The organism is Kitasatospora sp. NPDC015121, assembly GCF_055562955.1.
This window is the reverse complement of the sequence record NZ_JBVHEH010000001.1, coordinates 237,981-352,970: the sequence shown is the minus strand read 5'-3', so window position 1 is coordinate 352,970 and position 114,990 is coordinate 237,981. Positions and strand designations below refer to the sequence as shown.

The following is a 114,990-nucleotide window of genomic DNA, read 5'->3' as shown; positions in this document are numbered from 1 at the left end:
TGGCCGAGCAGCCGCACGCCGAGAAGGTCGTCCGCCGGGCCGACAAGAAGGGCGTCAAGCTGGCCGAACCGAAGATCAACCGCGACCACGTGATCGCCGACTACATGGTGCACAAGTACGTGACGGCGGCGGTGTTCAAGGCCCGTTCGCTCGACCCGGAGCAGCGCCCGGCGGCCGCGGACGCGTTCGGCGACTTCGTCGGCGCGATGGCCCCGGACCCGCACCGGGTGTACGACAAGTACGGCGTCGATGCGCAGGCCCGGCTGGGGGCAAAGGGGCAGGCGGAGGAGGTGCTGGTCCGCCGCGACCTGACCGCCGACCCGGGCACCGTCGACCTGAGGAGTGTGTACGGCAACGAGCAGCTGCCCGACGCCTTCGACACCACCGGGGTCGTCGACCACCGTTCCGCCGACGCCGCCCGCACCGGCCTGGAGCGTGAACTCGGGCGCAACGGACTCGACTTGGCGGTCCGGGAGCAGCTGAACGACCTGGCCGCGAAGGTCGCGGAGGTGCACCCCGACACCCCGACCGCCCAGCAGCTCGCCGACGTCCACGCGGCGGTCGCCCGGGTGCACGAGCAGGTCAAGCGGCAGGCCGTCGAGGACCTGGCGCTGGTCAACGGCGTCGTCGGCCCGCGCCTGCTGGACGACACCGTCGCCGCCCTGCACGGCGCCGCCGCCGACGGCGGCCCGCGCACCCCCGCCGGCCGGGAACGGCTGGCCGGACGGCTGGACGACCTGGCCGGGCGCTACGAGGACACCGGGCAGCACGCCGGTCCGCTGCGTGCCCTCGCCGGCGACCTGCGCGCGCACCCGGAACTGGTCACCGCCGACCGCCTCGGCCGCCTCGCCGACGAACTCCCCGGCGACCGCGACACGTTGCGGCAGGGCGAGATCGACAACCGGCTGGCCGAACTGGCCGCGCCGAGCACGACCGGCGGCCGGACCGGGAGCCACGCCGACAAGGACGTCGCCAAGGCGAAGGGCGACCTCGCGAAGCGCGAGAAGAAGCAGCCCGAACTGGAGCAGGCCTTCGACCGCGCGGAGCAGGAACACGGCAAGGCCGTGGACGACAAGGCCGCCGCCGACGCCGCCGCGGCCGCCGCCCCCGGCGACAAGGCCAAGGAGAAGCAGGCCGACGACGCCCGGAAGGCCGAGGCCAAGGCCGCCCGGGCGGTCAAGACGGCCCACCAGGAGCGCGAGGAGGGCCGGGCCGCCGTCGAGTCCGCCCGCCGGGCGTTGGAGACCGCGACCACGGCGCGGGACCGGGTGGGCGAGGTGATGAAGGAGCAGGCCGCGCTCGGACTGAAGGAGAAGGACGCGGCCAGGGTCGCCTGGGCGGTGGCCGACACCGAGACGGTCGGCCGGCAGCACGGCGGCGCGTTCGCCCGGGACGGCGCCGGCCGGAACGACCCGGCCGCCGTCTTCGAACGGGCCCTGACCGCCACGCCGGACGAACTGCCCGCGCTGATCAGCGAGATGACCGCAGCGCTGTCCAACAGCTCGTCCAACCTGCGGTTCGGCGACGAGTACGTCAACAAGTGGATCCAGAACTTCCTCGACCCGCACGTCCTGCGCGACCCGGAACTGCTGACCGCCGTCGCCCACGACCAGCTCCCGCCCGAGGTGCTGTACGCGCCGCACACCGCCGACCTGCTCCAGGCCGTCCGCGGCCTGGAGCGGAACGGCCTGGTTCCGCCGGAACTGCGCGACCTGATGGCCCCCAAGACCCAGGGCGACCTGCAGGCGGTGGTGACCCGGACCGACGGCGACGTCAGCGCCAGCGCCCACACCATCGCCGACGAACTCGGCACCTCGCAGACCGGCACCGAACGCCTGCCGGTCTCCTCCTCCGGCGACCTCGCGGCCCGCGCCGACGCCACCCCCCTCACCGGCCAGCGGCTCGCCGAACTCGGCACCGAGGGCCTCTACCAGCCCGACCGGGTGCCGAGCCGGCCCGCGCCGGACCAGGACGTGGTGATGGGCGACGCCGACCGGCACGACGCCACCACCGCACCCCTCACGCCCACCCCGACCGGGGACGGCGACGTGCAGATGCACGACGGCACGCACACGGCGGCGGACGGTACGGGAGCGACCGCGGGGGCGACCGCGGATGCGGGGACGGGTGGCGCCGGACGGTCCGACCGCAAGAGGCCCCGCGAGGAGGAATCCCAGGACGGGTCCGGCTCCGAGTCCGCCCCCGTACGCGCCGTCCGCCGCCGCCTGGCCGGGATCGGCCTGGACGACCCGGCCACCCCGCCGCCCCCGCCCCCGCCGCCGTCCACGTCCACGGCCACCGGCGGGCGCGGCACCGGCAGCCGTGGCTTCGGCAGCGTGACGACACCTCCGCCGCCCCCGCCGCCGTCCTCGTCGTCCACGGTCCACGACGGCACGCCCGGCCCGTCCGGCGCGAGCCACGAACAGCCGCCGACCGCCCGGAACGCGAACGCGAACGGGAACGAGAACGCGAACGGGAACGAGCACGAGAACGGGAACGAGCACGGGAACGGGAACGAGAGCGGGCAGCACGTCCAACAGCCGCCCGTCGAAGCGCTGTTGCCGCCCGAGGGGTCGGTGGAGCGCTGGCTGGTGCAGGACCCGGCCGAACTGCTGTCGCACGCGCCGGTCACGGTGAACTACGCCGACGGCGCGATGCAGCGGATGCCCGGACTGGACCAGCAGCAGGCGAACGCGTTCGTCGCGGCGGTGGAGCGCGCGGACCGGCACTGGTTCACCCTCGTCCCGGACCGGCAGCACGTCGGTGCGGGCCGCAACGGCTTCGTGCTGACCCCGGCCTGGGAGAAGTACGTCGAGCACGACCCGTCCTTCCCGCGTCCGCCCGCCGGCACCCCGCTGCCCGCGCCGCAGCCCGACCACCACTACGTCACCGGCTCGTACGTCCCCTACAAGACGGGACGGCCGGACCCGGCGGTGCCGGACGCGATCGGGAAGACCGTGGTGCCGCTGCGCCCCGACCCGACGCGGCCCGGCGACAGCCTGGTGCTGACCGGCGGCATGAACGGCTGCGCGTTCGCCGTCACCGACGTGACGGCGCACGACTTCACGGTCTGGCACGTCCAGTCGTACTCGGCGTCCTCGAACCTCGGGATGGCCGCGGACTTCCGGGCCACCAAGTCGGTCACCGACTGGTTCGGCGTCGAGGAGTACAAGACGCCCGGGCAGGACCGGCCGTTCGAGGTCACCAACATGCTCAAGTACGACGGGACCCGCTGGGAGGTGATCAGCCACGAGGTCGTCGACCACGACGGCGAGCACCAGGTCGGCCGGCATAACCGGCGTCCGCTGAACTTCGACCCGCCCACCGAGGCGGACCGGGTCCGGATGACCGTCGGCACCTACGAGGCCACCGCCCGCGAGCAGTTGGAGAAGTTCGACCGGTCCGCCGAGCTGGTGCTGCGCGGCCTGGACCGGAACAGCCCCGCCTACGGCCTGCTGGACGGGCAACTCGGCGCGATGCGCGGACACCTGACCGACCAGCTGAACACCGTGATCGGCCTCCAGCAACCCGGCCGCACCCTGCAGGACGTCCGCGACACCGCCGCACGACTGGCCGGCGACGCCGACCGGCACGCCGTCGAGGCGAACGACGGCCGGCTGCTGGTCGAGAGCTCGCTGCGGATGCTGCTGAACGAGCCTGCCGGCTTCGGCGCCGGCGCCGAACCGCACTCGCGCCAGGACAAGGTCGACAGCCTGCTCCGGATGCTCGAACCGGACGGCGGCGGCCACTGGATCCAGCGGATGGCCCGCGACGGCGAACTCCAGCAGAACGCCCTGGCCGACACCCGGCAGCAGCCCGACGCAACCGGGTTCGGCTCCGCCTCCACCTCCACCGCCCCCGGGCACGCCGGAACCCCGCCGGTCGACACCCGCGGTCCCGAACCGATGGACCTCGACATCCCTCTGCCGACCGGGCACCCGACCGGGCACCCGGCCGAACCCGGCAGCGCCCACTCCGTCGACCGTTCCACGGACCACTCCGTCGACCGCTCCACGGACCACTCCACGGACCGGGACGGCGACACCGTGATGCGGGAGGCCGGAACCGGCGGCGGCGGCCGCAAGCGCGGCCGGGAGGAGGACGAGGAGTCCCACGGCGGGTCGGACGCCAAGCGGCAGCGCACCCCCGCGTACGAGAACAGCTCCGCCGTCATGCACGACCGCGGCTACCAGCAGGTCGGCCCGCAGCACGAGTTGACCGGCAGGCTGGTCGACTACCTCGGCGGGGCGCCCAGGTTGCACCCGCCGATGAGCAACTCGCTGCTGCAGAAGGTCAACCCGCACCAGGAACCGGTGAACGCCGGAGCGGACTTCCGGCCCGGCAGCGACCTCAACGCCTGCCTGGAGAACGTCGAGGCCTACCGGGACACCCACTTCGGGCGGCCGCGGGTCTCCGGGCAGACCCTGCACGGCACCGTCGAACCGATCCCCGGCAACGCGCTGTGGAAGCGCCACGACGGACCCGCCCTGTTCGGCCAAGGGCCGGACGCGATCCAGAAGTTGATGGACCAGGTGCGGGCCGGCGGACCCGGCAGCTTCGCCACCGTGCTCGGCACCGGGCAGCAGGGCGACGGCCACGCCGTCGCGCTGGTCCACGACCGGGACGGCGCGCTGCGCTGGGCCGACCTGACCGACCGCAGGGTCACCCCGGCCGACGGTTCGATGCCGGGGCACTTCGGCCGGGACTGGACGGTCTGGGCCTCCGTCGCCGACCCGCACGAGACGAACATCTCGGGCCCGCACGACCCGCGCTTCATGGAGCGCTACAGCACCTTCGGCGACACCACCCGCACGACCGAACCGATGGACCTCGACGGCTTCGGCGCACGGCAGCGCACCGGCCAGGACGCCACCCCGGCGGCCGAGCGGGACCTGCCGCCGCTGCCCGGGGAGGCCGCCCCGGCCGCGAGCCGGGCACCTGCGGCCGGTGCGCCGCGCCCGATCGCGGGGACGGACCTGGTGGTCGGGCTGACCGGGAATGAGACGGCGGTCCGGGAGCAGGTGATCGCCGCGATCGTCCGGGCGGTGCCCGGCGACCGGGCGGCGGCGCGGGCGTTCGCGGACGCGTACTTCGGACCGGCGACGCTGCGACCGGTGCTCGGGGCGCTGTCCCGGGGCGAGGCGTGGACGGCGCCGTTCGAGGGACCGGGCTGGAGCGGCGGCGTGACGCTGCGCGGCACGGTCACCGGGTCGACGCACCTGCGCAACGACAAGATCGAGTTCGAGAACGGCGCCGACCGCACCGTGGCGACCGGGGGCGGCCGCGACGCGCAGTGGCAGTACAACGTGGGCCTCCAGGCCCGGCAGACGGCCGGGATCACCGAACCGGCCGAACTGGCCGGGTACTTCCACGACCGGGGCCACGGCGAGGTCAGCATGGACCTCGGCGGCATGGTGGCGCGCTCGAAGACCTCCGAGCAGGCCGACGTCTACGGCACCACCATGCGGCTGGAGTTGGACTTCGGCGACCTGCGCCACGAGGACGTCCCGGTGCGCACCGCGTCCGGCGGCCGGACCGAGACGGTCGACCTCGGGCTGACGGTGGCCGTCCCCGTCCGCCCGGAGACCGGGCCGAGCAGCGAGCAACGGGTGCCCCCGCAACGCCTGTTGGACGGCCGGGTCGGCGGCCAGGAGATCGTGCTCGACCTGTCCCCGCGCGGCGGCGGCGGCGCGGCGGGCGACCGCCCGGTGGAGGCGCTGCTCGACCGGGTCGAGCAGGCGGGCCGGGCCGAGTTCGGCAGGGACTGGCCCGCGATGCGCGAACAGGTCCTCGCCGAGGTCGACTTCGCGCGCCTGCAGCGGGACCTGAAGAGCATGACGGCCGGCGAACCGGTCACCGTCACGCTCACCGACCGGCGCGGCCGGAGCCTCGGCACGGTCGAGATCGGCGCGCGGGTCGGCGAGTTGCGGCAGGTCGGTGCGACGAAGGAGACCGAGTTCACCATCGGCACCACCGTCCAGCAGGTCCGCAGCACCGCGAACACCCGTGGCGACGCAGGGCAGTTCGGGCTGGCCGACGTGCTCAAGCCCGGCTCCGCCCTGGCCGGGGCCGGCGGCGCCGGACGGCTCGGCCGGGAGCGGGTGGAGATCACCGGCGACAACCGGGTCTCCCAGCTGACCAGCAAGTCGAAGGTGCCCGGTGTGCTCTACGACGGGCCTGTGCACTACGAGTTGACCTTCAACGGCAAGGGCGAGGCGCATCCGGCGGGCACCGCGGACGTCCGCCTGCTGGTCGACCGCGCCGACACCACCGCCGAACAGAAGCCCCCCGTACCGCCCAAGGACGGGGCACCGGACGTCGAGCAGGCACCGCCGCCCGTGCCGCCCAAGGACGACCCGGCCGGCGAACCCGTCCTGCACGAGGTCACCGCCCCGCCGGAGTCGGTCTGGCACGGCGGTGGCGACCGGGGCGGCCTCGGCGAGACCGTCGTCGTCCGGGACCTGGAGTCCACGGCCGCCCTGCGCGGCGCGGTGGACCGGCAGGGCCGGGAGCGCTTCGGCAAGGACTGGGACGCGGTGCGGGACCAGGTCCTGCGGGGGTTCAGCCAGCCGAACCTGGCCGCCCGGCTCACCGGGATGACCCGGGGCGAGCCGCTGGTCGTGAAGGTCCCGGGCCGCGAGGACCTGGTGGTTACCGCCACCGCCCGGGTCCGGGAGATGACCTACCGCCGGGAGGACGGCAAGGCCGAGCTCAACACGGTCAACGAGACCGGCGCGTTCAGCGTCGAGCGGCGACTGCTGGCCCGCACCGCGGCCGGCACCGGCCAACTCGGCGGCAGCCCCGTCAAGGGCACGCCCGGCGCCGACCTGCTCGCCACCGGTTCCGGCCAGCGCCGCGACCGCGCGGGCGGCCAGGGCCGGCAGGCCGACCGGGTGTACGCCAACGGCAAGTACGCCGCCGCGCAGGTCGTCTACGGCGCGGAACTGGTCGTCGACGTGCACTTCGGCCGCCCCGGCGAGACGGCCTCCGGCGGCCGCTCCGAGGTCTCGGCACCGGTCCGCGTCGAGGTGGGCCTGGACGCCCGGGACACCGTCAAGTCGCAGGCGCCGCGCGCCGAGGACGGCACGGTCTCCTTCCGCCCTCCGAAGAGCACCGCCACGGAAGGGAGTTCGACGAACGCCGCCACTCCGGCCGCGACGCACACCGGCCCGGCCGCGACGCACACCGCCCCGCCCCGGATCCGCGAGCGCGGCGAGCTGAACGCCTCGTACGTGGTGCACAGCCTCAGCGGGGCGGACAAGGTGCGCTCGACGGTGGAGGACGCCCTGCGCACCAAGTACGGCGAGCCCTCCGAGGAGGTGCGGCAGCAGCTCGGGGCCAGTTTCGACCGGGTCGCGCTGAAGACCCAGCTGTCCCGGCTGACCCGGGGCGAGCGGCTCACCGAGACGGTCTCCGGCACCACCTGGAAGGCCGAGATCACCGTCACCGCCCGCACCGGGGAGGCGAGTTACCACTCCTCGGCGGCCAAGTACGAGTTCGAGTCCGGCACGCGGACCTCCAGCGGCCAGGGCAACCTGCGCGACCGCCGCGACCGGCTGGACGGCGGCGGGCAGTTCAAGGCGCGGACCCCCGTACTGGACGTCGCGGGCGGCTACACCTACCGCACCGACCGCACGTACGGCCGGGGCACGGAGACCGTCGGCTCGACCTCCAACCGGGGCAAGCACGTCGAACCGGCCGTGTTCTTCGACGTGAACACCGCGTACGAGGTCAAGGTCGAGTTCAAGCGGCTCGGCGTCGCGGACGGCTCGGTCGCCCACCGGGTCGACACGGTGGCCCGGGTGGCCGTGCCGGAACGCGACGCCGTCCCGGTGGCCGGGCCGGTCGAGCGGACAACCGACAAGCAGCCCAAGGGATTCGTCGAGGGCCGACGGTTGGACTCCTCGGCGATCGTCACCGACGTGCACGCGCTGCCGGACCCGCACGCACGACCCGGCACGCAGGCGAGCCCCGGCACGCAGGCGAGGCCCGGCACGCAGGCCGTCGGGGACGCGTCCCGGCAGACGCTGGGCGAGTCGATCAGGAGGCAGCTGGAGTCCGGTTGGAAGACCGGGCGGAGCGGCGAACCGTCCTCCGGCGGCGGCAGGCCGGAGCGCAACCCGTTCGGGTCCGACTGGGCGGGCATCAGCCGCAAGCTCGACCGGGAACTCACCCCCGACCGGCTGCAGTCCAGGTTGAAGGGCATGACCGCCGGGGACGAGATCGTGGTGCGGCACGGCCGGACCACCGTCCGGGTCGGCGCCGTGCTGCGCGACCGGATGGAGCACCTGGGCGACTCGGGCACCACCGAGTTCAACGCGGGCACCGACGTGCAGCGCACCTTCGCGCACACCGGCGGCACCGGTACCGGCCACAACGGCCTGCTCGGCGTCACCGGTGCGGCCCCCGTGCCGGGCGCGCCCGCCGTCTCGGTGACGGCCGGCCTGACCGGCACCGGCGGCCGCGGCCACGACCAGGCGGACGTGCGCACCGGCTCGACCTCGGCCGGCATGGCCACCAAGGCCAAACTGCCCGGCAGCGCCTTCCGGGGCGAGGCGGAGCTGCAGTTCACCATCACCCGCCGGCCGTGGGTGGGCGCCTCCGTCCACCGACGGCGCACCGCGGCGATCGGCTTCGAGACCATCGTCGAGACCGGCGAGACCGTGCCGGTCCGCCAACCCGCCGGTGGGGGAGGGAAGCCGGACGGCGCCGTCCCGGTGAAGGCCCCCGAGGCGGTCGGCGTCCCCGTCCCGCCGGAACGGGTCTGGGACGGCGGCCTGCGCGACACCGACGTGCTGCGCTGGCTCGGCGACGTCGGCGGCGTCCAGGACCTGGTGCGGCTGCGCGGCGAGGAGTACTTCGGCCGGTCGGCGTGGAAGGACCTCGCGCCGGTGGTCGGCACCGTCACCACGCACAGCCACGTCTCCGCGCTGTTCGGCACCGCCACCCAGGGCGCGGAGATCGCGGCCGGCGTCCCGACCGGGCGACTGTCGCTCGGCGGGGGCAAGGGCGTGGAGGTGGGCGTCAAGGTCGTCGCGCTCGAACACGGCGACACCGACCGGGCCGTGGAACTCAGCCCCGCCAACACGACCGCCTCCGGCACCGTCCACTCCGACCTGGCGACCGGACACGCGGGCGTCCAGGGCCAGGTGGGCGCCAAGATCACCGGGGACGCCACCCACAACCCCGCCCTCACCGCCGGAGCCCAGCGGCTGTGGCGCGAGGGCGGCAGCCGGGCCGACTCCGGACAGACCGTCTCCAACGGCAAGTTCGCCGCCCCGACGGCCCGGTACACCGGACACGCCGAGGTCGAGGTGACGTTCTTCGACGGCGACCGCAAACCGGTCACCGAGAAGGGCCTCGTCCCCTTCACCGTCGACATCCCGCTCGCCGAGACCACCACGTCCGACGTCCCCGGCGACCACTACCTCGCCTTCACCCCCGACCACCGCTCCGGCGAACTCCGCTTCGGCGCCGACGCCCGCCTCCTCGACGAGGTGCACGGCGTGCTGAACGGCGCGACGGGGGACGGAACCGGAGACGGGGGCAGGGGCGGAGCGGAGGGCGGTGGCCGTCCGTACGACCACGCCGCGAGCACACCCGCCGCCCGCGACCGGCTCACCGGCACCGTACGGCTCGGACAGGCCGTCTACGGAAGGGAGTTCACGGCGGAAACCGCCCCCGGCCGGGCCCGGATCGAGGCCACCCACCGGCTGGTCGAACTCTCCGGCGGCAGCTCCGAGAGCGCGGCCCGCCTGCTCGGCGGACTCCTCGGCACCCCTGAGGGCACACCGCTCCCCGTCGGCGAGGTCCGCAAGGCCCTCGACCACCTCCAAGCACGCGGCCCCGCCGGGAGGTTCACCCTCGACGACCTGATCGACGGCGCCCGGGAGGGCTGGCCCGCCCACCCGCCGTACGACGTCCACCGCACCACCTGGACCGACCACGGCCCCGCCAGCGAACTGCTCACCGCCGCGATGGCCACCGCCGCCGACGCCACCCTCCCGCTGCTCCCCGCCGGTGCCCCGGCCGGCAGCCGCCTGCACCTCACCGTCACCGGCGAGGGCGCCGACCTGCCCCTGAACCGGGAGTTCACCCTCGACGGCAGCGACCCGGCCGAACAGATCCGCGAACTGGAAGGCGCCACCTACCTCAAGCCGGGCAACACCCCCCGCGAGGTCACCGTCCGGCTGGCCCCCGCCGACGACTCGCCAGGAGGCGGGGCGGGCTGGGACTACCGGGTCACCGCCCGGGCCGACCGCAGCCGCGAACTGGTGCTCCGCCATCGGCGGGCGGATGAGGGAGTGCCGGTGCCCGTGTCGGCACCGGGGGCAGGGGAGCGGCAGGGCGGTGACGCGGCAATCGGTGTCACGTCAATTGATGACATGTCGATTAGTGTCGCGACATCCGGTGTCGCGACAACTGGTGACGTGACAACAGGTGTCACGACACCTAGTGACGCGACAACAGATGTCGCATCACGGAACGCCGTCGCCACCACGGCCCGGATCGCCGCGCTCGACGCCTTCGCCGCAAGCCTCGGGGCGCCGCCCGAGGCGTCCGCCTGACCAGCACGGAACCTCCGGGGCAGGTGGCCGCCGGGTCCGACGGCGGACCCGGCGGCCGCACCGGCGGACCCGGTGGTATGCACCGGATAACGACCGGATAACCTCCGTGACCGGACAAGCACCAAGATGGGGGTATACGGTGAAATTCCGGCTGCTCGGGGCGGTGGCGGCGGACGGGGCCGACGGCGAGCTCCGGCTCGGCCCGGAGAAGCGACGCAGCCTGCTCGCTCTGCTCCTGCTGCGCCGCAACCGCGCGGTCTCCGTCGCCCAGCTCACCGAGGCACTGTGGGTGGACGAACCGCCCGCCAACGCCCGCACCGTCGTGCAGAGCCACGTCTCCCGGCTGCGGGCGCTGCTGGCCGAGGGGCAGGCCGACCGGTACGGGGTCCAGCTCGCCACCGCCGGTGACGCCTACACGCTGCACCTGCCCGAGGGGCTGCTCGACGTCGAGCGGTTCGACGCGCTGGTGGCCGCCGCCCGGAGCGAGCAGCGGTCCACCGAAGTGGTCGGCGCCCTCGAGTACGCCCTCGGCCTGTGGCGCGGTCCCGCCCTCACCGGCACGGTCTCCAGCGCCCCGCTGGAGGCCTGGCGGCAGACCCTGGAGGAGAACCGGCTCACCGCCGTCGAAGCCCTCGCCGACCACCTCCAGCGGCTCGGCGAGCCCGCCCGCGCCGCCGAGCTGCTGCGCGCCGAGACGGTCGCCCACCCGCTGCGCGAGTCCCTGGTCTCGGCGCTGATGCTCGCCCTGTTCCGGGCGGGCCGGCAGTGCGACGCCATCGACTGGTACCACCGCACCCGGGAGTCCCTCGCCGACCGCCTCGGCGTCGACCCCGGCCGCGCCCTGAACGCCGCGTACGAGCGCATCCTGCGCGGGGAGGGCGCCGAGACGGTCGGCGGGGGAGGCGCAGGAGCCGAGCCCGGACCGACCGCGTCGACGGCGTCCGCCGCGTCCGGGCCCGCGTCCGCCGCGTCCGGGCCCGCGTCCGGGCCCGAGTCGAAGCCGAGCATCCCCGTGCAGCGCAGCTCCTTCCGGGCCGGCGCCTCCATGCCCACCAGTCCGCCCACCAGCCCGCCCACCCCCGCGCCCGCCGTCGGCCCCGCCTTCCAGTCGCAGCCCCGCCCGGAGCCCCAGGCGGCGCCCCGCCCGCAGGCCGCGGCCGACTACCCGCCCGTCGCCGCGGCCGCTCCGCCGTCCACCGCCGCGCAGCCGTCCGCCGGGGCGGTGGCCGTGGTCGACCTGCTGCCCCGGGCGCCGCGCGGTTTCTACGGTCGGGCGGCCGAATTCGCCGCGCTCGGAGACGCGTTGCGCACGGGGCCGGACGGGGCGATCGCGCTGGTGACCGGCCCGGCGGGGGTGGGGAAGACCGCGCTCGCCCTGCAGTGGGCGCACCGGCACGGCGGGCGCTTCCCGGACGGGGTGCTGTTCGCCGACCTGGGCGGGTTCAGCGACCGGCCGGACCGCGAAGTCGGCGACGTGCTGGCCGAGTTCCTGGTCGCACTGGGCATCGCCGACGAGGACCTGCCGCCCACCCTGGCGGGCCGGGCCGCGCTCTACCGGCGGGCCACCACCGGCCGCCGGCTGCTGGTGGTGGTCGACAACGCCCGGGAGTCCGAGCAGGTCCGGCCGCTGCTGCCGGCCGGTGCCGACTCGGCCGCGCTGGTCACCAGCCGGCACCGGATGCTGGGCCTGGTCGTCTCCGAACTCGCCCGTCCCGTCCCGCTGACGGTGCTGCGCCCGGAGGAGGCCGCGGCCCTGCTGGCGCGGGTCCTCGGTCCGGGGCGGGTCGCCGCCGAGCCGGAGGCCGCCCGCGAACTCGCCGACCTGTGCGACGGGTTGCCGCTGGCGCTGCGGGTCGCCGCCGCCAAGGCCGCCGCCGACCCGCGACGCGGCTTGGCCGACGTGGTCGACCAACTGCGGCACGAGCAGCGCCGGTTGAGTCACCTCGCGGCCGAGGAGATCAGCGTCACCAGTGCGTTGCGGCTCTCCCACGAGCAGCTGCCGCCCACCGCGGCCCGGCTGTTCCGGGCGCTGGGCCTGCACCCGGGCCCGCTGGTGGACCCGTACACCGCCGCCGCCCTCGCCGGCCTCGAACACGACGCCGCCGCCGAGGCGTTGGAGCAGCTCGCCGCCACCCACCTGGTCACCGAGACCGGCCCCGAGCAGTACACCCTGCACGACCTGGTGTGGCTGTACGCCCGCCAACTCGCCGCCGAGACCGACCGGTCCGAGCAGCGCACCGCCCGCGCCCGGCTGGCCGACCAGTACCTGTACGCCGGTCTGGCCGCCGCGCAGTGCGCCGAGCCCGGCAGCAAGCCCTGCTGCGAGCCGCCCGCCGGCAGTCACCGTCCGCGCGCCGTACCCGAGTTCACCGACGTCGAGGACGCCCTGCGGTGGATCAGCGCGCACCGCGAGACGCTCGCCGAGGTGATCGCCACGGCGAGTCCGGAACGGGCCTGGCGGCTGGTGCTCACCCAGTGGCCGCTGATCCTGCGCCGGGTCCGCGACGGCTGGGTGCCGCAGCTCCAACTCGCCCTGGAGGCGGCGATGGAGACCGACCACCTGGACGGCGAGAGCCAGGTCCGGGCGCTGCTCGGCTGGGTGCTGGTCTCCAACCGCCGCCTGCACGAGGCCGCGATCTGCCTCACCCCCGCCGCCGAGCTCGCCGCCCGGGCGGGCAACCAGGTCGGTCGGGCGATCGCCCTGATCAACCTGGCCGCCGTGCACTCCGAGCTGGCCGACCACGCCGCCGCCGGCGCGGGCCTGGCCCAGGCCCTGGAGATCGCGATGGCCGCCGACCACCCGCACACCGTCGCCCTCGCGCTGCAGCACCTCGCCCGTCACCACCTGGACGCCGGACGTCCCCGCCCGGCCCTGGACCACGCCCTGCACGGCATCGCGCTGGCCAGCGAGGACGGCCCCGCCCCGCGCCGGGTCCTGCTGCACACCACCGCCGGCGAGGCCCTCTCCGTGCTCGGCCGCCACCCCGAGGCCAGGGCCCGGCTGGGCGCGGCCCTCGCCGAGGCCGAACGGGTCGGCCACGACGAGGCCACCGCCGAGGTGCTGCGCGCCCTGGCCCGCGCCGAGGACGCCGCCGGACTCGCCGGCGCCGCCGCCGCGTACCGCCGCCGGGCCGACCTGCTCTCGCCGATCTGAGCGGGCCCGGGGCCGGGCCGGGGCCGGGCCTGGAGCCGGCCGGGGACTGGGCGGGGCCCGTCCGGCCCTCCCGGGGATCGTCGCGCACCGTGACGACGGGACGTTAACCAGGCGCAGGCGAAAGGCAAACCCGTCCCGCGAGACTGGGGGCACGGCAGTGCGTCCCGCCCGGCCGGTCCCGGTGCGCCGTCCCCCCGTGCGGCGGGGGCCGGCCGGGCGGGCGTACGGCCCCGGTGGTGGGGCGGCGCGACGGCGGGTGGGACTGCCGGGACGTCCGCCAGACGGCCCGACGGCCCGACGTGGCCGCGTCGGCCGGTCCGGGGCCGGAACGCCCGGCCGCCGGGTTCGGCGTGGGGGCCGGACCCGGCGGTGCCGCACCCGGACGCACCCGGGCGCACCCGTCGCGGACGCGCCCGCCCGGGCGCCCCGCGGGCGGCTGCCTCCGGGGGCACCGCGGCGGCCCGCGCGGGCGAACCGGAACGGGGACTCATTGACAGCGCGTCAGCACGGTCGGTCTAATGCTGCTTCCACTGAACGCGCAGCTCACCGGGGGGAAGCAGTGGGACAGTCCAGGATCGACGCAATGTTCGAGCGCGATCGGGCCGCCAGTGGCGCGGGCATCGTGCTGGAGGAGGTGTCCGGAGGCCGTGCCGTCGCGCGGATGAAGGTCACCGAGGAGATGGCCAACGCGCACGGCATCGGGCACGGCGGGTACGTGTTCCTGCTCGCCGACACCGCGTTCTCGTACGCCTGCAACAGCTACGGCCCGGTCGCGCTCGCGCAGGGCGCGCAGGTCGCCTTCCTGGCTCCGGCGCAGCTCGGCGACACCCTGGTCGCGGAGGCCGTCGAGCGGACCCTGGCGGGTCGGCAGGGGGTCTACGACGTCACGGTGCGGACGGAGGCGGGCGCGGTGGTCGCCGAGTTCCGGGGGCAGAGCGTCCTGGTCGCCGGGGTGCCGCACAGCGGCGCCGGGGTGTCGCGGAACGGCTGAGCCGCCCCGCGCGCGGCGGCGGGTCCGTCCGCCCGGGCGGCGGGTCGGGGCCCGGGCGGGCCCTCACCGGACGCCGGGTCCCGCTGTGCGGGCGGCGTAACCGCCGACCGTCCGCCCCGGAGACAGTCGCGAAATGCGCTCTTCCTACAGTCGCCACAGGCAGGTGCAGGTCGAACGGAAGGGCTCTCCCGTGGCCGGACAGGTGGCGCAGGACACAGCGGGACCGCAGCGGCCGGGGACCGAACAGGTCAGGTCGGTCTGCTCCTACTGCGGGGTGGGCTGCGGCCTGCTCCTCGACGTCGGCACCGGCCCGGACGGCCGCCGCGCCGTGCGGAAGGTCACCGGTGACCCGGAGCACCCGGCCAACCGCGGCCGGCTCTGCACCAAGGGCGCGACCACCGCGGACATGCTGGCCGCACCCGGACGCCTCTCCACCGCCCTGGTGCGCACCGTCCGGGGCGAGGACGCGGTGCCGACGCCGGTCGCCGAGGCGATCGCCGCCACCGGTCGCCGACTGCGCGCGATCGTGGACGAGCACGGGCCGGACGCGTTCGCGCTCTACGTGTCGGGGCAGATGAGCCTGGAGGCCCAGTACCTGGCGAACAAGCTCGCCAAGGGGTACGTCCGGACCAACCAGATCGAGTCGAACTCCCGCCTGTGCATGGCCAGTGCCGGAACGGGCTACAAGCTGTCGCTGGGCGCGGACGGCCCGCCCGGCTCGTACCGGGACCTCGACCTGGCGGACGTGTTCCTGGTGATCGGCTCGAACGCGGCCGACTGCCACCCGATCCTGTTCCTGCGGATGATGGACCGGGTCAAGGCGGGCGCCAAGCTGATCGTGGTCGACCCCCGGCGCACCGCGACCGCCGCCAAGGCCGACCTGTTCCTCCAGCTCAGGCCGGGCACCGACCTGGCCCTGCTGAACGGCCTGCTGCACCTGCTGCACGTGAACGGGCACACCGACCCGGAGTTCATCGAGCGGCACACCGAGGGCTGGGCCGCGATGCCCGACCTCCTCGCCGACTACCCGCCGCACAGGGTCGCCGAACTCACCGGCCTGGCCGAGGCGGACATCCGCCGGGCCGCCGAACTGATCGGCGAGGCCGGGGAGTTCACCAGCCTGTGGACGATGGGGCTGAACCAGTCCACGCACGGCACCTGGAACACCAACGCGCTGGTCAACCTGCACCTCGCCACCGGCACCATCTGCCGCCCCGGCAGCGGACCCTTCTCGCTGACCGGCCAGCCCAACGCGATGGGCGGCCGCGAGATGGGCTACATGGGACCCGGGCTGCCCGGCCAGCGCTCCGTGCTCGCCGACGCCGACCGGGAGTTCACCGAGCGGCTGTGGAACCTGCCGCCCGGCACCCTGCGCGCCGACGGGGTCGGCAAGGGCACCGTGGAGATGTTCCGGAAGATGGCCGACGGCGAGATCAGGGCCTGCTGGATCATCTGCACCAACCCGGTCGCCTCGGTCGGCAACCGGCGAACCGTCATCGAAGGCCTGGAGAAGGCCGAACTCGTGATCACCCAGGACGTGTTCGCCGACACCGAGACCAACGCCTACGCCGACGTGGTGCTGCCCGCCGCGCTGTGGACCGAGACCGAGGGCGTGCTGATCAACAGCGAGCGCAACCTCACCCTGGCCCGGCCGGCCGCCGACGCCCCCGGCGAAGCGCTGCCCGACTGGCGGATCATCGCCGAAGTCGCCCGCGCCATGGGCTATTCGGAGGGATTCGAGTTCACCGACGCCGAGCAGGTCTTCGAGGAGCTCAAGCAGGCCCACAACCCCGCCACCGGCTGGGACCTGCGCGGCGCGACCTACCCGCGGCTGCGCGACACCCCCGTGCAGTGGCCCGCCGCCGACCCGGACGGGCCCGACCGCAACCCGATCCGCTACCTGCTCCCCGACGGCACCCCCCGCTTCCCCACCCCCAGCGGCCGGGCCGCCTTCCATCCACGCCCGCACCTCGACCCGGCCGAACTCCCGGACGACGACTACCCGTTCGTCCTGAACACCGGCCGCCTGCCGCACCAGTGGCACACCCTCACCAAGACCGCCAAGGTCGCCAGACTGGCCAAGCTCGACCCGTCCCCGTTCGTCGAGATCCACCCCGAGGACGCCGCCGCGCTCGGCGTCGGCGAGGGCGACGGCGTCGAGGTCTCCTCCCGGCGCGGCCGGGCCGTGCTGCCCGCCAAGGTCACCGACCGGGTGCAGCGCGGGAGTTGCTTCGCGCCGTTCCACTGGAACGACCTGTTCGGCGAGTACCTGTCGGTCAACGCCGTCACCTCCGACGCCGTCGACCCGCTCTCCTTCCAACCCGAACTCAAGTACTGCGCGGTCGCGTTGGCCAAGGTCCCGACGCCGACCGCCACCGCTCCGGCCTCCGCTCCCGTCCCCGCCCTCGTCGACGCCACCGCCGCTCTCGAACCGTCCGCTCCCGCGCCGTCCGCCGGTTCGGTGTTCGGGCTGGACGCCGCGCCGCCGCCGGTCCTCACCGAGGGCGAACGCCGCTACCTGGCCGGGTTCCTGGCCGCGATCCCGACCGGTCGGCCCGGAGTGCCGGTGCTGCCCGCCGACGCCCCGTTCGACCCGGGGCACGCCCAGTGGGTCAACGGCGCCCTGGCCGGACTGTACTCGCGCACCGCCGCACCGGAACCGGCCGCGCCGCAGGCGCCGACCCGCCAACTCATCGTGCTGTGGGCCTCGCAGACCGGCACCGCCGAGGAGTACGCCACCACCGCCGTCGCCCGGCTCGCCGCCGGCGGCCACCCCGCCGCGCTGCACGCGATGGCCGACACCGACCCGGCCGCCCTCCCCGGCGACGCCGACCTGCTGCTCATCACCTCCACCTACGGCGACGGCGACGCCCCCGACAACGGCGCCGGGTTCTGGGACGCGCTCACCACCGCCGGACCCGGCCGGCTCGACGGCCGCCGCTACGCCGTCCTCGCCTTCGGTGACTCCACCTACCAGGACTTCTGCGGCCACGGCCGCCGCCTGGACACCCGCCTCGCCGAACTCGGCGCCCGCCGCCTCGCCCCCCGCGCCGACTGCGAACCCGACTACGAGAGCACCGCCGACAGCTGGCTCGACAGCGTCCTGTCCGCCCTCGCCCGGGACACCGCGCCGCCGCCCCCGCCCACCGCCGCTCCCACCCCGGCGCGCCGCACCGCCGCCCCCGCCCGCCTGGTCGGCAACCGCCTGCTCTCCGGCGCCGGTTCGGGCAAGGAAGTGCGCCGCTTCACCTTCGACACCGGCGACCTCGGCCTCCCGCTCGACTACACGGTCGGCGACGCGCTCGCCGTCCACCCCGTCAACTCGCCCGCCCTGGTGGACGAATGGCTCTCCGTCACCGGCCTGGCCGGCGACCAGGCCGTCACCCTCCCCGGCCACGGCGACCTGCCGCTGCGCGAAGCACTCGCCCGGCACCTCGACATCACCAGGGTCAGCCCCAAGCTGCTCCGCTTCACCGCCGAACGCACCCGCGACGACCGCGAGTTGCGCGCCCTGCTGCGCGCCGACAACACCGACGCGCTGGCCCGCTGGACCTGGGGCCGCCAAGCCGTCGACGTGGCGGCCGAGTTCGCCGTCCGGGCCGGCGCCCAGGACTGGGTCGACGTGTTCGGCAGGCTCCAGCCCCGCCAGTACTCGATCTGCTCCAGCCCGCTCACCGATCCCCGCCTGGTCTCGCTCACCGTCTCCGTGGTGCGCTGGGACAACCTCAAGGGCCAGCCCCGGGGCGGCGTCTGCTCCACCCACCTCGCCGACGCCGAACCCGGCGCGAGCGTCCCCGTCCACCTCCAGCGCGCCCCGCACTTCCGCCCGCCCGCCGACCCCGCCACCCCCATGATCATGGTCGGCCCCGGCACCGGCGTCGCCCCCTTCCTCGGCTTCCTGGACGACCGCCGCGCCCGCGGCCACCGGGCCCCCAACTGGCTGTTCTTCGGCGAACAGCACCAGGCCACCGACTTCTACTACCGCGAGGAACTCACCGCCCACCTCGCCGACGGCACCCTGACCCGCCTCGACACCGCCTTCTCCCGCGACCAGCGCGCCAAGGTCTACGTCCAGGACCGGATGCGCGAACACGGCCACCACCTGTGGTCCTGGCTCCAGGACGGCGCCCACTTCTACGTCTGCGGCGACGCCTCCCGGATGGCCAAGGACGTCGACCAGGCCCTGCGCGACATCGCCGCCACCCACGGCAACCTCGCCCCCGACGACGCCGCCGCCTACGTCAAGTCCCTCGCCGCCGAGAAGCGCTACGTCCGCGACGTCTACTGACCGAACTCGCCGCTGAGGCATTTGAACGCGTTCAGAGTTGCGGTAGCGTACTGGTCATGCGCCACCGAACTGTGGCGTTCGTCCAGGTATGCCCGCATGCCGCGGTCGCGGCGGGGCACAGCACAGGCACGAGAGCGGGGGCGGAGCCATGCCCGGAGACGGATTCGGCGAGTGGGTGGCGGAGTTCGAGGCGGAGCGGGAGCGGCGGGAGCGGACCGCGGAGCCGCAGTGGGGGCGCGGGGCCGAACTGTCCGCGGCGGTGGCGCGGAGCCTGCAGAAGTTCCAGGTGGGAGAGGACGGCGACGGGGCCAACCTGCGGGCCAAGGCCGACCGGGCGGGGGACGGGGCGTACTCGGCGGCGGTGCGGCTGTTCGTCGACGAGGAACGCAACCACGCCCGGCTGCTCGCCGAGCTGCTGGCCGCCGCCGGGGTGCCGCTGCTGGACGGCCACTGGAGCGACGGGATCTTCGTCCGGGTGCGCCGACTGCTCGGCCTGCGCACCGAGTTGATGATCCTGATGGTCGCCGAACTGGTGGCCGTCGAGTACTACCGCAGCGTGCGGGACGGGCTCGCGGACCCGCTGACCCGCGAGGTCACCGACCGGATCCTGCGCGACGAGCGGCGCCACATCCCGTTCCACGTCCAGCGGTTGCGGCAGTCGTTCAACGAACTCGCGCCGTCGGGAAGGTCGTTCGCGCACCTGGCCTGGCTGCTGCTGGCCCTCGCGGGCGCGCTCTTCGTCGCCGTCGACCACGGCCCCGCCCTGCACGCCGTCGGAGCCTCCCGGGGCCGCTTCCTGCTCGCCGTGGCCCGCCACGCCCGGGCCGTCGGCACCGCGATGACGGCCCGGGAGGGGCGGACGGTGGCGGATCCGCTGGTGGGGTAGCGCGGGGTGGCTCGGGGCGGGGCGGGGGGCGGGGCGGGGCGCGCTCCTCCGCCCCGGGCGACTACTCGCCGGTGCTGCCGTCGATGCGCTCGCGGAGCAGGTCGGCGTGGCCGTTGTGGCGGGCGTACTCCTCGATCAGGTGGGTGACGACGTAGCGGAGGGTGAAGACCTCGTCGCGCCGGTGGAACGGGGTGTCGAGGGAGTCGGCGTCGTTGACGGTCGCCCGGGAGCGGGCGCACTCCTCGTGCCAGATGCGGAAGGCCTCGTCCGGGTCGGCGGCGGAGGCCTCGAAGGCGGAGTCGTCCGGCCAGTGGGCGGGGGCGCCGTCGCCGTTCACGACGTTGCGGAACCAGCTCCGCTCGACCTCGGCCAGGTGGCGGACGAGGCCGAGCAGCGAGAGCTCGGAGGGCGGCACGGCGCGCAGGCGGAGCTGGTCGGCGGTCAGGCCGGCGCACTTCACGGCCAGGGTCTCGCGCTGGTACTGGAGGAACTGGGTCAGGGAGGTCCGGTCGTCCGCCACCTGGGAGGGGGCGGTGCGCTGATGATCGCTCATCCGGCCATCATCCCGGTCCGGCCCCCCGCCCGGTAGGCGTTTTCCCGCCCGGGGCGCCCCGGACCTCCCGGTCCCGGTCCGGTCCCGGTCCGGTCTCGGTCAGTGCGCGGGGCGCTCGTCGACGACCTGGCGGAGCTTGCCGGTGCGGGGGTTGGTGACGAGTTCGGAGCGCGGCACCCACTCCACCTGCAGCGGGTGGATCGCGCCGATCGCCGCCTCGGAGACGTACGCGGGCCGGGCGGCCAGCACGGCGTCGCGCAGCGCCTCGGTGAGTTCGGCGGGCGGCGGGGCGGTGGTGGTGTGGCCGAGCCGGATGATCAGGCCGTCGCGGTTCTCCCAGCGGCGCTGGACGAGCTGCATGCCGGTGATGTGGTGCCCGGGGTCGTGGGCGAGCAGCACGTCGCGGACGTCCTCGGTCGGCATGTTGACGATGCCGACCCGGGCGCCCTCGGTGGAGCGGCCGAGCAGCCGGAAGGTGCCGAGGGCGTGGTCGGTCCACTCGGCGCGGTCGCCCGCCGGGTAGCGCAGGATCGGCACCAGGGTGCGGAACAGGTTGGTGACCACGACCCGGCCGGGGACGCCGGGTTCGGTGATCGGCTCGCCGGTCGCGTCGTCGACGAGTTCGACCACCGTGCGGTTCGGGAAGGCCCGGTGGACCCGCAGGTCGTCCCCGGCGGGCACCGGCGCGGCCACCAGTCCGGCGTCCACCGAGGCGTAGCCGATCGAGGACAGCGCGGCGTTGGGGAAGGCCGAACGCAGCAGCGGGCGGAGGTCGTTGAAGAGGATGTCGCCGCCGAACAGGATCAGTTGGACCTGCGGGGCGGGCCGGTCCTGCTTGAGCAGGGTCTCGGCGACGGCGGACAGCTTCATCGGCTCGCCGGCCAGCACGTCGACGCCGAAGGAGTGGATCAGGTCGGCGACGTACTCGTCCGGCGCGGTGGCCACCGGCAGCCGGACGTTGTCGATCGGCGCGTGGTGCAGGGCGCCCTCGATGAACAGGAAGCCGCTGTAGAACTCGCCGGCCCGGAACAGGTTGGCGACCTTCTGCCCGGGCTTGAGCCCGGCGTCGACCAGGCCGGCGCCGAACGCGCTGACCGAGTCGAAGTGTTCGGAGCGCGTCCACGGCGAGAACTTCGGGGCGCCGGTGGTGCCACCGGACTTGTAGACGGCGGCGTCGGTCAGCGGTCCGGTCAGCAGGCGGTTGTCGGGCCAGCGGTTGGCCGACCAGAACGCGACGTGGTCGATCACGGGCAGCTGGGTGAGCGAGCTGACCCGGGCGGGCACCTCGCGGTACAGCTCGGCGTAGAACGGCGAGTTGCGCCGGGCGTGGTCGACCAGGGCCTGAAGCGGCAGAGCGGGCATGGTGGTTGGCTCCTAGGGAGGGAAGGGGGCTACGGGGCGAGGCCGATCCAGTCGCGGGCGAGCCGCTGCACGGTGGCGCCGTCCCGGTCGGCGAGCTTGGCGTCCAGGTAGGCCGCCGCCCACGGGCCGGTGGGGATCCGGAACGCCGGCCGCTCCTCGGCCAGGGCCCGCAGCACCGCCTCGGCGACCTCCGAGGCGGGCTGCCCGGCGCCCGCCCAGTGCGCGCCGATCCGGGCGCCGTACGCGGCGAAGGTCTCCGCGTACGGGCCCGAAGCGGCTTGCACGGTACGGCGGTTGACGTCCGGGAAGATGCCGAAGCGGGTGTCCGGGACGTAGCCCGGCACCAGGACCGACACCCGTACGCCGTGCGCGGCGGCGACCGGGGCGAGCGCCTCCATGAAGCCCTCCACGGCGAACTTGGCCGCGCAGTACGCCTCGTTGAAGGGCTGGCCGACCACGCCGTGCACGCTGCCGATGGTCAGCAGCCGCCCGCCCGCGGCGCGCAGCAGCGGCATCGCGGCGCGCGAGACCGCGACGGTGCCGAAGAAGTTGACCTCCAGGTTGGCGCGCAGCGCCTTGGAGGTGGACATCTCCAGGGTCGGGTCGAAGTTGGAGATCCCGGCGTTGTTGACCAGCGCGTCCAACCGGTCCAGTCCGGCGAAGCAGTCGGCGACGGAGTCCTCGTCGGTGACGTCCAGTCGGCGCACCTCGGCGTCGGGCGCGGCCGCCCGCAGCGCGTCGGCCCGCGCCGGGTCGCGGACGGTGGCGATCACCGACCAGCCGTCCCGGCTCGCCGCCGCCGCGGTGGCCAGCCCGATGCCGGACGAGCAGCCGGTGATCAGCAGTACCTGACGGTCCGTCATTTCGCCGCCTCCGCAGGTCGGGTGGGAGCGGGCGGTGCGTCGGCCGGGTCGACGAGGTCGACGGCCTTCGGCAGGTCGGCGTCCATCCGGGCCTGCACGCCGAGCGCGGGCAGGAAGGAGCAGGCGGCGAGCAGGGTGCCGCCGACCATGGTCCAGCGGGCCGCGGCCAGGACGCCGAGCGGGCCGGTGAGCAGGGAGACGGCGAGGCCGCCGGCCAGCGCGGCGAGCGGGATGACGCCCCAGGTGGCGGTGCGGAACGCGGCGTGCATGACGCCCTGGTGCCGCGCGGACATCCGGGACTGCCGGATGGGCGCCGAGCACACGTTGATGCACGACATGAAGAAGCCGTAGCAGCCCATGGTGACCGCGATGACCGGCCCGGCGGGGAGCGCGGGCGCGGCCAGCACGCCCAGGCCGACCAGGCAGTGCAGCAGCAGCGCCCAGGCCAGCGTCCGCCCGAGGCCCAGGCGTTCGCTGATCTTCGGGGCGACCAGCGCGCCCAGCAGCGCGCCGACCGCGCCCGCGGACATCGCGGCGCCGTACACGGCGACGGTGACGCCCAGGCCCCGGTAGGCGAGCACCGGCATGACGGTGACGAACACCGGGCCGCCGGAGTTCAGCGTGACGGCGGCCAGCACCACCCGGCGCAGCACCGGGTCCTGCCAGTTCAGCCGGAAGCCGAGGGTGAGCCGCTGCCACACCGAGCCCTCGGCGACGGTGGGCCGGCCCCACGGCCGCATCCAGCGGAAGCAGGCCGCCGAGACCAGGTAGCTGGCCGCGTCGACCAGCAGCGAGGCCGCGCCGAGCGCGCCGTACAGCGCGGCCGCGATCGACGGGCCGGAGACCTCGGCGACCGAACCGCTGCCCTCCAGGCGGGAGTAGGCGCGCACCAGGTGCGGCTGCTCGACCACCGCCGGGACGGCCACCAGGTAGCCGACGTTGAAGAAGATCGTCGCCCCGGAGACCGCCGCCACGCAGCAGAACAGCAGCGGCGTGGAGAGGAAGTCCAGCCAGTGCGCGACCGGGATCACCGCGACCGCGACCAGCCGCACCAGGTCGCAGGCGATCAGGGTGCGCCGCTTGTCCCAGCGGTCCACCAGGACGCCCGCCACCGGGCCGAGCAGCGGGATGCCCAGGTACTGGGCCATCGCGACGATACCGACCTGGAACGCCGAGGCGTGCAGCACGAAGATCATCAGGGTCGGCACGACGAACACCGTCACCCGGTCGCCGACGTTGGAGACCGACTTGCCGACCCAGAACAGGTTGAAGCCCCGGCCCAGTTGCTCGGGCTTGCCCAGTCTCACGCTTCCTCCCGGACCGCGAACCCGGCGGTCTTCCCGGTCCGCTCGTTGCTGACCAGCGCGTCCACCACCCGGACCCGCACCTGCTCCGGGTCGTGGACGAAGGCCGTGCTCAGGGTGAAGGTGCCGGCCAGCAGTTCGCGCCGCAGCGCCTCGGCCGCGTCGGCCGGCAGCTCGCCGAGCACCAGGACGTCCACCGACTGCGCCCGGCCGCCCCGTTCGGTGACCAGCACCTGGGCGCGGCTGACGCCCGGCTCGCGCTCCACCCGGGCCAGCAGCTCGTCCACGTGCAGGCCCAGGCCGCGGACCTGCACCACGTTGTCGCGGCGCCCCAGCACCCGCATCGCCGGGCCCGGCCGGCCGCACGGGCAGGACGTCAACTCGCCCGCGTCGCCGGTGCGGTAGCGCAGCACCGGGTTCAGCATCGCCGGGTCCAGCGAGGTGAAGTCCAGCAGTCCGCCGTCGCCGACGTGCACCAGCTGGTGCGGGAACGGGTGGAAGGTGTCGGCCGGACAGTCCGGCGCGTTGGAGCCCACCACCCAGGTCTCGGTGGAACCGAACATGCCGTGCCGGCGGGCCTTCGGCGCGACCGCCGCCAAGTCCTCCTCCAGCTGCGGCTGCCAGGCCTCGCCCAGCCACAGCACCTTGCGCAGCGACGGCAGTTCGATCCCGGCCGCGCGGGCGTGCGCGAACCACAGCCGCAGCACGCTGGGCGTGCCGCCGATCGCGGTGACCTTCCGGTCGGCCAGGAAGCCCAGCCACTGCGGGTACTCCTCGGCGGTCACCGACCCGAGCGCGATCACCCGGCAGCCCGACAGGTCGGCCAGGCCCGCCGCCAGGAAGTGCGCGCCCCACATCCGGCCCGCGCCCCAGGCGTTGACGAACACGTCGTCCCGGTCCAGCGGCCGCCAGTGCTCGAACACCTTCGCCATGTAGAACCCGGTCGGCGCGTACCCGACCTTCGGCGCGCCGGTCGAACCGCCGCTCTGGAACAGCCAGGTCGCGCCCTGCTCGGCGACCGGCTCCAGGTGCGCCAGCGCCGTGTTCAGGTCGTCCTTCGCCAGCGGCGGCAGCGCGGCCAGCTCCGCCAGCGAGGACGGCGCGCGGAACGCGTCGTACCGGCCCTCGAACTCCGGCACGCCGCGCAGCAGTTCGAGCGTCCGGCGGGCCACCGCCAGGCCGTCCGCCGCCTGCTCCTCGGTCAGCGAGAAGGTCATCGTCCGGCACCCCCGCCCACTCCGTCCGCGGCACCGGCGAGGAAGGCCGCGTGCGCGTCCCGGTAGGCGGCGAACCGGGCCCGGGTGACGTCCCGCTGGACCGGCCGCTCCGGGTCGTCCAGGTCCGGGGCGATCACCCCGTCCGGCTCCAACTCGGAGAACCAGAAGCGCTCGCCGTCGTGCAGGAAGTCCACGCAGAAGAACGGGATCGGCAGCTTCTTCGCGAAGTACGCCGTGGCGTCGACGAGTTCCGGCGGCACCTCGCAGAACTCCATCGACCCGCCGCGGCTCGCGTTCGCCACCGGCGACCCCGCCTCCGGGGTGCGCCGCAGCGCCGCGTACGGCCGCCCGTCCACCACGTACACCCGGTAGTCCACCGTGCCGTCGCCCAGGTACGGCTGCGCCACCAGCACGGTGTCGCCGCCCTGCGCCAGGCTGGCCAGGCCGCGCACGTCCTCCCGGGAGCGGGCCAGGCAGATCCCGCCGCCGCCGCACCAGCCGGACGGCTTCACGATCGCCGGGAAGGTCAGGCCGTCCAGCGCCGCCTCGTACTGGTGCTTGGAGACGTCCCGCCCCGAGCCGATCCGCACCGACGGGACGGGCGGCACCGGCGAGTCCGCCAGGAACAGCACCGTCGCCAGCTTGTCGTTGCCCAGCAGCGACACCTGCGCCGGGAACGGCAGGTAGAACCCGGCCTGCTCCAGCACCGTGCACAGCGTCAACTGGTTGAACACGTCCATCGACTGGTACGGCAGCGAGTACAGCGCCGTGATGAACAGCGTGTCCTCGGGCGTCACCCGCTCGCCGTCCACGTACACCCGCGGCCGGCCCGGGTCGGTGCCGTCCACCGTCACCGCCTCCGGGGCGTGCATCGTCCACGCCATGCCCAGCTCGGCGGCGATCTCCGCGTACATGTCCCAGAAGTAGTGCTTCCACATCGCCCCGGACCGGCTCGACTCCCGGTCGGGGAAGATCCAGCACATCCGGCGCAACGGCGCCCGCTGCTCGCTCATTCGCTCTCCTCCAGCTCACTCAAGTCGAACTCCCGGCCGGGCGAAGCCCGTTCGGCCCACCAGGCGCGCCCCTCCGGCGGCAGCGTGTCCACCGGGTCGACGTACGGGTACCGACGGCCCAGCCCGTCCTCCCCGCGCGGCACCTCACCGAGGCCGTCGCGCAGTTCCAGTCCGGTGCGGTAGTTCTTGGTCCAGTACGAGATGCCGCGGACCCGGTCGTAGCCCACCGCCTGGTGCACCCAGCGCTTGCCGACGTGCGGCACGTCCGCCACCAGCCGGGGCGTCGCGTAGCCCGGCAGGTAGCCGAGGATCGCCTCCTGCAGCCGCTGCGCCTCGGCCAGCGGCAGCCGCCAGTGCTCGGCGTTCGGGATCACGTCGCACAGGTAGAAGTAGTACGGCAGGATGTTCGCCTCGCCCTGCAGGGCGAAGCACAGGTCGAGCAGCGCCGCCGGCGTCGCGTTCACGCCGCGCATCAGCACGCCCTGGTTGCGCACGTCCCGGACGCCCGCGTCCAGCAGCCCGCGGGCCGCCTCCGCGACCAGCGGGGTGATCGACGCCGCGTGGTTGGCGTGGGTGTGCACCGCGAGGTTGACCGAGCGCCGGGCCGCCAGCCGGGCCACCCGCTCCACCCCGGCCAGCACCTTCGGCTGGAGCCAGTGCTGCGGCAGCCCGACCACCGACTTGCTGGCCAGCCGGATGTCCCGCACCGAGCCCAGCTCCAACAGCCGCAGCAGGAACGACTCCAGGCGCGGCCACGGCACGTTCGCCAGGTCGCCGCCCGACACCACCACGTCCCGCACCGACGGGGTGCGCTTCAGGTAGTCGAGCATCTGCTCCTCGCGGTCCGCCGGACGCAGCACCAGCCGCGCCTTGGCGACCTGCGGGGTCGACCGGCCCACCAGGTCCATCCGGGTGCAGTGCCCGCAGTACTGCGGGCAGGTCGACAGCAACTCGGCCAGCACCTTGGTCGGGTAGCGGTGGGTCAGCCCCTCCACCACCCACATCTGCGCCTCGTGCAGCGAGTCCCGGGCCGCCAGCGGATGGCTCGGCCAGGACGGGTGCCGGTCCGCGCGCACCGGCAGCATGTAGCGCCGCACCGGATCGGCCAGGAACGCCTCGGTGAACGCGGCCGGCGTCAACTCCGCACCCGCCGCCATGGTGTTCAGCATCTGCGGCGGCACCAGCACCGACATGGTCGCGAAATCCCGCTGGTCGGCCGCCAGTTCGTCGTAGAACCGGTCGGTCAGCAGCGAACCGAACACCTGTCGCAACTGCCGCTCGCCCTGCACGCAGTGCGCCCGCTGCCACTGCGCGTCCCGCCACTGCTCCGCCGTCACCCCCCGCCAGCCCGGCAGCCGCCGCCAGTCCGGCTCCACCAGCGGCCGCCGCACGTACTGGTACGGCTGCGCCTGACGCTCCATCAGACAGCCGATCTGGCGAGCAGGTCGGCGTGCCGGGTGCGCAGCTCGCGCTTCAGCACCTTGCCGGTCGGGCCGAGCGGGAAGTCCCCGTCGGCGCGGGCCACCCGCAGCGCCGCCAGCTCGGCCAGCCCGGCCCGGCCGAGTTCGGCGTTGGCCGCCTTCAGCAACCCCTCCTCGTCCAGGGCCTCCGCGCCCTCCTGGAGCTGCACCACGGCGATCGGCCGCTGTCCGCCGTCCGGGTGCGGGACGCCCACCACCGAGCAGTCCCGGACCAGTTCGGCGCAGTCGGCGAGCAGCACCTCCTCCAGCGGCAGGCTGTACACCGGCCCGTCCAGGGTGTCGATCACGTCCACCGTCCGGTCCAGGTGGAAGAAGCGGCCCGCCGCGTCCCGGTAGGCCACGTCACCGGTCAGCCAGTACCCGGAGAGGTGGAAACTCGCGGTCAGCCGCTCGTTGTTCCAGTAGCCGGGCGTGATCGAGGGCGCCCGCACCGCCAGCAACCCGGGCGTCCCGTCCGGCAGTTCGTTGCCGTCCTCGTCCAGCACGGTGGCGTGCTCGACCACCTCGGACGGCTTGCCCACGCAGCGGTCGGCACGCTCCGTCTCCGGCGAGGTGACCTGGCCGAACAGCGCCATGCCCATCTCGGAGGAGCCCAGGCCGTCCACGAACTGCGAACCCGGCAGCGCGGCCTGCTCGGCCTTCTCCCGCGGCAGCAGCCACGGCCTGACCAACCCGGCCGGCCGCTCGCCCAGTCGCACCAGCCGCCGGACGTGCCCGTAGTGCGCGCTGTCACCGGTGTTGAACCAGGAGTGCACCTTGGCCGCGCCCGCCACCGGCAGCTCGCCGGTGGCCAACTCGACGAAGGTGCGCGGGAAGGAGGCCACCATGGTCGGCTGGAACGCCTCCATCACCGGCTCCACCACCGCGCGCCGCCAACCGCCCATCACCACGGTCGGCAGACCCAGCAGCGTCGCGGTCAGGAAGTAGCTCAGGCCGCCCGCGTGGGTGTGCGGCATCAGCGACATCAGCCGGTCGGACGGCTCGGCCGGGAAGCGCGTCATCCGCGGCTGCTTGCCCTCCCAGAACTGCCGGTGCGCCAGGATCGTCGACTTCGGGGTGCCCGTCGTCCCCGAGGAGTGGATCAGCGCCACCACGTCCTCGGCCGCGTGCCGGTACGGGTACTGCTCGGGCAGCGGCGCGGCCGCCGCGTCGAAGGCCTGCACCTCGGCGGTCAGCGCCAGGAACCGGGGCCGGCGGCGCGGGTCCTGCCGGTACGCCGAGGCCAGCCGGGTGGTGTCGTCCGCGACCACCCCGACCACGCCGACGTGGTCCAGGTAGCGCACCATCACGTCCGACCGCATCGCGTCGTTGACCAGCGCCGGGACGGCCCCCAGCGCGGTCAGCGCGAAGAAGTGCAGCAGCGGCTCCAGCCCCTCCGCGACCACCACGCCCACCGGGTCGCCCGGCCGCACGCCCATCGCGTGGTACCAGGCCGCGTACCGGTCGCGCAGCGCCGCCAGGTCCAGCAGGCTGTGCCCGACCAGCACCACCTCGCCGCGGTGGTCGAGCCGGTGGCCGAACGCGTACGGCACCGCCCGGTTCGGGTTCGCCTCGATCGCCCGGTCTAGGAAGTTCCCCGCCCCCAGGGTCGGGTCGGCCGCGAACCGCTCCCGGACGGACAGCGGGGCGATCGGTGTCGGGGCGGTGGGTGTCTGGTCGCTCATGGCGGTCTCCAAGCAGGACTCGTCGCCGACGCGCGCCCTCGTGGGACGCGCACCGGGCCAGGGGAAAGGCCCAACGGGATGGGCGGAGAACGGATCTGACGGTGCGTCAGATCCGCTGCCGTGCGGGTCGGACGGGATGGCTCAGCGTGATCCGGGTGGTGCGGGGTGATCCGGGGTGATCCGGGGTGGTCCGGGGTGGTGCGGGCGCAGGGGAAGGCCGGTCAGCCGGTCAGCCGGCCAGCAGGTCGGCGGCCGCGCGCCGGCCGGAGCGGATCGCGCCTTCCAGCAGGCCGAAGAACTCGGTGCTGGTCTCGGTGCCCGCGAACCGCACCCGGCCGTGCGGGGCGGTCAGCGTCGGACCGAGCGCCGACCAGTCGCCCGGGCCGAACAGCGCGGCGTAACAGCCCCTGCTCCACGGCTCGTTGACCCAGTCGGTGACGTGGAAGCCGATCGGTTCGGGCAGCATCGGGAACAGCCGCCGGGCCTGCCCGACCGCCGCCGCCCGCTGCTCGTCCGGCGACAGGGCGGCGAAGCGGTGCGCCTCCGCGCCGGTGACGAAGCCGGTCAGCACGCCGGGGGAGCCCTCCGGCGGGGTGTCGTCCACGGTCGACAGCAGCGGGCCCGCCGCGTTCACCGACCAGCCGGACAGGCCGTGCTCCCGCCACACCGGCTCCGGGAAGACCAGGTTCAGCTTCACCGCGCAGCCCCGGCCGGTCCGCGAGGCGGCCCGCCGCACCGGCAGCTCCGGCCGGTACTCGATCGCGTCCGCGAGCAGCGGAGGCACCGCCACCACGGCCGCCTCCGCCGGGTAACTGCCCTGCGTGGTGCGGACGGTGACCCCGGCGTCGGACTGCTCGACGGACAGCACCGGCTCGGCGGTGCGCAGCACCCCGCCGGCGTCCAGCAGCCGCCGGGCCAGCCGCTCGCACAGCCGGTGCGCGCCGCCCGCCACCCGGTCCTGCTGCGCGCCGCCCGCGAAGGCGTTCAGGTAGCGCAGGCCGCCGCCCGAGCGCAGGTAGAAGGCCATGTGCAGGACCGACACCTTCGCCGGGTCGGCCGCCATCATCTCGCCCAGGAACAACGGGAAGAACAACCGGGCGTCCGGGTGGGCGAGTTGCTGCTCCGCCCAGTCGGCGGCGGTCAGCGCGTCCAGCCGTTCGGCGTCCGGCGTCAGCCAGGGCGCGTCCGGGCGGACGGCCGCCGCCAGCTCCTCCAACCGCTCGAACAGGTCGCCCAGCGCGACCGCGTTCAGTGGCGGGAAACGGCCGTCGACGGTGTTGGTGGCCGCGGCGGCGGGCCCGTCGGTGCCCAGCGCGAACCGGCTGGCGCCCCGCATGTCCGTCGGCGCGGTCTTCAGGTCGCAGGCCGCCAGCAGCGCGTGCAGCTCGGTGTGCCGGTCGCCCAGGTACGCGGCGCCCGCGTCGATCCATCGGCCCGGCGCTACCTCGATGCCCAGTGCCCGGCCGCCGACCCGCTCCCGGGCCTCCAGCACCGTCACCCGGACCCCCCGCTCGGCCAGCTCCACGGCGGCCGTCAGGCCGGCCAGGCCCGCGCCGACCACCACGACCGCACGCGGGACGCCGGGGGAGCCGGGGGAGCCGGGCACGCCGGGTGAGAGCGCGGCGGCGCTCACCGGGCGGCCGAGACGGTGGCGGTGTCGGCCGCGACGGTGTCGGCCGCGAGGATGGCGGTGGCGACGCGCGCGGCGAGGCCCGCCGGGGTCGGGTCGACGAGGAAGTCCTCGAAGGTCAGTTCGACGCCGTGGGCGCGCGCGACCGCGCTCAGCACCCGGGTGGCGACCAGCGAATCCCCGCCCAGCAGGAAGAAGTTGCCGTCCGCGGGCACCTCCGCCAGCTCCAGTACGCGGCGGAACACCGAGGTCAGCGAGTCGAGCAGCGCGGGGTCGGCGCTGGCGGGCGTGGCGGCGGGCATGGCGGCGGGCGTGTCGAGGCTCATCAGGGGTCTCCTTCGACCGGTGCGGGGTGCGCGTGGTCCGGTGGTGCCAGCGGTGCGTGGTGCGCGGTGCTGTGCGTGGACGGTCGTGCGGGGTGCTGCGGCGCGAGGTGCGGCGACGCGAGGTGCGGTGACGCGGGATGGTGCGGGGTGGTGCGGCGACGCGAGGTGCGGTGGCGCGGGATGGTGCGGGGTGGTGCGCGGTGCGGGAGGGGAGGGCTCAGGCGTGGGCGGGGGCGCCGCCGTGCAGGAGGTGCGAGGCGGCGCGGTCGATCTTGCCGCCGGCGGTGCGGGCCAGCTCCGGGACGACGGTCAGCCGGCTCGGGACGAGGTGGGCGGGCAGCGACTCGCGCAGGTGGCGCAGCAGCTCCTCGGCGGTCGGCGGCGCCGGGTCGGCCCCGCGGTCGGTCCCGCCGGTGCGCGGGACGACGTAGGCGACCAGGGCGGTGCGCCCGGCCAGGGTGGTCGCGGTGACCGCCGCCAGCCCCACCCGGGGGTGGGCGCCCAGCGCGGTCTCGACCTCGCCCGGGTCGACCCGGATGCCGCGGATCTTGACCTCGTGGTCGATCCGCCCCCGGTGGGTCAGCACCCCGTCCGCCGCCCGGGAGACCCGGTCGCCGGTGCGGAACCAGCGCCGGCCGGCCCGTTCGACGAACCGTTCGGCGGTGACCTCCGGCAGGCCGGGGTAGCCGGCCGCGAGCGCGGCGCCGCCGATCAGCAACTCGTCCTCGGGGCCGATCAGTTCCTCCACGTGCGGCAGGGCGCGGCCGATCGGCGCGCGGGTGGCCGCGTCCCACGGGCGGCCCGGCTCCGGGGTGTCGGGGCCGAGCAGGTCCACCGCGTGGGTGATCAGGGTGGTCTCGGTGCAGCCGTAGGTGTTCAGCAGCCGGATCCGGGCGCTGTCCGGCAGTCGGCTCCAGTCCGCCAGCCGGGCCGGGTCGGCGGCCTCGCCGCCGATCACCACCAGCCTCACGCAGGCAGGCAGTTCGGCGTCCGGTCCGTCCTCGGTGAGGTGCAGCACCAGTTCGTGCCAGAACGCGGTGGGCAGGTCGAGCACGGTGATGCCGCGCCGCTCCACCGCCCGCAGCAGCCGGCGGAAGGAGGCCGAGTGGGCCTCCGGCTCGAACACCAGCCGGGCGCCGGAGGTCAGGGTCGGCAGGATCTCCTCGAAGCAGGTGTCCCAGTTCAGCGAGGCGAACTGCAGGACCCGGTCCTCCGGGTCCACCCCGAACAGCCCGCGCAGCGAGCCGACCACCGCCGAGATCGCCCCGCGCGGCGTCAGCACCGGCTTCGGCCGCCCGGTCGAGCCGGAGGTGAACAGCACGTACGCGGGATCGTCCGGCCCAGTCCCGACGGCGGGTGGACGGGCCTGCCGCCCGTCCGCCGCCGCCACCGCTTCGAGCGGCGGCGGGACGTGCGACAGCCCCAGCAGCGCGGCCTGTTCGGCCGACCCCACCAGCGTGGCGCAGCCGGCCGCGGCGACCATCCGGCGCTGTCGTTCGGCCGGGAAGGCCGGGTCGAGCGGAACGTAGGCGCCGCCCGCCGCGAGGATGCCCAGCAGGGCGACCACGGTGTCCGGCGCGTGTCCGGCGGACACGGCCACGGGGCCCGGCCGGTCACCCAGCGCATTCGCCAACCGGCTGACGGACAGCGCGAGTTGGCGGTAGCTGAGGGTGTGCTCGGGAGACTCGATCGCGGTTCGTTCGGGATACCGGAGGGCGGTTTCCGCGAACGCGTCCAACAGATCGGAACCCGGTCTGCTGACGCCGCCGTTCTTTGACATGCCCGCTCCAAGAAAATGCCCAGAGGTGCCCGTCCGTGCTTCGGCGAACCGGGACTCTACCTTCCGCGATCCGGGCCCACAATGGCCCCCGGGCGCGTTATCCGGGGGATCCGTGATCGACCTGTGAACGCCCTCCACCTGCTCCTTGATCACGTTCCGTGATCAACTCGTTCGCACTGGTGCAGACCTTCGGGCGGCGCCCCGGCGCGGCCACGAGGGCTGCGCCGACGACGGAATGACGGTGCGTCAGCGAACCGGAGACCCTTTCCGGAAAGCCGCCCGGGTGGGGTGGCGGTACGGGTATTCGCGATACCAGGCCCTGCCGAGCCCACTTGCTTGGTGTCCGAACACACTTTTACCGGGGCGAGCCCGATCGCCGGATTCCCCGGGCGGCGGACGCCCCCGGCAAACCGGCCGGAGGCCCGTCCTCCGGTCACCCCCCGTCGCTTCCGGAGGTGCTCGGCCCGCACCCGACCGCCAGACGCCTCGTACACCTGTTCGTGACGCACCGTGACGGTCGGCGGTAGCATCTCCCGGATGACGCCCACCGCACTGCTGGTCGACGCCGCCGTCCTCGGCTCCACCGGGGCCGCCCTGCTGCTCGGCCCGGCCGCCGCCACCCGCCCGGCATCCGCCGACACCGGCGGTGCCCGCCCCGGGCGGGCCCTGCGGCCGGAGGTGCTGCTGGCGGCGGTGACCGCGCTGCTCTACCTCAACCAACTCCTCTGCTCCGCCTACCTGCTGAGGGCGCACGGCGGCGACGCCGGCTACGTCACCCGCTACCTGCCGCCCGGCTGGTTCGCCGAACCCACCGGCCACCCGATCGTCCGGGCCCTGGCCGCGCACCTGCCCGCGCCCGGACTGTTCGCCCCGACCGTGCTGCGGGTGCAGGCCTTCCTGGAACTGCCGTTCGTCCTGGCCGCCTACGCGACGGTGCTGGCCCGGCTCAGCCCCGCGCTGCTGCGCCGCGTCCTCGGCTCACCCGCCCGGCTCGGGGCCGCCGCCGCCTCGTACACCCTGGTGTTCGGCACCGTCGAATGGGCGCTGTACAACCCCTGGACCCTCCAGGACGTGGCGCTCCGGGTGCTCTCCGCCCTGTGCACCACCCCGCTCCTGCTGCGCGTCGCCCGCCGCGCCCCCGGCCCCGAACGGCGGCAGGACACCCTCGGGTTGCTGCGCTTCACCGCCGAACTGTGGGCCGTCGGCACCCTGGTGATGGTCGTCTACGACACCGCGCTGCTCTACAACCTCAGCCACCTGCCCGGCCGTTGGCCCGAAGCGGCGCTCGCCCTCGCGGTCCTCGCCGCCACCGCGTACGACCGCCGCCCCGCCGCACCGGAACCCGGCCCCGGCACCGCCGCGTTCGCCGTCCTGCTGGGCCGCGCCCTCGCACTGTTCCTGGTCCCCGCGCTGGCCGTCCGCTACGGCCTCGGCTTCGCCCACCCGCAACTCCCGGCCGCAGCAACGCTGCTGCTCGCCCTCGCCGCCCTCCGCCACCCCCGGATCCGGGCCGCCGCCGCCCCGCTCGCCCTCGCCGGCGCGGCCGGCCTCGCCGCCGGGTACCTCGCCCTGCACCTGCGCCACGACACCCACTCCGAGAGCGGCCTGCTCCGCGCCATCACCGCGCTCCCCGCCACCGCCGCCCTGCTGCTGGGCCTCACCGACCGCCGCCGCGCCGCCTCCGCCGCCTCCGCCTCCGACTGCCCGAAGTCGGCCCCGGACCGTCCCGAACGCCCTACCATGGGGCGTCACTTGCCGCCCCGACTCCGCCGCGCGGCGCGGCCCGCCCGCCCCGCGCGGCCCGGCCCCGGACGAGAGCCGCCACCATGACCGCACACCACCCGCCCCCGCCCGGCGGGCAGCCGCCCCACCCCGGACACCTGCCCCACCCCGGGCACCTGCCCCCGCCCTACCCGCCGCCGCCGGTCCGGCGCCCGACGGGGAGGTGGTACCTCGTCGCCATGGTCTGCTCGTTCGGCCTGCTGACACCGCTGCCCTTCCTGCACGCGGCCGCCCGGTTGAACCGCCGTGCCCTGCGGATCCGCGCGGCGGTCTACGCCGTGCTCGTCGTGCTGCTGTTCACGCTCGAATCCCTCGTCCCGAAGGACGCGCAGGGCCACGTCACGGGCGGGGCGGGCAACGCGCTGGAGGGGCTGTGGGTGCTCGGCCTGATCGGGCTCGTCACGTCCGCCTGGGTGCAGATCGCCCCGGTCCGCCGCGAGGTGTACGGCCTGGCCGCCCCGCCCGTCCCGCCGCCGGCCGGCCCCGGCTCCGCCGACCCGGTGGTGGCGGCCCGCCTCGCCGCCCGGGCCCGGCGCGAGGAGGCCCGGGCCCTGGTCGCGCGGGACACCGTGATGGCGCACGAACTGCGGATCGGCCGCCCCGACCTGACCGGCCCCTACGACGACGGCGGCCTGGTCGACCTCAACTCCGCCCCCGCCGAGGTGATCTCCGCCCACTGCTCGCTCCCGCCCGAGACGGCCGCCCGGGTGGTCCGGGCCCGCGAGGAGCTCGGCCAGTTCCGGACCGTCGACGAGGTGGCGGTGTACGCCGAACTCGCCGAGGGCGAGACCGCCCGGGTCAAGGAGTACGCGGTGTTCCTGCCGAAGTGACCGGACGGCCCGCCCGGCGAGCAGTGCGGCGCCCCCGCGCCGCACCGGCAGCCCGCGTCCGGCGTCCGTGCGGTGACGGTGCGGTGCACCCGCCGACAACCGCCACGGAATTCGGCCCGGCCCGCCGGACCCGCCCCGCCCCTGGACGGAGCTCCGCCCGGCGGAGCTGGCAGGATGGCCGCGTGGACCACGACACCGCCCCGACCCGGGCCGAGCAGGTGCGCCTGTACCTCGACACCCTGCGGGCCCGGATGGACCCCGCCGAGTTCCGGGTGCTGGGCCGGATCCTGCCCGGCGCCGTCGCGTCGCTGGCGACCCCCGACGCCGACCACTTCATCGACGTCCCGGCCGAGGACCGGCCCAACCTCACCCCCGAGGTCAAGGACGAACTCCTCGCCGTCCTCTCCATCGTCGCCACCGGCACCATGGAGCACCACATCGTCGACCTCGGCGACGGCGCCACCACCGCACTGGACACCGGCGCCGCCGCCGACCCGGAAGCCGTCCGCCGGATGCGCGACTGGGCCGCCCGCCGACGCGAAGGGCGGGTCCCCGCCGAGCAGGACTGACCGGCCTCCGGACGGGAGCACCCTCCGCCCCCGCCCCGCGCCCCGGCCTCGCCTGGCCGCCGGCGTCGGCCTGCTCGCGCGGAGACCACCGGGGCACCAGCCGTATCGGCTTGTCGACGGTCTCCGCGGGCCGGCGTGACGGCATCCGGAGGTCAGGGTGTGGCGCGGCCCCCGGGGCCGGCGAGTTCGGCGCGGAGCTCGCCGAGGATCTCCCTGGCGCGTGCGGTGTAGGGGTGGTCCGGGCCCAGCGTCTCCTCGCGGCCCGTGACCGCCTCAGCCATCAGATCGACGGCCTCCGACACGTGGCCGGCGGCCGCCCTCGTCCGGGCCTGCAGCAGCTGGGCTGAGACGGTGACCGGATGGCGCGGTCCGTACAGCCGCCGGTAGTCGGCGAGCAGGGCGGCAACGAGACGGTCGGCGTCCTGGGCCCGGTCGCCGAGCCGCCAGAGGGCGTAGGCGTGGTTGTGCCGGCTGATCAACGTCACCGCGTGCTCGGCGCCCAGACGGCGCAGGCAGTCGGTGGGCAGGTCGAGCTCCACCTCCCGGCGCAGTTCGTCCCCGGCGAGGTACTCCAGCCGGTCGGCGCGGGTGCGCAGGGTGAGCGGGTGGTCCGGTCCGAGGACGCGCGCACGTCCTCGGGCGGCGCGGGCGAGCAGGGCGTGCGCCTCCTCGTGGTGTCCTTCGAGTTGGTGGAGGCCGAACTGCAGGGCGTGGACGCTCTCCAGGGTGTCCGGGTGGTCCGGTCCGAGGAGGCGTTCGCGGATGCCCAGGACCCGGCGGTGCAGGGCCACGGCGGCGGCGAACCGGCCGAGCCGGAACAGCGCGCGGCCCTCACGGGTGCGGGCGGCGAGGGCGGTGTCGTGCTCGGCCCCGAGGCGGGCCTCGGCGAGGTCCCCGCAGGCGCGGGCGAGTTCGTGGGCGGCCAGGTACTCGCCTGAGCGGTGCAGGGCGGTGGCGAGCCGAACCGTGGTGCCGAGGGCGGACGCGAGGGTTTCGGAGGTGGTGGTGTGCCGCAGCAACGCGGTGCAGTGCGGTGTGAGCTGTTCGAGGTACGGGTCGCGCGGGCCCCTGGTGGGATTCGCCGGGATCGCCCCGTCGAGCCGGGCGGCCGCGGCGGCCAGCAGCTCCTCGCGGCGGGCGGGCGGGGTGCGGCGGGCGACGCTGTCGAGCACGATGCCGTGGGTGCGCAGGTAGCGGACGCCGTTGTGGCCCAGGTCCGTGAGGGAGTGGTCGAGGAGGCCGCGCAGGGCGGGGTCCACGCGCGACTGGGGCAGGCCGGGCACGGGAGCGGGGCCGGTCAGCAGCCGCAGGGGGAGCGGGTCGGGGCTCCAGCAGGCGAGCAGTCGCAACAGGGTGGTGGCCTCCGGCAGGCCCCGCGCGGCAAGCGCGTCCAGGGAGAGCTGCCAGGTGCTGCCGAGCAGCAGTCGCTCGTCGCCGACGTCCGGGTGGGCGCTGTCGTGGAGGGCGCTGAGTCCGTGCCCGTCGTCGAGGCTGCGGTCGTAGTCGGCCAGGGTCCAGGGGTCGAGCACCTGGTTGGCGAGGAAGCCGCCGGCCAGGGTCAGGGCGAGCGGCAGCCGCCCGAGCCGGTCGGCTATCCGCTCGGCCTCCTCGACGGATCCGGCCTGCGGGGCGAGGTCGTGGAGCACCTGGGCGGCCTCCCGCCGGGGCAGCACCCCGACGTGCAACAGTTCGGCCCCCGGCCACCAGCGGACGGCAGCCTGGCGGGTGGTCACCACCACCACCCCGGACGGGCTGCCGCGCAGCCAGCCGCCCGCCTGGAGCACCGCGGGGTCGTCGGCGTTGTCCAGGACGAGCAGCCACGGCCGGTCCGAGCGGTCGAGACGGTCCCACACGAGGTCCGCGCAGGGCCGCAGGCCGCTGCGGGCCGCGACGAGTTCCCCCTCCAGGGCGCCCCGGTCGGCGGCGACGGCGAGCATCCCCGAACGCAGGCCGGCCGCGTCGGAGGCGTTCACCCACAGGCAGACCCGGTCGGCGGCCTCGGCGGCGTGCCGGAAGACGGCGTGGGCGACGGCGGTCTTGCCCGTGCCGCCGAGACCGTGCAGGACGTGCACGGTGCCGGCCCGGCCGGGCGCGACGGCCGCCCGCAACTGGGCCATCAGCTCGGTGCGGTCGCGCAGGACCAGCGGGGTGCGGCCGCCGACGGGCCGGCGTACGGAGTCCGGCCCGTGCCACTCCGGCGCGGCGTGGTGGTGCTCGGTGATGTGGAGGTCGCCGGCCGCCTGGTAGACCCGGCCGTTCCCCTCGGCCCGACCGCTCATCCGCTCCTCAGCCGTCACGGCAGCGGCCGCTCGGTGACGTGGATCGAGTGGCCGGCCTGGTAGACACGGGCGCTCCCGGAAGCCTGTGCGTTCTGGGTCACCGTCCCGGGGGCGGCCTGCGGCAGCTGCGGGGCGAGCTCGTCGAGCAGCGCGCGCAGCCCCGCGGCGGCTTCCGGGTCGGCGGCGAGCAGCCGGCGGATCCGCCCCTGCCACTCGGCACGCAGCTCGTCCTCGACCAAGCCGTCGCCGCCCCCTTGGGCGTCGGCGAGGTCGACCCGGGTCGCGTCCGCCTCGGCGGCCACCGCCTCGGCCCGCTCGGGATGGGAGCGGCGCCACAACGCGACCAGGCCGTCGCGGGCCTGCTGCCACAGGTCGGTGGACAGTGCAGTGACGATGGCGCTCGCGGCGCTGCCGGCGAGCACGAGGAGCTCAGGATCCATTCTTCCCCCGGATCTGGACCGTGATCTGACGTCTGGTCGGGGAATTGTAACGGGGCCGGCGGCCGCACCACCGGCCGCGGACCGCAGTGCGCGCGCTCCGGCGGGTTCGGACCGGTGGCCGGTGGCGGGAGGCGCCGGGCGAGTTCAGGGCCTGGTCGACGGTTCACAACCGCCTCCGGCAGGGGAGGGACGCCGACGTCTTCGACTCCCTGCCTCCATGAACCGGATCAACGGCCTCACCCGAACCGGCCTGTGATCACGGCTGGTTGCGGGACCGGTCGCGAGGTCAGGCGGTCAGCGCCGCAAGCTCAGCGTTGGCGCGCTCGGTGACCAGGGCGAGGACGCGGCCGGCGGCGGTCAGGTCCTCGGCGGGTATCCCGCCCCAGATGCGGGCTGAGACGGGAGCGGTCTCCGCGCCGGTGGCGGCGAGCAGTTCGCGCCCCGCGTCCGTCGGGCGCAGGTGCGTGCCGTCCGCCACCAGCAGCCGCTGGGCCAGCAGTTCGTCGACGGTGGCGCGGATGTCGGCCGGATCGGCCTTGAGGAAGCCCTGGACCTGGGCGACGAGGTCGTCCGGCGTCTGCGGGGTCTCGGTGGTGAGGGCGGCGCGCAGGGTGACCTGCTGCTGGAACGTGGCGCCGTACCGGGCCAGGACGTGCTCCAGGACGCTGCGGGCGGCGTAGTGGGCCAGGGCGAGGGCGCGGGCATCGGCGACGGGCGCGGTAGCGGTGGGCGTGATGGCGGTCATGGCGTTCTCCTCCGAGTGCTCTGGTCGTTCGGTGCGGATGGAGCGAGGGGGACGTCGAGCAGGGCCGTCAGCTCGTCGGTGAACGCCTGCGTCCCCGGGGCGTCGAGGCCGCCGAGCGGCTCCAGCAGTTGCTGGAGCAGTCCCTGGACCATCGCGATGGCCTGCCGCGTGACAGCCCGTCCTTGCTCGGTGAGGGCGAGCTGTACGGCGCGGGGGTCGCGGGGGTCGCGGGTGCGCTCGATCAGACCGGCCGACTCCAGGGCGCGCGCCAGCTTCGAGACGTACAGCGCCTCCAGGCCGGTGTGGTCGGCGAGCCGGCGCTGGCTGGGCCGCTCGCCGGCGCGCTGCATGCCGTGCAGCGACGCGACCAACACGTACTGCGCGTGGGTGAGGCCCAGCGGAGCCACCGCGCGGTCGACCGCGACGCGCCACTTGTTGGCGAGTCGCCAGACCAGGAAGCCGGGCGTGGGGCCCGGTGAACCCTTGCTCATGGCGAATAGAGTACATGGCTACTATGTCCATGGCTACTATCTTCCGGCGGGACCGCCCCTGCCCCGTCGCATGATCACGACCAGATGCAGGCCCTAGTTGGGGGCCCGGTCCTCGTCGTCGTCGACATCGCCGAGGTGCAGCGGAGCCGGGCCGGGGCCGTCGCGGAGCAGGTCGGCCAGGCGGGGGCCCAGCAGGCGGGGGCGGATGACCTGGTCGGTGGCGGCCAACTCGGCGACGGTCCACCAGTGGTGGCCGAACCGGGCCTCGCCGGGGTCGACCCGGACGGTGGCGGTCTCGGCGGGGGCGAGGCGGAGCAGGCGGTACTCCTCCCACTGGCGGAAGGGGCGGCCGTCGAAGGTGAACGTGGTGCGGCGGGTCCAGACCACCGGGCCGAGGCGTTCGGGGGGCAGGACCAGCGCGGTCTCCTCGCGCAGCTCCCGGACGGCGGCGGTCAGCGCGTCCTCGCCCTCGTCCACGCCGCCGCCGACGGTGAACCACCAACGGCCGCCGCCCGGGCGCGGGTCGCGGGAGCAGAGCAGCAGCAGGCGGTCCCGGTCGTCGAGCAGCAGGATGCGGGAGGTGTCCCGGCGGGCGGGCGCAGTGCCCCGGGGGTGCGACGTCATGGCGTCGACCCTAGTGGCCGGCGGCCCAACGGCCCCTGGGAGCCGTCGAGTCGGGGCGAGCCGCCGAGGGCCCGCCCCGGGTGTCGCGGGCGTCGCGGAGCGTCAGTCGGTGGGCTCCCAGGTCTCGTGCATCGAGGTGATGACGCCGCCGGCGTCCAGCTCGTAGATGAAGAGGTTGCCGCAGATGTCGGCGGGGTGGTCGTCCGGCTTGGAGGCGTCGAAGCAGGGCAGGTGGACCTTCGCGTAGTCGTCGTAGGAACCCTTCTTGGCCTCGTAGTGCGGGTACTGGCCGGAGGGGTTGAGGCCCTTCGTGAAGAAGGTGACGGAGGCGTTGGCGGAGAGCTTGTGGTACGAGGTGACGTTGCCGGTGATGTCGATGAACCGCCCGTACTGGCCGCATTCGACCTTCGCGGGGGTGCCCTTGAGCGGCTCCCCGGGGGCCGCGCCCTCGACCACGATGACGCGGTGGGTCTTGTAGAAGGCGGCGCAGCCGCCGACGTCCATGCTGGCCTTCTCGAACGCGCTCTCGTCGGCGGCGCTGACGGCCTGCAGGCCGGTGGGCGCGGCACCGGACTTGCCCGAACCGGCGGACGGCTTGGCCGAGTTGGTGGCGGCGGGCTTGGATGCGGCGCCGCTCGGCACGGCGGAACCGCTCGCGGCGGTGGTGGCGCCGGAGTCCGCGGCCTCCTCCGGCTCGCAGGCGGTGACGGTCAGGGCGGCGGTCAGCAGGGCTGCTGCGGCGGCGAGTTGACGGATGCGCATGCTGGTGTGGATCCCCCGTGAGACGGCTGTCGGTAGTGACGGTCCGAGAACATACCAATCCGCCGGGACACCGGCCGTCCCGGGGCGGCCCCGGCGGCGGGGGGTCGAGGCGGGCCGGGGGACGTCGGAGGCGAGGAGTCCGCCCAGGTGGCGGGGTCGGGACGGCGACCTGTCCGGCGTGCCGGGCGGGGTGCGGCTGTCCGGCGGGGAAGCTCTCCGGCGGCCAGGAGCCGTCCGGCACCAGCGCGTAGGACGCGCCGGCTCTCGGCGCCGACGGGAAGGCGGCAGGCGGCAGGCAGCGATGGGCGGTGGGCGGCGGGAAGCAGGTGAGCGCGGCGATGGCCCTGCGGGCCGCCCACTCCTGGAGCCGGGTGCCGGGCCGGGCCGGTGCGTCCAGCCGTAGCCCTCCCCGTTCCGGAAGCGGTGTCGTGCCGGACACGGCGGGACGCCCGCCCCGGCGGCCGTGGCGCGCACGCCGACGGGCGCGCCGGGCCTCGGGTGCCGACGGGAAGCCGGGAGGCGGCAGGCAGCTATGGGCGGTGGGCGGCGGGAAGCAGGTGAGCGCGGCGGCGGCCCTGCCGGCCGCCCACTCCGGCAGCCGGGTGCCGGGCCGGGCCGGTGCGTCCAGCCGTAGCCCTCCCCGTTCCGGAAGCGGTGTCGTGCCGGACACGGCGGGACGCCCGCCCCGGCGGCCGTGGCGTGCACGCCGACGGGCGCGCCGGGCCTCGGGTGCCGGCGATCCGGAGCAGCACCCCGGGGATCCGCCACCGCCGCCCCACCTGCTCGCCCGGGGGGCGGTCACGCACGGCCGATCGACCGGCCCGGACCGGTCGCCGGACGGATCCCCGAACGCTCCTGACGCAACGTCAGGAGGGCTGCCCCGTGCGGGCGTTCTCCTCGTCCAGGGAGAGCCGGTAGGACGCGAACAGCAGCACCGCGCAGGCCGGGTTCAGCAGCAGGGACAGCAACGCGCCCGGCAGCAGCACCGACAGCGCCGCCTGGCCCAGCACCACCGAGGCGATCCGCAGCGCGGAGGCCCGGCTGCCGCGCAGCAGCCGCCAGGCCCGGCCAAGGCCGCGGCCCTCCAGCAGGACGGCCATCGGCAGCAGCGCGAACACCACCGCCAGGCACAGGCCGAGCGGGAACAGCGCCGGCGTCAGCGACCGCACCAGCGAGTCGTCGCCCAGGAACAGCGCCGACGCCAGCCAGGCCAGCCCGTACGGGTTGACCGCGCTGGTCAGCAGGGCCAGCCGCAGGACGGGGGAGCCCGTCGTCCGCAGCGCCCGCAGCAGGTCGCGCTCGCCGTCCAGCAGGCGCAGCCGGGCGGACCAGAGCCAGCCGCCGAGCACCGCGCCGATCGCGAACATCAGCACCGCCGCGGCCCGCCCGGCGGCCCCGGACCCGATCGCCGCCCCGCCCAGTACGGCCAGCACCACCAGGTGCAGCAGCTCCACCGCGAGCAGCTGCCACCAGCAGGGCAGCGCCCGCTCCTTGGCCACTGCCCACCACGCCGAACCCCGACCCGCCACGTCCTCGATCACGCCCCGACCGTACCGGACCGGCCCGCCCGGCCGAACGCCGCGTCCGCCCGCCCGGCCGCCCGCCCCCCAACCGCGGCCCCGGCCCCGGCTCCGCTCCCGCTACGGCGCGTGCACGATCTGGATCAGGTTGCCGCAGGTGTCGGCGAAGACCGCGGTGGTGACCGGCCCGGCCGTCACCGGCTCCTGGGTGAACGCCACGCCGAGCGCGCGCAGCCGCTCGTACTCGGCCGGGACGTCGTCCACGGCGAACGACGCGGCGGGGATGCCGTCCTCGCGCAGCGCCGCCTGGTACGGCGGGACGGCGCGGTGGCCGGCGGGCTCCAGCAGCAGCTCGGTGCCGTCCGGCTGTTCGGGGGAGACCACCGTCAGCCAGCGGGCCCCGCCGCCGAGCGGCACGTCGTGCTTCTTCACGAAGCCCAGCACGTCGGTGTAGAACGCCAGCGCCCGGGCCTGGTCCTCGACGAACACCGAGGTGAGGTGGATCCGCACACGAGCCTCCAAGGGGTGACGGGCGCCCGGAGCGGCGCCCTCCGTCCGAACCTACCGGCCCGCCCCCGTCCCCGGCGGCGGCCCGCCGTCAGGACGGCAGGCGGGCCGCCAGCGCGTCCAGGAGCAGGTCGAGGGCGAGCGGGTAGGCGCTGCGGCGCATGTCGGCGGCGAGCAGGTCGGCGGTGGCGGTGATGTGCGGGTGGGTGGCGGGGGAGAGGTCGCGGTAGGCGGTGTCCCAGACGCCGTTGTCGGCGCGCCGGGCGGTGGCGGGGAGGGCGAGCGCGGCGGAGTCGAGGACGGCGAAGCCGAGGGCCTGGTCGATGAAGGCGTGGTAGAGGCCGACCGCGTCCGGGTCGGGGAAGCCGGCCGCGCGCAGGATGCCGAGCATGGTCTCGATGGCCCGGATCTCGTTGGCCCGGCCGGTGGTGCGGTACGCGGCGAGGACGGCGGCCTGCGGGTGGGCGAGCGAGCTGGCGTGGATCCGCAGGCCGACCTCGCGCAGGTCGGCGCGCCAGTCGCCGGTGGGCCGCCAGCCGGCCAGGCCGAGGCCGATCAGTTCGTCGGCGACGGCCAGCAGCAGGTCGTCGGTGCTGTGGAAGTACCGGTAGATCGCGCTGGGGTCGGCACCGAGCGCGGTGCCCAGCCGGCGGACGGTGAAGGCCTGGGCGCCGTGCTGGCCGACCAGGCGCAGCGCGGTCTCCACGATGGTCCGCTCGGAGAGCACGGTGCCGTGCTTGGTGGGGCGGCGGCGACGGCGCTCGGTCTCGGGGACGACCCGGTCGGTTCGGTCGGTCATGGCCCGTGAGCCTAGGGCATCCACCCTTATGACAACGGCATTGACGTTCGACAGGAGCGGGGGTTTCATGGCGTCCCTACCGGCGGTTCCCCGCCGGCGACCCCCCACCCGGCGCGCCGAGCCCCCCGAGGCCCGCCGGTCCCGCGTGAAACCCCCGCGCCGACGCACGGCGCACCCCTCACCCGGCGCCCGCCAGCGGGCGTCCCCCACGACACCCTTTCGGCGGTGATCCTTTGGCAACGACGGTCAAGGACCGGGGCCCCGTCCCCGACGGCGGCGGCTCCCCCGCGGGCCCGGACGCGATGCGCAAGTCGGTCGGCGTCGGCGCGGTGGTGGTGATCGCCGCGTCCAGCACGGCCGCCACCACCTCGATCGGCATCGGCCTGGGCCTGATGGCCGGCGTGGTCGGCCTGCACCTGCCGGCCATCATGCTGCTGGCCTTCCTGCCGGTGCTCGCCATCGCCAGCGGCTACGGCCGCCTCAACCGGGTCGAACCGGACGCGGGCAGCTCCTACCGCTGGGTCGGCAAGGCGCTCAACCCGTGGCTCGGCTTCCTGACCGGCTGGGTGAACATCGTCACCACCATCGTCTTCATGGCGTACACCACCACCGTCACCGGCTCGGCGCTCATCCAGCTGGCCGGGAAGGCCGGCCTGCACGCCCTGCCCGGCGTGGAGCTCGACCCCGACTCCAGCTTCCAGTGCACGCTGATCGGCATGCTGGTGCTGCTCACCGCGACCGTGGTCGCCGTCCGCGGCCTCGACCTGGCCGCCAGGCTGCAGAAGTACCTGCTGGTCTTCGAGTACGCGGTGCTGCTCGCGTTCTGCGGCTACGGCCTGTTCGCGGGGGACCAGCCGTTCAGCCTGTCCTGGTACGACCCGTTCGAGATCCCGTCGACGGCGGCGCTCGCCCAGGGCATGGTGCTCGCGGTGTTCTGCTACTGGGGCTTCGAGTCGGTGTTCAGCGTCGGCGAGGAGGTGCACGACCCGAAGGACGCCACCCGCGGCGGCTTCCTGTCGCTGCTGCTGATGCTCGGGCTGTTCCTGTTCGCCGGCACCGCCTTCCAGCGGGTGCTGCCGATCGACGAGCTCGCCGACAACGGCGCCACCGGGCTGGCGTACTTCGCCGACAAGCTCGCCGACCAGCCGCTGGCCGCGCTGCCGCTGGTCGCGCTGACCTTCTCCGCCGCCGCCTCGCTGCAGGCCGCCGTCATCCCGACCGCCCGCGGCACCTACGCGATGGGCCGCGACGGCACCCTCGGCAAGGTCTGGACCCGGCTGCACCCGCGCTTCCGCACCCCCTCCACCGGCACCTGGCTGATCACCGGCATCGCGCTGGCGCTGGCCGGCCTGGCCCTGGTCATCCCGACCGTGACCGAGCTGATCTCGGCCACCGTCAACGCCATCGGCATCGTCGTCGCCCTCTACTACGCGCTGGTCGCGATCGCCTCCGCGGTGCGCTTCCGCCACCTGCTGCGCGCGGACCCCGTCGAGGGCCTCAAGGCGGTCGTCGCCCCGCTGCTCGGCGCGATCGTGCTGCTGCTGGTCGGCGGCTACCTCGCCTGGAGCTTCTACGACAGCGCCGACCACTTCGAACTCTCGGCCGGCAACGGCTGGTTCGAGCTGACCGTGCCGGTCCTGATGATCGGCTCCGGCCTGGTCGCCGCCGCCTGGTCCCGCTGGGGCCGCCGCTCGGCCTACTTCGCCGGCGCCACCGACCGGGCCGGTGCCGCCGCCGAGACCGAACCCGCCACCGCCGCCTGACCCCGGGCCCGGGCCCGGGCGACCGACTCCCGCACCTCACGCAGAAAACGGAGCACCACCCCATGAACCGTGCCGACCTGGTCTTCACCGGCGGGCCGATCCACACCGGCGACGCCGCCCGCACCCGGGCGACCGCGCTGGCCGTCACCGGCGAGCGGATCACCGCGGTGGGCCACGACGAGGTGCGGGAGTTGATCGGCCCCGGAACCGAGGTCGTCGACCTGCACGGCAGGCTGCTGGTCGCCGGCTTCCAGGACGCCCACGTGCACGCCGTCTACGGCGGCATCGAGATGGCCTCCTGCGACCTCACCGGCACCGTCACCGTCGCCGACTACCTGGCCCGGATCGCCGGGTACGCCGCCGCCCACCCCGAGAAGGAGTGGATCACCGGCGGCGGCTGGTCGATGGAGAGCTTCGACGGCGGCCTGCCCACCCGGCAGCTGCTCGACTCCGTCGTCCCCGACCGGCCCGTCCTGCTCTCCAACCGCGACCACCACGGCGCCTGGGCCAACACCCGCGCCCTGGAACTCGCCGGCCTCACCCGGGACACCCCCGACCCCGCCGACGGCCGGATCGAGCGCGAGGCCGACGGCACCCCCAGCGGCATGCTGCAGGAGGGCGCCTGCGGCCTGGTCGGCAGGCACGCCCCCGCCCCCACCGCCGCCGACCGCACGGCCGGCCTGCTCGCCGCCCAGGCGATGCTCCACTCGCTCGGCATCACCGCCTGGCAGGACGCCCTGCTCGGCGAGTTCGGCGGCAACCCCGACCCGTCCGACACCTACCTCGCCGCCGCCCAGGACGGCACCCTCACCGCCCGGGTGGTCGGCGCCCTGTGGTGGGACCGCGAGCGCGGCGCCGAGCAGATCCCCGAACTCGTCGCCCGCCGCGCCAAGTACACCCACGGCCGGTTCCGGGCCGGCTCGGTCAAGATCATGCAGGACGGCATCGCCGAGAACTTCACCGCCGCCCTCACCTCGCCCTACCTGGACGGCTGCGGCTGTGCCACCGGCAACAGCGGCCTCAGCTTCGTCGACCCGGCCGCGCTCAAGGAGCACGTCACCGCCCTCGACGCGCTCGACTTCCAGGTGCACTTCCACGCCCTCGGCGACCGCGCCGTCCGCGAGGCCCTGGACGCGGTCGAGGCCGCCGTCGCCGCCAACGGCCGCCGGGGCAACCGCCACCACCTGGCCCACCTGCAGGTCATCCACCCCGACGACGTCGCCCGGTTCGCCGCGCTCGGCGCGATCGCCAACATCCAGCCGCTGTGGGCCGCCCACGAACCGCAGATGGACGAGCTCACCATCCCCTTCCTCGGCCCCGAGCGCGCCACCTGGCAGTACCCCTTCGGCGCCCTCCGGCGCACCGGCGCCACCCTCGCCGCCGGCAGCGACTGGCCGGTCTCCAGCGCCGTCCCGATCGACGGCATCCACGTCGCCGTCAACCGCCGCGAACCCGGCGCCGACCCGGACGTCCCGGTCTTCCTGCCCGAGCAGCGCCTCGACCTGGCCGCCGCGCTCGCCGCCTACACCGCCGGCACCGCCCACCTCAACCGCCTCGACGACACCGGCGTGCTGCGCGCCGGGAACCTCGCCGACCTGGTCGTCCTCGACCGCGACCCGTTCGCCGCGCCCACCGAGGAGATCGCCGAGACCCGGGTGCTGCGCACCTACGTCGGCGGACGGGCGGTCCACACCGCCGAGTAGACCCACCGGTCCGCGCCCGGACACCCCGCCGGGGGGAGCCCCCCCGGCGGGCCGCCGCCGCGTCCGTCCGGATCACTTCAGGTGCAGCACCGAGGCCTCGAAGGTCCGGAACGCGCCCTCCTGCTTCCACTCCAGCGCCGCCTTCGGGCTGGCCGCCAGCAGCTCCGCGCACTTCGGCGTCGGGTTCTCCGACCCGAGCGCACGGCCCTGGCACTCCGGCACCGGCTTGAACCCGTTCCGGTCCCGCCACAGGCTGCGGCCGGAGACGAACCCGTACTCCAGCGAGTTGCGCGCCAGGTCCTTCAGGTCGGTGTAGGAGAGCGCGTACGTCCGCGCCGCGCGCACGTACTCGTGGGTGATGTCGATCCGCTCCACGCCCGGGTCGTCGGTGGCCAGCGCGGTCGGCACCCCGTACTTCCGGTACAGCGGGAACGGGTGCTCGGCGCCCTCGACCTGGAGGATCTGCGCGTTCGAGGTCAGCGGCACCTCGACCAGCACCTTGCGCTCGGCCAGGGTGCGCAGCAGCTCCGCCGAGTCGTCCTCGTGGGTGACGTCCACGCCGTGGCCGATCCGCTCGGCGCCGGCGGTCAGCACGGCCTGCCGGATGTGGAAGGTCAGGTCCTCCGGCTTGACCAGCCCGGGCGCCAACTCGCCCGCGTGCAGGCTGACATGGGCCTTCGGGTAGAGCGGGCGCAGGTACTCCAGCATCCGCATCTGCAACTGGTAGTTGTCCAGCGAGGACTGGTAGTCCTCCGGCTGCACCAGGTTCACCGCGACGAACCGCTCGTCCTGCGAGGCGAGTTCCAGGCCGAGCAGCAACTGCGCGAACACCCGCGCCGGGGTGGACGCCCGGGAGGCCTGCGACTGGATCCGGACCGTCACCGCGCAGCCCGGCCGGGCCTGCGGGGTGCCGCACCGCTCGGCGGCCTGGTACTCGGCCATCGCGGCGTCCAGGTCGGCCCGGGCCCCGTCCACCAGGCCCTGGACCTGCCCGTCCGCCAGCAGCTTCCGCCGCAGCGCCGCGAAGTCCGGGTCGAAGCCGACCTTGGCGGCCAGTGCCGCCACCCCGACCGAGGACGGGGTCAGCAGGGTCTCCAGGTAGCTCTGGTGCTGCGCCGCCATGGTGTCGGTCACCTCGGCGAGCATCGTGCCCGGGTGGCGCCAGCTGGCCTCGCCGAACTTGCCGAAGGTGGCGAAGAAGTGGTCGTGGCCGGACTCCGGGCCCGGCGTGAAGTCCTGCATCGACCAGGCCCGGATCACCGAGGTGCGGAACTCGCCGTCGGGCAGCGCGTCCTGGGCCGGCCGCAGGGTGCCCTGGCACGGGCCGGTCGCCGAGGTCAGGGTCACCGAGTCGATGCACAGGCCGTCCTGCGCGGCCAGCCGGATCAGCAGCTCGGTGGAGACCGCCCCGGACAGGTGGTTGTGCAGGTCACCGCCCTTGGGCATGGCCCGCAGGAAGGCGTCCAGGCGCGCCGGGTCCTGCCGGATCCCGTCCAGCAGGCCGTTGACGGCCGCCTCGGTCGGCCGGGAGCCGGCCCGGTCCGCGGCCTGGGCGGTGGGGGCGAGCGGCAGCAGCAGGGCCGCGCAGGCGGCGACGGCCGCGGCGGAGGTACGGCGTAGCGACATCATGGTCGCCATGCTGACGGACCGTCAGTTCCCGTATGCCGCAAAGCCGTTCATGTCGTGCGCACATCATCCGAACGGGTGTCGTCGCACCGGGACGCCCGCTCGGACGGTCGAATCCTGCTACCCGGCCGGTCGCCCGGTCACTTGCGACCGGACTTGGCCTTGCCGGCGGTGCGGGCCGCCTTGACCGCCGCCGCCTTCTCCGCCGCGTCCCGCACCCGCTGGGCCTCCTTGCGGACCTCGGCCTGCAGCGCGCGCTCGCGGCGCAGCCACTCCGGGTCCTCCTCGCGCAGCGCGTCGATCTGCTCGCTGGTCAGCGCCTCGGTGATCCCGGCGCGGTTCAGGCCGGTCACCGAGACGCCCAGCCGGGACGCCACCACCTGGCGCGGGTGCGGACCGTTGCGGCGCAGGTCGGCGAGCCACTGCGGGGGCTCGGCCTGCATGGCGTTGAGCTCGTCGCGGGTGACGACGCCCGCCTGGAACTCGGCGGGGGTCGCCGCCAGGTAGATCCCCAGTTTCTTGGCCGCGGTCGCGGGCTTCATGGTCTGGGAGGTCTTGGGCTTGGGCGTAGTCATGCGACAAGGATATAGGGAACGCGCCCCTGCCCAGGTCACGGCGGCCCCCGGCGGCGGCCCGCTAGCCTGGGGCCCGTGACCGAGAACGAGCGGCCCGCCGCCCCCACCGCCCCCTTCCGCCTGGTGTACGTGCCGGGAGTGACGCCCACCAAGTGGCTGCGGGTGTGGGAGGAGCGGCTGCCGGACGTGCCGGTCGAGCTGCTCCAGCACGCCCCCGCCGACGGGCACGCCCTGCTGCTGACCGGCGGCGCGGACGCCGGCCTGGTCCGGCTGCCGGTCGACCGGACGGTGCTCAGCGCGATCCCGCTGTACACCGAGACCACCGTCGTGGTGTTCCCCAAGGACCACTGGCTGGCCGCCGCCGAGGAGGTCACCGCCGCCGACCTCGCCGAGGAGGTCGTCTTCCACCCGCAGGACGACACCCTCGCCTGGCCCGAGCTCCCCGGCCGCCCCGCCTTCGAACGGCCCGCCACCACCGCCGACGCGATCGAACTGGTCGCCGCGAACGTCGGCGTCCTCGCCGTCCCGCAGTCGCTGGCCCGGCTGCACCACCGCCGCGACCTCACCTACCGCACCCTGGTCGACGTCCCGCAGTCCCAGGTCGCCCTGGCCTGGCCCGAGGACGCCACCACCGACCTGGTCGAGGAGTTCATCGGCATCGTCCGCGGCCGCACCGCCAACAGCTCCCGCGGCCGCACCGCCGCCGCCGAGGAGCAGCGCCGCCCCTCCGCCACCGCCAAGAAGCGCACCCCCCAGGCCGGCGACCCCAGGGCCGGCACCCCCGGGGCCAAGCCCAAGCCGGGCCGGCGCACCGGCGGCGGCCGCGCCGCCCAGCCCAAGCGCGGCAGCGGCGGCGGCCGCAAGAGGTAGCCCCGCCCGCCCCCGGAGACCCGGCCCGGCGCAATATTGCCACCGCCGCGCCGACCGGGGGAGAGGACTGCGCGGGCGCCGCCCGGGAAGGCGTCACGGGACCGACGCCGCCCCGACGGCCGCGCGCTCCCCGGCGTTCCCGCAGTTGGGGCGGTGTGGCCCGCATGATGGTCGACGGGCATCCTTGCCGTACCGACCCTAGGAGAGTAGCCACGATGGTGCACGCACGGGCGGGCCAGCCGGCCCAGCCGCAGGACTTGATCGACGTCGCCCGCCTGGTGACGGACTATTACGCACTGCGTCCGGACCCGGAGGACGTCGGACAGCGGGTCGCGTTCGGCACCTCGGGCCACCGGGGCTCGGCGCTGCGCTCCGCCTTCAACGAGGACCACATCGCCGCCACCGCGCAGGCCATCTGCGACTACCGGGCCGACCAGGGCACCACCGGGCCGCTGTTCCTCGGCATCGACACCCACGCGCTGTCCGAGCCGGCCCGCGCCACCACGCTGGAGGTGCTGGCCGCCAACGGCGTCACCGTGCTGCTCGACACCGCCGACGGCTACACGCCGACCCCGGCCGTCTCGCACGCGATCCTCACCCACAACCGCACCCGTCCGGCCGCCCTGGCCGACGGCATCGTGGTGACGCCCTCGCACAACCCGCCCGCCGACGGCGGCTTCAAGTACAACCCGCCGCACGGCGGCCCCGCCGACTCCACCGCCACCGGCTGGATCGAGCGCCGCGCCAACGCGCTGCTCGCCGCCGGCCTGGAGGGCGTCCGCCGGATCCCGTACGCCCGGGCACTGGCCGCCGACACCACCGCCCGCTACGACTTCCTCGGCCGTTACGTCGACGACCTGCCCGCCGTCCTGAACCTGGACGCCGTCCGGGACGCCGGCCTGCGGATCGGCGCCGACCCGCTCGGCGGCGCCTCGGTCGCCTACTGGGGCCGGATCGCCGAGACCCACCGGCTCGACCTGACCGTGGTCAACCCGCTCACCGACCCGACCTGGCGGTTCATGACGCTGGACTGGGACGGCAAGATCCGGATGGACTGCTCCTCCCCGTACGCGATGGCCTCGCTGATCGACAAGCGCGACGCGTACGCGCTGGCCACCGGCAACGACGCGGACGCCGACCGGCACGGCATCGTCACCCCCGACGGCGGGCTGATGAACCCCAACCACTACCTGGCCGTCGCCATCGACTACCTGTACCGCCACCGCGAGGGCTGGCCCGCGACGGCGGCGGTCGGCAAGACGCTGGTGTCCTCCTCGCTGATCGACCGGGTGGTGGCCGGGCTCGGCCGCGAACTGCTCGAAGTGCCGGTCGGCTTCAAGTGGTTCGTCGACGGGCTGCTGAACGGCGGCGTCGCGTTCGGCGGCGAGGAGTCCGCCGGGGCGTCCTTCCTGCGCCGCGACGGCTCGCCGTGGACCACCGACAAGGACGGCATCCTGCTGGCGCTGCTCGCCTCCGAGATCACCGCCGTCACCGGCAGCACCCCCTCCGCCCTGCACCGCGAGCTGGTCGCCCGGCACGGCGACCCGGTCTACGCCCGGGTCGACGCCCCCGCCGACCGCGCCCAGAAGGCCGCCCTCGGCGCGCTGGACGCCTCCCGGGTCACCGCCGACGCGCTGGCCGGCGAGCCGATCACCGCCGTCCTCACCCACGCGCCCGGCAACGGCGCGGCGATCGGCGGCCTCAAGGTCACCACCGAGAACGCCTGGTTCGCCGCCCGCCCCTCCGGCACCGAGGACGTCTACAAGATCTACGCCGAGAGCTTCCTCGGCGAGCAGCACCTGGCCCAGGTCCAGTCCGAGGCCCGCGAGCTGGTCACCGAGGTGCTCGCCAAGGCCTGACCCCCGCACCCCGCCCCCGCCCCCGCACCCCTCCGGCTCCCGAGAGCCGGAGGGGTGTTGCATTGTGGTGCAGTCTGTTCGAAGATGTTTGATGTATCGGCTCGTCCTTCCCTGTCTTGAGCCGCGAACCACGAGGAGTGCCGCCGTGCACAAGACGGTGACCAAGCTGGCCGACGGCCGCGAACTGATCTACTACGACGCCGAGCCCGTCCCGCGCGACGCCGCCGACCGGCGCCCGCTGGAGGAGACCGCGAGCGCCTCCGAGGTCCGGATCGACCCGTTCACCGGCGACCCGGTCACCATCGCCGCGCACCGCCAGTCCCGCACCTACCACCCGCCGGCCGACCAGTGCCCGCTCTGCCCCTCGGCCGGCGACCGGCTCAGCGAGATCCCGGACACCGACTACCAGGTCGCCGTCTTCGAGAACCGCTTCCCGTCCCTCGCCGACTCCTCCGCCGCCCACGTCACCGGCCGCACCGACGGCCCGTACGCGCTCACCCCCGGCACCGGCCGCTGCGAGGTGGTCTGCTTCACCTCCGACCACCGCGCCTCCTTCGCCGACCTCGGCGAGGACCGCGCCCGCCTCGTCCTGGACGCCTGGACCGACCGCACCGCCGAGCTGTACGCCGCCCCCGGCGTCCGCCAGGTCTACTGCTTCGAGAACCGCGGCGCCGACATCGGCGTCACCCTCGGCCACCCGCACGGCCAGATCTACGCCTTCCCCTTCACCACCCCGCGCACCGCCCTCGCCCTCGACCGCGCCGCCGCCCACCTCGCCGCCACCGGCCGCAACCTGTACGACGACGTCCTGGCCGCCGAGCGCGCCACCGCCGGACGGGCCGACTCCCGCGTCGTCCTGGCCGCCGCCCACTGGACGGCCTTCGTCCCGTTCGCCCCCCGCTGGCCCTACGAGGTGCACCTCTACCCCAACCGCCGCACCGCCGACCTCACCACCCTCGACGAGGACGCCCGCGCCGAGTTCCCCCGCGTCTACCTCGACCTGCTGCGCCGCTTCGACCGCCTCTTCCCCGCACCCGCCCCCTACATCGCCGCCTGGCACCAGGCCCCCCGCCCCGCCGCCACCGAACTCGCCCTCCACCTGGAGCTGTTCACGCTGCGCCGCACCGCCGACAAGCTCAAGTACCTGGCCGGCACCGAATCCGGCATGGGCGCCTTCATGAACGACGTCCGCCCGGAGACCGCCGCCCGCACCCTCCGCGAACTGTAGGACCCCGCCCCACCGGGAGGGCCCGGACCGCACGAGCGGTCCGGGCCCTCCCGGTGGGGCCCGTGGGTGGGGCCCCTGAGCGCGGGCCCTCCGTCACGACACCCGGTGCGCCCCCTGCGAGGCCACCGCCGGGAACGCCTGCGGCGCGGCGAAGCCCGCCGCCGCGAACGCCTCGCGCACCGCCCGCTCGATCCCCGCCAGCCGGTCGGTCTCCGCCAGGACGAGCACCGAGCCGCCGAAGCCGCCGCCCATCATCCGCGCGCCCAGCGCGCCCGCCGCGTTCGCGGTGGCCACCACCAGGTCGGTCTCCGGGCAGGAGACCCGGTAGTCGTCGCGCAGCGAGGCGTGCCCCGCGGTCAGCACCGGCCCGAGCGCCCGCGGGTCGCCCGCGTCGAGCAGGGCGATCGCGTCCAGGACGCGCTGGTCCTCGGTGACGACGTGCCGCAGCAGCGGCCGCAGCTCGGCGGGCAGCTTCTCCTCGGCCGCGGCCAGCTCGGCGGCGCCGACGTCGCGCAGCGCCCGCACGCCGAGCAGCCCGGCGGCCCGCTCGCAGCCGGCCCGCAGGCCCGCGTACGCGCCGTCGCCGAGGTCGTGCTTGACCCGGGTGTCGACCACCAGCAGCGACAGGCCGACCGCGGTCAGGTCGAGCGGGACCTGGCGGCCGTCCAGCGTCCGGGTGTCGAGGAAGTACGCGTGGCCCGCGACGCAGCAGCTGGACGCCATCTGGTCGAGCGCGCCGCACGGCACCCCGACGTACCCGTTCTCGGCGCGCTGGGCCAGCAGCGCCCGGCCGGGGGCGTCCAGGCCGAGGGCGTACAGGTCGTCCAGGGCGATCGCGGTGGCGCACTCCAGGGCGGCGGACGAGGACAGGCCGGCGCCGGTCGGCACGTCCGAGACGAACGCCAGGTCCGCCCCGCCCACCGGGTGCCCGGCCTCGGCGAGCGCCCAGAACACGCCCGCCGGGTAGGCCGCCCAGCCCGGCACCGAGCCCGGGGCCAGCGCGTCCAGGGCGAACGCGGCCACCGATCCGTCGCCCTGCGCGCTGAACAGCCGCACCGCGCCGTCGGCGCGGCGGCGGGCCGCCACCCGGGTGGTGTGCGGGAGCGCGGCGGGCAGCACGAATCCCTCGTTGTAGTCGGTGTGCTCGCCGATCAGGTTGATCCGGCCGGGCGCGGCCCACACGCCGTCGGGGGAGCCGCCGAAGACGGAGGTGAAGACGGTGGCGACATCGGTCTCGGTGGTCATCGGGCGCTCCAGCGGGCGTTCACGGACGAGCAGGCGGTATATTCAACACATTCAAACACACAACACCAGACCCGAACAGGGGTGGTGGGCCGCCCCGCCAACTATGCTGATCGCCGCCCACCCCCACCCCTTCCGGAGGACACCGTGACGACCGACGGCGGACTGCTCGCCGACCAGCGCCGGGCCCTGATCCTGGACCTGGTGCGCCGCGACGGAGCCGTCAAGGTCGCCGAACTCGTCGACCAGCTCGGCGTCTCCGACATGACCGTCCGCCGCGACCTGGACGCCCTCGCCCGGGCCGGCCGGGTCCGCAAGGTCTACGGCGGCGCGGTCGCCCGCACCACCAGCGCGGAGGAGCCCGCCTTCGAGGCCAAGTCCACCCTGGCCCCCGACGCCAAGGCCGCCCTCGCCGAGGCCGCCGCCGCCCGGGTCCAGCCCGGCACGGTGGTCGCCGTCTCGGCCGGCACCACCGCCTACGCCGTCGCCGCCCGCCTGCTCGACGTCCCGGGCCTCACCCTTGTCACCAACTCCCTTCCGGTCGCCGAGCTCGTCCGCGCCCGAGGCGACAACGGCCCCGCCCTGCTGCTCACCGGCGGCGCCCCCACCCGCTCCGCCGCCCTGGTCGGCCCGCTCGCCGACCAGGCCATCCGCTCCCTGCACGCCGACCTGCTGATCATCGGCGCCCACGGCGTCAGCGAACGCGCCGGCCTCACCACCCCCAACCTCGCCGAGGCCCAGACCAACCGCGCCCTGATCGCCTCCGCCCACCGCACCGTCGCCGTCGCCGACCACACCAAGTGGGGCGTCGTCGGCCTCAGCAGCTTCGCCGCCCTCACCGACCTCGACTGCTTCATCACCGACCGGGCCCTCCCCGCCGACGCCCGGGCCGTGCTCACCGAGTCCTGCGGCGAACTCCTGCTGGTCTGACCCGTCCGGCCGACCACCCCGCGCCCGGCCCCCTACCACCGACCGCCGCCGCGCCGGGCCGGATCCGCGTGCCGGTCCGTGCCACTCGGCGGCGGCCGCTGGACGATTCGCGGGCCGTTTGCGCACACTGGCGCGATGAAGCTCCGAGCGGCCGTCGGCCTGGAACTGCACGAGCTGGACGTGCCCGATCCGGGGCTGCTGCCGTTCGCGGCGGGCAGTTTCGACGCGATCGGGCCGCTGTCCAGGGCGGACTTCCCGCACCGGCACTCCTTCTACGAGCTCGCCTACGTCACGGCGGGCAGCGGGACCCACGTCATCGACCTGGTCGAGCACCGGATCCAGCCGCCGGTGCTGTACGTGGTGCTGCCCGGCCAGGTGCACTGCTGGCGCGGGGCGAGCCGGCTGGACGGCCGGGTGCTGCTGTTCAACGAGGACTTCCTGCACCGGCACCCGGAGGACCTGGCCCTGCTGCGCACCCTGGCGACCGGCCCGGCGCTCCGCCCCGATCCCCGCGAGCACCGCGAACTGATCGGCGGGATCAACGAGTTGGCCACGGAGTACCAGGCCGGGCTGGACGGCGGCCTCGGTGTGATGCAGGCGCTGCTGCACGTCCTGCTGGTGCGCGCGCTGCGGGTGGCCCGGGGGCGCGGCCCGGCCGCCGTGCCCCGGGCGGCGAGCCACCCGCTCGCCGCCCGGTTCGCCCGGATGATCGCCGACGCCGACCGCAGCGACCGCTCGGTCCTCGCGCTGGCCCGCGAACTCGGCGTCTCGGCGGGCTACTTGCACGAGGTGGTGAAGGAGGCGACCGGCCGCACCCCGGCCCGGCTGATCCGCGAGCAGCAGACCCTGGAGGCCAAACGCCTGCTCACCACCACGGACATGACGATCCGACAGGTCTCGGCGGCGGCCGGCTTCTCCGACCCGGCGTACTTCTGCCGCTTCTTCCGGCGCGAAGTCGGCCGCACCCCGGGGGAGTTCCGCGAGAAGGCCGGCTGACCGCGCGCCGACCGTCCGCGCGCCGACCGTCCGCGCGCCGACCGACCGCGAGCCGCCCCCGCCCCGCCCCGCCGCTCCCGCAGTGGTCGCTTAAGGTCGGCCGCGCCCGGCCCGCACCCCGTCCGCCGGTTCCGCCGCAGCTCACCTGACACGGCGTCAACTCGTTCCCCTAAGCCAGCCGGAGGCGTACCCTAAGCCGGCCCGAAGTCCGTCCGAACCCCGGCTGACGCCCGGTCGAACGGGGCGGGCCGGCGGCTGAGGAATGCACCACGTCCCGCCGCCCCCGTCCATCGACGGCCCGGCCGGGCAGGGCCTAGCGTCTGAGGCACCCCACAGCGCCGCCGTGTCGGGAGACCCGACCTCTCCAGGTGTCATGTCCCATCCAAGGGAATCCGGGCGTGCGGCGACCCACTGCAGCAGTCGAACGGAGAGCCATGTCCACCCCCCACAACCCGCTGGACGGCCTGAGCGAACTGGCCGATCGCAAGATCAGCCGCAAGGGCCTGCTCAAGGCGGCCGCCGCGGCCGCCGCCGCGCCGGTCCTGGTCGGCACCGGCGTCGCCCTGGCGCGCGACGCGGTCGCCGCCGACTCGCCGACGCCGCTCCCGCTCACCCCGGAGTGCACCGACGGGCACACCACCATCGAGCAGATCGAGGGCCCCTACTTCAAGCCGGGCTCCCCGCTGCGCACCAGCCTGGTCACCTCCAGCACCCCGGGCGTCCCGCTGACCGTCAGCGGCTTCGTGTTCGGCCGCAACTGCCTTCCGATCGCCGGCGCGCTGCTGGACTTCTGGCAGGCCGACACCAACGGCACCTACGACAACTCGGGCTACACCTTCCGCGGCCACCAGTTCAGCGGCGCCAACGGCTCGTACTCGCTGACCACGATCGTGCCCGGCCTCTACCCCGGCCGCACCCGGCACATCCACGTCAAGGTGCAGGCGCCGAACCAGCCGATCCTCACCACCCAGCTGTACTTCCCGAACGAGCCGCGCAACGCCACCGACACCATCTACGACCCGGCGCTGCTGATGACGGTCCGCCAGGTCGGCAACGGGCGCGAGGCCAGCTTCGACTTCGTGCTCAACGTCAACGGCACCGGCACGCCCAGCCCCAGCCCGAGCCAGAGCCAGGGCTCGCCGACCCCGAGCCCCAGCCCGAGCCAGACCGGCGGCACCACCACCTGGAAGGCCGGCACCAGCTACAAGGCCGGCGACGTGGTCACGTACAACGGCGTCACCTACGTCTGCCTCCAGGGCCACGTCGCCTACGCGGGCTGGGAGCCGCCGAACGTCCCGGCCCTCTGGCAGCGCCGCTGACCCCACCCCGACCCGTCGCTGACCGACCCCACCCCCACGCGGGCGGTCAGCGACGACAGCCACCCGAAGCGGCGGCACGGCCCCACTCCCCGGGAGGGGAAAACCGGGAGACCGGGACCGTGTCCGCCAAGCGCCATGACGGCCCGAGCGCGGGGTGCCCGGGCCGTCATGGCGCACCACCGCCCGCCCGACCCCTCCCGACCCCCGTACGCTCGTCCCCGTGACCGAGCAGCAGCAGTACCAGCACCTGGTGGTGACGACCACCCACGAGGACGAGGCCGCGGCCCGTTCCCTCGCCACCACCCTGGTCCGCGAACGCCTCGCCGCCTGTGCGCAAGTCCACCCCATCCGCTCGGTGTACTGGTGGGGCGGCGAGGTCCAGGACGCCACCGAGTGGCGCGTCGACCTCAAGACCCGGGCCGCCCTGGCCGACCGGCTGATCGCCCGGATCGGCGAACTGCACGACTACGACACCCCCGAGGCGATCGCCGTCCCGGTCACCGCCGGCGCCCCCGGCTACCTCGCCTGGCTGGACGCCGAGACCGAGACCGCACCCGGATGAACCGCCCGCCGCCGGCGCGCCGCGGCCCCCGGGCCGCCGCCTTCCCCGAGCGGTTGTCGGCCCCACCGTCTACGCTCCCGCCCATGCGAGCATCAGGCACCTTCACCGTCCAGGAGTTCACCCCCGCGCCGGTCCCCGGGGGTGGGGTCGAGACCGCCGTCGCGGTCGGCGTCGCCACCATGCGCAAGGAGTTCCGCGGCGAGGTCGAGGGCCGCTCCGACACCCTGTTCACCTCCGCCTTCGACCAGGCCGCGGGCGTCGGCACCTACCTGGCGATGGAGTCCTTCGCCGGCACCCTGCACGGCGCGGCGGGCAGCTTCAACTTCGCCCACTCCGCCACCACCCTCGGCACCGCCCGGGACGACGAGTACTTCGTCATCGTCCCGGGCAGCGGCACCGGCGCCCTCGCGGGCATCACCGGCACCGGCGGCATCGCGATCGACGCGGACGGCACCCACCGCGTCCACCTCGACTACGAACTGCCGTTCCCCCCGGTCTAGTCAGCGCCGCTGTCGAGCCCAGTCGCACAGCACCGGGACGCACCGCTCGGCGAAGTACTCGTAGTCCGCGGCGGTGTTGTACACGTGCGTGGAGAGCCGGAAGTAGCCCGTCCCGGCGAAGCTGGTGAACGCCGCCTCCACGCCGAACCCGCCGGCCAGCCGGTCGCGCAGGGCGTCGGCCTCCAGCCGGGTGCGGCCCAGGCCGGCCGGGAGGCGGACCAGGCGCAGCGCGTTCACCGGGGAGCCGACCTCGGCGGCGGCCGGCTCGCCGGTCGCGTCGCCGATCGCCGCGCCGATCAGCTGTTCGGCGTAGTCGGCGAGTTCGCCCATGTAGCGGCGGGCCTCGGCCCACCCCCACTGCCGTTCGACGAAGTCCAGCGCGGTCGGCGCGGCCAGCGGGCCGGTGGCGTCCAGCGTGCCCTGGGTGTCGAAGCGCTCCGGGAACGGCTCCTCCGCGCCCCAGGAGTCGATCAACGGGTACAGCGCGTGCCGGAGTTCGCCGCGGGCGACCAGCGCGGCGGTGCCGCGCGGCGCGCAGCCGAACTTGTGCAGGTTGCCCACCCAGGCGTCGCAGTCCGCCCCGGCCCGCGGGTCCTCGTCCAGGCCGGGCACGTGCGCGGCGTCGACCAGCAGCGTGATGCCGCGCTCCCGGGCGAACGCGCCCACCAGGTCGACCGGGAGGTAGCGGGCGGTCGCGGAGGTGATCCGGTCCAGCACGATCAGCGCCGTCCGCCCGGTCACCGCCCCGATCACCGCCGCCGCGGCCTCCTCCGGGGAGGCCGCCAGCGGAACGTGCGCGGTGCGCACCGCCCCGCCCCAGCGCCGGGCCAGCCGGGCCGCGCCCATGGTGACCGCCCCGTAGCCGTGGTCGGTGACCAGCACCTCCCCGCCCGCTCGGTGCGGGAGGCTGCCGTAGACGGCGCTCGCCCCGGCGCTGGCGTTCGGCACCAGCGCGGTGTGCTCGGCGGGCACCCGCAGGAAGTCGGCGACCGCGGCGCGCGCGGCGGCCACCCGCCGGGGCAGCGCCGGGAACCAGAGCACCGGCGAGGCGTCCATCTCCTCGCGCAGCCGCTGCTGCTCGCGCTGCGCGACCAGCGGCACCGCACCGAACGAGCCGTGGTTCAGGTGCCGCATCCCCGGGTCGAGCGACCAGCCCGCGGCGGCGGGGCGCCCGTCCGCGAGCAGCAGGGGCTTGGGGGCGACGGCGGTGGCCACGGCTGTTCCCTCCGATCCGGCCGGACGCGGCGCTGCCCCCGGCCTGCCGCGATCCTGGCACAGCCGACGCCCGCGCCGGGCACCGGCCCACCCTCACCCGTACGGGTGGCTTCCGGTTGCGCCGTCCGGGAGTCCGGGGGCCGCGCCGCCATCCTGGTCCCACTGGATCGCACACGACCCGCCCAGTCCCCGGGCGGGCCGCCGACCGAGAACGAGGACCCCCGCATGTCCCAGCAGTTCCGCCTCCCGACCATCCCCGCCCCGCGCCGCCCGCTGCGCGCCGTGCTGGCCCTGGCCGCCGCCTGCACCCTCACCCTCGCGGCCGCCGATCCCGCGGGCGCGGTGATCGACGGCGGCCACAGCGGCCAGGTCTTCCTGGCCGTCTCCCACGACGGCGGCATCCTGCACGACGCCACCGTCTCCACCGACGGCCACTTCGCCGTCGACCGCTTCAGCATCGAGGGCCCCGGCCTGAACAGCGTCCCCGACCACTCCGGCCGCGACGGCGTCCGGCGCTTCGACCTGATCGGCCACACCGTCAGCTCCGGCTCCGTCATCTGCGGCCAGGCCTACCTCAACGGCCGCTCCCTCGGCCGCCCCTGCGTCACCATCCGCTGACCCCCGCCCCCCCGGGCGGCGGTCCCGCCCGCCGCCCGGGCCGGCCCTGGAAGACTGGGCCCGGGCGGGGGACGGGGTCTCCCGCCGAGGACACGACGGACGGGGGAGTCCCATGCGCGTGCGGTCGAGCGGCCGGCACCACACCACCTTCGAGTTCGGCGAGCTGCGGGTGGTCTCGCTGCGGGACGGCCACATCGACATGCCGCCGTCCCGCCTGCGCGGCGAGGACGGCCGCGCGCTCGACGCGCTGCCCGCCGCGGTCCCGCTGGTCGGCAGGAACCTGCGGCTGGCGGTCAACGCCTTCTTCGTCACCGACGGCACCCGCTCGCTGCTCGTCGACACCGGCGGGGCGGACCTCTGGCCCGAGCCCGGCATGGGGCTGCTCCCCGACGCGCTCGACGAGGCGGGCGTCGACCGGGCGGCCGTCACCGACGTGGCGATCACCCACCGCCACCAGGACCACGTCGGCGGCCTGGTCGCGCCGGACGGCTCGGAGGCGTTCCCGGGGCTGGAGCGGGTGTGGATCGGCGCGGAGGACGCCCGGGTGTTCACCGGGCGGCTGGCGCCGCTGCGCGACCGGGTCGTCCCCGTGACGGAGCCGGTCGCGATCAACGACTGGGCCACCGCGCTGCCGACCCCGGGCCACACGCCGGGCCACACCGTCTACCGGGTCGACTCGGGCGCGGGCCGCCTGCTGCTCTGGGGCGACACCGTGCACGTCCCCACCCTCCAGTTCGAACGCCCGGGCGTCACCTGGGAGTTCGACGGCGACCGGCCCCGCGCCCGGGCCGCCCGGGCCGCCCGGGCGGCCCTGCTGGAACGCCTGGCCGCCCCGCGCCACTACGTGGCCGGCGCCCACCTCGACTCGCCCGGCGTCGCCCGGGTCACCCCGGCGGGCAGCGGCTACGCGCTGGAGTACCTCGCGCCCCCGCTCGGCTGACGGGCCGTCCACCCGGTCGCGGACGGCGTCACCTCGCCCCGGGCCCGAACCGGCGCCGGTACGCCGACGGGGTGACGCCCCGGCCGCGGCGCATCAGCGCCCGCAGGTTGGCCGCGCTGCCCAGCCCGCTCAGCCGGGCGACCACCTCGAAGCGCGCCTCGCCCCGCTCGATCAGCCGGCAGGCCAGGGTGAGCCGTTCCCCGGTGAGCCACGCCAGCGGGGTCGTCCCCAGCTGGGTCCGGAAGCGGCGGTGCAGCGTCGCCGGGCTGACGGCCGCCCGGGCCGCGAGGTCCGCGACCGTGAGCGGCGCGTCGAGCCGCTCCTGCGCCCAGGCCAGCAGCGGGGCCAGGGCCAGCGCGTCCTCGGGCAGGTCGGGCACGGGTCGTTCGACGAACTGCCGCTGCCCGCCGTCGCGGTGCGCCGCGAAGACCAGGCGCCGGCTGACCGCGTTGGCGACCTCGGCGCCGTGGTCGCGGCGCACCAGGTGCAGGCCGAGGTCGAGCGCGGCCGCGCTGCCCGCGGCGGTGAGGATGTCGCCGTCGTCCACGAAGAGCACGTCCGGCTCGAGGCGGACGGCGGGGAAGCGGGCGCGGAAGGAGTCCGCCCACTGCCAGTGGGCGGTGGCCCGGCGCCCGTCCAGGACGCCCGCCTCGGCCAGGGTGAAGGCGCCGCTGCAGAAGCCGACCAGCCGCGCGCCGCGCGCGTGCGCCCGCCGGACGGCCGCCAGCACCGCGGGCCGGCGGGGCACCTCGACGTCGGGGCGGTTGGGGACGATCAGGGTGTCCGCCGCGTCGGCCGCCTCCAGGCCGGCGACCCCGGTGAGGGTGAAGAACCCGTCCCGCATCGCGACGGAGGGGTCGGGCGAGCAGAGCCGGAAGTCGTAGAGGTCGCGGCCGATCTCCGGGCGGCGCAGGCCGAAGACCTCGGTCGCGCAGCCGAGTTCGAACGGGTTGGAGTTCTCGTCCACGATCACGACCACCCGGTGCACGGGTGCCGCCTGGGTCCGCTGCGAGGATTCTTTCGCCATGTGCGATTCCTAGCACTCACGCGGCCGGCCCGGGGCGGCCCAGGATGGGGCCATGAGCAACCAGCCGATCCCCCTGGCCCGGGCCCTGGCCTCCTTCGACGCGCTGTGGAGCCCGCGCGTCGTCACCCGCGTCAACGACTACGACGTGCGGGTCGCCAAGGTCGAGGGCGACCACGTCTGGCACGTCCACGACGACACCGACGAGTTCTTCCTGGTGCTCGACGGGGAACTGCGGATCGCCCTGCGCGAGCCCGCGGGCGAGCGCACCGTCCGGCTGCCCCGGGGGTCGGTCTTCACCGTGCCCGCGGGGACGGAGCACCGGCCGTCCGCGCCGTCCGGCGCCGCGATCCTCCTGTTCGAGCCGACCGGGACGCCGAGCGTGGGCGACCGCCACGACCCGGTCCCCGCCCACGTGGACGTGACGACCGGCCACCCGCTCGACGTCTGAGCGGTCTGAGCGGCCTGAGCGCCCTGACCGGCCGGGCGGCCGCCCGGCCGGTCAGGGCCGGACGGCGCCGACGTACGGCATCACGTCGAGGTCGACGATCTGGACGTTCTTGCCGGTGCGCGGGGCGTGCAGCAACTTGCCGTTGCCGACGTAGATGCCGACGTGGTGCAGGTCGCCGTAGTAGAAGACCAGGTCGCCGGGCTGGAGGTCGGCGCGGGCCACGCGCTTGCCGGCGTTCCACTGGTCCTGGGTGACCCGGGGCAGGCTGACGCCGCCGGCCCGGTAGGCCATCTGGGTCAGGCCGGAGCAGTCGAAGGAGTTCGGGCCCTCGGCGCCCCACTGGTAGGGCTTGCCGATCTGGGCGTAGGCGTAGTCGAGGACCGCCTTGGCCTGGCCGGCGGCGGGCCCGGCGTACGCCTGCCCGCGGGCCGAGCCGCGGGACGCGGCGGGGGAGTCCTCGCCGAGGACCCGGGCCCGGTCGGCGGCCTTGAGGCCGGCCAGGATCCGGCTCGCCTCGTCGAGCTTCCGCTGGACCTCGGCCTTCTTGGCGGCGAGGGTGCCGCGGGCCTGCTCCAGCTCGGCGAGCTTGGCGGCGGTCTCGGCCCGCTCCTGGTCGATCGAGCGCTGCAGGCGCAGCGCGTCGCGCAGCGCGGCGGCCTGCCGGTCGCCCGCCAGCTCCTGGAGCCCGGCCTGCTCCAGGTACGCGTCGGGGGAGGCGCTGAGCATCAGCCGGACGCTCGGGTCGACGCCGCTGTTGCGGTACTGCTCGGCGGCGACCGCGCCCAGGGTCTCCTGGAACTCGACGATCCGCTGCTGCTGTCCGGCGAGCCGCTCCTGGAGCCGGCCGGCCTCGCCCTGGAGCTGCCTGGCGCGCTCGTCGACCTTGTTGTACTGCTCGGTGGCGGCCTCGGCCTGCTCGTACAGGCCGTCGACCTTGGCCTTCACCTGGTCGACGCTCGGCGCGGGCTCGGCGCCGGCGTGGGTGGCGGGCAGCAGGACGGCGGCTCCGGCGGCGGCGCCGAGCACGGCGGTCCTGGTGCGTCCGGCCGGTCGGGGGCGTCGGTGCGTTCCCATCGGCTGCGTTCTCTCCTCGGGTCGGGCGCGGGCCCCGCCGTCCGGGTGGACGTCCGGGCCGTCGCCGCCGGCACTCTCTACGAGACAACTTAGTAGTTAAGTAGAAGGACCGGCAAGCCACCCCCCACCCACTACGATGAGCCCGGGAACCACCAGGGAAGGGCGGGACGGACGGTGCGCGGACTCGGCGACCTGGAGGCGGAGATCATGGACCGCCTGTGGACCTGGGACCGCCCGGCCACCGTCCGCGAGATCGTCGACGACCTCAACCGCACCCGGCCGCTCGCCTACACCACCGTGATGACGGTCGCCGACATCCTGCACCGCAAGGGCCTGCTGCGCCGGGAGAAGTCCGGCCGGGCCTGGAGCTACCGGCCCGCCCGCACCCGCGAGGCGTACAGCGCCGCCCTGATGCGCGAGGTGCTCGGCGAGAGCCCCAACCCCGGCGGCGCGCTGGCGCACCTGGTCGAACAGCTCACCCCCGACGAACTCGCCGCGCTGCGCAGCGCCATCGACTCGGTGGACGCCGCGGACCGCGGCGCCCCCGGGGACGGCCGGCCCGGTGACGGCCCCCGGTGACGGCGGCCCTCGCCCTGCTCGGCTACGCGCTGCTGGTCGGCGTGCTCGCCCCGCTGCCGCTGGCCCGCGCCGGCTGGGCGCACCGCGCGCCCCGGTCGGCCGTCGCGCTCTGGCAGGCGCTCGCGCTGTCCTTCGTCACCGCGCTGGTGCTGGCCGCCCACCACCTCGCGGTGCCCGGCGGCCACCTGCACCTCGGCCTGGCCGGACTGCTGCACGTCTGCGGCGTCGACCACCCCGACGCGCTCGCGGCCGGCGGTGACCGGCGGCTGCTGCTGCCCGCCGCCGTCGCGCTCTGGCCGCTCGGCCGGCTCGCCGCCGCGCTGGCCCGCACCGCCCGGCAACGCCGCCGCCACCGCACCGTCCTCGACCTGGTCGCCGCCCGGGACACCGGCCTCGGCGCGCACGTCCTCGACCACGACACCCCCGCCGCGTACTGCCTGCCCGGCCGGCGCGCCCGGATCGTGCTCACCCGGGGCGCCGTGGAACTGCTCACCGACCGCCAGCTGGCCGCCGTCCTGGCCCACGAGCGGGCGCACGTGGCCGGCCGCCACCACCTGGCCCGGACCGCCGCGGACGCGTTCGCCGCCGCGTTCCCGTTCCTCCCGCTGGCCCGCCTCGCCGCCCGGGAGACCCCGGTGCTGCTGGAGATGGCCGCCGACGACCGGGCCGTCCGCCGCCACCCGCGCGCGGTGCTGGCCGCCGCCATGTACCGGGTCGCCGACGGCCAGGTCCCGCACGCCGCGTTCGCCGCAGGCGGCCCCGCCGCGCTGCTCCGGGTCCGCCGCCTGCTCGCCCCCGCCGCCGCCCCGCACCCCGCCCTGCGGGCCGCCGCCGCCCTCGCCTCGGCCGCCGCCCCGGTGCTGCCGCTGCTGGTCACCTGCGGACCGGTCCTGCCCTGACCGCGCGCGACCGCCCGCCCCGGACGGCCCCCGGGACGGGCGGTCGCGCGCGGACCTCAGGCCGGCGGCTGCGGCCTGATCATCGCGAACGGCGCGCCCTGCGGGTCGGCGACCACCGTCATCCGGCCCGCCATCATGTCGAACGGCGGCGCCAGCACCGTCCCGCCCCGCTTGACCAGGGCGTCCACCGTCGAGTCCACGTCGTCGACCGCGAAGTACGTCAGCCAGTGCGCCGGGGTGCCGGGCGGGTCGTTGGCCAGCAGGGTGACCCCGCCGACCGCCCGGCCGCCGACCCGCAGCTCCCAGTACGAGTCCGCGCCGTCCAGCGGCTCGATCTCGATGCCGAACGCCTCGCCGTAGAACGCGGTCGCGGCCGGCACGTCACTGGTGTGCAGCTCGTTCCAGGTCAGCGCGCCGGCCTCGTTGACCACCCGCGCGCCGAAGAACTCGCCGGGCTGCCACACGCCGAACACCGCGCCCTGCGGGTCCGCCGCGACCAGCATCCGGCCCAGGTCGCCGACGTCCATGGTCGGGACGAGCAGCGTGCCGCCGGCCCGGACGATCGCGTCCTGGGTGGCCTGCGCGTCGGTGCTCGCCAGGTAGCCGGTCCACACGGTCGGCGGCTCCGGCATGCCCTCGGGTGCCATCGCCGGGCCGATGCCGGCCACGGCCCGGCCGTCCAGCTCGCAGACCGCGTACCCGCCGAACTCGGCCGGGCCGGGCGCGCCCTGCCAGCCGAGCAGGTCGCGGTAGAAGTCCAGCGCCGCCTGCTGGTCCTTCGCCATCAGATCGACCCAGCACGGGGTGCCGGTCGCATACGGGGTGGTGACTTCGGGCATCTCACGCTCTTTCCGGTTCGGGACGTCCGGTGCGTCCCCCGCCAGCCACCCTCCCGGCCCGCCCCCGCTCCCGCCACCGGGACACCGCCCCGCCCCCGCCGCCGCCCGCCCCGCCGCCCGGGACCCGTCCCCCGTTCGGCGTCCCGGCCCCCGGCGAGCCCCGCCTCGGTGAGCCCCGGCCCGCCGGCCTCGCCCGTTCGGCCCGTCGTCGGGGCCCCGCGCCGCCGTCAGGCGCGGGTGAGGGCGATCAGGGCGATGTCGTCGGCCAGCTGGTGCGTCCAGTCGCGGACGTCCTCGGCGAGGTCGCCGACCAGGCGGCCCGGGTCGGTGGCGCGCAGGGCGGCGAGGCGTTCGCCCAGGGGGTAGAACTCGCCGGAGGAGTTGCGGGCCTCGCTGAGACCGTCCGTGTGGAGGAGCAGCGCCGAGCCGTCCGGCAGGGCCAGCGGGGTCGGGACGGGGGAGGTGCCGAGGCCGAGCGTGCCGAGGCCGAGCGGGAGCAGGGCCGGGACGGGGGTCGTCCGGACGCCGTCCGGGCCGACCCGCAGGGGGGCGAGGTGGCCGCAGTTGACCACGTCGACCTGCGCGCCGCCGTCCCGGTGCTGGAGCAGCAGCGCGGTCGCGAACAGCTCCTCGTCGCCGCGGGCCGCCGCCAGCCGGACCAGCTGCCGGTCGAGCCGGGCGGCCAGCTCGCCCAGGTCGGCGGTCTCGTGCGCCTGCGAGCGGAAGCAGCCCAGCAGCTCGGTGACGGTCTGCACGGCCTGCAGCCCCTTGCCCCGGACGTCCCCGATCAGCACCCGCGTCCCGTGCGGGGTGCGCACCGCCTCGAAGAAGTCGCCGCCGACGCCGGTGCCCGCCGTCGCCGGCTGGTAGTGCCCGACCAGCCGCAGCTCGCCGAGCCGTCCCGGGATCGGGTGCAGCACGGCCTGCTGGAGGGCGACCTCGTTCGCCCGGACGCGGGCCAGCCGCTCCGACTGCTGGCGCCGGCTCCACGCCACCAGGCCCATCACCGCGCCCACCGCCAGCGCGGCCACCGCCGCTCCCGGACGGTCCGCGACCCGTCCGCCCGCCAGCGCGACCAGCAGCAGGTGCTGTGCCCCGGCCGCGCCCGCCACCGTCAGCGACACCACCGGGCGGCCCAGCAGCATCGCCACCAGCGCGACCGCGCCGCAGGACACCCACAGCACCGTCTCCAGCTCCCGGTGGCCGGCCTCGCCGGTCAGCAGCGAGGTGCTGCCCGGCACGGCCTGCGCCAGCACCCCGCCGAACAGGATCGACGCCGGGTACAGCGCCGACGCCGCCGCCCGCCGCTGCCGGGGCAGCGCCGCCAGGAAACCGGCCAGGTACGGGATCTGCGCGACGACCAGGCCGAAGCCCACCAGCACCGAGACCGCGCCCGCCACCAGCGCCGCCTGCCCGGCGCCGGCCGGCAGGAAGTGCAGCGCGGCCAGGCCCACCGCGGCCAGCGGCAGGCCCAGGGAGGAGCTGGTCAGCGGGGTCAGCCGCCAGTGCCGGGCCACCAGCCCGGCCGCCAGCATGCCCAGCCCGTACCCCGACATCGCCAGGGTCACGTGCGCGATCGTCACGCCGCGCTGCAGCAGCAGCACCGGGACGGTCGCGGTCAGTCCGAGCTGGGCGAAGCCCAGCGTCGCGCCCGCCGCCACCGCCCCGCCCGCCGCGCGGGCCGGCACCCCCGGCACCGGCGGGCCCGGCCGCCGCGCCAGCCGCACCGTCCGCACCCGGCAGGCCGCGAGCAGCAGCACCGCCGCGCCCAGCAGCGCCCCCACCAGCGGGTCCGACCAGTCGCGCAGCGGGCCCAGCTCCAGGCCCGCCACGCCGAGCAGCGCCGCGAGCGCCACCCCCGGGCCGCACACCGGGGTCACCGGGGCCGACGAGCGCGGCAGGCGGTCGCGCGGCAGCAGCCGCAGCGCGGCCAGCAGCAGCAGGCCGGCCGCCGCCGGGAGCACCGACTCGCCGATCCGCCAGCCGGCCACGGTGTCGATCCGCACCGCGACGTTCGCGCCCAGCACGAACGCCGTCGCGACCCCCGCGATCGCGCCGCCCACCACCCGGGTGATCCGTCCCGGCAGGTTCAGCACCGGCACGGACGCCAGGGCGGCGATCAGCACCCCGGCGGAGCCGGCGTCCTCCACCGTCCGCCCGAGCAGGTACGCCCAGGGGCGCTGCGCCGAGACCGTGACCGCCCCGCCCGCCACCATCACCCCCAGCGCCCACCGCAGCACCCGCGGCCACCCCCACAGGTCCACCGCCCGCCCGGCCAGCAGGAACGCCGCCAGCATCGCCAGCGCCGACCCCAACTGCGAGGCGACCGTCGCCCCCCGCCCCAGCCCGAACTCCACGACGGCCCCCGCGGCCGTGGCGCCGCGCAGCAGCGGCAGCAGCACGCACAGCGAGGCGGCCGCCACGAGCAGCAGCCGGACGGCGCGCCGGGGGGTGCCGCTCACGGAGGTCTCCTTCGGCAGGTCGGTGGGAAGCAACGCTCTCAGAGACCCGGAGCGACCAGAAGGGAAGAAGGTCACATAAGTCATATTTATCGCTTACCGGGCATCTGCCAAGCATCGGCCCCCGCGACCCGTCCGGCGCTCCGGCGGTGGCAGGATTCCCGAGCACGCACAGCACGCACAGCACGCACAGCACGCACAGCACGCACAGCACGCACAGCACGGACAGCACGGACGAGGAACCGGAGGGCCCGTGAACGGTCAGGACGCACCCGCACCCGCACCCGCGGCCGGATTCGGCGTCTTCGCGCTGGAGGCCGACTGGCCCCGGTCGCGGCAGGTCATGGGGCACGGGCACGACCGGGTCACCGGCGACGTCCACGTGCACCTGTGGTTCGGCTCCCCGACCTTCGACGCGGAGGCCGAGCACGTCACGGTCCTGAGCGCCTCGCCGGGCAGCCCCGAGGTCGCGGAGAGCCTGGAACGGGACCTCGACCTCTACCTCGGCCTGGGCGAGGACCTCCCGGGCGGCCTGCCGGCCCCCGAGCCGGTCACGGTCACCGTGGACGGGACGCCCCTGGCGTTCGCGTGCTGGCGCGAGGCCGACGGGCCCCACTGGGTGGCGCGGGGGTCCCACGGCGGCACCGAGCTGGTGCTCTCCGGCTCGGCCGGTCCCGGCGGGCTCAGGCTGGCCCGGGTGGCCGACCTGGCCGCGTTCACCAACCCGTTCGCGGCCGCCATGGCGGACTTCCCGGTGGCCGGGAGCTGATCCCCCCGTGCGGCGGCCGGGCCCCGGCCGTCCACCCGCCCGGCACCCGTCCACGGGGTGGAATGCGCGGCGGCCGGGCCAGCGCGTCGCTAGCGTGCGAGGGCCGTTGACCGAACGTCACCCCGGAGGGCCGCGCCTTGATGCTCACGACCGATTCCCACCCCGCCGTGCTGGCCGCGATCGCCGGGGAGTGCGCGGCGCTCGGCTTCGCGATGTCCTGCGACACCACCACCGGGCGGCTGCTGCGCACGCTCGCGGCGGCCCGGCCCGGCGGCCGGGTGCTGGAGCTGGGCACGGGCGCCGGAGCGGGGACGAGCTGGCTGCTGAGCGGGATGGACGCGGCGGCCCGGCTGACCAGCGTGGAGCTGGACGCGGAGGTCGCGGCGGTCGCGGCCGCCCGGCTGGGCGCGGACCCGCGGCTGGAGCTGGTGGTGGGCGACGGCGCGGAGCTGATCGACGCGCTGGAGCCGGGCGGCTTCGACCTGGTCTTCGCGGACACCTGGCCGGGCAAGTTCCACCACCTCGACCAGGCGCTGGCCCTGCTCGCCCCGGGCGGCGCCTACCTGGTCGACGACCTGCTGCCGCAGCCGACCTGGCCGGACGACCACGCCGGGGCCGTCACCGCGCTGGTCGAGCGGCTGACCGGCCACCCCGACCTGCACGCCACCTACCTGGACTGCTCGACCGGCCTGCTGCTGGCGACCCGCCGCCCGTGACGTAGGCCGTTGGGGCGGCCACGGGCGTGGGGCCGGTGCGGGCGGGCCGGCCGGCCCTACGGTGGCCGCCATGTGGCAGGACATGTTCGACGCGGGGATCTCGTACGGCGAGAAGGCGGTCCGCACGGTGCTGGTCTACCTGGCGCTGCTGGTCCTGCTGCGGCTGATCGGCAAGCGCGGCCCGGCGCAGCTGAACACCTTCGACCTGGTGGTGATGCTGTTGCTGTCGAACGTGGTGCAGAACGCGGTGATCGGGAACGACGACTCGGTCTCCGGCGGCCTGTTCGGCGCGGTGGTGCTGCTGCTCGCGGACTGGGTGCTGGTGCGGCAGGCGGCCCGCCGGGACTGGTTCAACCGGCTGCTGAACGGGACGCCGACGGTGCTGGCCCGGGACGGGGCGTACGACCGGCGGACGATCGCGCGGCAGGGGATCCGGACGGCGGACCTGGACGTGGCGGTCCGGCAGCAGGGCGGCGACGCGGTCGAGGAGACCGCGCTGATCGTGCTGGAGCCGGGCGGGACGCTGCTGGTGGAGCTGAAGGGCGGCGACCAGGTCGCGGACAAGGCCGACGTGGCGGCGATCCGGGCCGCGCTGGCCGCGATCGAGGCCCGGCTGCCCGCCGCCGAGTGAGCGGTTCGCACCGGTTCGGGAGGAGCGTCGCGTGGCCGCCGGGGCGCTGCTCCGGTTCCACCGGGCGGACGTCACCGGCCTGATCCACCTGTACGTCCCGGGCGTCTTCACCTCCTTCGCGCTCTCCCGGATCGGCGTGGTCCGGCACTGGAACCGCGCGCTCGCCGCCGAGAGCGACCCGGCGGTGCGCACCGCCGGCCGGCCGGGCGGCCAAGCGGAGAAGGCGGGGGCGTGAACAGTGGGTGAACTCCCGGCGTACGACGGCGTGTCGGGGGACTGACGCAGCGTCAGGCCGCGCGGCCCGCCGACCCCCGCAACCTGCCGCGCAGCGGCGCGAGCTGACGGCCCGTCGGCCCGCACCGCCCGCCCGCGCCCCCGCGCCGGGCCGCCCCGGCCGTCCCCGCCTCCGGCTCCGCGCCCGCCCCGGCCGGTAAACTTGCCCAGGTTGTCGCGCTTTCGACGCCTTCGGTTGACCGCCGGGGAACCCAGGACGAGGACCGTTGCAGCCATGATCACCGCCCCCGCCACCGCGCTGTTCCGGGCCCAGGACGCACCCGCTCCGCGCACCCTGGTCGACCTGCTGGCGGCCACCGCCGCCGCCCACCCGCAGGAGCCGGCGCTGGACGACGGGCGCGAGACGCTGAGCTACGTCGCGCTGCTCGCCGAGGTCGAGCGGGTCCGCCGCCACCTCGCCAGGGCCGGCGTCGGCCTCGGCGACCGGGTCGGCGTCCGGGTCCCGTCCGGCGGCAACCAGCTGTACGTGGCGATCCTGGCGGTGCTCGCCGCGGGCGCCGCGTACGTGCCCGTCGACTTCGAGGACCCGGACGAGCGGGCCGAGCTGGTCTTCGGCGAGGCCGACGTCAACGCCGTGATCGGCGCCGAGTACGCCCTCGACCGGGTCAAGCCGTCCGGCCACGACGCCCGGGAGCCCGGCCCGGAGCACGACGCCTGGATCATCTTCACCTCCGGCTCCACCGGCAAGCCCAAGGGCGTCGCCGTCACCCACCGCAGCGCCGCCGCCTTCGTCGACGCCGAGGCCGCGATGTTCCTGCGGGACGAGCCGATCGGCCCCGGGGACCGGGTGATGGCCGGGCTGTCGGTGGCCTTCGACGCCTCCTGCGAGGAGATGTGGCTGGCCTGGCGGCACGGCGCCTGCCTGGTGCCCGTCCCGCGCGCGCAGGTCCGCTCCGGCGCCGACCTCGGCCCGTGGCTGGCCGAGCAGGAGATCACCGTGATCTCCACCGTCCCGACGCTGGCCGCGCTCTGGCCCGCCGAGGCGCTGGACGAGGTCCGGCTGCTGATCTTCGGCGGCGAGGCCTGCCCGCCCGAACTCGCCGAACGCCTGGTCACCGAGGGCCGCGAGGTGTGGAACACCTACGGCCCCACCGAGGCCACCGTGGTCGCCTGCGGCGCCCTGCTGACCGGCCGGGCCCCGATCCGGATCGGCCTGCCGCTGGACGGCTGGGAGCTCGCCGTCGTCGACGGGGCCGGCGAGCCCGTCCCGATGGGCGGCAGCGGCCAGCTGGTGATCGGCGGCGTCGGCCTGGCCCGCTACCTCGACCCGGCCAAGGACGCCGAGAAGTACGCCCCGCTGGAGTCCCTCGGCTGGGAGCGCGCCTACCGCTCCGGCGACCTGGTCCGCGCCGAACCCGAGGGCCTGGTCTTCCTCGGCCGCGCCGACGAGCAGATCAAGCTCGGCGGTCGCCGGATCGAACTGGGGGAGGTGGACGCCGCGCTGCAGGCGCTGCCCGCCGTCTCCGGCGCGGCCGCCGCCGTCCGCACCGCCCGCGGCGGCAACCAGCTGCTGGTCGGCTACCTGGTCGCCCAGGACGGCTTCGACCGGGACGCCGCCGTCACCCGGCTGCGCGCCGAGCTGCCCGCCGCGCTCGTCCCGCTGCTCGCCACCGTCGACCACCTGCCCACCCGCACCTCCGGCAAGGTCGACCGGGACGCGCTGCCCTGGCCGCTGCCCGAACTGGAGGGCACCGGCCCCGCCGAGCAGCTGTACGGCACCGAGGCCTGGCTCGCCGAGCAGTGGGAGCGGATCCTCGGCGCCCCGGTGCGCGGCGCCGACGACGACTTCTTCGCGATCGGCGGCGGCTCGCTTGCCGCGGCGCAGCTCACCACCCTGCTGCGCGCCCGCTACCCGGCCGCCTCCGTCCTCGACATCTACCAGCAGCCCACCCTGCGCAAGCTCGCCCGGCTGCTGGAGAGGTCCGCCCAGGCCGAGGGCCCGGCCCGCGAGGTCACCCCGACCCCGCGCCGCGCCCAAGCCCTGCAACTGCTGCTCACCCTGCCGCTGGCCACCCTCACCGGCCTGCGCTGGAGCCTCGCCCTCGGCGTCCTCGGCACCCTGCTGAACCTGCTCGGCGACTACCCGTGGGCCCCCACCGCGCCCTGGTGGCTGCTGGCCGCCGGCGCCGTGCTGCTGTACTCCGCGCCCGGCCGCCTCGCCCTCGCCGCCGGCGGCGCCCGGCTGCTGCTGCGCGGCGTCGGCCCCGGCAGCCACCCGCGCGGCGGCTCCGTCCACCTGCGGCTGTGGACCGCCGAACGGCTCGCCGAGGCCACCGGCGCCACCGCGCTCTCCGGCTCCTGGCTGATCCGCTACGCCCGCGCGCTCGGCTGCCGGGTCGCCCCCGACGTCGACCTGCACGCCCTGCCGCCCGTCACCGGCCTGCTCCGGCTCGGCAAGGGCTGCGCCGTCGAGAACGAGGTCGACCTGTCCGGGTACTGGCTGGACGGCGACCGGCTGGAGATCGGCGCGCTGCGGATCGGCGCCGGCGCCGTGGTCGGCACCCGCTCGACCCTGCTGCCCGGCGCCAAGATCGGCAAGCGGGCCGAGATCGCCCCCGGCTCCGGCGTCACCGGCTCCGTCCCCACCGGCCAGCGCTGGGCCGGCGCCCCCGCCGTCAAGACCGGCAAGGCCGAACGCGGCTGGCCCAAGCAGCGCCCCCCGCGCACCCCGCGCTGGGCCGCCGTCTACGGCGCCACCGGCTTCGCCCTCACCCTGCTGCCGCTGCTCGCCGCGCTGCCCGCGCTGCTGGTCGCCGGGCGGTTCGTCCACCCGGGCGACGACCTGGCGGCGGCCCTGCGCGGCGCCCTGCTCGCCCTCGTCCCGGCCACCCTCGCCTACGGGCTGGCCTACGCCGCTCTGGTGCTGGCCGGCGTCCGCCTGCTCTCGCTCGGCCTGCGCACCGGCTACCACCCGCTGCACGGCCGCACCGGCTGGCAGGCCTGGACGGTCAGCCAGCTGATGGACCTGGCCCGCGAGACGCTGTTCCCGCTGTACGCCGGACTGATCACCCCGGTGTGGCTGCGGCTGCTCGGCATGCGGGTCGGCAAGGGCGCCGAGGTCTCCACCGTGCTCGCGCTGCCCAGCCTGACCAAGGTCGGCGACGGCGCGTTCCTCGCCGACGACACCCTGATCGCCCCGTACGAGCTCGGCGGCGGCTGGGTGCGGATCGGACGGGCCGAGATCGGCGAGCGGGCCTTCCTCGGCAACTCCGGGATGACCGCGCCCGGCCGGGCCGTGCCCGACGGCGGCCTGGTCGGGGTGCTCTCCGCGACCCCGAAGAAGGCCAAGCGCGGCAGCTCCTACCTGGGCATGCCGCCGGTCAGGCTGCCCCGGGCCGCCGACACCGCCGACCTCGCCCTCACCTACGAGCCGCCCGCCCGGCTGCGCTGGGCCCGCGGCCTGACCGAACTGGCCCGGATCGTCCCGGTGTTCGCCTCCGCCGGCCTGGCCGTGCTCACCGCCGCCGCGCTCTGCGCGCTCGGACGGCCGCTGCTCTCCGGCCCGGTGCTGCTCGGCGCCGGCCTGCTGGCCTGCCTGGTCTCGGCCGCCGCCAAGTGGCTGCTGGTCGGCCGGTTCCGGGCGGTCGAGCACCCGCTGTGGTCCGGCTTCGTGTGGCGCAACGAGCTCGCCGACACCTTCACCGAGGTGCTCGCCGTGCCCTGGCTGGTCGGCCGCACCGCCGGCACCCCGCTGATGAACCTGTGGCTGCGCGCCCTCGGCGCGAAGATCGGCCGCGGCGTGTGGTGCGAGAGCTACTGGCTGCCCGAGGCCGACCTGGTCACCCTCGGCGACGGCGTCAGCGTCAACCGCGGCAGCGTGCTGCAGACCCACCTCTTCCACGACCGGATCATGAGGCTGGATACTGTGGAGCTCCGCGCGGGCGCCACCCTCGGCCCGGGCGGGATCGTGCTGCCCGGCAGCACCGTCGGCGAGCGCGCCACCCTCGGCCCGGCCTCCCTGGTGATGCGCGCCGAGACGGTGCCCGCCGACACCCGCTGGCTCGGCAACCCGATCGAAGCCTGGCAGACCCCGTGACCACCCCCGCGCCAGGAGGAACCCCACCGGTGAGCCCCAAGCAGGCCCCCGTCGCCGACCCGTACTTCCCCCGGCACGGGGACCCGCGCTACCGGGCGCACCGGTACGAGATCGCCCTCGACTACCGGCCCGGGCCCAACCGGCTGGCCGCCTCCGCCCGGATCGCCGCCATCGCCGGACCCGAACCGCTGCGCGAGTTCACCCTCGACCTCGCCGACTTCCGGATCGGCAAGGTGCTGGTCGACGGCAGGCCCGCGCACTACGCCCACCGGGACGGCAAGCTCCGGGTCAAGCCCGCCAAGGCCCCCGCCGCCGGCGCCGTCTTCACCTGCGAGGTGCACTGGTCCGGCAACCCGCGCCCGGTCCGCAGCCCCTGGGGCGGCCTCGGCTTCGAGGAGATCACCGACGGCGCGCTGGTCGCCTCCCAGCCCACCGGCGCCCCGTCCTGGTTCCCCTGCAACGACCGCCCCGCCGACAAGGCCGCCTACCAGCTGACCGTCACCACCGCCACGCCCTACGCCGTGGTCACCGGCGGCCGGCTGCTCAGCCGCACCACCCGCTCCTCCGCCACCACCTGGGTGTACGAGCAGCCCGCGCCCACCGCCAGCTACCTGGTCGGCCTGGCGATCGCCCCGCTGCGCCAGGTGCCGCTGGCCGAGCGGGCCCCCGGCACCGTCCCGCAGAGCGGCTGGGTGCCGCAGCCGCTGGCCGCCCGGTTCGAGCACGACTTCGCCCGGCAGCCGCAGATGATGCGCCTGTTCGAGGAGCTGTTCGGCCCGTACCCGTTCGACGGGTACACCGTCGCCGTGGTCGACGAGGACCTGGACGTCCCGGTCGAGGCGCAGGGCATGGCCACCTTCGGCCGCAACCACGTCGACGGGCGGCGCGGCTGGGAGCGGCTGGTCGCGCACGAGCTCGCCCACCAGTGGTTCGGCAACAGCGTCACCATCGCCGACTGGCGGCACATCTGGCTCAACGAGGGCCTCGCCAAGTACGCCGAGTGGCTGTGGTCCGAGCGCACCGGCGGCCCCACCGCCCAGCGCAGGGCCGCCGACGCCCACCGGCAGCTGCGCGCGCTGCCGCAGGACCTGGCGATCGGCGACCCCGGCAAGCGGCACATGTTCGACGACCGGGTCTACGAGCGCGGCGGCCTGACCGTGCACGCGGTGCGCTGCGCCCTCGGCGACGGCGAGTTCTTCCGGCTGCTGCGCGACTGGGCCACCGCCTACCGGCACGCCGTCGTCACCACCGCCGACTTCGCCGCGCACGCCGCCCGCTACACCGACCGCCCGCTCGGCCCGCTGCTCGACGCCTGGCTGCACCGGGGCGCGCTGCCCGACCTGCCCGTCCCGGAGCCCGCCGCGGCACCCCGGCCTGGTGTACTGGGGGGTACGGGCCGCGAGGCCGTCCGTCGCTTCCTGAAGGATCGAGGAACATGAGCACGCACTACGACGTGGTCGTCCTGGGCGCCGGCCCCGGCGGCTACACCGCCGCCGTCCGCTCCGCCCAGCTCGGCCTGCGCACCGCCGTCGTCGAGTCCACGTACTGGGGCGGCGTCTGCCTGAACGTCGGCTGCATTCCCTCGAAGGCCCTGCTGCGCAACGCCGAGCTCGCGCACACCGTCCTCAACGAGGCCGAGCTGTACGGGATCCGGGTCGACGGCAAGGTGTCCTTCGACTACGGCAAGGCGTTCAGCCGCTCCCGGCAGGTCGCCGACGGCCGGGTCAAGGGCGTCCACTACCTGATGAAGAAGAACGGCATCACCGAGTACGACGGCCGGGGCACCTTCGTCGACGACCACACCCTGCAGATCGCGCTGAACGGCGGCGGCTTCGAGGTCGTCACCTTCGACCACTGCGTCATCGCGGCGGGCGCCACCACCCGGCTGCTGCCCGGCACCTCGCTCAGCGAGCGGGTCGTCACCTACGAGGAGCAGATCCTCAGCGAGGACCTGCCGGAGTCGATCGTCATCGCGGGCGCCGGCGCGATCGGCGTCGAGTTCGCGTACGTGCTGCACAACTACGGCGTCAAGGTCACCATCGTCGAGTTCCTGGACCGGATGGTGCCGCTGGAGGACGCCGACGTCTCCGCCGAACTCGCCAAGCAGTACCGCAAGCTGGGCATCCAGGTGCTCACCTCCACCCGGGTCGACGCCATCGACGACTCCGACCCGAACAAGCCGGTGAAGGTCACCGTCACCCGGGACGGCAAGCAGGAGGTGCTGGAGGCCGACAAGGTCCTGCAGGCGATCGGCTTCGTGCCGAGGGTGCACGGCTACGGCCTGGAGGTCACCGGCGTGCAGCTCACCGAGCGCGGCGCGATCGCGGTCGACGGGCGCGGCCGCACCAGCGTCGAGCACATCTTCGCGATCGGCGACGTCACCGCGAAGCTGATGCTCGCGCACGCCGCCGAGGCGATGGCCGTGATCGCCGCCGAGACCATCGCCGGGGCGGAGACGATGGAGATCGACTTCGTGATGGTCCCGCGCGCCACCTACTGCCAGCCGCAGGTCGCCAGCTTCGGCTACACCGAGGCGCAGGCCCGGGAGCAGGGCTACGCGGTCAAGGTCGCCAAGTTCCCGTTCACCGCGAACGGCAAGGCGCACGGCATCGGGCACCCGGTCGGCTTCGTCAAGGTGATCAGCGACGAGACGCACGGCGAACTGCTCGGCGCCCACCTGATCGGCCCCGAGGTCACCGAGCTGCTGCCCGAGCTGACCCTGGCCCAGCAGTGGGACCTGACCGTGCACGAGGTCGGCCGCAACGTGCACGCCCACCCGACGCTGGGCGAGGCCGTCAAGGAGGCCGTCCACGGCCTGGCCGGTCACATGATCAACATGTAGGACCGCGTCCGGCTCCGCCGTCCGGGTGAGCGCCCGCCGCCCCGGTGCCTCCCGCCGGTACGGGGGCGCGCCGGGGCGGGTACGTCTTCCGGCCCCGACGCCGTGAGGAGCCCCCGATGGACGCCCCCGCCCCCTACCTGACGGTCGACGAGCGCGCCGAGGTCGGCCGCGCCGCCCGCCGGCGGGCCCCCCGCTCCACCGCCGGGCACTGGCGCCCCGCCGCCGACCGGCCCGACCCGGTCGCGGTGCTGCGCGCCCAGGCCGCCGACCGGCTGCCCGACCTGGTGCCGATCCGCACCGGCCGGATGGCCGCGTCCCCGTTCGCCTTCCTGCGCGGCGCCGCCGCCGTGATGGCCGGCGACCTCGCCGGCGCGCCCGACAGCGGCCTGACCGTCCAGCTCTGCGGCGACGCCCACCTGGTCAACTTCGGGCTGTTCGCCTCGCCCGAACGCGCCCTGCTGTTCGACCTGAACGACTTCGACGAGACGCTGCCCGGCCCGTTCGAGTGGGACGTCCAGCGCCTCGCCGCCAGCCTCGCCGTCGCCGCCCGGGAGAACGGCGAGGGCCCCGAGGAGGCCCACCGGGTCGTGCTGGAGGCCGTCCGGGCCTACCGCGAGCACGTCCGCGCACTCGCCGCGCTCGGCGAACTCCCGGTCTGGTACCGGCGGATCGACGCCGACGACCTGCTCGCCGACCTCAGGGGCCGGCCCCGCAGGCAGGTCGAGGCCAGCCTCACCGCCGCCCGCCGCCGCGACAGCCTGCAGGCCGCCGGCAAGCTCACCGAGACCACCGCGGACGGCCGCCGCCGCTTCAAGGACCAACCCCCGCTGATCGAGCACGTCGGCTTCGACACCGACGAGGTGCACGGCATGCTCGCCGACTACCGGGCCACCCTCCCCGAGGAGCGCGGCCGGCTGCTCGACCGCTACCGGTACGTCGACACCGCCCGCAAGGTGGTCGGCGTCGGCAGCGTCGGCACCCGCTGCTTCGTCGTCCTGCTCCAGGGTCGGGACGCCGACGACCCGCTGGTGCTCCAGGTCAAGGAGGCCCAGGCGTCCGTCCTGGAGCCCTACGCCGGACCCGGCCGGTACGCCCACCACGGGCAGCGGGTGGTCGCCGGGCAGCGGCTCACCCAGGCCGCCGGCGACATCTTCCTCGGCTGGATGACCGGCCCGGCCGGCCGGCACTTCTACTGGCGCCAGCTGCGCGACATGAAGGGCTCCGCCGAGGTCGGCGAGATGACCACCCGCGGCCTGCGCGCCTACGCCGCGCTCTGCGGCGCCGCCCTGGCCCGCGCCCACGCCCGCTCCGGCGACCGGATCGCGATCGCCGCCTACCTCGGCCGCGGCGACACCTTCGACCGCGCGATCGCCGCCTTCGCCCACCACTACGCCGAGCTCAACGCCGCCGACCACGCCCGGCTCACCGCGGCCGTCGCCGCCGGCGAGGTGCAGGCCGAGAACGCCTGAGCCGCCCCCGGTTTGCGCTCCGCCCGGCCGCGGGGGCTGATGGAAGCGGCAACGTCCACCACACCGCAGGAGGCAACCGTGAGTCACCACAAGTCGAACAAGGCGGTCGAGGGCGACCCCGACAGCGGCCACGGCGGCGGCCTGCCGCGCCGCCCCGACGAGGCGGAGCTGGCGGAGCGCACCGAGGAGGACCGCGCGGAGGCCGGTCTGGAGCCCGACCCCGGCGGCGACGGGGACGGCGACGGCGGGGGAGACGGCGAGGGGGACGGGGACGGGGCGGTGTAGCGGGGGCCGTCGCGCGGTCGCGCCCCCGGCCTGGCATATGCCAATCCGGGGGCGCGGTGTTTCGGTTCGGCGGCTGTCGGCCACGCGCTCCAGTGCTGGAATGTGAAGGAGGCGTGTGCACATGATCACCGAGCAGCAGTTCCGTTCCATGCAGGACCAGCCCGTCCACGACGCGGACGGAAACAAGATCGGCAAGGCCGATCACCTCTACCTCGACGACACCACCGGAAAGCCCGAGTGGGTCAGCGTGAAGACCGGCTGGTTCGGCTCGAACGAGACGTTCGTCCCGGTCCGGGACGCCCGCGTAGTCGACGGCCACATCCAGGTGCCCTACGCCAAGGAGAAGGTCAAGGACGCGCCCAACGTGGACGTCGACAGCGGCGGACACCTCTCCGAGCAGGAGGAGCACCGGCTGTACGAGCACTACGGCATCGCCTGGGACGACGCCTGGAAGGCCGCCAACCAGCCCGGTGAGGGCGGCTGGGCCCACGGGCAGCAGGGCGGCACGGCGGCGGGCGCCGCCGGAGCGGCCGGAGCGGCCGGAGCCGCCGGTGCGGCGACGGGCCGATCCACCGGCAAGGGTGCGGCCGGGACCAGTCCCTCCGACACCCGCCTGACCGGCACCCCCGCCGCGCCCACCACCGCCGGGACGTCCTCCGGCAAGATCGGGGCCGCCGGGACCGCCGGAGCCGCCGGGGCTGGTGCCACGGGTGCCGCCGCCGGGACCTCCCGCCACGCGGCCGGCGGGATGACCGACCGGTCGAAGCGGGGCGACGACGCGATGACCCGCTCGGAGGAGCGGCTGCACGTCGGCGTCGAGCGCTACGAGACCGGGCACGCCCGGCTGCGCAAGTACGTCGTCACGGAGGAGGAGCGGCACACCGTTCCGATCCGGCACGAGGAGGTCCGGGTCGAGCGCGAGCCGATCACCGAGGCCAACCGGGGCGAGGCGCTGTCCGGCGAGCCCATCTCGGAGGCCGAGTACGACGTGACCCTGCACGGCGAGCGCCCGGTGGTGCGCACCGAGGCCGTGCCGGTGGAGCGGGTGCGGCTGGTGACCGAGGAGCACGTCGAGGAGCGGACCGTCACCGGCGAGGTCCGCAAGGAGCGGATCGAGGCCGAACTCCCGGACGGCGAGCACACGCTGCCGCCGACCACCGGGAAGGACACCCCGGGGCAGGGGCGCCACCGCTGACCCCCTCCGGCGGGGAGCGGCCCCAGGGCCGCTCCCCACCGGGTCGGGCGCTCCACCCCGCGCCGAGCTAGCCCCGCAGCACCGGGCGCCCCGCCGCCAGGTGGTCGTACAGGCGGTCGCCGTGCACGCCCGGGGCGTCGAAGCAGGTGTCCTCCCGCTCGCCGTCGGCGAGCAGGACCCCGGGGACGAGGACCTCGGCGGCGGGCGGGGCGGCCACCTCGCGGCCGAGTTCGGCCAGGGCGTACGGCGGGGCGAGGACGGGGCCGGGCAGCGCGCCGCCGACCAGGTCCGGGAAGAAGCCGGCGGAGAGCACGGTGACCCCGGCGGCCAAGTCGCCGCCGATCATCACCAGCTTGTCGGTCATGTGGCCGACGAACGCCCCCACCCGGACGTTCCCGCGCACCAGCAGCTTGGCGTCGCCCTCCAGGTGCACGGCGGCCGCGGTCAGGTCGCCGAGCACGACCAGGGCCGGGCAGCCGTCGTCCACGTTGAGGATCGCGCCCTCCACCGTCAGGTCGCCGTCGACGACCAGCCCGGTGCCGTACGCCTCCAGCGCGTCCAGGTCGAGCGGGCCGGCGACGGACAGGGCGCCGGAGTGGACGTCGTAGGTCTCGTCGTAGAGGTTCTCGTAGCTGGAGGCGGGCAGGGCGCGGGAGTCGAAGAGTGCGACGCATGCGTCCCAACTCGTCGGCACGGCAGTGATGTTCATGCCCCGTAGGGTGGCACGCGGCACTGTCGGCGGATGTGCCGGAGTCCCCGTCGGCGGGTGTCGGCGGGGGCTCCGGGCGGGCGGGGTCAGGACGGGTCGGGGCGGCCGATCGAGCAGATCAGTTCGCCGTCCTCGGCGTCCGCGACGATGGTGTCGCCCGGGCGCAGGTCGCCGCCGAGCAGCATGGTGGCGAGGCGGTTGTCGAGCTGGGTCTGGATGGTGCGGCGCAGCGGGCGGGCGCCGAACTCGGGCTGGTGGCCCTTGTCGACCAGCCAGTCCTTGGCGGCGGTGGTCACCTCCAGCTCCATCCCCTGGGCCCTGACCCGGCGTTCGGAGTCGGCCAGCATCAGGTCGACGATCCGCATCAGGTCGTCGGCGTCCAGCGCGTCGAAGACGATGATGTCGTCGATCCGGTTGAGGAACTCGGGCAGGAAGCGCCCGCGCAGCTCCTCCATCAGCCGGTCGCGGATCTCCTCGGTCTCGCCCTTGTGCGAGAGGATCAGCTGCGAGCCGATGTTGGAGGTCATGATGACCACGGTGTTGCGGAAGTCGACGGTGCGGCCCTGCGCGTCGGTCAGCCGCCCGTCGTCGAGGACCTGCAGCAGCGCGTTGAACACGTCCGGGTGGGCCTTCTCGACCTCGTCGAACAGCAGCACGCTGTACGGGCGGCGGCGGACCGCCTCGGTGAGCTGGCCGGCCTCCTCGTAGCCGACGTACCCGGGCGGGGCGCCGACCAGGCGGGAGACGGTGTGCTTCTCCTGGAACTCGCTCATGTCGAAGCGGACCAGCCGGTCCTCGTCCCCGAAGATCAACCCGGCCAGGGCCTTGGCGAGTTCGGTCTTGCCGACGCCGGTGGGGCCGAGGAACAGGAAGGAGCCGACCGGCCGGTCCGGGTCGGCCATGCCGGCCCGGCTGCGGCGGACCGCCTCGGAGACCGCGACCACCGCCCTGTCCTGGCCGATCACCCGGGCGTGCAGCTCGTCCTCCAGCTTCAGCAGCCGGGCCTTCTCGTCCTCGGTCAGCTGGGAGACCGGGATGCCGGTCTGCCGGGAGAGCACGTCGGCGACGTCGTCGACGGTCACCGAGACCACGCCCTCGCGGCGCTCCTCGATCTCGGCGGTCTGCGCCTCCAGGTCGGCGATCCGGACCTTCAGTTCGGAGGCGCGGGAGAAGTCCTCGGCGGCCACCGCCTCGTCCTTCTCGCGGCGCAGCTTGGCGAGTTCGTCCTCGCGGCCGATCACCTCGGTGGAGCGGCCCAGGCCGCGCAGCCGGACCCGCGCGCCGGCCTGGTCGACCAGGTCGATCGCCTTGTCGGGCAGGAAGCGGTCCGAGACGTACCGGTCGGAGAGGTCGGCGGCGGCGCGCAGCGCCTCGTCGGTGAAGCGGACCTGGTGGTGCGCCTCGTACGAGTCGCGCAGGCCCTCCAGGATCTGCACGGTCTCCTCGACCGAGGGCTCCGGGATCAGCACCGGCTGGAAGCGGCGCTCCAGCGCCGGGTCCTTCTCGATGTGCTTGCGGTACTCGTCGGTGGTGGTGGCGCCGATGACGTGCAGTTCGCCCCGGGCCAGCGCGGGCTTGAGCATGTTGCCCGCGTCCATCGCGCCCTCGCCGCCGGCGCCCGCGCCGACCACGGTGTGCAGCTCGTCGATGAACAGGATGGTGGAGTCGGCGGCCTCGCGGACCTCGTCGATGACGTTCTTCAGCCGCTCCTCGAACTCGCCCCGGTACTTGGAGCCGGCCACCAGGCCGGACAGGTCGAGCGAGACCACCCGCCGGTCCTTCAGGGTGGACGGCACGTCGCCGGTGACGATCCGCTGGGCCAGGCCCTCGACGATCGCGGTCTTGCCGACGCCCGGCTCGCCGATCAGCACCGGGTTGTTCTTGGAGCGGCGGGAGAGGATCTCGACGGTCTGCTCGATCTCCTCGGCCCGGCCGACCACCGGGTCCAGCCGGCCGAGCTTGGCGTCCTCGGTGAGGTCGCGGCCGTACTCGTCGAGGGTCGGCGTCCGGCTCTCGGCCCTGGCGGGCGCGCGCTCGCCGCGGGCGGCGGCCTCGGCGCCGCGCTGCAGCCGGGCCGGGTCCGCGCCCTGGGCGTTCAGCAGCTTGCCGGCCGCGGAGTCGGGGTCGCCGAGCAGCGCCGCCAGGACGTGCTCGGGCCCGATGTACGAGACGCCGGCGGCCTGCGAGCGGGCGTGCGCGCCGATCAGCACGCGTTTGGCCGCCGGGGTCAGGCCCGGGTCGACGGACGGGTCGGCCGAGCCGGACGGCAGGCTGCGTTCCAGCGCGGCGGCCAGCCGGTCCGGGTCGGCGCCCGCCTGGGCGAGCAGGCCGCGGGACGGGTCGACCTGGGTGGCGGCCCACAGCAGGTGCGGGGTGTCCAGATCGGCGCTGCCGTCCTCCTGGGCGCGCAGCTCGGCGCGGGCGATCAGGTCGCGGGCGGACTCGGTCAGCAGCCGCCCGATCGGGACGCGCTGGACGGCGGGCGGGGACGCGGCCGGATTGAGGCCGAAGAAGCGGTTCAGCAGGTCGGAGAAGGCGTCGTCGGAACCGAAGGAGCCGAAGCCGGGCATGGTCATCGTGCGGACACTCCCATGGGCGGAACGGGCAGCAGTCCCCCCGAACTATGCCAATCCGGGACACCGGTCGCTCAGCGGGGTGATCCGGACAGGTGGTGTACCCGCTTTCACGGCCGCCTCCCAGCCGGGGCTCAGGAACTCAGCCAGCTTCCAGGAACTTGGGACAGGCATTACCTGATCATGGGATTCTGATGACCAGCACGTTCCAGCGGGCACCCCGGGCCGCCGCCCGGGGTGCCCGCACGCGCCACCGGAGGGGGACAGGCCCATGCCGACCACGGACCGCGCCGCCAGGCGGCGGGGCGTCGACGCCCTGCTGCGGCGCTCCCCGCTCCAGCCCGTCTTCCGGGCCCGCGCCGCCCGCCGCCTCGCCGTCCTCGCCTACCACGGCGTCGACGACCCGGCCGCCTTCCGCGCCCAGATGGAACGCCTCGCCCGCACCGCCCGCCCGGTCGGCCTCGACGAGGTCACCCGGGCCGCCGAGCACCGCCGCCCGCTGCCCGCCCGCAGCGTGCTGGTCACCTTCGACGACGGCGACCACACCGTCCACAGCCGGGCCATGCCGCTGCTCGCCCGGCTCGGCATCCCCGCCGCCGCGTACGTCATCACCGACCTGATCGACGGCGACCGGCCCTACTGGTGGACCGAGGCCGCCCACCTGGTCGCCCACGGCGGCCGGGCCGAAGCGCTCCGCGGCCTCGGCCCGGCCGCCGCCGTCCGCCGGCTCAAGCACCTCGCCGACACCGAACGGCACGCCGCGCTCGCCGAGTTGCGCGCCACCGCCACGCAGCAGGCGCCCCGGCAGAGGCAGTTGACCAGCGGCGAACTGCGCGAACTGGTCGACGCCGGCATCGCGATCGGCAACCACACCGCCTCGCACCCCTGCCTCGACCGCTGCACCGACCCCGACGTCGACACCCAACTCGTCACCGCCCACGACAAGTTGACCGGCTGGCTGGGCCGCCAGCCGACCTCCTTCGCCTATCCCAACGGCAACCACGACCCGCGCGCCGAACGCGTGCTGCGCACCCTCGGGTACCGTACGGGATTCCTGTTCGACCACCGGCACGCCGAACTCGTCCCCACCCACCGGCTGCGGATCAGCCGGCTGCGGGTCAACTCGCACACCGGGCGGGACCGCTTCGACACCATCCTGTCCGGCCTGCACCCCGCCGTGCACCGGCTGCGCGGCGGCCGCTGAACTTCCGGAAGGGGGAGGGGAGATGGGGCCGGAGATCCACCGGACGCCCGAGCTGGACGGCGAAACCGTCCACGACTGGCGGGAGCTGGTCGACCAGGACCCGGACGGCTCGTGGTTCGCCGGGCCGGACTGGGTGCTCGCCTGGTGGCGCACCCTCGGCGCCGGGCAGGCCGGCGAGATCGCCGTCTGGCGCGGCCCCGACGGCCGGGCCGAAGCGGTGCTGCCGCTCGCCACCGCCCGGCTGCGGGCGCACCGCCGACTGCCCGTCGAGGTGCCCGCGCTCACCCTGCTCGGCTCCGGCCCGGGCGCCGCCGACCACTGCGGCCCCGCCGTCCGCCCGCACCGGCGCGCCGAGGTCGCCGGCTGGCTCGCCGACCGGGCCCGCCGGGAGACCCTCTGGCTCCCCAACCTCGACGCCGCCCACACCGACCTGCTGCCCCCCGGCAGCCGCCCCGTCGCCCGCACCGCCTGCCCGCGCGCCGACCTCGCCGACGGCCCCGACCGGCTCGGCTCCCGCGACTTCCGGGCCGCCAACCGGCGCGCCCACCGCCGCCTCGCCGCCGCCGGCGTCAGCTTCCACTGGCTGCCGCCCGGCACCGCGGAGCCGGAACTCCTCGACGAGCTGCTGCGCCTGCACCGGCTGCGCCGCGAAGCCGCCGCCGGCGGCGCCAGCAGCTTCACCGCCGACCGGCTCCCGCTGCACCGCCTGCTGCTCGCCCAGGCCGCTCCCGGACACGGGCCCGCCCTCCAGCTCGCCCGGCACCGCGACGAGGTGGTCGGCGTGCTGTACGGCTTCCGGTGGGCCGACCGGTTCGCCTACTACCAGACCGGCTGGGACCCGCGCTGGGCCGCCGATTCGCTGGGCACCGCGCTGGTCGACTCGGCGATCCGCAACAGCGCCGCCGAGGGCGTGCGCACCTTCGACTTCCTGCGCGGCGACGAGCCCTACAAGTACCGCTTCGGCGCGGTCGACCGCACCGACACCGGCTGGCTCCGCCCGCGCGGGCCGGGCGGAGCGCTGCTCGGCCTCAAACACCGGGTGCGCGGCGGGGGGTGAGCCGACGGCTCAGCCCTTGACGTCGCCGTCCAGGTAGACCCACTCGCCCTGGTGACGGACGAAGCGGCTGTGCTCGTGCAGCGACTCGGCCCGGCCGCCCGCCCGGTAGTGGGCGCGGAACTCGACGGTGCCCTCGGTGTGGAACGGGCCGCCCTCGCCCGTGCCCAGGATCTCCAGCCGCTCCCAGCGCAGCGCCGGGTCGAAGTCGACCGAGGCGGGCCGGGTGTCCGGGTGCCAGGAGCGCAGCAGGTACGGCTCGTCGCGGACCGCGAAGGCGCTGAACCGGGAGCGCATCAGCTGCTCGGCGCTGCCCGCGGCGGCCTCGCCGAGGTGCAGGCGGCCGCAGCAGTCGGCGTACCGGGCGGGCCGGCCGCAGGGGCAGTCGGTCGGGACGGCGGAGGCGGCGGTGGGTGTGCGTCGGCGGGCCATGGCGTCCATTATCGCGCGGCCGGGGCCCGGCCCCGCGGCGCGTGCGGCGACCCCGGTCGGGTCCCGCCCCGGTGCGAGCGCCGACCCCGGTCGGGCCCCGCCCCGGCGCGGCTCGGGCATGGCTCCCGGCATCGCGGGCAGGATGGGCGCGTGTCGTGCCCGGCACCCCGGAGGACGATGTCGACGAGGCGAAGGGAACCGCGATGAGCGACCACCACCACAACGTGCTGCTGCTCGGCTTCGACGACCAGGCGCGGTGCCGCCAGGCCTACGAGGAGGCGATGCACCTGCCCGGTGCCCGGCAGGTCGCGGTGCTGGAGCGGGACGCCGAGGGCATCGTCGACATCCCGGAGAGCCACATCCGCGGCGCGGGCGTCCCCACCGTCGGCTCGGGCCTGGTCGGCGGCCTGGTCGGGCTGCTCGGCGGCCCGATCGGCGTGCTGCTGGGCTTCGCCGCGGGCGCGGCGATCGGCAATGCCGCCGAGCAGGCCGAGATCACCGACGGCGGCGCGGGCCTGATCGTGCTCTCCTCGCGGGTCGACAACGGCAAGGCGCTGCTGGTGGTCGACCTGGCCGAGGAGGAGGAGGCGCCCGCCGACGGGTTGGCCGCGAAGTACGGCGTCCCGCTGGAGCGGCTCTCCGCCGAGCGGTTCGCCGAGCAGGTGCAGGCCGCCAAGGAGCGGGCCGAGCAGGACTGAACCCACCGGCCCGGCGCCCGGGCCTCCGGCCCCGGGCCGGGGCGGGCCGGGGCAGGCTCAGAAGTACGGCCGGTAGCCGTCCTTGAGCTTGTCGAGATCGCGCCGCTCGCGCTTGGTCGGCCGTCCGGCGCCCCGGTCCCGCTGGGCGACGGCGGCCGGCCGCTCCGCGCGGGGCGGCGGCGGGGGGCTGTGGTCGACGTAGCAGGTCTCGGCGACCGGCGCGCCGACCCGCTTGGCGATCGGGCGCACCACCTGGACGATCCGCTCCCGCCCCTCGACCCGCATCCGCACGTCGTCGCCCGGCTTGACGTGCTGCGCGGGCTTCGCGGTGGCCCCGTTCACCTTCACGTGCCCGGCCCGGCAGGCCGCGCCCGCCGCCGAGCGGGTCTTGATCAGCCGGACCGCCCAGATCCAGCTGTCGATCCGCACGCTCGCCTCGTCCGCACTCATGGCACGACTGTAGTCCCGCTCACGTTTTTGCAACTAGTTGCACGGCTGGTCCGCCGCGTCCTACCGTTGGGTAACAAATCCCGACCGGAGGCGTCGATGACCGCTGCGTACCCCCACCTGCTGGCCCCGCTCGACCTGGGCTTCACCACCCTGCCGAACCGGGTGGTGATGGGCTCCATGCACGTCGGCCTGGAGGAGGCGGAGCACGGCTTCGAGCGGATGGCCGCCTTCTACGCCGAGCGCGCCCGCGGCGGCGTCGGCCTGATCGTCACCGGCGGCATCGCCCCCAACGAGGCCGGCCGGCCCTGGGGCGGCGGCGCCAAGCTCACCACCGAGGCCGAGGCCGCCGAGCACCGCGCGATCACCGACGCCGTGCACGCCGAGGGCGGGAGGATCGCGCTGCAGATCCTGCACTTCGGCCGGTACGCGTACCACGAGGACCTGGTCGCCCCGTCCGCGCTGCAGGCGCCGATCAGCCCCCACGTCCCGCACGAGCTCACCGCCGAGGAGGTCGAGCGGACCATCGAGGACTTCGTCCGCTGCGCCGAGCTGGCCCGGACCGCCGGGTACGACGGCGTGGAGGTGATGGGCTCCGAGGGCTACCTGATCAACGAGTTCGTCGCCGCGCGGACCAACCGGCGCACCGACGAGTGGGGCGGCCCGTACGAGAACCGGATGCGCTTCCCGGTGGAGATCGTCCGGCGGGTGCGCGAGCGGGTCGGGCCGGACTTCATCCTGATCTACCGGCTCTCCATGCTCGACCTCGTCCCCGGCGGGTCCACCTTCGACGAGGTGGTCCGGCTCGCCCGGGAGGTCGAGGCGGCCGGCGCCACCCTCATCAACACCGGCATCGGCTGGCACGAGGCCCGGATCCCCACCATCGCCACCTCGGTGCCGCGCGGCGCCTACGCCTGGGTCACCAGGAAGCTGATGGGGAAGGTCGGGATCCCGCTGGTCGCCACCAACCGGATCAACACCCCCGAGGTCGCCGAGGAACTGCTCGCCACCGGCCACGCCGACCTGGTCTCGCTGGCCCGGCCGATGCTCGCCGACCCCGCCTTCGTCGCCAAGGCCGCCGCCGGCACCCCCGAGGCGATCAACACCTGCATCGGCTGCAACCAGGCCTGCCTCGACCACACCTTCAGCGGGCGGATCACCTCCTGCCTGGTCAACCCGCGCGCCTGCCACGAGACCGACCTGGTCCTCGCCCCCACCCGGCTCGCCAAGCGGATCGCCGTGGTCGGCGCCGGACCGGCCGGCCTCGCCTTCGCCACCGCCGCCGCCGACCGCGGCCACCGGGTCACCCTGTTCGACGCCGCGGCCGAGGTCGGCGGGCAGCTGAACGTCGCCCGGCGGGTGCCCGGCAAGCAGGAGTTCGACGAGACGCTGCGCTACTACCGGCACGAACTCGCCCGCACCGGAGTCGAGTTGCGCCTGGGGGCGACGGTCGGCGCGGAGGAGCTGACCGGCTGGGACGAGGTCGTCCTGGCCACCGGCGTCACCCCGCGCGTCCCGGAGATCGACGGCGTCGACCACCCCAGCGTGCTCGGCTACCTGGACGTGCTGCAGGGCGGTGCGGAGGTCGGCGACACCGTCGCGGTGATCGGCGCGGGCGGCATCGGCTTCGACGTCGCCGCGTACCTGACCGACCCCGGCGAGGGCGACTTCCTGGCCCGCTGGGGCGTCGACCGGGCGTACGCCGCCCCCGGCGGCCTGGCCGAGCCCGAGCGGCCCGCGAGCCCGCGCCGGGTCTTCCTGCTCCAGCGCAAGGCCGGCAAGGTCGGTGCCGGGCTGGGAAAGACCACCGGCTGGATCCACCGCACCGAGCTGCGCCACCGGGGCGTGGTCAGCGTCCCCGGCGTCGAGTACCGCCGGATCGACGACGACGGCCTGCACGTCACGGTCGACGGCGAGCAGCGGACCCTCCCCGTCGACACCGTCGTGCTCTGCGCCGGCCAGGAACCCCGCCGGGACCTGCTCGCCGCCCTGCGCGAACGCGGGGTCAAACCCCACCTGATCGGCGGTGCCGACGTCGCCGCCGAACTCGACGCCAAGCGCGCCGTCGACCAGGGCACCCGCCTGGCCGCCGCGCTCTGACCGGCGCGCCGGTGCCCGCCGGCCCCCGGTTCGGGGGCTTCGGCGGGCACCGGGGGAGCGGGGGTCAGTAGATCGAGACCCCGTAGGCGGAGAGGGCCTCGGTGACGGGCTGGAAGAAGGTGGTGCCGCCGCTGGTGCAGTTGCCGCTGCCGCCGGAGGTCAGGCCCAGGGCCTTGGTGCCGTCGTAGAGCGGGCCGCCGGAGTCGCCGCCCTCGGCGCAGACGTTGGTCTGGATCAGGCCGCTGACGGTGCCGCCGTCGGAGTAGCGGACGGTGGCGTTCAGGGCGGTGACCTTGCCGCTGTGCGTGCCGGTGGTGGAGCCGGTGCGCTTGACCGCCTCGCCGACGTACGCGTTGGCGGCGGTGTAGCCGCCGGGGTGGCTGAGCGAGGTGTTGGTGTAGCGGACCAGGGCGTAGTCGTTGCCGGGGAAGCTGGAGCCGGCGGTGGTGCCGGCCACCGTGGTCTGGCCGGAGTTGGTGTACCAGGTGCTCGCGATGTTGCCGCAGTGGCCGGCGGTCAGGAAGTAGTAGGTGCCGCTCTTGACCACGTTGAAGCCCAGCGAGCAGCGGTAGCCGCCGCCGTAGATCGCGGCGCCCGCGGACAGCTTCGGGCTGAAGGTGCCGGGGGTGCGCTCGATCTTCAGGCGGCCGGCGTCGGCCCCGGCGGCGCCGGTCAGGCGGGCCAGGGCGGCCGGGGTGACGCTGCTGTCGGCCGTCACCACGACCTTCCCGCCGGCCGGGTCGGTGTGCCAGGCGATGCCGTTGACGCCGCTGAACTGGACTGAGTCGCTGACCCGGGCCAGGGTGGCGGCGTCGGGCGCCGCCTCGGCGGCCCCGGCGGCGGGCACCGCGAGGGCGGTCGCGGCCGCGAGGGCGGCGGCCACGGCGAGCAGGCGGCCGCCGGTGCGGCGCGGACGGGAAGTGGTGCGCGTGGTCCTCACAGATCTCCTCCTGGGGGAGTGGGAGAGGCCCTGGGGTAGGGGCCGTGAGGCGCGGGCAGGCGGAGACCGGGCCGACCTGGTGGGCCGGTTTTGATCTGATCCTGACAGGCGCTATGGGGGAGTATGCGGACGCCCGGGCGGACGGCGCAAGGCCCCGTAAGGCTTTTCCGTCCGCCGGGTCGGCGGTCAAAGCCCGCGCGGAGGAACGGAATTGACGCCCGCTCCGGCACCCGCCCGGGCCGCCCGGGGCGGGGCGGACCGGTCGGGACCGTACGATCGCCGCATGTCACTGCCGCACGCGATCCTCACCGCCCTGCTGGAGAAGCCGTCCTCCGGGCTGGAGTTGACCCGGCGGTTCGACCGGTCGATCGGGTTCTTCTGGTCGGCCACCCACCAGCAGATCTACCGCGAGCTGGGGCGGCTGGAGCGCGAGGGCCTGGTGCGCGCCGCCGGCCCCGGAGCGGGGCGCGGGCAGCGCAAGGAGTACGAGGTGCTGCCCGACGGGCGGGCCGAGCTGGCCCGGTGGACCGCCCTGCCGCAGGACCCCAAGCCGGTCCGCGACCCGCTGCTGCTGCGCCTGCGGGCCGCCGCCGTGCTGGGCCTGGACGGGCTGGCGGGGGAGCTGGCCCGGCACCGGGAGCTGCACCGGGCGCAGCTGGCCGAGTACCTGGAGATCGAGCGGCGGGACTTCCCGCCCGAGGCGGCGGCCGGCGAGAACCGCCTGCAGCACCTGGTGCTGCGCGGCGGCATCCAGCTGGAGTCGTTCTGGCTGGCGTGGCTGGACGAGGCCCTGGAGGAGGCGGGAGGGGCGGGGGCGGCGGGAGGAGCCGGGGAGGAGGGTGTGGCGGGGCGGGAATAGGGGCGGGTGGCGTGCCGTTGTCGCGAGTGGTTGAATGTTGAATCAACCTCGAAGGAGTTGAGAGCGGTGCAGTTCGGCATCTTCAGCGTCGGCGACGTGACCACCGACCCCACCACCGGGCGTACCCCCACCGAGCACGAGCGGATCAAGGCCATGGTGGCCATCGCGCTCAAGGCGGAGGAGGTCGGCCTCGACGTGTTCGCCACCGGCGAGCACCACAACCCGCCGTTCGTCCCGTCCTCGCCGACCACCATGCTCGGCTACATCGCGGCCCGGACGGAGAAGCTGATCCTCTCCACCTCCACCACGCTGATCACCACCAACGACCCGGTGAAGATCGCCGAGGACTTCGCGATGCTCCAGCACCTCGCCGGGGGCCGGGTCGACGTGATGATGGGCCGCGGCAACACCGGGCCGGTCTACCCCTGGTTCGGCAAGGACATCCGGCAGGGCATCCCGCTCGCCGTCGAGAACTACGCGCTGCTGCACCAGCTCTGGCGCGAGGAGAACGTCGACTGGCAGGGCCGCTTCCGCACCCCGCTGCAGTCCTTCACCTCCACCCCGCGCCCGCTCGACGACACCCCGCCGTTCGTCTGGCACGGCTCCATCCGCAGCCCCGAGATCGCCGAACAGGCCGCCTACTACGGCGACGGCTTCTTCGCCAACAACATCTTCTGGCCCAAGGAGCACTTCCAGCGCCTGATCGAGCTCTACCGCGAGCGCTACGCCCACTACGGCCACGGCACCCCCGAGCAGGCGGTCGTCGGCCTCGGCGGCCAGGTCTTCATGCGGAAGAACTCGCAGGACGCGGTCCGCGAGTTCCGCCCGTACTTCGACAACGCCCCGGTGTACGGCCACGGCCCCTCGCTGGAGGAGTTCACCGCGCAGACCCCGCTCACCGTCGGCAGCCCGCAGGAGGTGATCGAGAAGACCCTCGCCTTCCGCGACACCTTCGGCGACTACCAGCGCCAGCTGTTCCTGATGGACCACGCCGGGCTCCCGCTCAAGACCGTCCTGGAACAGCTCGACCTGCTCGGCGAGGAGGTCGTCCCGGTGCTGCGCGCCGAGTTCGCCAAGGACCGGCCGGCCGGGGTGCCCGACGGCCCGACCCACGCCGCGCGGGTGGCGGCCCGGCGGGCGGAGGAGGTGACGGCCCGGTGAGCGCCCTCAGGCTCGTCGTGGTGACGGCCGGGCTGAGCGTCCCGTCCTCCACCCGGCTGCTCGCCGACCGGCTCGCCGAGGCCGCCGCCCGCGACCTGCGCGAGGCCGGCCGGGAGGTGGACGTCCGGATCGTCGAACTGCGCGAACTCGCCCGGGACGTCGCGGACAACCTGGTCACCGGCTTCCCGCCGCCCGCGCTGGCCGACGCCGTCCGGGCGGTCGAGGAGGCCGACGGGATCATCGCCGTCACGCCGATCTTCTCCGCGTCCTACAGCGGACTGTTCAAGTCCTTCGTGGACGTCCTCGACAAGGACGCGCTCACCGGGAAGCCCGTGCTGATCGCCGCCACCGGCGGCACCGCCCGGCACAGCCTCGCCCTCGAACACGCGATGCGGCCGCTGTTCGCCTACCTGCGCGCCGTCGTCCTGCCCACCGCGGTCTTCGCCGCCTCCGAGGACTGGGGCGCCGACGGCGCCGACGGTTCGCTGGCCGGCCGGATCGCCCGGGCGGCCGGCGAGCTCGCCGAGAGCCTGACCGGCCGGCCCGCCGCCGCCCCCCGGCCCCGGGCGGCCGAGCAGGTCGTCCCCTTCGCCCAGCAACTCGCGGCGCTGCGCGCCCGCTGACACCCAGGAGGAACGGTCATGGAACCCCAGGTCCGCGACAACGCCGAGCAGTCCCGCTTCGAGATCAGCACCGAGGCCGGCCCGGCCGGCTTCGCCGAGTACCAACTCCGCGACGAGGGACGGACGGTGGCCTTCGTGCACACCGTCATCGAGCCCGCCTTCGAGGGCCAGGGCCTGGCCGGCAAGCTGGCCCGCGCCGCGCTGGACACCGTCCGCGAGCGCGGCGCGAGCGTCCTGCCGTACTGCCCGTTCATCCGCGGCTGGATCGCCAAGCACCCGGAGTACGTCGACCTGGTGCCGGAGGCCAAGCGGGCCAGGTTCGAGCTCTAGGCTTCCTCCGCCGGGCCTCGCCGGGGGCGGTACGTCAGGACGGCGTGGGTGGCCAGGCCCAGCAGGAGGCCCCAGAACGGGGCACCGATGCCGAACAGGGTCATGCCGGAGGCGGTGGCCAGGAAGGTGACCACCGCGCCGTCGCGGCCCCGCTCCCGGGTGACCGCGGCGGCCAGGCTGCCCTGGAAGGACGCCAGCAGGGCGACGCCGGCGATCACCGCGACCAGGGCGGGCGGCAGGCCCGTGAACAGGCTGACCAGGACGCCGCCGAAACTGCCGACCAGCAGGTAGAGCACGCCCGCGGACATGCCGGCCACGTACCGCCGACGGGGGTCGGGGTGGCTCTCGGGGCTGGTGCAGATCGCGGCGGTGATCGCCGCCAGGTTGACGCCGGGCGAGCCGAACGGCGCGAGCAGCACCGACAGGCCGCCGGTCGCCCCGACCAGCAGCCGGTCGTCGGGCCGGTAGCCGGAGGCCCGCATGATGCCGAGGCCGGGGGCGTTCTGCGAGGCCAGCGCGACGATGGTGAGCGGCAGCGCCAGGCCGACGGCGGCCGACCAGGAGAACGCGGGGGTGGTCCAGACGGGACGGGTGGGACCGCCGGAGCCGAGGTGCAACGGGAGCCCGACGGTGGCCGCGGCCAGCAGCGCGCCCGCGAGCAGCGCCAGCGGGACGGCGTAGCGCGGCACCAGGCGCTTGGCCAGCAGGAAGACGGCGAAGGTGCCCAGCACCAGGGCGGGGGTGGCGTGCAGTTCGGCGAAGATGCCCGCGCCGAAGGCGAACAGGATGCCGGCCAGCATGGCGTCGACGATGCCGGTCGGGATCGCCCCGACCAGCCGCCCGAACAGGCCGGTCGCCCCGAACAGCGCGACGGCGGCCGAGCTGAGCAGGAACGCCCCGACCGCCTCCGGGTAGGGGTACCCGCCGAGGCTGCCGATCAGCAGCGCCGCCCCGGGGGTCGACCAGGCGGTGATGACCGGGGTGCGGGTCCACCAGCTGAGCAGCAGGCAGGACAGTCCGCTGCCGATCGACACCGCCCAGATCCAGGAGGCGGTGTGCGCCTGGTCCAGGCGCCCGGCGGCGGCCGCGGCGAGCACGACGACCAGCGGGCCGGAGAACGAGACGGCGATGCACACCAGGCCGGCCAGCAGGGCGGGCAGCGAGGCGTCCCGCCGCAGCGAGGGCCGGTCCGGCGGCGGGGCGGGGGAGCCGGCCGGGGCCGGAACGGCGGGAGCGGCGGGCCCGGCGGGAGCGGCGGTCCGGTGATCTGGCATGGGAGCAGTATTCCGTCACCCCGCCACCCCGTCGCCCGCCCCGGCGGAGGCCGGTCGGCGCGGGCCGGGGGCGACCCGCCTGCCCGCCTGCCCGCCGGGGAGGGGCCGGTGTTCTGCCGGGTTTGCCGGGATGTGCCGGAGGGCGGGCGGGGCGTGGACGAACTGCCTGGTGGGGGCTATTGTCGCCGGTCGTGACCTTCTCCATCGTGGCCCGGCAGGGCACCGCTCTCGGTGTCGCCGTGGCGAGCAAGTTCCTGTCCGTCGGGGCGCTGGTGCCCGCCGCCGAGGTCGGCGTCGGCGCGTTGGCGACGCAGGCCTGGGCCAACGTGGCGTACCGCCCGCAGGGCATGGCGCTGCTGCGCAGCGGAGTCGCCCCGGCCGGGGTGCTGGCGGCGTTGCTGGCGGCGGACGAGGGCCGGGCGCACCGGCAGGTGGGCGTGGTCGGGGCGGACGGCACCTCGGTGACGTACACCGGCGAGGAGTGCCTGCCCTGGGCGGGCGGCCTGGCCGGGGACGGGTACGCGGTGCAGGGGAACATCCTGACCGGGCCCGAGGTGGTGCGCGACATGGCGGCGGCCTGGCTGGCCTCCGCCGAACTGCCGTTCGCCGCCCGGCTGCTGGCCGCGCTCGCGGCGGGCGACGCGGCGGGCGGGGACGCCCGGGGGCGGCAGGGCGCCGCGCTGTACGTAGTCGACCCGGGGCGGGGCGTCGGCGGCTGGGGCGACACCGCGTACGACCTGCGGGTGGACGACCACGCCGACCCGGTGGCCGAGCTGGGCCGGCTGCTGGCCGTGCACGAGGTGCTGCACGGGGCGTCCGACCCGGCGTCGCTGCTGCCGCTGGAGGGCGAGCTGGCCGCCGAGGTCGAACGGCTGCTGCGCGGGCTCGGCTACGACTCGCTGGACCGCTGGGCGGGCGTGGAGAACCTGGAGGGCCGCCTCGCCGAGGGCCGGATAGACCCGCTGGTGCTGGACCACCTGCGGTCGGCCGCCGGGGCGTGACGGCCGGCCGCGTGACGGCCGGCCGCGTGGTGGCGGGGCGCCGGCCCCGCTCAGCGGATCAGCGCCTTCTCCAGGTCGGCGATCAGGTCGTCGGGGTCCTCCAGGCCGACCGAGAGCCGCAGCAGGGCCGGGCCCGGCTTGTGGGCGGCGGCGACCGGGCGGTGGGTGAGCGAGGCCGGGTGCTGGATCAGGGTGTCGACGCCGCCCAGCGAGACCGCGTGGGTGATCAGCTCGCAGCGCTCGGCGACCGCCGCGGCGTGCGCGAAGCCGCCGGCCGTCTCGAAGGCCAGCGTGCTCCCGCCGCCCAGGAGCTGGCGTCCGAGCAGCCGCGAGCCCGAGCGGCCCGGGTAGTGCACGGCGGCGACCTCGGGATGCCCGGCCAGCCAGTCGGCGATCCGGGCGGCCGAGGCGGACGCGGCGCGCACCCGCAGCGGCAGCGTCTGCAGGCCGCGGTGCAGCAGGTAGCCGGCCAGCGGGTGCAGCACGGCGCCGGTGACGGCCCGCACCCGGCGCAGCCGGGCCGCCCACTCCGCGGTGCAGGCGACCGCGCCCGCGAGCACGTCGCCGTGCCCGCCGATCGCCTTGGTGGCGGAGTGCAGGACGAGGGTGGCGCCGTGCCGGGCGGGCCGCTGGAGCACCGGGGTGGCGAAGGTGTTGTCGACGAGCAGCGGCACCTCGCCGCAGCGTTCGGCGATCGCGGCCAGGTCGAGCAGGTCCAGGGTCGGGTTGCCGGGCATCTCGACCAGGACCAGGCCGGTGTCCGGGCGCAGCGCGGCGGCCAGCGTGTCGGGGGTGGCCCAGGTCACCTCGGTGCCGAGCAGCCCGGAGTCCAGCAGGTGGTCCGAGCCGCCGTACAGCGGACGCAGCGCGACCACGTGCCGGCGGCCCTCGGCCGAGGCGGCGAGCAGGCAGGCGGAGAGCGCGGCCATCCCGGAGGAGAAGGCCACCGCCTCGGCGCAGCCCTCCAGTTCGGCCAGCGCCCGCTCGAACCGGGCGACGGTGGGGTTCCACAGCCGCTGGTAGACCAGCCCGCCCTCGGCGGGCGGCCGGCCGCCGCCGGCCAGCGCCTGGTAGGCGTCGCCGCCGGCGGCGAGGTCCGGGACGGGGTAGGTGGTGGACAGGTCGAGCGGGGGGACGTGCGTGCCGAGTCCGGCGAGGTCTTCGCGGCCGGCGTGCACGGCTCGGGTGTCGAGTCGGCTCATGGCGCTCGATGGTGAAGTCGAAAGCGTTGAATGACCAGAGTGGCGGCAGATGATTCGGCGGGCCGCGACGCGGTCTTGCGGATGTTCGGCACGGGCCGCCACGCTGGTCGGATGCCGAACATTCCACGGGCCCGCTCGGCGGAGCTCGACGCCGTCGACCGGGCGATCGTCCGGGCCCTGCTGGCGGACGCCCGGACGCCCAACAACGCGCTGGCCCAGCGGGTCGGCATCGCCCCGTCGACCTGCCTGGCGCGGGTGCGGGCGCTGCGCGAGCGCGGGGTGATCTCCGGCTACCACGCGGAGCTGGACCTGCCCGCGGTCGGGCTGCCGCTGCAGGCGATGATCTCGGTGCGGCTGCGGGCGCACACCCGGGAGCAGAACGGCAGCTTCCGCGTCGCCGCGCCCGAACTGCCGGGCGTGCTGGCGGTGTTCCACATGGCGGGCAGCGACGACTACCTGCTGCACGTGGCGGTGGCCGACCCGGAGGCGCTGCGCTGCTTCGTGGTCGACCACCTGACCACCCACCCGGCGGTCGCCCAGACCCGCACCAACCTGGTCTTCGAACGGATCCCCGGCGCCAGGCAGGTGGTCTGACGCCGGGTCGGATCGGTCGGGCGATCCGGCGGGGCGTGGTGCGCGGGGTGGCGGGGGTGGTGGCGAGTTGTGGCCACTGTCCAGCATCCGCCGCCGCAGTCCGGTGCGTTCGGCCTTACCGTACTGGGTATCGGTCATCTGTCCGGTTCGTCACGGGCGGGGCAGGGCTGCCGAGCCCCCACGCGGCCGGACGACGGCGCCCTCCCGCTCCCACCCGGTCGCCCCTGTACGTCGAAGGGACCGACCATGGCCGTCGCGGACCCACCCCAGACCGTGCGCTACCGCCTGAGCCTGGACACCGTGCCCGCGTCCGTGCCCGAGGCGCGCCGAGGCGTCCGCGCCGAGCTGGCCGCCCGCGGACTGGACGCGGACCACCCGCTGACCGACACCGTGCTGCTGGTGGTCAGCGAACTGGTCACCAACGCGGTCCGCCACGCCGCCCCGCGCTCGCCCCGCACCACGCTCCAACTCGACTTCGCGGTAAGGGAACTGACGATCCGGGTGCACGACCGCCATCCGCACTGCCCGCAGCGCCCCGAGGTGCCGCACGAGGACGGCAGCGGCGGCTGGGGCCTGGGCCTGGTGCACGAACTGGCCGCGCTCTCCGGGGGCCTGGTGGAGACCGTCGCGGACCCGGACGGCGGGGGCAAGACCATGCTCGTACGGCTCCCGCTGGACGACTGAGCGCGACCGACGACTGAGCGCGACCGGAGGCCGGACCCGGGCGGGGCCGGGGGTCCCGGACGGGCGCCGGGGGAGGCTGGCGCGGGGCCGGCGCCGCGTCCCGGCGGACGCCGGTTGGGAAGACGATCGTCGGACGACCCCGCAGCCTCCACTCTGCTGCATGCCTGCCGTTATTGCAACTGACTCGCAATAAGGCCGGGCGCCGCCCTCCCGGTGGAAGATCGACCGGAGGTAGCCTGGCAGCGGATGTGGTGACCATGCGAGCGAGCGAAACCCAGGCGTCCGGGACGGCGATCCCCGAGGTCCCGTTCACCGCGCCACCCGGCGCACCGGCCGGCGTCGAAGTCATGACCCTGGCCGAACTGCGCGCCCGCCGGGCCGCCGCGACCGCCCCCGCCGACGGCTTCCACCGCCCCCAGCGGCCCGCCTTCCACCACCTGCTCACCCTCGACCGCGGCACCCTGCGGCACACCGTCGACTTCACCGCGCACACCGTCGAACCCGGCAGCTGGCTCTGGGTCCGGCCCGGACAGGTCCAGCAGTGGGGCGAACTCGGCGACGCCGACGGCACCCTGGTCCTGTTCGAACCCGGCTTCCCCGACCCCGCGACGGTCGCCGCCGCCCGCCTCGACGACCCCTTCGCCGCCGCCGTCCTGCCCACCGCCGGAACCGACCGCGAAGCGCTCGGACACGCCGTGCGGCACCTCCACCGCGAGTACGCCTCCGGCGCGGACCTCCCCGCCGAGGTGCACCGCGCCCTGCTCCGCCACCTGCTCGCCGCGCTCCTGCTGCGCCTCGCCCACCCCGCCGTGCCCTGCGGCGCCGCCGCGACCGAACCCGGCGAGACCTACCGCCGCTTCCGGCAGGCCGTCGAGCACCACTACACCCGCACCCGCCGGGTCGAGGACTACGCGCGCCTGCTCGGCTACTCCCCGCGCACCCTCTCCCGCGCGACGCTCGCCGCGGCGGGCGTGGGCGCCAAGGAGTTCGTCGACCGCCGGGTCGTCCTGGAGGCCAAGCGCCTCCTCGCCCACAGCGAGAGCTCCGCCGCCCGGATCGCCGACCACCTCGGCTTCGCCGACGCCGCGAACTTCGCCAAGTTCTTCCACCAGCGGACGGGGACCACGCCGATCGCCTTCCGCACGGCGGTGCGCGGCACCACGGCCTCCGGGACGGTGGGGTGAGGGGCGACTCCGGCCGGGGCGGGTCAGGGGTCGTGTCGGGGCCGAGTCACCGTCAGGTCCCGATCCGGTACGGATATCGGGCGATCGGTGCCGGTGGGGAGAGGGGCCCTCTAGGGTGCGCTGTGAAGGTCTCGTGAGCGATCGCGCGGCGTTCGCTGTTGACGCGGCAACCGGCCTAGGAGCAAGGAACGTTGGAGACTCTCGGCGAGGGTGACCCGCAGGTCGTGGGGCCGTATCGGCTGCTCGGGCGGCTGGGGGCCGGTGGGATGGGCGAGGTGTTCCTCGGGCGGACGGCCGGCGGGCGGACGGTGGCCGTCAAGACGGTCCGCCAGGAGTTCGCCGCCGACCGGGAGTTCCGGCAGCGCTTCCGGCAGGAGGTGGCCGCGGCGCGGCGGGTCGGCGGACGGTGGACCGCGCCGGTGCTGGACGCCGACACCGAGGGCCCGCAGCCCTGGGTGGCGACCGGCTACGTCGCCGGCCCCTCGCTCTCGGACGCGGTGCGGCAGTTCGGCCCGCTGCCGCCCACCACCGTGCGCGCCCTGGGCACCGGCCTGGCCGACGCGCTGGAGGCGGTGCACGCGCTCGGCCTGGTGCACCGGGACGTCAAGCCGTCGAACGTGCTGCTCGCGCTGGACGGCCCCCGGCTGATCGACTTCGGCATCGCCCGGGCCCTGGACGCCACCTCCGCGCTGACCCGCTCCGGGTACGTGGTCGGATCGCCCGGCTTCATGTCGCCCGAGCAGGCCAAGGGGCGCCCGTCCGGCCCGGCCGGCGACGTGTTCGGGCTCGGCGCGGTGCTGGCCTTCGCCGCCACCGGCCGGGCCCCGTTCGGCGAGCAGGACAGCGCCGCCGGACTGCTCTACCGGATCGTCCACGAGGAGCCGGAACTCGGCGGCCTGGGCGGCGAACTGCTCGACCTGGTGCGCCGCTGCCTGGACAAGGAGCCGGAGCGCCGGCCGACCCCCGCCGCCGTCCGCGACCTGCTGGCCCGCAGCGCCAACGGCGAGACCCGGCTCGGCGAACGCGGCTGGCTGCCCGGCGCGGTCTCCGAGCAGGTGGCGCGGATGGCCGTCGCGCTGCTCGACCTGGAGTCCCGCCCCGAACAGCCGGCCCCGGCCGCCCCGCCGACCGCCCCCCACCAGGTGCCCCCCGCCCCGTACCAGGCGCCGACGGCGCCCTACCAGGGGCCGAACCCGTACCTGGCGCCGACGCCGCCCGGCGCGTACCCGTACCCCGGCGTCGTGCAGCAGCAGCAGCAGCCGCCGCAGCCGTCGGCCGGGCGGAAGGCGGGACCGCTGGTCGCCGTCGGCGTGGCGGCGGCGGTGCTGGCGGGCGTCGGCGTGTGGGCCGCGACCCGGGGGCCGGAGGGGAACGGGCAGGCCTCGGGCAAGCCCAGCGCCTCGGCGGCCGCCGCCACCGGGAAGGCCGCCAGCCCGGCGGTGTCCGCCACCCCGGCCGGGCACGACAGCAAGAAGGCCGAGGCACCGCCCTCGCCCTCGCCGTCGCCCTCCGCGACGGTGGACGAGGACGCGGTCGTCCCGGAGGCGTTCCTGGGCACCTTCGAGGGGCCGACCAGCGCCTCCGGGAACTCGGTCCGGATCGTGGTGCGGTTCACCATCCACCAGGGCGCGGTGGGCGAGGCGCTCGGCTACGTGGAGACCGACGGCGGCCTCGGCACCAACCAGGTCGCCTGCACCAACGAGGCGGCCCTGGTCTCGGCGAGCAGGACCCGACTGGTCTTCCGCGCCCTGCCCGACACCGTCAGCGAGGGCTGCACCGCCCTGCCCGGTGACGGCGTGCTGACGCCCAACCGGGACGGGTCCTTGCACTTCGTCCAGCAGAACTACACGGGCGACCTCCCGCGGAACTCCTGACGGAGGGGCCCCACCAGCCCTCGGCGGCTCGATCCTGCGGTTCCCCCGGGCCCCGGGCGGGGCCTTGCTCCGGCGGGGCCGTGCCCGGTCGGGGCTTTCAGATGGTCGACCAGGTGGGGGAGGCGGCGATGGCGGTGAGCTGGTCGATGGTGAGGACGGGGTCGCCGGGGCGGCCGTCGGGGGTGGTGGAGCTCCAGAGGCGCAGGCCCACCATGGTGCCGTCGGGGAGGAGGGCGTCGACGATGGAGCCGCCGCCGGAGGGGTCCTGGGGGTTGTTGAGGGTGGTGGTGCTGGTGAGGGTGCCGTCGGCGAGGCGGTTGACGCTGCGGTGGGCGGCGCTGAAGGAGGCCTGCGGGTCGGCGGGGTAGCTGCGGCGCCAGCCGGGGGTGACGCTGAGCAGGAGGGGGCTGGTGCGGCCGTTCACGGTGAGGTCGACCCGGATCCGGCCGGGGAGGTCGGTGGCGGTGTGGGCGGTGCCCGGCTGGAGGCCGTTCAGCAGGGGGGTGAGGGCGGCGAGCATCCGGTCCCCGGCGGGGGCGGGCCGGGCCGGGGGGCGGGAGGGGGCGGTGCCGAGCGGGCCGAAGACCCACTGCCACTGCGGGGCGGTCACGATCTCGGTCAACTTCGCCCGGTCCAGCGGGAGTTCCCGGGCGGAGTGGTCGGTGGCGATCTCCTGGACCTGGACCTGGCGGCCGTCGGGCAGGGTGTACGCCACGTTCAGGCTGCGGCCGCCGGCGCCGGCCTCGCCGTAGCCGGTGGTCAGCAGGCGGGAGCCGTCCGGGCGGGTGGCCGGGTCGCAGGTGGCGTTGCCGGGGACGATCGGTTCGTAGCAGAGCAGGCGCTGGGCGTCGGTGCTGAGCGGAGTGGCGACCCGGTCGACGAAGAGCAGCAGTTGGGCCTGCCGGCCGCTGCCGTCGGTGTACCCGAGGTAGGCCTGCGGGACCCGGCCGGGCTCGTTCGGGTCGGGGGCGAGGCCCTGCCCGTCGCGGACGGTGCCGTCCTGGGGCAGCAGCGAGGTCAGGGTGCCCAGCATGAACGCGCTGTCCACCACGGGCGGGCTCGCCGCCGGGGCGGGGGTGCGGGAGGCGCGGTCGGGCAGCAGGACGGGGACGAGCGCGGCGGCGGCGACCAGGGCGACGGCCGAGGCCAGGCCGGCCCGGCGGCGCAGGACGCGGCGGCGGCCGCGCCGCTCGGCGCGCAGGGCGAAGTCGTCGCCGGACACCAGGGGTGCCAGTTCGGCGCCGGCCCGCAGCGCGCGGACGAAGTCTTCTTCGGAGGACGAGGACGAGGGCATGGCGGAGCTCCGTGGCGGGCTGGGAGGGAGGAGGGGTCAGGGCTGGGCGAGGTCGGCGAGCTGGTCGCCGAGGCGGCCGCGCAGCCGTGCCAGGGCCCGGGAGGCGCGGGAGCGGACGGCGCCGGGCGTGGTCCGCAGCGCGGTGGCGGTCTCCTCGACGCCGAGGTCCTCCCAGTACCGCAGGATGAGCACGGCCCGGTCCGGCTGCGGGAGTTCGGCGAGCGCGGCGAGCAGCGCGACCCGCAGCGCCGGGTCGGGCCCGGGGGCGGGCGCCTCGACGAAGGTGTCGGTGACGTGCTCGCCGCTGCTGCGCCGGCGCCGGTGGCTGAGGAAGGTGTTGACCAGGACGGTGCGGGCGTACCCGGCCGGGTTCTCCATCCGGGAGACCCGGCGCCAACTGCCGTACAGCTTGCCGAGCGCCTCCTGGGCGAGGTCCTCGGCCAGGTGGGCGTCACCGCCGGTCAGCAGGTACGCGGTGCGCACCAGGTGGGGAGCGCGGGCGGCCGCGAAGTCCCGGAACTCCGGGGTGCTGCCGTCGGTGCCGCTACGTGTCGGGCTGTCCATGCCCCTCTAACGCGACGGGCCGGGCTTCCTGTCGCACCATCGGCTGAGCGTGCGTCGGCGTGTCGGTCCGTCAGGATGAGCAAAGGGGGACGAAGTGTGACGATGCGGAGGTGACCACCTCCAGCGAAGTCAGCCAGGCAGCCCCACCCGTCCTCGACCGGCGGCAGCGGAACGTCGTGTTCGGCACCATCATGCTGGGCATGCTGCTGGCCGCCCTCGACCAGACCATCGTCGGCACCGCGCTGCCCACCATCGTGGCGGACCTCGGCGGCGCGTCCCACATGTCCTGGGTGGTGACCTCCTACCTGCTCGCGGAGACCGTCACCACGGCGCTGGTCGGCAAGATGGGCGACCTGTTCGGCCGCAAGATCGTCTTCCAGGTCTCCACGGTCGTCTTCATCCTGGGCTCCTTCCTGTGCGGCCTGTCCACCAACATGCTGCTGCTGATCCTCTGGCGGGCCGTCCAGGGCATCGGCGCCGGCGGCCTGATGGTCACCTCGATGGCGCTGATCGCCGACGTCATCCCGCTGCGCGAGCGCGGCAAGTACCAGGGCGCGATCGGCGCGGTGTTCGGCGTCTCCACGGTGATCGGCCCGCTGCTCGGCGGACTCTTCACCGACCACCTGTCCTGGCGCTGGGCGTTCTACGTGAACGTGCCGATCGCGATCCTGGTGGTGATCGCCGCGGCCCGGAACATCCCGGTGGTCAAGTCCGCGTCCCGCCCGATCGTCGACTACCTGGGCATCACGCTGGTCGCGATCGGCGCCAGCGCGCTGATCCTGGCCACCAGCTGGGGCGGCAACGAGTACGCCTGGGGCTCGGCCGTGATCATCGGCCTGTTCGCGGCCGGCGTCGTCGCGCTCGCCCTGTTCTGCTGGGTGGAGACCCGGGCCCCCGAGCCGACCCTGCCGATGCGGCTGTTCCGCAACCAGGTCTTCACGGTCTGCTCGATCCTCAGCTTCATCGTCGGCTTCGCGATGCTCGGCGCGATGACCTTCCTGCCGACCTTCCTGCAGTACGTCGACGGCGACTCGGCGACCGTCTCCGGCGTGCGCACCCTGCCGATGGTGCTCGGTCTGCTGATCGCCTCGATCTTCTCCGGCAACGTGGTCTCCAAGACCGGCAGGTACCGGGTCTTCCCGATCGTCGGCTCGCTGGTGATGGCTGTCGGCCTGTACCTGCTCTCGCGGCTGGACGTCGGCACCAGCGCCTGGCTCGCCAGCGTCTACATGTTCGTGCTCGGCCTCGGCATCGGCCTGTGCATGCAGGTGCTCACCATCGCCGTGCAGAACACCGTCGACTACGCCGACCTGGGCACCGCCACCTCCGGCGTCACCTTCTTCCGCACCCTCGGCTCCTCGTTCGGCACCGCCGTCTTCGGCACCATCTACACCAACTCGCTGAAGACCAACCTGACCGACGCCGTCGCCCGGACCGCTCGGGCCACCGGCGCCGACCCGCAGCAGCTCGCCGCCGCCGCGCAGAGCCCGCACGGCGTCCACCAGCTGCCGCCCGAGCAGGCCGCGCCGGTCGTCCAGGCGTACGCCGACTCGCTGCACACCGTCTTCCTGTGGACCGTCCCGGTCGCGCTGACCGGCTTCGTCGTCGCGCTCTTCCTCAAGCAGGTCAAGCTCCGCGACACCGCCCGGGCCAGCTCCTCCGACATGGGCGAGGGCTTCGCCCAGCCGTCCTCCGGCGACTCGGTGCGGCTGCTCGAACTCTCCGTCGCCAAACTGCTCGGCCGGGTCGGCCTGGACACCGCCCGACAGGTCGTCCACTCCTCCGGCACCCGGCTGGACGTGGCCGGCGCCTGGGCCGTCATGCAGGTCGAGCTGTTCACCCGCACCGTCGGCCACGCCAGCCTCAACCTGGTCGCCGCCCGCCGCCGGATCCCCCCGGAGGTCCTGCAGCCGGTGTTCGACCGGATGGTCGCCGAAGGCTTCCTGGAGGCCCACGACGGCTTCTACCAGCACACCGAGGCCGGCCTGCAGGAGGCCCGGACGATCACCCGCGCCTGGTCCGAATGGCTCAACCAGCGCCTGGAGGAGGACCGCGGCCGCCCGCGCAGCGCCGAACTGCGCGCCGCCGCCGACGCCATCGCCAAACGCATGGTCGCCGAGGACCTCGCCGAGGGCCTCCCCGAGAAGGGCGGCCTGCTGGCCGGCCGGCGCTGAAGCACCCCGCCCCGCCGCGCCCGCCCCGCCCCGTCCCGCATCTTTCGCCCGGGGCGGGGCAGACACGGCTTAGGGTGCCCACCATGCTCCTGTACGTCCTCGCCTCCGTCTTCCTGCTGCTGTTCGGCGTCGGCATGCTGCGCGACCGGCGCCGCTTCGGCAACGCCGTGTTCCTCGGCCTCTCCGTCACCCTGTTCACCCTCGCGCTGCTCGCCACCCTGCACCGGGCCGACTCGGTCGCCGCCGAGGCGCTGCTGATCGTGCTGGTGCTGGTCCCCGCGCTCGGCAGCCTGGTCCTCGCCGGGCTGCTCATCGCCAACGGCCTGCGGATGGTCCGCCGGGAGGGCCGCCGCCCCGCCAACCTGCTCGCCCTGCTCTGCGGCCTCGGCATCCTGACCGTCTTCGCCCTCCTGCTGGCCGCCACCCGGGCCGACTCGCCGACCCTGGTGGCGGTCGCCCGCACCGTCTTCGTGGTCGCCTGCTACCTGTCCTTCCTCTTCGCCTGCTTCGTCGGCTACGCCTACCTGTACGGCCGGCTGGTCCCCCGGGAGGACGTCGACTACGTGGTCGTGCTGGGCGCCGGCCTGCTCAACGGCAACCGCATCCCGCCGCTGCTCGCCAGCCGCCTCGACCGGGGCCGCCGCCTGTACGAGCGGCAGGTCGCCCGCGGCCGCTCCCCGCTGCTGCTCGTCTCCGGCGGCAAGGGCACCGACGAACAGCTCCCCGAGGCCGACGCGATGGCCGACCACCTGGTCGAACGCGGCTTCCCCGCCGACCGGATCGTCCGCGAGGACCGCTCCCGCACCACCGAGGAGAACCTGCGCTTCAGCCACGCGATCATGGCCGCCGCCGACCCCGACTACCGCTGCGTCGTCGTCACCAACAACTTCCACGCCTTCCGGGCCGCCGTGTTCGCCCGCCGCGAGGGCGTCCACGGGCACGTCCTCGGCTCGCCCACCGCCGCGTACTTCTGGCCCAGCGCGACCATCCGCGAGTTCGTCGCGCTGCTCGTCGTCTACCGCTGGGCCAACCTCGCGGTGGTCGCGCTGCTGGTTGCCGAGTCGCTGAGCTTCTAGGCCCCCGGACCGGCCCTCAGGTGGTGCGCAGGGCAGCGGCGGCGGCGCCGACCAGGCCCGCGTCGGGGCCGAGGCGGGCGGGGTGGAGGTGGATGCCGCGGGTGAAGGGCAGACCGGTGTAGAGCGAGAGGTGGCGGGCCAGGGGGTCGAAGAGGAGCGGGCCGGCCTGGGCGACGCCGCCGCCGATGACGACGGCCTGGAGCTCGACCAGGGCGGCGGTGCCGGCGATCGCGGCGGCCAGGGCGCGGGCGGCGAGGTCGAAGGCGGTAAGGGCGGCGCCGTCGCCGGTGCGGGCGGAGGCGGCCACGGCGCGGGCGGTCAGCGGGCCGCCCTCGGTGGGGCGCCAGCCGGCGGTGCGGGCGTGGCGGACGATCGCGGGGCCGCTGGCCAGGCCCTCCAGGCAGCCCCGGCTGCCGCACGGGCAGGGCTCGCCGTCCCACCGGACGCTCACGTGGCCGATGTGCCCGGCGTTGCCGCTCGGGCCGGGGTGCACCCGGCCGTTCAGGACCAGGCCGCCGCCGACACCGGTGGAGACCACCATGCACAGCGCGTCGCGGTAACCGGCGGCGGCGCCCAGCCAGTGCTCGGCCTCGGCGAGCGCCACCCCGTCGCCCAGTAGGCGGACCGGCCGGTCGGCCCGTTCCGCGATCCGCCGCACCAGCGGGAAGCCGCGCCAGGACGGGATGTTGACCGGGGAGACCGCGCCCGCCGCCGCGTCGACCGGCCCCGCGCTGCCCACGCCGACCGCCGCGACGCCGGGCCAGGCCGGGTGCCCGGCCAGCTCGTCCAGCACCCGGGCGACGCCCGCGAACACCGCCTCGGCGTCCCCGTCCGCCGCCGTCGGGCACTCGGCGCGGGCCAGCAACTCGCCGCTGCCGGTGACGATCGCGCCGGCGGTCTTCGTTCCGCCGAGGTCGACGGCGGCCACCAGCGGGGAGGGAATGCCGGTCACGGTGCGCACCTCCTGACATGTCCGACTCCGGGTGACTTGTCGGACTGGCCAGGCTACCGGAAACCGCAGGTCAGCGGCGGGGTGCGGCCGGTGCGGCCGGTGCGGTCGGCGTGGTCGCGCGCCGGGCGGGCCGACCGCCGGGCGGTCACTCCGGGAGCGCGGTACCCGTGCGGGCGGCGGCGGCCAGCGCCTCGGCGGCGGCCCGGCCGGCGGCGAGGGCGCGCGGGCCGGTGGCGGGCACGCAGCGTCCGGCTTCGGGGGAGAACTCGGCGCCGATCACGCCCGCGTGGTCGGTGGGCAGTTCGCGGTGGGTGGCGGGGTGGCCGTGGGCGAGGAGGGCGGCGTGCAGGGCGCGGGAGCCCCCGGGCGGGGCGATCAGGTCGCCGGCGCCGTGCAGCAGGTGGACCGGGACGTCGCGGGCGGCCGAGCGCAGGTCGTCGAGCGGGACGCCGCCGGTGCTGCGGGCGGGGGTGTCGTACGAGCCGGCCAGGCCGACCACCGCGCACGGGCGGAACCCGTCGAACCCGCCCGGGGCCAGCCCGGCGCCGACGGCCGCCCGGGCCCCCAGCGACCAGCCGGCCAGGGCGAGCGGTACGGGCCCCGCCAGTTCGCGGGCGAACGCGGCCGAGGCGAGCAGGTCGGCCCGGCCGCCGTCCGGCGCGTGCGGACGCCAGTCCGGGACGACCACCAGGACGCCGAGCGCGGCGGCGGCCCGGGCCAGCGGGGCCAGCACCCCGCGCTCGTCCGCGCCCCGGCCGTGCCAGAGCAGCACGGCGGGCGGCCGGCCGGGCCCGCCGGACGGAGCGGCGGGGCGGTGGACGTCGACGGGCCGGCGCTCGGGGCCGTAGCCGAGGGTGGTGACCGTGGTCGGGCTCATGGGGGCAACGATGCCAGGCCGGGCGGCGGGGGCGTCAGGGGGCGGGCGAGGTGACGCCGCCGATCCGGGTGGCGGTGAGGGCGGCGCGCAGCCGGCGGTAGGCGGGGGCGTCGAAGTGGCCGGCCCGGGGGTGCAGGACGGTGGCGGCGGAGAGGGCGACCGCGTCGGGGAGGACGGCGGGCCAGCCCGCGTTGCCGGAGAGACCGGCGGCGAGGGCGGCGACCACCGAGTCGCCGGCGCCGGTGGGGTTCCCGGTGACGGCGGCGGGCGGGGCGCAGCGCCAGGCGCCCTGGCGGTCGACGGCGAGCAGGCCGTCCGGGCCGAGCGAGGCAAGGACGGACTCGGCGCCGCGCCGGATCAGCACCCGGGCGGCGTCGCGGGGGTCGGGCAGGCCGGTGGCGGCGGTGAGCTCGGCGGCGTTCGGCTTGATCACGGTGGGGCGGGCCGGGAGCGCGGCGAGCAGCGCCGGGCCGTCCGCGTCGAGCACCACGGGCAGGTGGAACTGGCGTCCCAGCGCGACGAGTTGGCCGTAGCCGTCGGCGGGCGCGCCGGGCGGCAGGCTGCCGGCCAGCACCAGGACGGAGGCCTGCGGCAGGTGGCGGGCGGTCTCGCCGAGCAGGGCGTCCCACTCGGCGGCGGTGAGCGCCGGGCCGGGCTCGTTGAGCACGGTGGCGTCGGCGCCGTCCGCGACAGTGACGGTGCGCCGGGTGTCGCCGGTGACCGGCACCTCGGCGTGGTCCAGCCCGGCGGCGGCCAGGTCGGCCCGGACGCTCTCCCCGGTCGGCCCGCCGAGCGGCAGCACGCACCGGGCGGGCCGGCCCAGCGCGGCCAGCACCCGGGCCACGTTGACGCCCTTGCCGCCGGCCTGGGCGACCACCTCGGCGACCCGGTGGCTGGTGTGCGGGCGGAAGCCGGGGACGGCGTAGGTGACGTCCAGGGCCGGATTCGGCGTGACGGTGAGGATCACGGCGGACGCCCCCCAAGGTGTTCGTCGTTCGCCGGGCGGGGCCGGCGGAGCTGGCGGTGGACTGAGCTGAGCTGACTGAATCTGCATGATCATATCGGGTTTCGCGCAGCTTCGAGCAGCAATGGGGGATTTGTGAAGGTTCGGGCGGCGGGGTCGGGGGTGGGGGTCCGCAGGGCCGGACGGGGCGTTAAGTTGGCTGTACATCTTTTGGGGCTGTCGGATAGGTCGGAGGGGGAGCCGGTGACCCAGGGCGCCGTCCCGGTGGTGGTGTTGGCCGCCGCGCTGCTGCACGCCGTGTGGAACGCGCTGGTGCACGGCGTGCGGGACCGGCTGGCCGGGGTGGCGCAGATGAACCTGGTCTTCGTGGCGTTCGGCGGGCTGCTCGCGCTGTTCGTCCCGCTGCCCGGACCGGCCGCGCTGCCCTACCTGCTGGGCTCCGCCGCGCTCCAGACCGGCTACCAGTTGCTGCTGGCCCGGGCGTACGGGCTCGGCGACTTCGGGCAGCTCTACCCGATCGCCCGCGGCACCTCCCCGGCGGTGGTCGCCCTGCTGGCCGCCACCGTCCTGGGCCGCCCGCTGCCCGCCGGCCAGGTGGTCGCCGTCGCCGTCATCTCACTCGGCCTGGCCGGGCTGGCGCTGGTCGGCGGCGCCCCGGGGCGGTCCCGACTCCCGGCGATCGGGGTGGCGTTGGGCAACGGCACGCTGATCGCCGGCTACACCGTGGTGGACGCGGGCGGGGTGCGGGCCGCGGACTCGGCGGCCGGGTACATCGCCTGGATGTTCGTCCTGCAGGGCCTGGCCGTGCTCGCCGCGGTGGCCGCCGTCCGCCGCCGCACCCTGCTGCCCGCCCTGCGCGAGGGGCGGGCGGTCGGCGTCGCGGGCGGCCTGATGTCGCTCACCGCGTACGGGCTGGTGGTCTGGGCGCAGACCGTCGGCGACCTGCCGACCATCGCCGCGCTGCGCGAGACCTCGATCGTGATCGCCGCCCTGATCGGCGCCCTGGTGCTGCGCGAACGCCTCGGCACGCTGCGGCTGGCCGCCAGCGCGACCGTGCTGGCCGGCATCGCGCTGCTGGAGTTCGCGCACTGAACGGGTGGGCCGGGTCAGCCCAGCGACTCCAGGGCTGCACCCAAGTGGTGCGCGGCGGTGGTGAGTTGGCCGTGGGTCTCGGCGGCGGCGTAGCTGACCCGGACGCGCGGGGCGGGTTCGGCGGTGAAGTAGTTCGGGCCGGGGGAGAGCGCCACGCCGTGCCGCAGCGCGGCGGCGGTGAAGGCGGCCGGGTCGAGCTGGGCGGGCAGCGGCAGCCACAGGTGGAAGCCGCCGCGCGGCAGCCGGGCCGGCAGCAGGGTCGGGGCGCGCTGGGCCAGGGCGGCCGCGAACAGCTGCCGTCGGTCGGCCAACTCGCGTGCCAGCGTGCGCAGGTGGCGCGTCCAGTCGGCGGCGGTGACCAGTTCGAGCGCCGCTTCCTGGAGCGGGCGCGGGACGAAGAACGAGTCCACCGCCTGGACGGCCCGCAGCCGGGCCAGCGCCGGGCCGCGCGCCACCAGCGCGCCCACCCGCAGGCTCGGCGAGGCCGCCTTGGTCAGCGAACGGACGTGCACCACCGTGCCGTTCGGGTCGTCCACGGCCAGCGGGGGCGGCAGTTCGCCCGCGTCGGCGTGCGCCAGCAGCCGGGCGAAGTCGTCCTCGACCACGAACGCGCCCGCGCGCTCGGCCGCCGCCAGCACCGCCCGCCGCCGCTCGACCGGCAGCACGGTGCCGGTCGGGTTCTGGAACAGCGGCTGGCAGACGAACAGCCGCGCCCCCGTCGCCGCGAACGCCTCGGCCAGCCGTTCCGGGAGCACCCCGTCCGCGTCCACCGGCACCGGCACCGGGCGCAGGCCCGCCGCCCGGGCGATCGCCAACAGGCCCGGGTAGGTGGGGGATTCGACCAGGACGGGTGCCCCGGGCGGGGCCAGCGAACGCAGCGCGCAGGTCAGCGCGCTCTGCCCGCCCGCGGTGACCAGCACCTCCGCCGCCGTCACCCCGCCGCCCAACTCGCGGGCGAACCAGCCGCGCAGCTCCGGCAGCCCCTCCAGCGGCGGCCGTCCCCACGCGCCCGGCCGGCGGGCGGCCCGGGCCAGTGCGCCCGCCAGCGCCCGCTCCGGCAGCAGCGCCGCGTGCGGGTAGCCGCTGTTCAGGTCGACCACCTCCGGCGGGGCCAGCGCGAGCGCGGCCAGCACCCCCGAGGCGTCCACCACCCGGGCCGGCGGCGCGCCCGCCTCCGCGCTGAGCGCCACCTCCTGCCAGGAGAAGTCGCCCTGCCGCGCGGGCGCCGGGCGCGGCTCGGCCCGGAACACGCCCGCGCCCGGCCGGGACACCACCACGCCCTCCGTGACCAGCTCCCGGATCGCCCGGGACACCGAGACCGGGCTGACCCGGTAGCGCTCCACCAGCTCCCTGCTACTGGGGATCCGCTCCCCGGGCGAGTAGCGCAGCACGGTGGTGCGCAGCGCGTCCGTCAGCTCCTGCACGCTCATCGAGGGCCCTTCCGGCGACCGGGCGGCAACTGCTACCGTCCTGTATGTCAGCACACGATAGCGCTACTGGACTCCGCTCGATAGCGGTCGGGACGGCCGGGACGCACCGGACCGGCGGCACCGCGCAGGCCGCCCTCGGGGTGCTCGCCTTCTCGTTCAGCTTCCCCGCCACCGCCTGGGCCCTGGAGGGCTTCGGCCCCTGGACGGTCACCGGGCTGCGCGGCATCCTCGCCGCGCTGCTGGCCGGCGCCTGCCTGCTCGCCACCGGCGCCCGCGTCCCGCCCCGCTCGGCCTGGCCCGGCCTGGCCGCCGTCGCGGTCGGCTGCGCGGTCGGCTTCCCGCTGCTCTCCACGCTCGCGCTGCGGCTCTCCTCCACCGCGCACTCCGCCGTGGTGATCGGCCTGCTGCCGCTGGCCACCGCGGCCGTCGGCGCGCTGCGCGCCAAGGCCCGGCCGCCGCGCGCCTTCTGGCTGGCCGCGACCGCCGGGGCCGCCGCCGTGCTCGCCTTCACCGTCCGGCAGAGCGGCGGCGCGGGCCTGACCACCGCCGACCTGTACCTGTTCGGGGCGCTGCTGGTCTGCGCGTTCGGCTACGCGGAGGGCGGCCGGCTGGCCCGCGAGATGCCCGGCTGGCAGGTGATCGGCTGGGGCGTGGTCGCCGCGCTGCCGGTCACCGCGCTCACCGGGGTGCTCGCCCTCGCCGTCGAGCCCGTGCACTGGAGCTGGCACGGCGTCACCGGGCTCGGCTACCTGGCCGCGGTCTCGCAGTTCGGCGGCTTCGTGGTCTGGTACCGCGGGATGGCCGCGATCGGTGTCCCCCGCGCCAGCCAACTCCAGCTCGCGCAGCCGCTGTTGACGCTCTGCTGGGCGGTGCTGCTGCTCGCCGAGACGCTGCCCGCCAGCGCCGTGCCGACGGCGCTGGCGGTGGTCGCCTGCATCGCGGTCACCCAGCGGGCCGGACGGGCTACGCGGTGAGGGCGCAGTAGAGGTGCTGGCCGTCCTGCTTGGCGCGGCGCGCCAGGACGCCCAACTGGTGGATCAGGCGCATGAGTTCGACCCGTTCGACGTGCTTCATCTCGTCGGTGCGGCCCCACTGGGTGGTGAGCTGGGGGAGCCGCTTGCGGTCGATGTCGGCGAGGGCGTCCCGGGTCTCGTCGGGGAGTTCGACCACCCAGGGGCCGGTCATCCAGGGGTCCTCGAAGTCGACCGCGGTGGCGGGGGCCTCGGGGTGCCAGGGCTGCAGGCCGGTGGGCCACACGGAGCGGTCGGGCGCCTCCTTGACCGGGCTGCCCTCGCCGCGGAGCGCGACCACCAGGTGGGGGAGGGCGACGGTGGGGTCGACCCCCTTGGCGCGGACGGATTCGAAGGCCTCGGCGGCCGGGCGCTCCCCGACGGCCATCACCTTCTGGACGGCGGCCTGGTCGGCGGCCCGGAAGTAGTCGGTCTGCAGGTCCATGTCGCACGCTCCCCTTCGTTCGGCAAGGGGCCCAGTGCATCACAGTCGCCGCCGCCGCGGGGGCCCGGTCGCCGTCCTGTGACCTCCCTCGCACCGGCCGGGGAGGCGTTCCGCCGCGGAGGGTCCGGGTACCGGCTTCCGGGGGTGGAGCGGGGGGGGGGGGGGGCCCCCCCCCCCCCCCCCCCCCCCCCCCCCCCCCGCCCCCCCCCCCCGGGGGCCCCCCGCACGGGACG

General features: G+C 75.4%; 92 protein-coding genes and 1 pseudogene (1 of these 93 cut by a window edge). 51 read left to right on the top strand and 42 right to left on the bottom strand.

Annotation, left to right across the window (positions count from 1 at the left end):
* The 5 genes from ACZ3J7_RS01505 to ACZ3J7_RS01485 form a co-directional block, all read left to right on the top strand.
* Window positions 1–10,568, top strand: partial view of a WXG100-like domain-containing protein gene (locus ACZ3J7_RS01505; RefSeq protein ID WP_465615663.1) — the 3' portion only. It extends 4,729 nt beyond the left edge of the window; 10,568 of the gene's 15,297 nt are visible here — the last part of the coding sequence; the start codon falls outside the window, past its left edge; the stop codon is at window positions 10,566–10,568.
* Window positions 10,569–10,707: 139 nt separating this feature from the next.
* On the top strand, window positions 10,708–13,722 hold the full coding sequence (locus ACZ3J7_RS01500; RefSeq protein WP_465615661.1) for an AfsR/SARP family transcriptional regulator: 3,015 nt from the start codon (window positions 10,708–10,710) through the stop codon (window positions 13,720–13,722).
* Between the two features lie 583 nt (window positions 13,723–14,305).
* On the top strand, window positions 14,306–14,713 hold the full coding sequence (gene paaI, locus ACZ3J7_RS01495; protein ID WP_465615659.1) for a hydroxyphenylacetyl-CoA thioesterase PaaI: 408 nt from the start codon (window positions 14,306–14,308) through the stop codon (window positions 14,711–14,713).
* Window positions 14,714–14,903: 190 nt separating this feature from the next.
* A complete protein-coding gene (locus ACZ3J7_RS01490; protein ID WP_465615657.1) occupies window positions 14,904–19,001 on the top strand; it encodes a molybdopterin-dependent oxidoreductase in 4,098 nt (1,365 codons plus the stop codon).
* 148 nt (window positions 19,002–19,149) lie between these two features.
* On the top strand, window positions 19,150–19,887 hold the full coding sequence (locus ACZ3J7_RS01485) for a ferritin-like domain-containing protein (protein ID WP_465615655.1): 738 nt from the start codon (window positions 19,150–19,152) through the stop codon (window positions 19,885–19,887).
* Window positions 19,888–19,948: 61 nt separating this feature from the next.
* Here the strand turns inward: ACZ3J7_RS01485 and ACZ3J7_RS01480 are convergent, their stop codons facing one another.
* From ACZ3J7_RS01480 to ACZ3J7_RS01430, 11 genes are all read right to left on the bottom strand, one after another.
* Window positions 19,949–20,440, bottom strand: coding sequence for a DinB family protein (locus ACZ3J7_RS01480; protein ID WP_465615653.1), 492 nt, complete (start codon window positions 20,438–20,440; stop codon window positions 19,949–19,951).
* Between the two features lie 99 nt (window positions 20,441–20,539).
* Complete coding sequence (locus ACZ3J7_RS01475) at window positions 20,540–21,802, bottom strand: phenylacetate--CoA ligase family protein (RefSeq protein WP_465615651.1); 1,263 nt, start codon at window positions 21,800–21,802, stop codon at window positions 20,540–20,542.
* A gap of 29 nt (window positions 21,803–21,831) precedes the next feature.
* Complete coding sequence (locus ACZ3J7_RS01470) at window positions 21,832–22,665, bottom strand: SDR family NAD(P)-dependent oxidoreductase (RefSeq protein ID WP_465615649.1); 834 nt, start codon at window positions 22,663–22,665, stop codon at window positions 21,832–21,834.
* Complete coding sequence (locus ACZ3J7_RS01465; RefSeq protein ID WP_465615647.1) at window positions 22,662–23,972, bottom strand: MFS transporter; 1,311 nt, start codon at window positions 23,970–23,972, stop codon at window positions 22,662–22,664. Before ACZ3J7_RS01465 ends, ACZ3J7_RS01470 begins: the two co-directional genes overlap by 4 nt.
* The gene (locus ACZ3J7_RS01460; RefSeq protein WP_465615645.1) at window positions 23,969–25,186 is read right to left on the bottom strand and encodes a phenylacetate--CoA ligase family protein; all 1,218 of its coding nucleotides are present in this window, start codon (window positions 25,184–25,186) and stop codon (window positions 23,969–23,971) included. The genes ACZ3J7_RS01465 and ACZ3J7_RS01460 overlap by 4 nt, the downstream gene beginning before the upstream one ends.
* Window positions 25,183–26,199, bottom strand: a complete 1,017-nt coding sequence (locus ACZ3J7_RS01455) for an ATP-grasp domain-containing protein (protein ID WP_465615643.1) — start codon at window positions 26,197–26,199, stop codon at window positions 25,183–25,185. The genes ACZ3J7_RS01460 and ACZ3J7_RS01455 overlap by 4 nt, the downstream gene beginning before the upstream one ends.
* Entirely contained in the window at window positions 26,196–27,620 is a 1,425-nt protein-coding gene (locus tag ACZ3J7_RS01450; RefSeq protein ID WP_465615641.1) for a KamA family radical SAM protein, read from the bottom strand. Before ACZ3J7_RS01450 ends, ACZ3J7_RS01455 begins: the two co-directional genes overlap by 4 nt.
* Window positions 27,620–29,344, bottom strand: a complete 1,725-nt coding sequence (locus ACZ3J7_RS01445; protein WP_465615639.1) for a class I adenylate-forming enzyme family protein — start codon at window positions 29,342–29,344, stop codon at window positions 27,620–27,622. The genes ACZ3J7_RS01450 and ACZ3J7_RS01445 overlap by 1 nt, the downstream gene beginning before the upstream one ends.
* A gap of 229 nt (window positions 29,345–29,573) precedes the next feature.
* Window positions 29,574–30,977 carry a flavin monoamine oxidase family protein gene (locus ACZ3J7_RS01440; RefSeq protein ID WP_465615637.1) on the bottom strand — a complete coding sequence of 468 codons (1,404 nt, stop codon included), beginning with the start codon at window positions 30,975–30,977 and terminating at the stop codon, window positions 29,574–29,576.
* Window positions 30,974–31,300, bottom strand: a complete 327-nt coding sequence (locus ACZ3J7_RS01435) for a phosphopantetheine-binding protein (protein WP_465615635.1) — start codon at window positions 31,298–31,300, stop codon at window positions 30,974–30,976. The genes ACZ3J7_RS01440 and ACZ3J7_RS01435 overlap by 4 nt, the downstream gene beginning before the upstream one ends.
* A gap of 217 nt (window positions 31,301–31,517) precedes the next feature.
* Window positions 31,518–33,080 carry an amino acid adenylation domain-containing protein gene (locus tag ACZ3J7_RS01430; protein WP_465615633.1) on the bottom strand — a complete coding sequence of 521 codons (1,563 nt, stop codon included), beginning with the start codon at window positions 33,078–33,080 and terminating at the stop codon, window positions 31,518–31,520.
* Window positions 33,081–33,617: 537 nt separating this feature from the next.
* On the opposite strand from ACZ3J7_RS01430, the gene ACZ3J7_RS01425 reads away from it, so the two are divergent.
* The 3 genes from ACZ3J7_RS01425 to ACZ3J7_RS01415 all read left to right on the top strand — a co-directional run bounded on the left by ACZ3J7_RS01425 (window position 33,618) and on the right by ACZ3J7_RS01415 (window position 36,261).
* A complete protein-coding gene (locus ACZ3J7_RS01425) occupies window positions 33,618–34,910 on the top strand; it encodes a hypothetical protein (RefSeq protein WP_465615631.1) in 1,293 nt (430 codons plus the stop codon).
* Complete coding sequence (locus tag ACZ3J7_RS01420; RefSeq protein ID WP_465615629.1) at window positions 34,907–35,692, top strand: helix-hairpin-helix domain-containing protein; 786 nt, start codon at window positions 34,907–34,909, stop codon at window positions 35,690–35,692. Before ACZ3J7_RS01425 ends, ACZ3J7_RS01420 begins: the two co-directional genes overlap by 4 nt.
* Window positions 35,693–35,874: 182 nt before the next feature.
* Window positions 35,875–36,261 carry a hypothetical protein gene (locus tag ACZ3J7_RS01415; protein ID WP_465615627.1) on the top strand — a complete coding sequence of 129 codons (387 nt, stop codon included), beginning with the start codon at window positions 35,875–35,877 and terminating at the stop codon, window positions 36,259–36,261.
* Between the two features lie 152 nt (window positions 36,262–36,413).
* On the opposite strand, the gene ACZ3J7_RS01410 is transcribed toward ACZ3J7_RS01415, so the two are convergent.
* Complete coding sequence (locus tag ACZ3J7_RS01410; RefSeq protein WP_465615625.1) at window positions 36,414–38,540, bottom strand: tetratricopeptide repeat protein; 2,127 nt, start codon at window positions 38,538–38,540, stop codon at window positions 36,414–36,416.
* A gap of 14 nt (window positions 38,541–38,554) precedes the next feature.
* Complete coding sequence (locus tag ACZ3J7_RS01405) at window positions 38,555–38,980, bottom strand: hypothetical protein (protein WP_465615623.1); 426 nt, start codon at window positions 38,978–38,980, stop codon at window positions 38,555–38,557.
* A gap of 65 nt (window positions 38,981–39,045) precedes the next feature.
* Between ACZ3J7_RS01405 and ACZ3J7_RS01400 the strand changes: the two are divergent.
* Window positions 39,046–39,201 (top strand): annotated as a pseudogene (locus ACZ3J7_RS01400) (transposase); the annotation flags it as partial.
* A 65-nt stretch (window positions 39,202–39,266) separates the two neighbouring features.
* Here the strand turns inward: ACZ3J7_RS01400 and ACZ3J7_RS01395 are convergent.
* From ACZ3J7_RS01395 to ACZ3J7_RS01365, 7 genes are all read right to left on the bottom strand, one after another.
* Window positions 39,267–39,725: a MarR family transcriptional regulator gene (locus ACZ3J7_RS01395; RefSeq protein ID WP_465615621.1), complete on the bottom strand. Its 459-nt coding sequence runs from the start codon at window positions 39,723–39,725 to the stop codon at window positions 39,267–39,269.
* Entirely contained in the window at window positions 39,722–40,216 is a 495-nt protein-coding gene (locus tag ACZ3J7_RS01390) for a MarR family winged helix-turn-helix transcriptional regulator (protein ID WP_465615619.1), read from the bottom strand. Before ACZ3J7_RS01390 ends, ACZ3J7_RS01395 begins: the two co-directional genes overlap by 4 nt.
* A gap of 93 nt (window positions 40,217–40,309) precedes the next feature.
* Complete coding sequence (locus ACZ3J7_RS01385) at window positions 40,310–40,840, bottom strand: NUDIX hydrolase (RefSeq protein ID WP_465615617.1); 531 nt, start codon at window positions 40,838–40,840, stop codon at window positions 40,310–40,312.
* A gap of 102 nt (window positions 40,841–40,942) precedes the next feature.
* Window positions 40,943–41,602, bottom strand: coding sequence for a hypothetical protein (locus ACZ3J7_RS01380; protein WP_465615615.1), 660 nt, complete (start codon window positions 41,600–41,602; stop codon window positions 40,943–40,945).
* A gap of 866 nt (window positions 41,603–42,468) precedes the next feature.
* Window positions 42,469–43,143 carry a hypothetical protein gene (locus tag ACZ3J7_RS01375; protein ID WP_465615613.1) on the bottom strand — a complete coding sequence of 225 codons (675 nt, stop codon included), beginning with the start codon at window positions 43,141–43,143 and terminating at the stop codon, window positions 42,469–42,471.
* A 99-nt stretch (window positions 43,144–43,242) separates the two neighbouring features.
* Complete coding sequence (locus ACZ3J7_RS01370; RefSeq protein WP_465615611.1) at window positions 43,243–43,632, bottom strand: VOC family protein; 390 nt, start codon at window positions 43,630–43,632, stop codon at window positions 43,243–43,245.
* 88 nt (window positions 43,633–43,720) lie between these two features.
* Window positions 43,721–44,428, bottom strand: coding sequence for a TetR/AcrR family transcriptional regulator (locus tag ACZ3J7_RS01365; protein ID WP_465615609.1), 708 nt, complete (start codon window positions 44,426–44,428; stop codon window positions 43,721–43,723).
* A 233-nt stretch (window positions 44,429–44,661) separates the two neighbouring features.
* Here ACZ3J7_RS01365 and ACZ3J7_RS01360 point away from each other — a divergent pair, with 233 nt between their 5' ends.
* Entirely contained in the window at window positions 44,662–46,191 is a 1,530-nt protein-coding gene (locus ACZ3J7_RS01360) for an APC family permease (protein WP_465615607.1), read from the top strand.
* A 62-nt stretch (window positions 46,192–46,253) separates the two neighbouring features.
* Window positions 46,254–47,894, top strand: coding sequence for an amidohydrolase (locus ACZ3J7_RS01355; RefSeq protein WP_465615605.1), 1,641 nt, complete (start codon window positions 46,254–46,256; stop codon window positions 47,892–47,894).
* A 72-nt stretch (window positions 47,895–47,966) separates the two neighbouring features.
* Here the strand turns inward: ACZ3J7_RS01355 and ACZ3J7_RS01350 are convergent, their stop codons facing one another.
* Both ACZ3J7_RS01350 and ACZ3J7_RS01345 read right to left on the bottom strand, forming a co-directional pair.
* On the bottom strand, window positions 47,967–49,532 hold the full coding sequence (locus tag ACZ3J7_RS01350; RefSeq protein WP_465615603.1) for an adenosine deaminase family protein: 1,566 nt from the start codon (window positions 49,530–49,532) through the stop codon (window positions 47,967–47,969).
* Window positions 49,533–49,660: 128 nt separating this feature from the next.
* Window positions 49,661–50,095 carry a DUF5997 family protein gene (locus ACZ3J7_RS01345; protein ID WP_465615602.1) on the bottom strand — a complete coding sequence of 145 codons (435 nt, stop codon included), beginning with the start codon at window positions 50,093–50,095 and terminating at the stop codon, window positions 49,661–49,663.
* Between the two features lie 75 nt (window positions 50,096–50,170).
* On the opposite strand from ACZ3J7_RS01345, the gene ACZ3J7_RS01340 reads away from it, so the two are divergent.
* The 3 genes from ACZ3J7_RS01340 to galT all read left to right on the top strand — a co-directional run bounded on the left by ACZ3J7_RS01340 (window position 50,171) and on the right by galT (window position 54,052).
* Window positions 50,171–50,965, top strand: a complete 795-nt coding sequence (locus ACZ3J7_RS01340; protein ID WP_465615600.1) for a LysR family substrate-binding domain-containing protein — start codon at window positions 50,171–50,173, stop codon at window positions 50,963–50,965.
* A 215-nt stretch (window positions 50,966–51,180) separates the two neighbouring features.
* Window positions 51,181–52,824 (top strand): phosphoglucomutase (alpha-D-glucose-1,6-bisphosphate-dependent), encoded by a 1,644-nt coding sequence (pgm, locus tag ACZ3J7_RS01335; RefSeq protein WP_465615599.1) that lies wholly within the window; start codon window positions 51,181–51,183, stop codon window positions 52,822–52,824.
* A 145-nt stretch (window positions 52,825–52,969) separates the two neighbouring features.
* The gene (gene galT, locus ACZ3J7_RS01330; protein ID WP_465615597.1) at window positions 52,970–54,052 is read left to right on the top strand and encodes a galactose-1-phosphate uridylyltransferase; all 1,083 of its coding nucleotides are present in this window, start codon (window positions 52,970–52,972) and stop codon (window positions 54,050–54,052) included.
* 93 nt (window positions 54,053–54,145) lie between these two features.
* Here the strand turns inward: galT and galK are convergent, their stop codons facing one another.
* On the bottom strand, window positions 54,146–55,297 hold the full coding sequence (gene galK, locus ACZ3J7_RS01325) for a galactokinase (RefSeq protein ID WP_465615595.1): 1,152 nt from the start codon (window positions 55,295–55,297) through the stop codon (window positions 54,146–54,148).
* Window positions 55,298–55,441: 144 nt separating this feature from the next.
* Between galK and ACZ3J7_RS01320 the strand changes: the two genes are divergently transcribed.
* From ACZ3J7_RS01320 to ACZ3J7_RS01300, 5 genes are all read left to right on the top strand, one after another.
* The gene (locus tag ACZ3J7_RS01320) at window positions 55,442–56,224 is read left to right on the top strand and encodes a DeoR/GlpR family DNA-binding transcription regulator (RefSeq protein WP_465615593.1); all 783 of its coding nucleotides are present in this window, start codon (window positions 55,442–55,444) and stop codon (window positions 56,222–56,224) included.
* Window positions 56,225–56,359: 135 nt separating this feature from the next.
* A complete protein-coding gene (locus ACZ3J7_RS01315; RefSeq protein WP_465615591.1) occupies window positions 56,360–57,220 on the top strand; it encodes a helix-turn-helix domain-containing protein in 861 nt (286 codons plus the stop codon).
* Window positions 57,221–57,654: 434 nt separating this feature from the next.
* Entirely contained in the window at window positions 57,655–58,539 is an 885-nt protein-coding gene (locus ACZ3J7_RS01310) for a dioxygenase family protein (protein WP_465615589.1), read from the top strand.
* A gap of 220 nt (window positions 58,540–58,759) precedes the next feature.
* Entirely contained in the window at window positions 58,760–59,101 is a 342-nt protein-coding gene (cutA, locus tag ACZ3J7_RS01305) for a divalent-cation tolerance protein CutA (protein ID WP_465615587.1), read from the top strand.
* 83 nt (window positions 59,102–59,184) lie between these two features.
* On the top strand, window positions 59,185–59,601 hold the full coding sequence (locus ACZ3J7_RS01300) for a DUF3224 domain-containing protein (RefSeq protein ID WP_465615585.1): 417 nt from the start codon (window positions 59,185–59,187) through the stop codon (window positions 59,599–59,601).
* Here the strand turns inward: ACZ3J7_RS01300 and ACZ3J7_RS01295 are convergent, their stop codons facing one another.
* The gene (locus tag ACZ3J7_RS01295; RefSeq protein WP_465615583.1) at window positions 59,602–60,816 is read right to left on the bottom strand and encodes an aminotransferase class V-fold PLP-dependent enzyme; all 1,215 of its coding nucleotides are present in this window, start codon (window positions 60,814–60,816) and stop codon (window positions 59,602–59,604) included.
* A 225-nt stretch (window positions 60,817–61,041) separates the two neighbouring features.
* Between ACZ3J7_RS01295 and ACZ3J7_RS01290 the strand changes: the two genes are divergently transcribed.
* Together ACZ3J7_RS01290 and ACZ3J7_RS01285 are read left to right on the top strand one after the other, a co-directional pair.
* Window positions 61,042–61,434, top strand: a complete 393-nt coding sequence (locus tag ACZ3J7_RS01290) for a hypothetical protein (protein ID WP_465615581.1) — start codon at window positions 61,042–61,044, stop codon at window positions 61,432–61,434.
* 112 nt (window positions 61,435–61,546) lie between these two features.
* Window positions 61,547–62,374: an MBL fold metallo-hydrolase gene (locus tag ACZ3J7_RS01285; protein ID WP_465615579.1), complete on the top strand. Its 828-nt coding sequence runs from the start codon at window positions 61,547–61,549 to the stop codon at window positions 62,372–62,374.
* A 28-nt stretch (window positions 62,375–62,402) separates the two neighbouring features.
* Here ACZ3J7_RS01285 and ACZ3J7_RS01280 read toward each other — a convergent pair whose 3' ends face one another.
* Window positions 62,403–63,401, bottom strand: a complete 999-nt coding sequence (locus tag ACZ3J7_RS01280; protein WP_465615577.1) for a GlxA family transcriptional regulator — start codon at window positions 63,399–63,401, stop codon at window positions 62,403–62,405.
* 52 nt (window positions 63,402–63,453) lie between these two features.
* Here ACZ3J7_RS01280 and ACZ3J7_RS01275 point away from each other — a divergent pair, with 52 nt between their 5' ends.
* Window positions 63,454–63,849 carry a cupin domain-containing protein gene (locus ACZ3J7_RS01275; RefSeq protein WP_465615575.1) on the top strand — a complete coding sequence of 132 codons (396 nt, stop codon included), beginning with the start codon at window positions 63,454–63,456 and terminating at the stop codon, window positions 63,847–63,849.
* A 51-nt stretch (window positions 63,850–63,900) separates the two neighbouring features.
* Here the strand turns inward: ACZ3J7_RS01275 and ACZ3J7_RS01270 are convergent, their stop codons facing one another.
* Window positions 63,901–64,923, bottom strand: a complete 1,023-nt coding sequence (locus ACZ3J7_RS01270; protein ID WP_465615574.1) for a C40 family peptidase — start codon at window positions 64,921–64,923, stop codon at window positions 63,901–63,903.
* 174 nt (window positions 64,924–65,097) lie between these two features.
* Here ACZ3J7_RS01270 and ACZ3J7_RS01265 point away from each other — a divergent pair, with 174 nt between their 5' ends.
* Window positions 65,098–65,502, top strand: coding sequence for a BlaI/MecI/CopY family transcriptional regulator (locus ACZ3J7_RS01265; RefSeq protein ID WP_465615572.1), 405 nt, complete (start codon window positions 65,098–65,100; stop codon window positions 65,500–65,502).
* A complete protein-coding gene (locus ACZ3J7_RS01260) occupies window positions 65,499–66,401 on the top strand; it encodes a M56 family metallopeptidase (protein ID WP_465615570.1) in 903 nt (300 codons plus the stop codon). The genes ACZ3J7_RS01265 and ACZ3J7_RS01260 overlap by 4 nt, the downstream gene beginning before the upstream one ends.
* Before the next feature lie 56 nt (window positions 66,402–66,457).
* On the opposite strand, the gene ACZ3J7_RS01255 is transcribed toward ACZ3J7_RS01260, so the two are convergent.
* The gene (locus tag ACZ3J7_RS01255) at window positions 66,458–67,240 is read right to left on the bottom strand and encodes a VOC family protein (RefSeq protein WP_465615568.1); all 783 of its coding nucleotides are present in this window, start codon (window positions 67,238–67,240) and stop codon (window positions 66,458–66,460) included.
* A 227-nt stretch (window positions 67,241–67,467) separates the two neighbouring features.
* Window positions 67,468–69,702, bottom strand: a complete 2,235-nt coding sequence (locus tag ACZ3J7_RS01250; protein WP_465615566.1) for a SpoIIE family protein phosphatase — start codon at window positions 69,700–69,702, stop codon at window positions 67,468–67,470.
* Window positions 69,703–69,952: 250 nt separating this feature from the next.
* Here ACZ3J7_RS01250 and ACZ3J7_RS01245 point away from each other — a divergent pair, with 250 nt between their 5' ends.
* From ACZ3J7_RS01245 to ACZ3J7_RS01200, 10 genes are all read left to right on the top strand, one after another.
* Complete coding sequence (locus ACZ3J7_RS01245) at window positions 69,953–70,468, top strand: hypothetical protein (protein ID WP_465615564.1); 516 nt, start codon at window positions 69,953–69,955, stop codon at window positions 70,466–70,468.
* A gap of 140 nt (window positions 70,469–70,608) precedes the next feature.
* Window positions 70,609–71,184 (top strand): O-methyltransferase, encoded by a 576-nt coding sequence (locus tag ACZ3J7_RS01240; RefSeq protein WP_465615562.1) that lies wholly within the window; start codon window positions 70,609–70,611, stop codon window positions 71,182–71,184.
* A gap of 70 nt (window positions 71,185–71,254) precedes the next feature.
* Entirely contained in the window at window positions 71,255–71,815 is a 561-nt protein-coding gene (locus tag ACZ3J7_RS01235; protein WP_465615560.1) for a DUF421 domain-containing protein, read from the top strand.
* 31 nt (window positions 71,816–71,846) lie between these two features.
* A complete protein-coding gene (locus ACZ3J7_RS01230; protein WP_465615558.1) occupies window positions 71,847–72,050 on the top strand; it encodes a hypothetical protein in 204 nt (67 codons plus the stop codon).
* A gap of 273 nt (window positions 72,051–72,323) precedes the next feature.
* Window positions 72,324–76,145, top strand: a complete 3,822-nt coding sequence (locus ACZ3J7_RS01225; RefSeq protein WP_465615556.1) for a Pls/PosA family non-ribosomal peptide synthetase — start codon at window positions 72,324–72,326, stop codon at window positions 76,143–76,145.
* 29 nt (window positions 76,146–76,174) lie between these two features.
* Window positions 76,175–77,584: a M1 family metallopeptidase gene (locus tag ACZ3J7_RS01220; RefSeq protein ID WP_465615554.1), complete on the top strand. Its 1,410-nt coding sequence runs from the start codon at window positions 76,175–76,177 to the stop codon at window positions 77,582–77,584.
* Window positions 77,581–78,987, top strand: a complete 1,407-nt coding sequence (lpdA, locus tag ACZ3J7_RS01215; RefSeq protein WP_465615552.1) for a dihydrolipoyl dehydrogenase — start codon at window positions 77,581–77,583, stop codon at window positions 78,985–78,987. Before ACZ3J7_RS01220 ends, lpdA begins: the two co-directional genes overlap by 4 nt.
* A 116-nt stretch (window positions 78,988–79,103) precedes the next feature.
* Window positions 79,104–80,456: a DUF2252 domain-containing protein gene (locus tag ACZ3J7_RS01210; protein ID WP_465615550.1), complete on the top strand. Its 1,353-nt coding sequence runs from the start codon at window positions 79,104–79,106 to the stop codon at window positions 80,454–80,456.
* Window positions 80,457–80,495: 39 nt separating this feature from the next.
* The gene (locus ACZ3J7_RS01205; protein ID WP_465615548.1) at window positions 80,496–80,741 is read left to right on the top strand and encodes a hypothetical protein; all 246 of its coding nucleotides are present in this window, start codon (window positions 80,496–80,498) and stop codon (window positions 80,739–80,741) included.
* A gap of 121 nt (window positions 80,742–80,862) precedes the next feature.
* The gene (locus ACZ3J7_RS01200) at window positions 80,863–81,936 is read left to right on the top strand and encodes a PRC and DUF2382 domain-containing protein (protein ID WP_465615546.1); all 1,074 of its coding nucleotides are present in this window, start codon (window positions 80,863–80,865) and stop codon (window positions 81,934–81,936) included.
* A 67-nt stretch (window positions 81,937–82,003) separates the two neighbouring features.
* Here ACZ3J7_RS01200 and ACZ3J7_RS01195 read toward each other — a convergent pair whose 3' ends face one another.
* Both ACZ3J7_RS01195 and ACZ3J7_RS01190 read right to left on the bottom strand, forming a co-directional pair.
* Window positions 82,004–82,645 carry a hypothetical protein gene (locus ACZ3J7_RS01195; protein WP_465615544.1) on the bottom strand — a complete coding sequence of 214 codons (642 nt, stop codon included), beginning with the start codon at window positions 82,643–82,645 and terminating at the stop codon, window positions 82,004–82,006.
* A gap of 86 nt (window positions 82,646–82,731) precedes the next feature.
* Window positions 82,732–85,221 carry an ATP-dependent Clp protease ATP-binding subunit gene (locus ACZ3J7_RS01190; RefSeq protein WP_465615542.1) on the bottom strand — a complete coding sequence of 830 codons (2,490 nt, stop codon included), beginning with the start codon at window positions 85,219–85,221 and terminating at the stop codon, window positions 82,732–82,734.
* Between the two features lie 268 nt (window positions 85,222–85,489).
* On the opposite strand from ACZ3J7_RS01190, the gene ACZ3J7_RS01185 reads away from it, so the two are divergent.
* Both ACZ3J7_RS01185 and ACZ3J7_RS01180 read left to right on the top strand, forming a co-directional pair.
* On the top strand, window positions 85,490–86,422 hold the full coding sequence (locus tag ACZ3J7_RS01185) for a polysaccharide deacetylase family protein (protein WP_465615540.1): 933 nt from the start codon (window positions 85,490–85,492) through the stop codon (window positions 86,420–86,422).
* A 22-nt stretch (window positions 86,423–86,444) separates the two neighbouring features.
* Window positions 86,445–87,479, top strand: a complete 1,035-nt coding sequence (locus ACZ3J7_RS01180) for a GNAT family N-acetyltransferase (protein ID WP_465615538.1) — start codon at window positions 86,445–86,447, stop codon at window positions 87,477–87,479.
* A 9-nt stretch (window positions 87,480–87,488) separates the two neighbouring features.
* On the opposite strand, the gene ACZ3J7_RS01175 is transcribed toward ACZ3J7_RS01180, so the two are convergent.
* Window positions 87,489–87,908 carry a YchJ family protein gene (locus tag ACZ3J7_RS01175; RefSeq protein ID WP_465615536.1) on the bottom strand — a complete coding sequence of 140 codons (420 nt, stop codon included), beginning with the start codon at window positions 87,906–87,908 and terminating at the stop codon, window positions 87,489–87,491.
* 155 nt (window positions 87,909–88,063) lie between these two features.
* On the opposite strand from ACZ3J7_RS01175, the gene ACZ3J7_RS01170 reads away from it, so the two are divergent.
* Window positions 88,064–88,606 (top strand): hypothetical protein, encoded by a 543-nt coding sequence (locus tag ACZ3J7_RS01170; RefSeq protein WP_465615534.1) that lies wholly within the window; start codon window positions 88,064–88,066, stop codon window positions 88,604–88,606.
* Window positions 88,607–88,663: 57 nt separating this feature from the next.
* Here ACZ3J7_RS01170 and ACZ3J7_RS01165 read toward each other — a convergent pair whose 3' ends face one another.
* A complete protein-coding gene (locus tag ACZ3J7_RS01165; RefSeq protein WP_465615532.1) occupies window positions 88,664–89,056 on the bottom strand; it encodes an RNA-binding S4 domain-containing protein in 393 nt (130 codons plus the stop codon).
* 96 nt (window positions 89,057–89,152) lie between these two features.
* Here ACZ3J7_RS01165 and ACZ3J7_RS01160 point away from each other — a divergent pair, with 96 nt between their 5' ends.
* The gene (locus ACZ3J7_RS01160) at window positions 89,153–91,153 is read left to right on the top strand and encodes an oxidoreductase (protein ID WP_465615530.1); all 2,001 of its coding nucleotides are present in this window, start codon (window positions 89,153–89,155) and stop codon (window positions 91,151–91,153) included.
* A 64-nt stretch (window positions 91,154–91,217) separates the two neighbouring features.
* Here the strand turns inward: ACZ3J7_RS01160 and ACZ3J7_RS01155 are convergent, their stop codons facing one another.
* Window positions 91,218–92,093, bottom strand: a complete 876-nt coding sequence (locus ACZ3J7_RS01155) for a S1 family peptidase (protein ID WP_465615528.1) — start codon at window positions 92,091–92,093, stop codon at window positions 91,218–91,220.
* Between the two features lie 283 nt (window positions 92,094–92,376).
* Between ACZ3J7_RS01155 and ACZ3J7_RS01150 the strand changes: the two genes are divergently transcribed.
* The 4 genes from ACZ3J7_RS01150 (at window position 92,377) to ACZ3J7_RS01135 (ending at window position 95,066) form a co-directional block, all read left to right on the top strand.
* Window positions 92,377–92,952, top strand: a complete 576-nt coding sequence (locus ACZ3J7_RS01150; RefSeq protein WP_465615526.1) for a PadR family transcriptional regulator — start codon at window positions 92,377–92,379, stop codon at window positions 92,950–92,952.
* A gap of 66 nt (window positions 92,953–93,018) precedes the next feature.
* On the top strand, window positions 93,019–94,113 hold the full coding sequence (locus ACZ3J7_RS01145; RefSeq protein ID WP_465615524.1) for an LLM class flavin-dependent oxidoreductase: 1,095 nt from the start codon (window positions 93,019–93,021) through the stop codon (window positions 94,111–94,113).
* Window positions 94,110–94,736: an FMN reductase gene (locus ACZ3J7_RS01140; protein WP_465615522.1), complete on the top strand. Its 627-nt coding sequence runs from the start codon at window positions 94,110–94,112 to the stop codon at window positions 94,734–94,736. The genes ACZ3J7_RS01145 and ACZ3J7_RS01140 overlap by 4 nt, the downstream gene beginning before the upstream one ends.
* 18 nt (window positions 94,737–94,754) lie before the next feature.
* Window positions 94,755–95,066, top strand: coding sequence for a GNAT family N-acetyltransferase (locus tag ACZ3J7_RS01135; RefSeq protein ID WP_465615520.1), 312 nt, complete (start codon window positions 94,755–94,757; stop codon window positions 95,064–95,066).
* Here the strand turns inward: ACZ3J7_RS01135 and ACZ3J7_RS01130 are convergent.
* Window positions 95,063–96,340, bottom strand: a complete 1,278-nt coding sequence (locus tag ACZ3J7_RS01130; RefSeq protein ID WP_465615518.1) for a benzoate/H(+) symporter BenE family transporter — start codon at window positions 96,338–96,340, stop codon at window positions 95,063–95,065. The genes ACZ3J7_RS01135 and ACZ3J7_RS01130 overlap by 4 nt on opposite strands.
* A 191-nt stretch (window positions 96,341–96,531) precedes the next feature.
* Here ACZ3J7_RS01130 and ACZ3J7_RS01125 point away from each other — a divergent pair, with 191 nt between their 5' ends.
* On the top strand, window positions 96,532–97,341 hold the full coding sequence (locus ACZ3J7_RS01125) for a DUF1028 domain-containing protein (RefSeq protein ID WP_465615516.1): 810 nt from the start codon (window positions 96,532–96,534) through the stop codon (window positions 97,339–97,341).
* Between the two features lie 50 nt (window positions 97,342–97,391).
* Here the strand turns inward: ACZ3J7_RS01125 and ACZ3J7_RS01120 are convergent, their stop codons facing one another.
* Entirely contained in the window at window positions 97,392–98,543 is a 1,152-nt protein-coding gene (locus tag ACZ3J7_RS01120; protein ID WP_465615514.1) for a trans-sulfuration enzyme family protein, read from the bottom strand.
* A gap of 111 nt (window positions 98,544–98,654) precedes the next feature.
* On the opposite strand from ACZ3J7_RS01120, the gene ACZ3J7_RS01115 reads away from it, so the two are divergent.
* The 4 genes from ACZ3J7_RS01115 (at window position 98,655) to ACZ3J7_RS01100 (ending at window position 102,879) form a co-directional block, all read left to right on the top strand.
* Window positions 98,655–99,137: an Lrp/AsnC family transcriptional regulator gene (locus tag ACZ3J7_RS01115; protein WP_465615512.1), complete on the top strand. Its 483-nt coding sequence runs from the start codon at window positions 98,655–98,657 to the stop codon at window positions 99,135–99,137.
* 246 nt (window positions 99,138–99,383) lie between these two features.
* The gene (locus ACZ3J7_RS01110; RefSeq protein WP_465615510.1) at window positions 99,384–99,821 is read left to right on the top strand and encodes an ATP-binding protein; all 438 of its coding nucleotides are present in this window, start codon (window positions 99,384–99,386) and stop codon (window positions 99,819–99,821) included.
* Window positions 99,822–100,078: 257 nt separating this feature from the next.
* The gene (locus ACZ3J7_RS01105; RefSeq protein WP_465615508.1) at window positions 100,079–101,005 is read left to right on the top strand and encodes a helix-turn-helix domain-containing protein; all 927 of its coding nucleotides are present in this window, start codon (window positions 100,079–100,081) and stop codon (window positions 101,003–101,005) included.
* A gap of 191 nt (window positions 101,006–101,196) precedes the next feature.
* A complete protein-coding gene (locus ACZ3J7_RS01100; protein WP_465615506.1) occupies window positions 101,197–102,879 on the top strand; it encodes a serine/threonine-protein kinase in 1,683 nt (560 codons plus the stop codon).
* 97 nt (window positions 102,880–102,976) lie between these two features.
* On the opposite strand, the gene ACZ3J7_RS01095 is transcribed toward ACZ3J7_RS01100, so the two are convergent.
* The gene (locus tag ACZ3J7_RS01095) at window positions 102,977–104,173 is read right to left on the bottom strand and encodes a hypothetical protein (RefSeq protein ID WP_465615504.1); all 1,197 of its coding nucleotides are present in this window, start codon (window positions 104,171–104,173) and stop codon (window positions 102,977–102,979) included.
* Window positions 104,174–104,209: 36 nt separating this feature from the next.
* Window positions 104,210–104,737, bottom strand: a complete 528-nt coding sequence (locus tag ACZ3J7_RS01090; RefSeq protein WP_465615502.1) for a SigE family RNA polymerase sigma factor — start codon at window positions 104,735–104,737, stop codon at window positions 104,210–104,212.
* 110 nt (window positions 104,738–104,847) lie between these two features.
* Here ACZ3J7_RS01090 and ACZ3J7_RS01085 point away from each other — a divergent pair, with 110 nt between their 5' ends.
* Together ACZ3J7_RS01085 and ACZ3J7_RS01080 are read left to right on the top strand one after the other, a co-directional pair.
* A complete protein-coding gene (locus ACZ3J7_RS01085; protein ID WP_465615500.1) occupies window positions 104,848–106,911 on the top strand; it encodes an MDR family MFS transporter in 2,064 nt (687 codons plus the stop codon).
* A gap of 83 nt (window positions 106,912–106,994) precedes the next feature.
* Complete coding sequence (locus ACZ3J7_RS01080; protein WP_465615498.1) at window positions 106,995–107,987, top strand: YdcF family protein; 993 nt, start codon at window positions 106,995–106,997, stop codon at window positions 107,985–107,987.
* A 16-nt stretch (window positions 107,988–108,003) separates the two neighbouring features.
* On the opposite strand, the gene ACZ3J7_RS01075 is transcribed toward ACZ3J7_RS01080, so the two are convergent.
* The 3 genes from ACZ3J7_RS01075 to ACZ3J7_RS01065 all read right to left on the bottom strand — a co-directional run bounded on the left by ACZ3J7_RS01075 (window position 108,004) and on the right by ACZ3J7_RS01065 (window position 110,783).
* Window positions 108,004–108,930 (bottom strand): ROK family protein, encoded by a 927-nt coding sequence (locus ACZ3J7_RS01075; protein ID WP_465615830.1) that lies wholly within the window; start codon window positions 108,928–108,930, stop codon window positions 108,004–108,006.
* A 154-nt stretch (window positions 108,931–109,084) separates the two neighbouring features.
* Window positions 109,085–109,816, bottom strand: a complete 732-nt coding sequence (locus tag ACZ3J7_RS01070) for an alpha/beta hydrolase (RefSeq protein ID WP_465615496.1) — start codon at window positions 109,814–109,816, stop codon at window positions 109,085–109,087.
* A 34-nt stretch (window positions 109,817–109,850) separates the two neighbouring features.
* Window positions 109,851–110,783, bottom strand: a complete 933-nt coding sequence (locus ACZ3J7_RS01065; protein WP_465615494.1) for a 1-phosphofructokinase family hexose kinase — start codon at window positions 110,781–110,783, stop codon at window positions 109,851–109,853.
* A gap of 240 nt (window positions 110,784–111,023) precedes the next feature.
* On the opposite strand from ACZ3J7_RS01065, the gene ACZ3J7_RS01060 reads away from it, so the two are divergent.
* The gene (locus tag ACZ3J7_RS01060; RefSeq protein WP_465615493.1) at window positions 111,024–111,872 is read left to right on the top strand and encodes an EamA family transporter; all 849 of its coding nucleotides are present in this window, start codon (window positions 111,024–111,026) and stop codon (window positions 111,870–111,872) included.
* Window positions 111,873–111,886: 14 nt separating this feature from the next.
* Here the strand turns inward: ACZ3J7_RS01060 and ACZ3J7_RS01055 are convergent, their stop codons facing one another.
* Window positions 111,887–113,302: an aminotransferase-like domain-containing protein gene (locus ACZ3J7_RS01055; protein ID WP_465615491.1), complete on the bottom strand. Its 1,416-nt coding sequence runs from the start codon at window positions 113,300–113,302 to the stop codon at window positions 111,887–111,889.
* Window positions 113,303–113,346: 44 nt separating this feature from the next.
* On the opposite strand from ACZ3J7_RS01055, the gene ACZ3J7_RS01050 reads away from it, so the two are divergent.
* Window positions 113,347–114,276, top strand: coding sequence for a DMT family transporter (locus ACZ3J7_RS01050; RefSeq protein ID WP_465615489.1), 930 nt, complete (start codon window positions 113,347–113,349; stop codon window positions 114,274–114,276).
* Here the strand turns inward: ACZ3J7_RS01050 and ACZ3J7_RS01045 are convergent.
* A complete protein-coding gene (locus tag ACZ3J7_RS01045) occupies window positions 114,266–114,757 on the bottom strand; it encodes a hypothetical protein (protein WP_465615487.1) in 492 nt (163 codons plus the stop codon). The two genes, ACZ3J7_RS01050 and ACZ3J7_RS01045, sit on opposite strands and share 11 nt — an antisense overlap.
* Window positions 114,758–114,990: the final 233 nt, after the last annotated feature.

Coding starts and splice junctions, on each gene's coding strand:
- ACZ3J7_RS01480 (WP_465615653.1), bottom strand. CDS start 20,440: ATGAGCGATCATCAGCGCACCGCCCCCTCCCAGGTGGCGGACGACCGG.
- ACZ3J7_RS01365 (WP_465615609.1), bottom strand. CDS start 44,428: ATGACCGACCGAACCGACCGGGTCGTCCCCGAGACCGAGCGCCGTCGC.
- ACZ3J7_RS01200 (WP_465615546.1), top strand. CDS start 80,863: ATGATCACCGAGCAGCAGTTCCGTTCCATGCAGGACCAGCCCGTCCAC.
- ACZ3J7_RS01080 (WP_465615498.1), top strand. CDS start 106,995: ATGCTCCTGTACGTCCTCGCCTCCGTCTTCCTGCTGCTGTTCGGCGTC.
- ACZ3J7_RS01110 (WP_465615510.1), top strand. CDS start 99,384: ATGGCCGTCGCGGACCCACCCCAGACCGTGCGCTACCGCCTGAGCCTG.
- ACZ3J7_RS01090 (WP_465615502.1), bottom strand. CDS start 104,737: ATGGACAGCCCGACACGTAGCGGCACCGACGGCAGCACCCCGGAGTTC.
- ACZ3J7_RS01405 (WP_465615623.1), bottom strand. CDS start 38,980: ATGGATCCTGAGCTCCTCGTGCTCGCCGGCAGCGCCGCGAGCGCCATC.
- paaI (WP_465615659.1), top strand. CDS start 14,306: ATGTTCGAGCGCGATCGGGCCGCCAGTGGCGCGGGCATCGTGCTGGAG.
- ACZ3J7_RS01045 (WP_465615487.1), bottom strand. CDS start 114,757: ATGGACCTGCAGACCGACTACTTCCGGGCCGCCGACCAGGCCGCCGTC.
- ACZ3J7_RS01380 (WP_465615615.1), bottom strand. CDS start 41,602: ATGCGCATCCGTCAACTCGCCGCCGCAGCAGCCCTGCTGACCGCCGCC.
- ACZ3J7_RS01270 (WP_465615574.1), bottom strand. CDS start 64,923: ATGGGAACGCACCGACGCCCCCGACCGGCCGGACGCACCAGGACCGCC.
- ACZ3J7_RS01150 (WP_465615526.1), top strand. CDS start 92,377: ATGTCACTGCCGCACGCGATCCTCACCGCCCTGCTGGAGAAGCCGTCC.
- ACZ3J7_RS01175 (WP_465615536.1), bottom strand. CDS start 87,908: ATGGCCCGCCGACGCACACCCACCGCCGCCTCCGCCGTCCCGACCGAC.
- ACZ3J7_RS01410 (WP_465615625.1), bottom strand. CDS start 38,540: ATGAGCGGTCGGGCCGAGGGGAACGGCCGGGTCTACCAGGCGGCCGGC.
- ACZ3J7_RS01290 (WP_465615581.1), top strand. CDS start 61,042: ATGTCCCAGCAGTTCCGCCTCCCGACCATCCCCGCCCCGCGCCGCCCG.
- ACZ3J7_RS01455 (WP_465615643.1), bottom strand. CDS start 26,199: ATGAGCGAGCAGCGGGCGCCGTTGCGCCGGATGTGCTGGATCTTCCCC.
- ACZ3J7_RS01095 (WP_465615504.1), bottom strand. CDS start 104,173: ATGCCCTCGTCCTCGTCCTCCGAAGAAGACTTCGTCCGCGCGCTGCGG.
- ACZ3J7_RS01105 (WP_465615508.1), top strand. CDS start 100,079: ATGCGAGCGAGCGAAACCCAGGCGTCCGGGACGGCGATCCCCGAGGTC.
- galK (WP_465615595.1), bottom strand. CDS start 55,297: ATGACCACCGAGACCGATGTCGCCACCGTCTTCACCTCCGTCTTCGGC.
- ACZ3J7_RS01350 (WP_465615603.1), bottom strand. CDS start 49,532: ATGGCGACCATGATGTCGCTACGCCGTACCTCCGCCGCGGCCGTCGCC.
- ACZ3J7_RS01180 (WP_465615538.1), top strand. CDS start 86,445: ATGGGGCCGGAGATCCACCGGACGCCCGAGCTGGACGGCGAAACCGTC.
- ACZ3J7_RS01390 (WP_465615619.1), bottom strand. CDS start 40,216: ATGAGCAAGGGTTCACCGGGCCCCACGCCCGGCTTCCTGGTCTGGCGA.
- ACZ3J7_RS01135 (WP_465615520.1), top strand. CDS start 94,755: ATGGAACCCCAGGTCCGCGACAACGCCGAGCAGTCCCGCTTCGAGATC.
- ACZ3J7_RS01225 (WP_465615556.1), top strand. CDS start 72,324: ATGATCACCGCCCCCGCCACCGCGCTGTTCCGGGCCCAGGACGCACCC.
- ACZ3J7_RS01430 (WP_465615633.1), bottom strand. CDS start 33,080: ATGTCAAAGAACGGCGGCGTCAGCAGACCGGGTTCCGATCTGTTGGAC.
- ACZ3J7_RS01485 (WP_465615655.1), top strand. CDS start 19,150: ATGCCCGGAGACGGATTCGGCGAGTGGGTGGCGGAGTTCGAGGCGGAG.
- ACZ3J7_RS01310 (WP_465615589.1), top strand. CDS start 57,655: ATGTCCACCCCCCACAACCCGCTGGACGGCCTGAGCGAACTGGCCGAT.
- ACZ3J7_RS01115 (WP_465615512.1), top strand. CDS start 98,655: ATGCCGAACATTCCACGGGCCCGCTCGGCGGAGCTCGACGCCGTCGAC.
- ACZ3J7_RS01355 (WP_465615605.1), top strand. CDS start 46,254: ATGAACCGTGCCGACCTGGTCTTCACCGGCGGGCCGATCCACACCGGC.
- ACZ3J7_RS01195 (WP_465615544.1), bottom strand. CDS start 82,645: ATGAACATCACTGCCGTGCCGACGAGTTGGGACGCATGCGTCGCACTC.
- ACZ3J7_RS01450 (WP_465615641.1), bottom strand. CDS start 27,620: ATGGAGCGTCAGGCGCAGCCGTACCAGTACGTGCGGCGGCCGCTGGTG.
- ACZ3J7_RS01435 (WP_465615635.1), bottom strand. CDS start 31,300: ATGAGCCTCGACACGCCCGCCGCCATGCCCGCCGCCACGCCCGCCAGC.
- ACZ3J7_RS01055 (WP_465615491.1), bottom strand. CDS start 113,302: ATGAGCGTGCAGGAGCTGACGGACGCGCTGCGCACCACCGTGCTGCGC.
- ACZ3J7_RS01190 (WP_465615542.1), bottom strand. CDS start 85,221: ATGACCATGCCCGGCTTCGGCTCCTTCGGTTCCGACGACGCCTTCTCC.
- ACZ3J7_RS01205 (WP_465615548.1), top strand. CDS start 80,496: ATGGAAGCGGCAACGTCCACCACACCGCAGGAGGCAACCGTGAGTCAC.
- ACZ3J7_RS01240 (WP_465615562.1), top strand. CDS start 70,609: ATGCTCACGACCGATTCCCACCCCGCCGTGCTGGCCGCGATCGCCGGG.
- ACZ3J7_RS01385 (WP_465615617.1), bottom strand. CDS start 40,840: ATGACGTCGCACCCCCGGGGCACTGCGCCCGCCCGCCGGGACACCTCC.
- ACZ3J7_RS01345 (WP_465615602.1), bottom strand. CDS start 50,095: ATGACTACGCCCAAGCCCAAGACCTCCCAGACCATGAAGCCCGCGACC.
- ACZ3J7_RS01235 (WP_465615560.1), top strand. CDS start 71,255: ATGTGGCAGGACATGTTCGACGCGGGGATCTCGTACGGCGAGAAGGCG.
- ACZ3J7_RS01070 (WP_465615496.1), bottom strand. CDS start 109,816: ATGAGCCCGACCACGGTCACCACCCTCGGCTACGGCCCCGAGCGCCGG.
- ACZ3J7_RS01315 (WP_465615591.1), top strand. CDS start 56,360: ATGAAGCTCCGAGCGGCCGTCGGCCTGGAACTGCACGAGCTGGACGTG.
- lpdA (WP_465615552.1), top strand. CDS start 77,581: ATGAGCACGCACTACGACGTGGTCGTCCTGGGCGCCGGCCCCGGCGGC.
- ACZ3J7_RS01050 (WP_465615489.1), top strand. CDS start 113,347: ATGTCAGCACACGATAGCGCTACTGGACTCCGCTCGATAGCGGTCGGG.
- ACZ3J7_RS01120 (WP_465615514.1), bottom strand. CDS start 98,543: ATGAGCCGACTCGACACCCGAGCCGTGCACGCCGGCCGCGAAGACCTC.
- ACZ3J7_RS01130 (WP_465615518.1), bottom strand. CDS start 96,340: ATGCCAGATCACCGGACCGCCGCTCCCGCCGGGCCCGCCGCTCCCGCC.
- ACZ3J7_RS01165 (WP_465615532.1), bottom strand. CDS start 89,056: ATGAGTGCGGACGAGGCGAGCGTGCGGATCGACAGCTGGATCTGGGCG.
- ACZ3J7_RS01395 (WP_465615621.1), bottom strand. CDS start 39,725: ATGACCGCCATCACGCCCACCGCTACCGCGCCCGTCGCCGATGCCCGC.
- ACZ3J7_RS01280 (WP_465615577.1), bottom strand. CDS start 63,401: ATGGCGAAAGAATCCTCGCAGCGGACCCAGGCGGCACCCGTGCACCGG.
- ACZ3J7_RS01185 (WP_465615540.1), top strand. CDS start 85,490: ATGCCGACCACGGACCGCGCCGCCAGGCGGCGGGGCGTCGACGCCCTG.
- ACZ3J7_RS01160 (WP_465615530.1), top strand. CDS start 89,153: ATGACCGCTGCGTACCCCCACCTGCTGGCCCCGCTCGACCTGGGCTTC.
- ACZ3J7_RS01475 (WP_465615651.1), bottom strand. CDS start 21,802: ATGCCCGCTCTGCCGCTTCAGGCCCTGGTCGACCACGCCCGGCGCAAC.
- ACZ3J7_RS01445 (WP_465615639.1), bottom strand. CDS start 29,344: ATGAGCGACCAGACACCCACCGCCCCGACACCGATCGCCCCGCTGTCC.
- ACZ3J7_RS01300 (WP_465615585.1), top strand. CDS start 59,185: ATGCGAGCATCAGGCACCTTCACCGTCCAGGAGTTCACCCCCGCGCCG.
- ACZ3J7_RS01210 (WP_465615550.1), top strand. CDS start 79,104: ATGGACGCCCCCGCCCCCTACCTGACGGTCGACGAGCGCGCCGAGGTC.
- ACZ3J7_RS01425 (WP_465615631.1), top strand. CDS start 33,618: ATGACGCCCACCGCACTGCTGGTCGACGCCGCCGTCCTCGGCTCCACC.
- ACZ3J7_RS01420 (WP_465615629.1), top strand. CDS start 34,907: ATGACCGCACACCACCCGCCCCCGCCCGGCGGGCAGCCGCCCCACCCC.
- ACZ3J7_RS01275 (WP_465615575.1), top strand. CDS start 63,454: ATGAGCAACCAGCCGATCCCCCTGGCCCGGGCCCTGGCCTCCTTCGAC.
- ACZ3J7_RS01470 (WP_465615649.1), bottom strand. CDS start 22,665: ATGACGGACCGTCAGGTACTGCTGATCACCGGCTGCTCGTCCGGCATC.
- ACZ3J7_RS01285 (WP_465615579.1), top strand. CDS start 61,547: ATGCGCGTGCGGTCGAGCGGCCGGCACCACACCACCTTCGAGTTCGGC.
- ACZ3J7_RS01255 (WP_465615568.1), bottom strand. CDS start 67,240: ATGCCCGAAGTCACCACCCCGTATGCGACCGGCACCCCGTGCTGGGTC.
- ACZ3J7_RS01460 (WP_465615645.1), bottom strand. CDS start 25,186: ATGACCTTCTCGCTGACCGAGGAGCAGGCGGCGGACGGCCTGGCGGTG.
- pgm (WP_465615599.1), top strand. CDS start 51,181: ATGGTGCACGCACGGGCGGGCCAGCCGGCCCAGCCGCAGGACTTGATC.